The 115,343-nt window shown below is 38.8% G+C and carries 98 protein-coding genes (2 of these 98 cut by a window edge); 57 read left to right on the top strand and 41 right to left on the bottom strand.

What is annotated here, in order from left to right:
* The 9 genes from atpG to PZ892_RS03455 form a co-directional block, all read right to left on the bottom strand.
* On the bottom strand, positions 1 to 119 hold the 5' portion of the coding sequence (gene atpG / locus PZ892_RS03495) for an ATP synthase F1 subunit gamma (RefSeq protein ID WP_094255319.1). The gene continues 763 nt to the left of window position 1, outside the view; 119 of the gene's 882 nt are visible here — the first part of the coding sequence; it begins with the start codon at positions 117 to 119; the stop codon falls past the left edge of the window.
* A gap of 96 nt (positions 120 to 215) precedes the next feature.
* On the bottom strand, positions 216 to 1,790 hold the full coding sequence (gene atpA, locus PZ892_RS03490; RefSeq protein WP_094255320.1) for a F0F1 ATP synthase subunit alpha: 1,575 nt from the start codon (positions 1,788 to 1,790) through the stop codon (positions 216 to 218).
* A gap of 58 nt (positions 1,791 to 1,848) precedes the next feature.
* Entirely contained in the window at positions 1,849 to 2,394 is a 546-nt protein-coding gene (gene atpH / locus PZ892_RS03485) for an ATP synthase F1 subunit delta (RefSeq protein ID WP_094255321.1), read from the bottom strand.
* 27 nt (positions 2,395 to 2,421) lie between these two features.
* Positions 2,422 to 2,922 (bottom strand): F0F1 ATP synthase subunit B, encoded by a 501-nt coding sequence (locus PZ892_RS03480; protein WP_094255322.1) that lies wholly within the window; start codon positions 2,920 to 2,922, stop codon positions 2,422 to 2,424.
* A gap of 107 nt (positions 2,923 to 3,029) precedes the next feature.
* Positions 3,030 to 3,221 carry an ATP synthase F0 subunit C gene (gene atpE, locus PZ892_RS03475; RefSeq protein WP_093098685.1) on the bottom strand — a complete coding sequence of 64 codons (192 nt, stop codon included), beginning with the start codon at positions 3,219 to 3,221 and terminating at the stop codon, positions 3,030 to 3,032.
* Between the two features lie 37 nt (positions 3,222 to 3,258).
* Positions 3,259 to 4,344 (bottom strand): F0F1 ATP synthase subunit A, encoded by a 1,086-nt coding sequence (gene atpB, locus PZ892_RS03470; RefSeq protein WP_094255323.1) that lies wholly within the window; start codon positions 4,342 to 4,344, stop codon positions 3,259 to 3,261.
* 89 nt (positions 4,345 to 4,433) lie between these two features.
* Complete coding sequence (locus tag PZ892_RS03465) at positions 4,434 to 4,838, bottom strand: hypothetical protein (protein WP_182498154.1); 405 nt, start codon at positions 4,836 to 4,838, stop codon at positions 4,434 to 4,436.
* Positions 4,831 to 5,160: an AtpZ/AtpI family protein gene (locus tag PZ892_RS03460; protein ID WP_229678224.1), complete on the bottom strand. Its 330-nt coding sequence runs from the start codon at positions 5,158 to 5,160 to the stop codon at positions 4,831 to 4,833. Before PZ892_RS03460 ends, PZ892_RS03465 begins: the two co-directional genes overlap by 8 nt.
* Positions 5,161 to 5,196: 36 nt before the next feature.
* Complete coding sequence (locus PZ892_RS03455) at positions 5,197 to 7,395, bottom strand: helix-turn-helix domain-containing protein (RefSeq protein WP_182498153.1); 2,199 nt, start codon at positions 7,393 to 7,395, stop codon at positions 5,197 to 5,199.
* A gap of 110 nt (positions 7,396 to 7,505) precedes the next feature.
* Here PZ892_RS03455 and PZ892_RS03450 point away from each other — a divergent pair, with 110 nt between their 5' ends.
* The 3 genes from PZ892_RS03450 to purU all read left to right on the top strand — a co-directional run bounded on the left by PZ892_RS03450 (position 7,506) and on the right by purU (position 11,395).
* Positions 7,506 to 8,012, top strand: coding sequence for a phosphoheptose isomerase (locus PZ892_RS03450; protein ID WP_094255326.1), 507 nt, complete (start codon positions 7,506 to 7,508; stop codon positions 8,010 to 8,012).
* A gap of 593 nt (positions 8,013 to 8,605) precedes the next feature.
* Positions 8,606 to 10,504, top strand: a complete 1,899-nt coding sequence (locus tag PZ892_RS03445) for a DNA topoisomerase IV subunit B (RefSeq protein ID WP_182498152.1) — start codon at positions 8,606 to 8,608, stop codon at positions 10,502 to 10,504.
* Between the two features lie 48 nt (positions 10,505 to 10,552).
* Positions 10,553 to 11,395 carry a formyltetrahydrofolate deformylase gene (gene purU / locus PZ892_RS03440; protein ID WP_182498151.1) on the top strand — a complete coding sequence of 281 codons (843 nt, stop codon included), beginning with the start codon at positions 10,553 to 10,555 and terminating at the stop codon, positions 11,393 to 11,395.
* Between the two features lie 529 nt (positions 11,396 to 11,924).
* On the opposite strand, the gene PZ892_RS03435 is transcribed toward purU, so the two are convergent.
* From PZ892_RS03435 to PZ892_RS03425, 3 genes are read right to left on the bottom strand one after another with little or no spacing between them, the layout of a single operon-like run.
* A complete protein-coding gene (locus PZ892_RS03435) occupies positions 11,925 to 12,830 on the bottom strand; it encodes a class I SAM-dependent methyltransferase (protein ID WP_094255329.1) in 906 nt (301 codons plus the stop codon).
* Between the two features lie 54 nt (positions 12,831 to 12,884).
* Positions 12,885 to 13,649, bottom strand: a complete 765-nt coding sequence (locus tag PZ892_RS03430; RefSeq protein ID WP_094255330.1) for an ATP-binding cassette domain-containing protein — start codon at positions 13,647 to 13,649, stop codon at positions 12,885 to 12,887.
* Positions 13,650 to 13,655: 6 nt separating this feature from the next.
* Positions 13,656 to 14,390, bottom strand: coding sequence for an ABC transporter permease (locus PZ892_RS03425; RefSeq protein WP_094255331.1), 735 nt, complete (start codon positions 14,388 to 14,390; stop codon positions 13,656 to 13,658).
* 211 nt (positions 14,391 to 14,601) lie between these two features.
* Here PZ892_RS03425 and PZ892_RS03420 point away from each other — a divergent pair, with 211 nt between their 5' ends.
* Complete coding sequence (locus tag PZ892_RS03420) at positions 14,602 to 15,519, top strand: DUF5668 domain-containing protein (RefSeq protein WP_182498150.1); 918 nt, start codon at positions 14,602 to 14,604, stop codon at positions 15,517 to 15,519.
* 29 nt (positions 15,520 to 15,548) lie between these two features.
* Positions 15,549 to 17,558, top strand: a complete 2,010-nt coding sequence (gene ispG / locus PZ892_RS03415; protein ID WP_182498149.1) for a (E)-4-hydroxy-3-methylbut-2-enyl-diphosphate synthase — start codon at positions 15,549 to 15,551, stop codon at positions 17,556 to 17,558.
* Between the two features lie 117 nt (positions 17,559 to 17,675).
* Here the strand turns inward: ispG and PZ892_RS03410 are convergent, their stop codons facing one another.
* Positions 17,676 to 18,461, bottom strand: coding sequence for an META domain-containing protein (locus tag PZ892_RS03410; RefSeq protein ID WP_179221424.1), 786 nt, complete (start codon positions 18,459 to 18,461; stop codon positions 17,676 to 17,678).
* A gap of 317 nt (positions 18,462 to 18,778) precedes the next feature.
* Between PZ892_RS03410 and nuoH the strand changes: the two genes are divergently transcribed.
* The 13 genes from nuoH (at position 18,779) to PZ892_RS03345 (ending at position 32,522) form a co-directional block, all read left to right on the top strand.
* Complete coding sequence (gene nuoH / locus PZ892_RS03405) at positions 18,779 to 19,852, top strand: NADH-quinone oxidoreductase subunit NuoH (protein WP_182498148.1); 1,074 nt, start codon at positions 18,779 to 18,781, stop codon at positions 19,850 to 19,852.
* 3 nt (positions 19,853 to 19,855) lie between these two features.
* Entirely contained in the window at positions 19,856 to 20,416 is a 561-nt protein-coding gene (locus PZ892_RS03400; RefSeq protein WP_182498188.1) for a 4Fe-4S binding protein, read from the top strand.
* The gene (locus PZ892_RS03395) at positions 20,416 to 20,958 is read left to right on the top strand and encodes an NADH-quinone oxidoreductase subunit J (protein ID WP_094255336.1); all 543 of its coding nucleotides are present in this window, start codon (positions 20,416 to 20,418) and stop codon (positions 20,956 to 20,958) included. The genes PZ892_RS03400 and PZ892_RS03395 overlap by 1 nt, the downstream gene beginning before the upstream one ends.
* Positions 20,955 to 21,260: an NADH-quinone oxidoreductase subunit NuoK gene (nuoK, locus tag PZ892_RS03390; protein ID WP_277712085.1), complete on the top strand. Its 306-nt coding sequence runs from the start codon at positions 20,955 to 20,957 to the stop codon at positions 21,258 to 21,260. The genes PZ892_RS03395 and nuoK overlap by 4 nt, the downstream gene beginning before the upstream one ends.
* Positions 21,260 to 23,263: an NADH-quinone oxidoreductase subunit L gene (nuoL, locus tag PZ892_RS03385; protein WP_182498146.1), complete on the top strand. Its 2,004-nt coding sequence runs from the start codon at positions 21,260 to 21,262 to the stop codon at positions 23,261 to 23,263. Before nuoK ends, nuoL begins: the two co-directional genes overlap by 1 nt.
* A gap of 1 nt (position 23,264) precedes the next feature.
* Positions 23,265 to 24,869, top strand: a complete 1,605-nt coding sequence (locus PZ892_RS03380; protein ID WP_182498145.1) for an NADH-quinone oxidoreductase subunit M — start codon at positions 23,265 to 23,267, stop codon at positions 24,867 to 24,869.
* Between the two features lie 12 nt (positions 24,870 to 24,881).
* A complete protein-coding gene (locus PZ892_RS03375) occupies positions 24,882 to 26,387 on the top strand; it encodes an NADH-quinone oxidoreductase subunit N (RefSeq protein ID WP_182498144.1) in 1,506 nt (501 codons plus the stop codon).
* 130 nt (positions 26,388 to 26,517) lie between these two features.
* A complete protein-coding gene (locus PZ892_RS03370; RefSeq protein WP_094255341.1) occupies positions 26,518 to 27,123 on the top strand; it encodes a DUF4254 domain-containing protein in 606 nt (201 codons plus the stop codon).
* Between the two features lie 10 nt (positions 27,124 to 27,133).
* Positions 27,134 to 28,153 (top strand): glycosyltransferase family 9 protein, encoded by a 1,020-nt coding sequence (locus tag PZ892_RS03365; RefSeq protein ID WP_182498143.1) that lies wholly within the window; start codon positions 27,134 to 27,136, stop codon positions 28,151 to 28,153.
* A 35-nt stretch (positions 28,154 to 28,188) separates the two neighbouring features.
* Entirely contained in the window at positions 28,189 to 29,427 is a 1,239-nt protein-coding gene (locus tag PZ892_RS03360) for a glycosyltransferase (RefSeq protein ID WP_182498142.1), read from the top strand.
* 85 nt (positions 29,428 to 29,512) lie between these two features.
* Positions 29,513 to 30,325: a glycosyltransferase family 2 protein gene (locus PZ892_RS03355; RefSeq protein ID WP_182498141.1), complete on the top strand. Its 813-nt coding sequence runs from the start codon at positions 29,513 to 29,515 to the stop codon at positions 30,323 to 30,325.
* Between the two features lies 1 nt (position 30,326).
* Complete coding sequence (locus tag PZ892_RS03350; protein WP_182498140.1) at positions 30,327 to 31,151, top strand: glycosyltransferase family 2 protein; 825 nt, start codon at positions 30,327 to 30,329, stop codon at positions 31,149 to 31,151.
* A 78-nt stretch (positions 31,152 to 31,229) separates the two neighbouring features.
* Entirely contained in the window at positions 31,230 to 32,522 is a 1,293-nt protein-coding gene (locus PZ892_RS03345) for a glycosyltransferase (RefSeq protein WP_277712082.1), read from the top strand.
* A gap of 5 nt (positions 32,523 to 32,527) precedes the next feature.
* On the opposite strand, the gene PZ892_RS03340 is transcribed toward PZ892_RS03345, so the two are convergent.
* Together PZ892_RS03340 and PZ892_RS03335 are read right to left on the bottom strand one after the other, a co-directional pair.
* Entirely contained in the window at positions 32,528 to 33,190 is a 663-nt protein-coding gene (locus tag PZ892_RS03340) for a glycosyltransferase (protein WP_182498138.1), read from the bottom strand.
* A 10-nt stretch (positions 33,191 to 33,200) separates the two neighbouring features.
* Entirely contained in the window at positions 33,201 to 34,385 is a 1,185-nt protein-coding gene (locus PZ892_RS03335; protein ID WP_182498137.1) for a glycosyltransferase, read from the bottom strand.
* A 134-nt stretch (positions 34,386 to 34,519) separates the two neighbouring features.
* Here PZ892_RS03335 and PZ892_RS03330 point away from each other — a divergent pair, with 134 nt between their 5' ends.
* From PZ892_RS03330 to PZ892_RS03315, 4 genes are all read left to right on the top strand, one after another.
* The gene (locus PZ892_RS03330; protein ID WP_182498136.1) at positions 34,520 to 35,005 is read left to right on the top strand and encodes a histidine phosphatase family protein; all 486 of its coding nucleotides are present in this window, start codon (positions 34,520 to 34,522) and stop codon (positions 35,003 to 35,005) included.
* A gap of 21 nt (positions 35,006 to 35,026) precedes the next feature.
* Positions 35,027 to 37,036 carry a thioredoxin domain-containing protein gene (locus tag PZ892_RS03325; protein WP_182498135.1) on the top strand — a complete coding sequence of 670 codons (2,010 nt, stop codon included), beginning with the start codon at positions 35,027 to 35,029 and terminating at the stop codon, positions 37,034 to 37,036.
* Between the two features lie 20 nt (positions 37,037 to 37,056).
* Positions 37,057 to 37,557 (top strand): peptidylprolyl isomerase, encoded by a 501-nt coding sequence (locus PZ892_RS03320; protein WP_182498134.1) that lies wholly within the window; start codon positions 37,057 to 37,059, stop codon positions 37,555 to 37,557.
* A gap of 213 nt (positions 37,558 to 37,770) precedes the next feature.
* Positions 37,771 to 39,240, top strand: coding sequence for a sulfatase (locus tag PZ892_RS03315; RefSeq protein WP_182498133.1), 1,470 nt, complete (start codon positions 37,771 to 37,773; stop codon positions 39,238 to 39,240).
* A 7-nt stretch (positions 39,241 to 39,247) separates the two neighbouring features.
* Here the strand turns inward: PZ892_RS03315 and mnmD are convergent, their stop codons facing one another.
* Positions 39,248 to 39,913: a tRNA (5-methylaminomethyl-2-thiouridine)(34)-methyltransferase MnmD gene (gene mnmD, locus PZ892_RS03310; RefSeq protein WP_182498132.1), complete on the bottom strand. Its 666-nt coding sequence runs from the start codon at positions 39,911 to 39,913 to the stop codon at positions 39,248 to 39,250.
* 60 nt (positions 39,914 to 39,973) lie between these two features.
* Here mnmD and PZ892_RS03305 point away from each other — a divergent pair, with 60 nt between their 5' ends.
* The 5 genes from PZ892_RS03305 (at position 39,974) to PZ892_RS03285 (ending at position 46,911) form a co-directional block, all read left to right on the top strand.
* Complete coding sequence (locus PZ892_RS03305; protein WP_094255354.1) at positions 39,974 to 41,206, top strand: dicarboxylate/amino acid:cation symporter; 1,233 nt, start codon at positions 39,974 to 39,976, stop codon at positions 41,204 to 41,206.
* Positions 41,207 to 41,492: 286 nt separating this feature from the next.
* Entirely contained in the window at positions 41,493 to 41,912 is a 420-nt protein-coding gene (locus PZ892_RS03300; RefSeq protein ID WP_094255355.1) for a cytochrome c maturation protein CcmE, read from the top strand.
* Between the two features lie 22 nt (positions 41,913 to 41,934).
* Positions 41,935 to 44,406, top strand: coding sequence for a cytochrome c biogenesis protein CcsA (gene ccsA, locus PZ892_RS03295; protein ID WP_182498131.1), 2,472 nt, complete (start codon positions 41,935 to 41,937; stop codon positions 44,404 to 44,406).
* Positions 44,406 to 45,179 (top strand): Rossmann-like and DUF2520 domain-containing protein, encoded by a 774-nt coding sequence (locus PZ892_RS03290; protein WP_182498130.1) that lies wholly within the window; start codon positions 44,406 to 44,408, stop codon positions 45,177 to 45,179. Before ccsA ends, PZ892_RS03290 begins: the two co-directional genes overlap by 1 nt.
* Positions 45,180 to 45,357: 178 nt before the next feature.
* Positions 45,358 to 46,911: an FMN-binding glutamate synthase family protein gene (locus PZ892_RS03285; protein ID WP_094255358.1), complete on the top strand. Its 1,554-nt coding sequence runs from the start codon at positions 45,358 to 45,360 to the stop codon at positions 46,909 to 46,911.
* A 7-nt stretch (positions 46,912 to 46,918) separates the two neighbouring features.
* On the opposite strand, the gene PZ892_RS03280 is transcribed toward PZ892_RS03285, so the two are convergent.
* Positions 46,919 to 47,362: a MarR family transcriptional regulator gene (locus tag PZ892_RS03280; RefSeq protein WP_094255359.1), complete on the bottom strand. Its 444-nt coding sequence runs from the start codon at positions 47,360 to 47,362 to the stop codon at positions 46,919 to 46,921.
* Positions 47,363 to 47,547: 185 nt separating this feature from the next.
* Here PZ892_RS03280 and PZ892_RS03275 point away from each other — a divergent pair, with 185 nt between their 5' ends.
* Positions 47,548 to 47,997: a hypothetical protein gene (locus PZ892_RS03275; protein WP_182498129.1), complete on the top strand. Its 450-nt coding sequence runs from the start codon at positions 47,548 to 47,550 to the stop codon at positions 47,995 to 47,997.
* 58 nt (positions 47,998 to 48,055) lie between these two features.
* Here the strand turns inward: PZ892_RS03275 and PZ892_RS03270 are convergent, their stop codons facing one another.
* Positions 48,056 to 48,832, bottom strand: a complete 777-nt coding sequence (locus PZ892_RS03270; RefSeq protein WP_182498128.1) for an amidohydrolase — start codon at positions 48,830 to 48,832, stop codon at positions 48,056 to 48,058.
* 69 nt (positions 48,833 to 48,901) lie between these two features.
* Entirely contained in the window at positions 48,902 to 49,879 is a 978-nt protein-coding gene (locus PZ892_RS03265; RefSeq protein ID WP_182498127.1) for a polyprenyl synthetase family protein, read from the bottom strand.
* 113 nt (positions 49,880 to 49,992) lie between these two features.
* Between PZ892_RS03265 and PZ892_RS03260 the strand changes: the two genes are divergently transcribed.
* Together PZ892_RS03260 and PZ892_RS03255 are read left to right on the top strand one after the other, a co-directional pair.
* The gene (locus PZ892_RS03260) at positions 49,993 to 51,156 is read left to right on the top strand and encodes a glycosyltransferase family 4 protein (RefSeq protein ID WP_182498126.1); all 1,164 of its coding nucleotides are present in this window, start codon (positions 49,993 to 49,995) and stop codon (positions 51,154 to 51,156) included.
* 3 nt (positions 51,157 to 51,159) lie between these two features.
* Entirely contained in the window at positions 51,160 to 51,489 is a 330-nt protein-coding gene (locus PZ892_RS03255; RefSeq protein WP_094255364.1) for an iron-sulfur cluster assembly protein, read from the top strand.
* Positions 51,490 to 51,492: 3 nt separating this feature from the next.
* On the opposite strand, the gene uvrC is transcribed toward PZ892_RS03255, so the two are convergent.
* Positions 51,493 to 53,295 (bottom strand): excinuclease ABC subunit UvrC, encoded by a 1,803-nt coding sequence (gene uvrC / locus PZ892_RS03250; protein ID WP_277712079.1) that lies wholly within the window; start codon positions 53,293 to 53,295, stop codon positions 51,493 to 51,495.
* Positions 53,296 to 53,362: 67 nt separating this feature from the next.
* Positions 53,363 to 55,624, bottom strand: coding sequence for a transglycosylase domain-containing protein (locus tag PZ892_RS03245; RefSeq protein WP_182498124.1), 2,262 nt, complete (start codon positions 55,622 to 55,624; stop codon positions 53,363 to 53,365).
* Between the two features lie 223 nt (positions 55,625 to 55,847).
* Between PZ892_RS03245 and PZ892_RS03240 the strand changes: the two genes are divergently transcribed.
* Positions 55,848 to 57,065 (top strand): TCR/Tet family MFS transporter, encoded by a 1,218-nt coding sequence (locus tag PZ892_RS03240; protein ID WP_182498123.1) that lies wholly within the window; start codon positions 55,848 to 55,850, stop codon positions 57,063 to 57,065.
* On the opposite strand, the gene ispF is transcribed toward PZ892_RS03240, so the two are convergent.
* On the bottom strand, positions 57,059 to 57,544 hold the full coding sequence (gene ispF / locus PZ892_RS03235) for a 2-C-methyl-D-erythritol 2,4-cyclodiphosphate synthase (protein WP_094280159.1): 486 nt from the start codon (positions 57,542 to 57,544) through the stop codon (positions 57,059 to 57,061). The genes PZ892_RS03240 and ispF overlap by 7 nt on opposite strands.
* A gap of 1,030 nt (positions 57,545 to 58,574) precedes the next feature.
* A complete protein-coding gene (locus tag PZ892_RS03230; RefSeq protein ID WP_094255369.1) occupies positions 58,575 to 59,396 on the bottom strand; it encodes a glycogen/starch synthase in 822 nt (273 codons plus the stop codon).
* A 145-nt stretch (positions 59,397 to 59,541) separates the two neighbouring features.
* Here PZ892_RS03230 and panC point away from each other — a divergent pair, with 145 nt between their 5' ends.
* The 8 genes from panC (at position 59,542) to PZ892_RS03190 (ending at position 67,468) form a co-directional block, all read left to right on the top strand.
* A complete protein-coding gene (gene panC / locus PZ892_RS03225; RefSeq protein ID WP_182498122.1) occupies positions 59,542 to 60,390 on the top strand; it encodes a pantoate--beta-alanine ligase in 849 nt (282 codons plus the stop codon).
* Between the two features lie 44 nt (positions 60,391 to 60,434).
* Entirely contained in the window at positions 60,435 to 60,782 is a 348-nt protein-coding gene (panD, locus tag PZ892_RS03220) for an aspartate 1-decarboxylase (RefSeq protein WP_094255370.1), read from the top strand.
* 139 nt (positions 60,783 to 60,921) lie between these two features.
* Entirely contained in the window at positions 60,922 to 61,197 is a 276-nt protein-coding gene (locus PZ892_RS03215; RefSeq protein ID WP_277712077.1) for a hypothetical protein, read from the top strand.
* A 179-nt stretch (positions 61,198 to 61,376) separates the two neighbouring features.
* Positions 61,377 to 63,719 (top strand): TonB-dependent receptor, encoded by a 2,343-nt coding sequence (locus tag PZ892_RS03210; RefSeq protein ID WP_182498120.1) that lies wholly within the window; start codon positions 61,377 to 61,379, stop codon positions 63,717 to 63,719.
* Positions 63,719 to 64,192, top strand: a complete 474-nt coding sequence (locus PZ892_RS03205; protein WP_182498119.1) for a thioredoxin family protein — start codon at positions 63,719 to 63,721, stop codon at positions 64,190 to 64,192. The genes PZ892_RS03210 and PZ892_RS03205 overlap by 1 nt, the downstream gene beginning before the upstream one ends.
* A gap of 74 nt (positions 64,193 to 64,266) precedes the next feature.
* Positions 64,267 to 64,848, top strand: coding sequence for an FKBP-type peptidyl-prolyl cis-trans isomerase (locus PZ892_RS03200; RefSeq protein WP_094255374.1), 582 nt, complete (start codon positions 64,267 to 64,269; stop codon positions 64,846 to 64,848).
* A 372-nt stretch (positions 64,849 to 65,220) separates the two neighbouring features.
* On the top strand, positions 65,221 to 66,861 hold the full coding sequence (locus tag PZ892_RS03195) for an NAD+ synthase (protein ID WP_182498118.1): 1,641 nt from the start codon (positions 65,221 to 65,223) through the stop codon (positions 66,859 to 66,861).
* 49 nt (positions 66,862 to 66,910) lie between these two features.
* Positions 66,911 to 67,468, top strand: coding sequence for a DUF4136 domain-containing protein (locus PZ892_RS03190; RefSeq protein WP_182498117.1), 558 nt, complete (start codon positions 66,911 to 66,913; stop codon positions 67,466 to 67,468).
* Between the two features lie 151 nt (positions 67,469 to 67,619).
* Here PZ892_RS03190 and PZ892_RS03185 read toward each other — a convergent pair whose 3' ends face one another.
* From PZ892_RS03185 to PZ892_RS03165, 5 genes are all read right to left on the bottom strand, one after another.
* Positions 67,620 to 67,997, bottom strand: a complete 378-nt coding sequence (locus tag PZ892_RS03185) for a DoxX family protein (protein WP_182498116.1) — start codon at positions 67,995 to 67,997, stop codon at positions 67,620 to 67,622.
* A 65-nt stretch (positions 67,998 to 68,062) separates the two neighbouring features.
* Positions 68,063 to 69,103, bottom strand: a complete 1,041-nt coding sequence (locus PZ892_RS03180; protein WP_094255378.1) for a GntR family transcriptional regulator — start codon at positions 69,101 to 69,103, stop codon at positions 68,063 to 68,065.
* Between the two features lie 41 nt (positions 69,104 to 69,144).
* The gene (locus PZ892_RS03175; protein ID WP_182498115.1) at positions 69,145 to 69,459 is read right to left on the bottom strand and encodes an L-rhamnose mutarotase; all 315 of its coding nucleotides are present in this window, start codon (positions 69,457 to 69,459) and stop codon (positions 69,145 to 69,147) included.
* Positions 69,456 to 72,305: an alpha-L-rhamnosidase gene (locus tag PZ892_RS03170; RefSeq protein WP_182498114.1), complete on the bottom strand. Its 2,850-nt coding sequence runs from the start codon at positions 72,303 to 72,305 to the stop codon at positions 69,456 to 69,458. The genes PZ892_RS03175 and PZ892_RS03170 overlap by 4 nt, the downstream gene beginning before the upstream one ends.
* A 7-nt stretch (positions 72,306 to 72,312) precedes the next feature.
* Entirely contained in the window at positions 72,313 to 74,046 is a 1,734-nt protein-coding gene (locus PZ892_RS03165) for an alpha-L-rhamnosidase (RefSeq protein WP_182498113.1), read from the bottom strand.
* A 400-nt stretch (positions 74,047 to 74,446) separates the two neighbouring features.
* Here PZ892_RS03165 and PZ892_RS03160 point away from each other — a divergent pair, with 400 nt between their 5' ends.
* The 16 genes from PZ892_RS03160 (at position 74,447) to catB (ending at position 96,117) form a co-directional block, all read left to right on the top strand.
* Positions 74,447 to 77,722: a TonB-dependent receptor gene (locus PZ892_RS03160; protein ID WP_277712075.1), complete on the top strand. Its 3,276-nt coding sequence runs from the start codon at positions 74,447 to 74,449 to the stop codon at positions 77,720 to 77,722.
* Between the two features lie 12 nt (positions 77,723 to 77,734).
* Complete coding sequence (locus tag PZ892_RS03155; RefSeq protein WP_094255383.1) at positions 77,735 to 79,222, top strand: RagB/SusD family nutrient uptake outer membrane protein; 1,488 nt, start codon at positions 77,735 to 77,737, stop codon at positions 79,220 to 79,222.
* A gap of 42 nt (positions 79,223 to 79,264) precedes the next feature.
* Complete coding sequence (locus PZ892_RS03150) at positions 79,265 to 81,946, top strand: c-type cytochrome (RefSeq protein ID WP_182498111.1); 2,682 nt, start codon at positions 79,265 to 79,267, stop codon at positions 81,944 to 81,946.
* A gap of 11 nt (positions 81,947 to 81,957) precedes the next feature.
* Complete coding sequence (locus PZ892_RS03145) at positions 81,958 to 83,031, top strand: aldose 1-epimerase family protein (RefSeq protein ID WP_182498110.1); 1,074 nt, start codon at positions 81,958 to 81,960, stop codon at positions 83,029 to 83,031.
* An 11-nt stretch (positions 83,032 to 83,042) separates the two neighbouring features.
* A complete protein-coding gene (locus PZ892_RS03140; RefSeq protein WP_277712073.1) occupies positions 83,043 to 84,254 on the top strand; it encodes a hypothetical protein in 1,212 nt (403 codons plus the stop codon).
* A gap of 21 nt (positions 84,255 to 84,275) precedes the next feature.
* Positions 84,276 to 85,316 carry a TIM barrel protein gene (locus PZ892_RS03135; RefSeq protein ID WP_182498108.1) on the top strand — a complete coding sequence of 347 codons (1,041 nt, stop codon included), beginning with the start codon at positions 84,276 to 84,278 and terminating at the stop codon, positions 85,314 to 85,316.
* An 18-nt stretch (positions 85,317 to 85,334) separates the two neighbouring features.
* Positions 85,335 to 86,495 (top strand): Gfo/Idh/MocA family oxidoreductase, encoded by a 1,161-nt coding sequence (locus PZ892_RS03130; protein ID WP_220476612.1) that lies wholly within the window; start codon positions 85,335 to 85,337, stop codon positions 86,493 to 86,495.
* A gap of 17 nt (positions 86,496 to 86,512) precedes the next feature.
* Positions 86,513 to 87,310, top strand: coding sequence for a DUF1080 domain-containing protein (locus tag PZ892_RS03125; RefSeq protein ID WP_220476611.1), 798 nt, complete (start codon positions 86,513 to 86,515; stop codon positions 87,308 to 87,310).
* An 18-nt stretch (positions 87,311 to 87,328) separates the two neighbouring features.
* Positions 87,329 to 88,051 (top strand): EboA domain-containing protein, encoded by a 723-nt coding sequence (locus PZ892_RS03120; RefSeq protein WP_182498107.1) that lies wholly within the window; start codon positions 87,329 to 87,331, stop codon positions 88,049 to 88,051.
* A gap of 13 nt (positions 88,052 to 88,064) precedes the next feature.
* A complete protein-coding gene (locus tag PZ892_RS03115) occupies positions 88,065 to 89,045 on the top strand; it encodes a TatD family hydrolase (RefSeq protein WP_220476610.1) in 981 nt (326 codons plus the stop codon).
* A gap of 12 nt (positions 89,046 to 89,057) precedes the next feature.
* Positions 89,058 to 89,930 carry a UbiA-like protein EboC gene (eboC, locus tag PZ892_RS03110; protein ID WP_182498106.1) on the top strand — a complete coding sequence of 291 codons (873 nt, stop codon included), beginning with the start codon at positions 89,058 to 89,060 and terminating at the stop codon, positions 89,928 to 89,930.
* A gap of 12 nt (positions 89,931 to 89,942) precedes the next feature.
* Positions 89,943 to 91,124 (top strand): 3-dehydroquinate synthase, encoded by a 1,182-nt coding sequence (locus PZ892_RS03105; protein WP_182498105.1) that lies wholly within the window; start codon positions 89,943 to 89,945, stop codon positions 91,122 to 91,124.
* On the top strand, positions 91,111 to 92,325 hold the full coding sequence (gene eboE, locus PZ892_RS03100) for a metabolite traffic protein EboE (protein WP_182498104.1): 1,215 nt from the start codon (positions 91,111 to 91,113) through the stop codon (positions 92,323 to 92,325). Before PZ892_RS03105 ends, eboE begins: the two co-directional genes overlap by 14 nt.
* A 1-nt stretch (position 92,326) precedes the next feature.
* Positions 92,327 to 93,712, top strand: coding sequence for a nucleotide pyrophosphatase/phosphodiesterase family protein (locus tag PZ892_RS03095; RefSeq protein WP_182498103.1), 1,386 nt, complete (start codon positions 92,327 to 92,329; stop codon positions 93,710 to 93,712).
* Between the two features lie 93 nt (positions 93,713 to 93,805).
* Positions 93,806 to 95,344, top strand: coding sequence for a hypothetical protein (locus tag PZ892_RS03090; RefSeq protein ID WP_182498102.1), 1,539 nt, complete (start codon positions 93,806 to 93,808; stop codon positions 95,342 to 95,344).
* Positions 95,345 to 95,487: 143 nt separating this feature from the next.
* A complete protein-coding gene (catB, locus tag PZ892_RS03085) occupies positions 95,488 to 96,117 on the top strand; it encodes a type B chloramphenicol O-acetyltransferase (RefSeq protein ID WP_182498101.1) in 630 nt (209 codons plus the stop codon).
* A gap of 79 nt (positions 96,118 to 96,196) precedes the next feature.
* Here the strand turns inward: catB and PZ892_RS03080 are convergent, their stop codons facing one another.
* The 3 genes from PZ892_RS03080 to PZ892_RS03070 are packed head-to-tail and all read right to left on the bottom strand — an operon-like array spanning position 96,197 to position 99,662.
* A complete protein-coding gene (locus tag PZ892_RS03080) occupies positions 96,197 to 97,639 on the bottom strand; it encodes an MFS transporter (protein WP_182498100.1) in 1,443 nt (480 codons plus the stop codon).
* 30 nt (positions 97,640 to 97,669) lie between these two features.
* Positions 97,670 to 98,839, bottom strand: a complete 1,170-nt coding sequence (gene uxuA, locus PZ892_RS03075) for a mannonate dehydratase (RefSeq protein WP_182498099.1) — start codon at positions 98,837 to 98,839, stop codon at positions 97,670 to 97,672.
* 1 nt (position 98,840) lies between these two features.
* Complete coding sequence (locus PZ892_RS03070; protein ID WP_182498098.1) at positions 98,841 to 99,662, bottom strand: SDR family oxidoreductase; 822 nt, start codon at positions 99,660 to 99,662, stop codon at positions 98,841 to 98,843.
* Positions 99,663 to 99,803: 141 nt separating this feature from the next.
* On the opposite strand from PZ892_RS03070, the gene PZ892_RS03065 reads away from it, so the two are divergent.
* Together PZ892_RS03065 and PZ892_RS03060 are read left to right on the top strand one after the other, a co-directional pair.
* Positions 99,804 to 100,796 (top strand): sugar kinase, encoded by a 993-nt coding sequence (locus PZ892_RS03065; RefSeq protein WP_182498097.1) that lies wholly within the window; start codon positions 99,804 to 99,806, stop codon positions 100,794 to 100,796.
* Between the two features lies 1 nt (position 100,797).
* The gene (locus PZ892_RS03060) at positions 100,798 to 101,463 is read left to right on the top strand and encodes a bifunctional 4-hydroxy-2-oxoglutarate aldolase/2-dehydro-3-deoxy-phosphogluconate aldolase (RefSeq protein ID WP_182498096.1); all 666 of its coding nucleotides are present in this window, start codon (positions 100,798 to 100,800) and stop codon (positions 101,461 to 101,463) included.
* Here the strand turns inward: PZ892_RS03060 and PZ892_RS03055 are convergent.
* From PZ892_RS03055 to PZ892_RS03010, 10 genes are all read right to left on the bottom strand, one after another.
* The gene (locus PZ892_RS03055) at positions 101,453 to 102,133 is read right to left on the bottom strand and encodes an MgtC/SapB family protein (RefSeq protein WP_094255400.1); all 681 of its coding nucleotides are present in this window, start codon (positions 102,131 to 102,133) and stop codon (positions 101,453 to 101,455) included. The genes PZ892_RS03060 and PZ892_RS03055 overlap by 11 nt on opposite strands.
* Before the next feature lie 181 nt (positions 102,134 to 102,314).
* A complete protein-coding gene (rpoC, locus tag PZ892_RS03050) occupies positions 102,315 to 106,592 on the bottom strand; it encodes a DNA-directed RNA polymerase subunit beta' (RefSeq protein ID WP_094255401.1) in 4,278 nt (1,425 codons plus the stop codon).
* Between the two features lie 73 nt (positions 106,593 to 106,665).
* Positions 106,666 to 110,475 carry a DNA-directed RNA polymerase subunit beta gene (gene rpoB, locus PZ892_RS03045; RefSeq protein ID WP_094255402.1) on the bottom strand — a complete coding sequence of 1,270 codons (3,810 nt, stop codon included), beginning with the start codon at positions 110,473 to 110,475 and terminating at the stop codon, positions 106,666 to 106,668.
* Between the two features lie 162 nt (positions 110,476 to 110,637).
* Positions 110,638 to 111,018 carry a 50S ribosomal protein L7/L12 gene (gene rplL, locus PZ892_RS03040; RefSeq protein ID WP_093098564.1) on the bottom strand — a complete coding sequence of 127 codons (381 nt, stop codon included), beginning with the start codon at positions 111,016 to 111,018 and terminating at the stop codon, positions 110,638 to 110,640.
* A 79-nt stretch (positions 111,019 to 111,097) separates the two neighbouring features.
* Complete coding sequence (gene rplJ, locus PZ892_RS03035) at positions 111,098 to 111,616, bottom strand: 50S ribosomal protein L10 (protein ID WP_094255403.1); 519 nt, start codon at positions 111,614 to 111,616, stop codon at positions 111,098 to 111,100.
* Positions 111,617 to 111,618: 2 nt separating this feature from the next.
* The gene (gene rplA, locus PZ892_RS03030) at positions 111,619 to 112,317 is read right to left on the bottom strand and encodes a 50S ribosomal protein L1 (protein ID WP_094255404.1); all 699 of its coding nucleotides are present in this window, start codon (positions 112,315 to 112,317) and stop codon (positions 111,619 to 111,621) included.
* 22 nt (positions 112,318 to 112,339) lie between these two features.
* Positions 112,340 to 112,783 carry a 50S ribosomal protein L11 gene (gene rplK, locus PZ892_RS03025; RefSeq protein ID WP_094255405.1) on the bottom strand — a complete coding sequence of 148 codons (444 nt, stop codon included), beginning with the start codon at positions 112,781 to 112,783 and terminating at the stop codon, positions 112,340 to 112,342.
* A gap of 153 nt (positions 112,784 to 112,936) precedes the next feature.
* Positions 112,937 to 114,160 carry a VCBS repeat-containing protein gene (locus tag PZ892_RS03020; RefSeq protein WP_182498095.1) on the bottom strand — a complete coding sequence of 408 codons (1,224 nt, stop codon included), beginning with the start codon at positions 114,158 to 114,160 and terminating at the stop codon, positions 112,937 to 112,939.
* 75 nt (positions 114,161 to 114,235) lie between these two features.
* Entirely contained in the window at positions 114,236 to 115,261 is a 1,026-nt protein-coding gene (locus tag PZ892_RS03015) for a glycosyl hydrolase family 18 protein (RefSeq protein WP_182498094.1), read from the bottom strand.
* Positions 115,262 to 115,268: 7 nt separating this feature from the next.
* Positions 115,269 to 115,343, bottom strand: the 3' end of a protein-coding gene (locus PZ892_RS03010) for a DUF5009 domain-containing protein (protein ID WP_229678225.1). 1,149 nt of this gene lie beyond the right edge of the window; the window shows 75 of its 1,224 coding nt (coding positions 1,150–1,224); the start codon falls outside the window, past its right edge; its stop codon occupies positions 115,269 to 115,271.

Genomic DNA, 115,343 nt, shown 5'->3' with positions numbered 1-115,343 from the left:
ATGATAGCATTGGTTGCACGCTTCAACTTCGCTGCAGATACCATTTTCATCGCTTTGGTAATCTGTTGCGTAGAGGTAACGGAGGTAATACGATTTCTAACTTCTTTTAAGTTTGCCATATGTCAAATTTAGACATGAGATCTGAGAACTGAGATTTGAAACCTAGAAAATACTTTCTACTTCCTCAAATCTCATTTCTCCAATCTCAGATCCTTTTAATATTTTGAAGCTAATTCTTTAGCTACTTTTTCTAATACATCAGTTAATTCATCAGAGAATTTACCAGCTTTAAGCGCTGACAATACTTCTGGATGACGTTGCTCTAATTGGGTCAAGAATTCTTCTTCGAACTCTCTTACCTTGTTTACAGGAACATTACGTAATAAACCTTTTGTACCTGCGTAGATAATAGCAACTTGTTTCTCAACTGAAACTGGTGAATATTGACCTTGTTTCAAGATTTCCACGTTACGGATACCTTTGTCCAATACTGCTTTTGTAGCAGCATCTAAATCAGAACCAAATTTCGCGAAAGCTTCTAGCTCACGGTATTGTGCTTGATCTAATTTCAAAGTACCAGCAACTTTCTTCATTGATTTAATCTGCGCGTTACCACCTACACGTGATACAGAGATACCTACGTTGATCGCTGGACGGATACCTGCGTTAAACAAGTTTGATTCCAAGAAGATCTGACCGTCAGTAATTGAAATTACGTTGGTAGGGATATATGCAGATACGTCACCCGCTTGAGTTTCAATGATTGGAAGAGCTGTTAATGAACCACCACCTTTAACTTTATCTTTTAAAGATTCAGGTAAGTCATTCATGTTACGAGCAATCTCATCAGAGCTATTGATTTTCGCAGCACGCTCTAATAAACGAGAGTGAAGGTAGAATACGTCTCCTGGGTATGCTTCACGGCCTGGAGGACGTTTCAATAATAAAGACACCTCACGGTAAGCAACCGCTTGTTTTGACAAGTCATCATAAACGATCAATGCCGGACGACCTGTATCACGGAAGTACTCACCGATAGCAGCACCCGCCATTGGCGCGTAGAACTGCATAGGTGCAGGATCTGCAGCAGATGCAGAAACAATAACTGTGTAAGGCATAGCACCTTTTTCCTCCAACGTACGAACAATGTTCGCAACAGTTGAGTTTTTCTGTCCAACAGCTACATATATACAGAATACTGGTTGACCAGCATCATAAAATTCTTTTTGATTTAAAATCGTATCGATACAAACAGCAGTTTTACCTGTTTGACGGTCACCGATTACAAGCTCACGTTGTCCACGTCCGATTGGAATCATGGCATCGATTGCTTTAATACCAGTCTGTAATGGTTCAGTTACTGGTTGACGGTAGATAACCCCAGGAGCTTTACGCTCAATTGGCATCTCGAAAGTCTCTCCAGTAATTGGGCCTTTACCATCGATAGGCTGACCTAATGTATTTACCACACGACCTAACATACCTTCACCTACTTTAATAGATGCGATACGGTTGGTACGTTTGATAGTATCACCTTCTTTAATTTCATCCGATGCACCTAAAAGTACAACACCTACGTTGTCTTCTTCTAAGTTCATCACAATACCTTGTAGTCCATTCGCAAACTCAACCAACTCTCCTGATTGAACTTTTGTTAAGCCGTAAATACGTGCAATACCGTCACCTACTTGCAATACGGTACCCACTTCTTCTAACTCGGCTGCTGACTTAAAGCCTGACAATTGCTCTCTTAGAATTGCCGAAACTTCATCTGGTCTTACCTCTATCATTGTTGTAATTCGTATAAGGGGTTTTTGATTCTATTATATCTTTCTCTCGAATGCAGGATTAAACTCCTTGAACTTCGAAATGTCTTTCTAACTTATTAAGTTTTCCTTGAATACTGGCATCAATCTGCCTGTCTCCAACTTTAACAATAAAGCCTCCGATTAAGGATTTATCTACTTTATTGGCTAAAATAACCTCAGCATTGATTTGTGATGAAATCTCTTGCTTTAAGGCTTGAAGGTTGGTTTCTGATAATGGACTTGCCGAAATAACTTCTGCATGAACAATACCTTTTACCTCATTGTATTCACGAATAAACTCCAAGGCTGTAGCATAAACTATCTCTGCACGACCTTTTCTCACCATGATATTGAAGAATTCCAATATCTCTGGTTTTACTTTATCTTGAAATAAAGCCTTCAAGATAGCTAGTTTCTTATCCGTTTTGATAATCGGATTATTTAAAACTGCCTGCAATTCCGTGTTGGATTTGATTATCGCAATAACACCTTCGATGTCTGCTTTAACCGCATCCAGGCTTTGTTGCTCTTGCGATAAGTCAATTAATGACTTTGCATATCTTGAAGCTACTTTGAAAACTGACATACGTTAATTTTTAAATTCGGTAACCAATTAGTTTAATTTAACATCTTTCATCAAGTCAGCCACTAAAGCTTCTTGCTTGCCTTGGTCTTCGAATTCTTTGGTTAAAACTTTGCGTGCGATATCTAAAGATAAGGTTGAAACTTGATTCTTAACCTCTGCCAAAGCTTTTAATTTTTGATCTTCAATCTCGCGTTTTGCTTGCTCGATCAATTTTGATCCTTCCACTTGGGCAACTTCTTTCGCCTCTGCAACGATTTTATCTTTCAATTGCTTCGCTTCTTTTAAGATAACATCGCGCTCCTCACGAGCTTTTTTCAACAAATTCTCGTTCTCATTTGTCAAACGTGCCATTTCCAATTTAGCTTTCTCTGCAGAAGCCAAAGCATCAGTGATGCCTTTTTCGCGTTCCTCTAAAGCATTTACAATCGGTTTCCAAGCAAATTTTCCCAACAAAAAGATAACGATCAAAAGAATGATCAGTTGCCAGAAAAATAACCCGAATGAAAAATCATGAATTAAAGCGTCCATTTATTTACGTTATTATATTTTTGAATTTAAATTTTTTGTCTTTTGATAAACACAACTTGCAACCAACCGTTGCAAGTTGTATTTATTGTTTTTTGAATAAGCTAAGCTTATTTACCTAATAGAAGAGCACCGAATGCTAAACCTTCCAATAAGGCACCGATGATGATCATCGCTGTTTGGATTTTAGATGCTGCTTCTGGTTGACGAGCGATAGCTTCCATTGCTGAACCACCGATTTTACCTAAACCTAAACCAGCTCCGATAACGATCAAACCTGCTCCTACTAAATTTGGAATCATAACAATTTTATATTTAAAAATTTAACAAAAAATTCGATTAATGATGCGAATGTTCTTCGACTGCCATCCCGATAAATAAGGACGATAACATCGTAAAGATAAACGCTTGTAAGAATGCTACCAATAATTCTAATAAGAATAATAATAAGGTTAGAAGTACTGATACACTCACCGATCCTACTACCGTCAATTGGTGTTGCAACAAATAAACAACAGCAATCAAGCCCATTACTACCGTGTGACCTGCAGTAATGTTAGCAAATAAACGTACCATCAAGGAAAAAGGCTTGGTGAACAATCCTAATACCTCGATTGGTGCTAAGACAAACTTGAAAATTACAGGAACACCTGGCATCCAGAAAATGTGCTTCCAGTAATCTTTATTTGCTTTGAAGTTGGTAATCACAAATGTGAATAACGCCAAACACAATGTAACAGAGATATTTCCAGTTACGTTTAAGCCTAGTGGCGTCAATCCTAAAATATTTAATAAGAAAATCAAGAAGAATACCGATAACAAGTATGGCATAAATTCTTTATAACGATGTCCAATGTTAGGAATCGCCATCTCATCTCTTACGTATAAAACTAATGGCTCCAATGCACGTCCAATTCCTTTTGGAACTACGTTTGAACCATTTTTATAAGTTTTTGCTAAGCTCATAAAGCCGATAAACAACAATAAAGCCGCCAACATCAATCCTAAAACATTCTTGGTAATAGAGAAATCCCAAGGTTTAGCATTGGTTGGGTGATGTTTATCATCATAAGTAATCGTACCTGCAGCATCTGTTTTGTAGATTTTGCCATGGTATAATTTGTAATAATTTCCTTCTTTATAAACCACTTTTTTACCGTGGTCAAATTCACCTGAAGAAAATACCTTCAACCCACCATCGATCAAAATAACTGGTAATGGGAAGCCATAATTCTTTCCAGTCTTGGAATCAGTAAAGAAATTGAAGTAATAATCATCCTTTAAGTGGTGTTGAATATGAGCTTCAATCTCCTCAGAACTAGATGTTTCACCATGAGAGTGTGCCTCTTGAGCAACTGAACGGAAGGGATTAACAGTAAACAAAATTACCGCAAATAATAAAAGTACTTTCTTAAGACTCACCATTTTAAAATAATGTTGAATTATGACAAATTTTGCGCAAAATTACAATTTTATTTGGCATAAATTCAGATTTGTTCAAACTTTTTAAAAATTTAGTTTTTATTCGCTGTTTCTTGTTGATTTACAATATAATATGCAGCGAAGGCATCAAACAGTAAATAAACAAAAAATACTACCAAAAAATTTAATTCAATAAAATCATTTTCCAATAAATTTATACCCTCATGGATGTACACATAACTGCCCACCGCTTTTAGGGTCATGCCCACTAAAAATGCAAAGCCTACCTGCACCGGCATCGCATAGTCAATGATCAATAAAATCAAAACCATGACCACGGAGGCAATTGCTCCAAAGGTGTACATGCCTTCCAGACTATAGCCGGATCCAATCCACCAATGATCCTGATGATTCATCTTCAAAACCGCGTAGTGGGTTCCAAAACTAACTGCCGTAACCCCAATCAGAACGAGCAATAAAAGCAGGTATCTATTCATTTTTATTGATATAATTTACTTGTTTAATAAATTGATATAGGGAAAGTACAACCCCAAACATGGTCAATCCTTTCATCCACCATTCCCCTTCCACAGCATATTTCTCATCTAACCAGGTCCCTAACCAATAAAAAACATAGATCGTTACCCCCATTTGAAATGGCATGGAGGTAAACACCAACCATTTGTTGACCTTCTTATTTGGCTTGCTTTCCTTCAATATCCTGTAGATGTGTAAAGAAACAAAGATAATTAAATCTGAATAGGCTGTTTGTTTTGAGGAATATTTTTCAATCTTTCTCGCTAATAATTTGAAAAACACAAATTAATGGCCCTGTTGAATAAATTTTCGTAACAACTATTGAACCTCTAAAAACTTTTGAGCAATCCTGATCTGAGGATAATCAACCTTCGAATCCATAATGGTTCTCACCTCCGTCGCCGAAGCTTCCGGATGATCCTTCAACACTTTCACTATCCGCTGAAGCTCTTCTTCAGCCATCAAATCTGTCGCCTCAATATCGGACCCAATGAAATTGATCAAGTGACCATAAATGGTCCCAATGACCATATCTCGCTTGGTTGCAATCTCCTCGATATCCATCCCGTCCATAAACATATCCAATGAAATCTGCTTCGTATCCTTCTCCTTCTCTTCTACTTCCTTCTCCAGATTTTCCTTGGGCTTATTCCATTTCAACAATTCCTCAGTCAATTCATCTGAAGATTTATTCAAGGCTTCTGCAATGGTCTGGCTATGTTTCAATTGTTCATGCTTTCTTTTGAAATCCAACAAGATACTCTTCAAACTGGAAATATATTTTTTGGTTCTCTTCTTAATTTTCCATTCCTCAATATGCTTCTCCATCGGTTCCAGACATTCCTTGCTGAAGGTCGGAATAAACCAACTGACCGCAGCATTGGAACGCTCGCAAATCTTTTCATAATCAATCTCCGACTGAGCCAACATTTTATATAATTGCGTAATAAATTTATTGGCAACCTGCTCTTGTGCTTTGAGCTTTCCTAGGAGACCCTTTAGAAATACCACCGCTTCTTCCTTGCCTTCAATTTTCTTTCCTTCCTGTTCGAGGATTAAGGCTTCGATTTCATCACAGAGATTTGTCCAACGGAAACTTTGCAATAAGATCTGACCCAGGTATCGCTTTTGCGCTTCCTGTAAGATCGGATCAAGATCGCCCATAGCCTCCATTTGCTTCATAAAGCTGACCACCTGGAAATCGGTTCGAATAGCATAAGAAGGCACTCTGGAACGTAATACCAAACCTTCCAAGCCCGTCAACCTACTCAAGGCAACATAGACCTGACCAGCCGCAAAGGAGGTTCCAGCATCAATAATTGCCTTGTCAAAAGTCAATCCCTGACTTTTATGGATGGTGATCGCCCATGCCAACCGCAGAGGAAACTGTGAAAAAGTCCCCAATACCTCTTCTTCAATTTTATCATCCCCTTTGTTGTAGGAATAGCGGATATTCTCCCAGGTTTCCCTTTTCACTTCCACATCCTCTTCCCCATTCGGGAAGGAAACAATTACCTTATGCTTATCAATCTGTATATCCTTGACGGTCCCGATCTTTCCATTGAAATATCTTCTTTCGTCACCCACATCATTTTTGATAAACATGACCTGTGCTCCAATGCGCAGGCTCAAAACCTCTTCCGCGGGAAATAAGCCATTTTGAAATTCATCTTTTACGATGGATTTAATCTGGTGCAGCTTGGTTTCCAAACTTTCCAATTTCTCCTGATTGATTTGATCAGCCAAGCGATTATGCGAGGTTAAGGTTATATATTGTTCCCCTTCTGGTGGCGTAAAATCTGGTTTATAATGCTCATTCAAAGCATCCAAATCGGTTTGTGCCGTTTCGTTATTCCGGATTTTATTCAGAATATCGATGAAAGCAGAATCTTGCTGTCTATAAATCTTTTGCAACTCGATCAGGATCGGAGGTTGTTGCTTGAACACTTTGGCATCGAAGAAAAATACACTGGAATAATAATCGCGAAGGACCTGCCATTCTCGATCTTGCACGACCGGTGGCAATTGGTATAAGTCGCCGATGAACAGCACCTGAACTCCTCCGAAAGGACGCATATCCCTACGCACACTTTTTAAAATAACGTCAATGGCATCCAATGTGTCTGCACGAACCATGGAAACCTCATCAATCACCAAGAGTTCTAGCTCCTGTAGGATAGCCCTTCTATTCTTGGTTAATTTAATGGTGCTAAACAATCGATGTTTATTGTAGATAAACTGGTCTTTATCTTCCCATTGCAGGGGATAATCTTCGATAAAGACACCAAAGGGCAACCAAAATAAGGCATGCAAGGTTGTACCGCCGGCATTCATGGCAGCGACCCCTGTAGGTGCAGTGATGGCCATTTTCTTATAGCTATTCTCGCGAATGAACTTTAGAAAGGTGGTCTTCCCGGTTCCTGCTTTTCCTGTCAAGAAAATGGGTTGCTGCGTTTGATTGACGAACGCAACGGCTTTGGCAAAAATATCGTTTTGAGAATCGAATGCTTGTGACATGAAGATTTTTGTTATCCTGCAAATATAAGGGAAATCATTTGTTAGACTTTTTTATAGGCTTGTTTTAATACAAAAGTTATATTATCTTCACGTAAGTAAACATCGTAACCATGACATATATAGATAAAAGCGAACTATTTCAAGAGATATCAAATAAATTGACTAGCAAGGGATTCAAGATTGAGAGTGAAGATCAGAATAGACCTTGGGGTGGATTTTTTGTGATCAACGAGGATCAGGCACAGGAGTTTGCCGACGCTTACTTTGAGGGATTAAATGTTCAAGAGTTAAAAATTTCAGGAAAATTAAGCCCTAAAGTATTGATTGTAGGACCAAATAAGCGCTTATCATGGCAGTATCACCACCGTAGAGCCGAAATTTGGAGAGTTATTCGCGGTGAAGTTGGCGTTGTAACCAGCCCTACTGATGAGGAGCATGAATTAAAGATTTTAAAAGAAGGTGAATCTATCCGTTTATCACAAGGTGAAAGACACCGTCTCGTAGGACTAGGATCATACGGCGTGGTTGCTGAAATCTGGCAACATACGGATGCCGCAAATCCATCAGATGAAGACGATATCGTACGTGTACAGGACGATTTCGGTAGAGGAATCTAAAAATATTTTAAATACCATAAAAGGGAGGTTTATCACAAACCTCCCTTTTTATTTTGCCTAAACCTAAGGATCTACCGCAACCAAAAATTAACACTACCTACTTCTTCAGGATTAATAAGAGAAAAATTTTGGTCAAACTATAATTTCTCCCGGAGACCTTTCGGATTTCCGTCGGAATTCCGCCGGACCTTCTTCGCAAAATTTCGAACAAGATCCGACGGACATCCGAAGAAGGTCCGGAGAAAGTGCGATAAAACCGTTAATTAAACCCTATATATTTCAGGTCTTATTTAGAAAATGAAAGCTATAATAATTCATGATTATTCTCCCATAAAAACAGCAGTCCAACAAGCTACGAATCAAGAGGTTAAAAGCTTATTTTCAAGTGAAACAGGCTAGATTTCAACATCATTGTGGAAAAGTGGGGCAGGATTGTCCTCGGGAATAAGTTCTTAATGGCAATGATTTGAGTGTTTATTCAACATTTCTAACCAATAAAAGCCGATTGTTGAATTAAATGTGCAAAAGTGTTGTGCAAAAGTCGATTAACTTTTTTATATTTTTGCGATGGTTCAAGAATATCGAAGAGCATTATGACAACATATAACGAAGATAGCATACGGTCCTTAGACTGGAAGGAGCATATCCGACTACGTCCGGGGATGTATATAGGGAAGTTGGGCGATGGATCCGCCTATGATGATGGTATATATGTATTATTGAAGGAGGTAGTCGATAACTCCATCGATGAGTTTGTGATGGGCGCTGGAAAGATCATTGATATTACTGTTAATGAAAATAAAGTGACGGTACGCGATTATGGCCGTGGTATTCCAATCGGGTCGGTTGTGGATGTAGTTTCCAAGATCAATACCGGTGGTAAGTATGATAGTAAGGCCTTCCAAAAATCGGTAGGTCTGAATGGTGTTGGTACAAAAGCAGTCAATGCCCTATCTAATCAGTTCTCGGTTCAATCTTATCGACAAAACGTCACTCGTATTGCACAATTCAGTAAAGGTGAATTGGTTTCGGATGAACAAAAGGATACTACACAACGGAATGGTACTTCTGTAACCTTCTATCCAGATGACTCCATTTTCCGAAACTATAAATATCGCTTGGAATTTGTGGAAAACATGATCTGGAATTATGTTTTCTTAAACTCAGGACTAACGATAAACTTCAATGGTCAGCGTTTTATTTCTGAGAATGGATTAAAAGATTTATTGGAACGCAACGTCGATACGGAAAGCATGCGTTATCCTATCATTCATCTACGTGGTGAAGATATAGAGATTGCCATGACCCATGGCCAGCAATATGGGGAAGAATATTATTCCTTTGTCAATGGCCAACATACTACCCAAGGCGGTACCCATCAGGCGGCATTCCGTGAAGCGGTTGTAAAAACCATTCGTGAGTTCTACAAAAAAGAATTTGATGCTTCGGATGTACGTGCATCAATCATCGGAGCGATTGCCATCAAAGTACAGGAACCGGTTTTCGAATCACAAACCAAGACTAAATTAGGATCGACCAATATTGGTCCTGATGGTCCGACGGTTCGTACCTTCATCAATGACTTTGTAAAAAAAGCATTGGATGATTACTTGCATAAAAATCCAGCAACAGCGGAGGCTTTACAGAAAAGAATCCTTCAATCTGAGCGTGAGCGTAAGGATATTGCCGGAATTAAGAAGTTAGCAAATGAAAGGGCGAAGAAAGCTTCCTTGCATAATAGAAAACTAAGAGATTGCAAGGTTCACTTCAGTGATAAGCATGAGCGTAACCTAGAGACAACCTTATTTATCACTGAGGGGGATTCTGCATCCGGGTCGATTACTAAATCAAGGGATGTTCAAACCCAAGCAGTCTTTAGTTTAAAAGGGAAACCTTTGAACTCTTATGGCTTGACCAAGAAAATCGTTTATGAGAATGAGGAATTCAACCTATTGCAACATGCTTTGAATATTGAAGATGGTATCGAAGGCTTAAGATACAATAATATCGTAATAGCAACCGATGCCGATGTGGATGGAATGCACATTCGTCTACTCTTGATGACTTTCTTCCTGCAATTTTTCCCGGAGCTTGTAAAAGCAGGACACGTTTCAATTCTGCAAACGCCATTATTCAGGGTCCGTAATAAGAAGGAAACCATCTATTGTTATTCGGATGAGGAGCGTGTAATTGCGATCAACAAATTGGGTAGCAAACCAGAGATTACACGATTCAAAGGACTGGGTGAGATTTCGCCATCGGAGTTTGGCATGTTCATCGGCGAGAATATCCGATTGGAACCTGTTATCCTATCAAAAGACAATAAGCTTCCACAATTGTTGGAATATTATATGGGTAAGAATACCCCTGACCGTCAGGTTCATATTGTAAACAACTTACGTGTTGAGTTGGATACGGAGGATGACATGGTCAATACAAAAGAAGAATCTACCGAGGAGGATTTGGTAGACGCGGTTCAAGAAGCCGTATAACATATTGGGGAGGAGGATTTCTCCTCCCATTTTTACAACCTAACCTACATGAATACGCAAACCTTAATTCTCATCCAGTGTACGGATGCCGTTGGACTTGTTGCCATTATTTCGAATGTTTTGGCGGAGCAGGAGCTCAATATTGTCACCATGCGCGAATTTGTGGATGAGGCCAATAAGAAATTCTTTGTACGTGTAGTCTGTGCTGGGGAACTTTACAATTCGGAGGTTCTTCATCAGGCGCTAACGGCGAGGTTACCAGCCAACAGTCAGGTGATGGTTAATCCGAACCAAAGAAAAAGAATTGTGGTTTTGGTCACCAAGGAGCATCATTGTTTGGCGGATATTCTGGTTAGGAATTATTTTAACACCATGCCTGCGGAAGTAGTAGCCGTTATTGGCAACTACGATAATTTACAGGAATTCACCGAGAAATTTGATCTCCCATTTCACTATGTCAGCCATCTAGACAAGAGCAAAGAACAGTTTGAAGAAGAGCTCGCCGAAGTGATTTCCAGCTATTCTCCAGACTATATTATCCTTGCGAAATTTATGCGTATCCTGTCACCAAACTTTGTTTCCAAATTCAGAGGACAGTTGATCAATATCCATCATTCCTTCTTACCTGCCTTCATCGGAGCTAATCCCTACAAACAGGCTCATGACCGCGGTGTTAAAATCATCGGCGCGACCGCGCACTTTGTCACCGACGACCTGGATGAAGGACCCATCATCGTTCAAAACACCAAATCCATCGACCACAGCTACGATGTCCAGCACATGCGCACAGCAGGTACCGAAATCGAAAAAGCAGTCCTCAGCAGCGCTATCCAACTCCTAGCAGAGGATAGAGTGATGCTGCATGGTAATAGGACAATTGTTTTTGGCTAAAGCAAGATTTGAGATTTGAGATATGTGACATGAGATAGTAGAAAGGGCAGTCCCAGAATAAAGTGGATTGCTTTTAAACTTTAATGTCCATTCTGTTTTCTTGCTGCAGGTTTCTCAAATCTCACATCTAATATCTCACATCTGATTTATCAACCTTGTGACCAATATCATATTTTCTCTTTGCTTACTATTACTTTTTAGGTGCTGAATGTTTTGTTATTTGCGGACATTAAGGTTGCATGCTTTGAGGGTTTGGGAGATATGGATTTGGGAGGGATTGAATTGGATTTTTGGAATATGGATGGAGGAGGCGAAGCAACAATGAAAGAGATTAAAGGTTTAGGTCTAAATAGTGAAAACGCTCCTGCAATACAGTTTTCTGTGTCAGGTGCTATGGAAAATCGCAGGAGCATTATTTGAACTTAAATCGGATGAATGTGCCCTTTAAAATGTGTAATAAATAAAACCTACCTATGAACAACAAAAAAGCCATCAATCGATGGCTTTTTACTTTATATTTTTTTAGATTTTACTTTGCTATTTTTCGGAATTTCCCGAATACTCCCAATGGAAGTTTAGGACCAGCGGTTGCTTGCAGGAACAACTCTCCGATTTCAAGGTTTTCCACCTGTGGGAATGATGTTCTGATCAGGTTTTCAACGATTACTGATGAAAATCCCAATGAGTAGGTATTCAGGATTAGGAAGTGTTCCTTTGGATCCAGTAATTGAACAACATCACGCATCATCTCCATGATATGGTCTTCAAGTTTCCATTTTTCACCTTTAGGACCATGTCCATAAGCTGGAGGGTCAAGAATAATCCCGTTGTAGGTATTACCACGCTTCAGCTCACGTTTCACGAATTTCAAGGCATCTTCCACCACCCAACGGATGTCGGTCAATCCCGAGAGTTCTTGATTTTCATTAGCCCAAGTTACCACCTGTTTGATGGAGTCAACATGGGTTGTATCTGCACCAGCAGCTTTTGCAATCAAAGAAGCACCGCCAGTATAGGCAAATAAGTTTAATACCTTAGGTTTCGGAGTCTTGAATGATTTTACAGAATTTGAGATATAATCCCAATTGACAGCTTGTTCAGGGAAGATTCCCACATGTTTGAAAGAGGTTAATCCAAGTCTGAATTTTATGGCTGCATCCTCATTTTTATATTGGATATGCCAGCGGTCTGGGGTTTTAGGATTTTTTTTCATCCAATCTCCAGAAGTTGCCGACCGACCTTTGAACTTGATATGGTACCTTTTATTCCACTCAGCATCCCCCAATGCCTTTGGCCATACAGCCTGAGGTTCAGGACGAATTAGGATCAATTCACCAAAACGTTCTAATTTTTCGAAATCACCACAGTCGATTAGTTCATAATCTTTCCAATGTTGTGGTGTAAGGAGTTGAATTTGGGTATCGTTGTTCAAGATGCTTTATTTAATGAAAATTATTTTGCAAAGATAGGAAATTCAAAGAAAAAGGAATTACTCATCTTTTTTCAAGGTATTCCGAGCAGCTTTCATCAGTGGGCTAGCAAAAACAAAGTCGTTCAATTCTTTATTATCGGATTTTAACATGTCCTGATTGGAGCCTTCCCAATATTTCTTCCCTTTGTAGAGGAATAGAATATAATCGCCGATTCCCATTACAGAATTCATATCATGGGTTACAACGACCGTAGTACATTTATATTCTTCTGTCAGGTCTTGCACAAGTTCATCAATGAGGATGGATGTTGCAGGATCAAGTCCGGAATTGGGTTCATCACAGAACAGATATTTGGGGCTCATGCTTATGGCACGAGCAATACCGACTCTTTTTTTCATCCCTCCCGATAATTCCGAAGGATAGAGTTTATTTTTCCCAGCGAGGTTTACCCGTTCAAGACAGAAATTAGCACGATCAATTTTTTCGCCTTTACTCATTTCGGTGAACATATCCAGGGTAAAGACGATATTCTGTTCAACGGTCATGGAGTCGAAAAGGGCGGAGTTTTGGAAGAGCATTCCAATTTCCTTACGGATTGGTACTTTCTCTTCGAAGTCCATTTTGGTGAATTCCTGTTTATCGAAGAACACCTTCCCTTGGTTTGGTTGATGGAGTCCGACAATACATTTGAGCAGGGTACTTTTTCCAGAACCGGAGCCACCAATGATTTGGCTGACTTTACCGGGTTCAAAAATGGCATCAATACCATCTAACACCACATTATCGCCAAAAGATTTATGAATATTTGTTATTTCGATCATAGAGAATTACAACATTAAAGCAGTGATTAAATAGTCACATGCTAGAATAGAAATACAACCGATTACCACGGCTCTGGTACCGGCTTGTCCTACTTCCAAGGCACCACCACGCACATAGAACCCTTTATAAGCAGGAACGGAGGTGATAATAAAGCCGAATACGGTTGCTTTCACCATTGCGACCACCATGGTAAAGCCATTAAATCCACCGCGGATCCCTTCGATATAATCATCCGGGGTTACAGCACCAGATAATGCACCCCCCAAAAGACCGCCAATCAAGGCACAACCAATGGCAAAAATTACCAAGGCAGGTACCATAATAATTCCGGCAATAATTTTAGGAAGAATCAGGTATCCGGCCGCATTAATACCCATGATTTCCAGGGCATCAATTTGTTCCGTTACGCGCATAGATCCGATTTGGGAGGAAATAGAAGACCCTACCTTACCCATTAATACCAAGCCAGAAATGGTTGGTCCTAATTCAAGAATATTGGAGTCACGGTTGATTTGACCAATTACTGAGGTTGGAATCAAGTCAGACACCAACTGAAAGGCAATTTGCATCGTCATTACCGCACCAATAAAGGTAGAAATAATCACAATTAAGCCCAACGACCCCACTCCTATCTCTGTCATTTCATGGAAGATTTCCTTTAAATAAATCTTCATTTTCTCAGGTTTCCGAAAAACCTTTTTTAGTAGCAAGAGATATTCACCAAAATAATAAAATATCATACGTTGGTTTTATTATATATTTTGTTTTTAATCACTATTTCTAACGAATGGTCCAGCAAAATGTTTTGGACGTGTTCAAGATACAAATTCTCATTGAATCTTTTCACCGACAAAACTAATTCATTTACCGAAAAAATGAAGAGTCAAGCCTATTTTCCATTAATTAATTTGTATTATCGTAGTAGTTTTGGTTCAACAAAGCTAACAAACAATGAACAATAAAATTGCAACAGGTATATGGTTGGTATTTGCAGGATTAGTTTTTCTGCTACACAACATGAAGGTTATAGATTTCAACTTCTACGGCATTATTAACTTATGGCCATTAATATTAGTATCCATAGGTATAAGTCTCTTGCTTCAAGGAAGAACATATTCGAAATATATTGTCATCGCTTCCAATATTATCCTATGTGGAATTATTTTCTACAAAGGAATTACCAGCAAGGATACTTTTTATGACCGTCTTGGAAACATCGAAGTGAATACCGGTGATGATATTGAAGGTCCATTTACGCAAGTTGTTTCACAGAACTTAAGTGAAGATACCGAAACTGCAAAGTTGACCATCAATGGTGGAGCAGCAAAATACAATTTCAGCGCTGGGAAAGACTCAAGCTTGATCTTGGATGCCAAAACTGCGCAGGCAACTGCTTCCTTAAACTTACAAAGCAAGGGAGAAAAGAATGTCAGCATGGAGTTGACCAGCAAGATGAAAAACAACAAATACAACAACAGCTTGATCGAAGTTGCCTTGAACACAAAACCGCTATGGGATTTAGAGTTCAATGTTGGTGCTGCAGCCATCACTGGTGATTTCAAGCAAATGCGGATTGGAAAACTAGAAGTAAATTCAGGTGCTAGTTCCTTGAATTTATATCTTCCAAAGCCTTCTGATGGTGTTTGTGACATTGAAGTAAACACCGCCGCATCAAAAGTAATATTGTACTTACCAAAAGGAGCAGCATGTCAAGTAGAAACTGACGCCTTATTCTCCAACAATAAATACGAGGATGTAGATGTTGTGATCGATGATGTCCGCAAGAGCAAGAATTTTGATCAAGAAACCAATAAGTATGATATCAAAGTTGCGGGTGCTGCAAATTCATTATCGATATTACGATACTAAATCTGAAAATTAGCTAACTTTGCCTTGATATGGAAAGTAAGCATCTGACAACATTAGCTGGGGGTTATTGCAACAGCAAGACGGAATATTCACGATTCTTTACCCGTGAGGTACAGATTGGGGATATTCCAATGGGCGGGAATAATCCGATTCGGATCCAGAGTATGACCACGGTTGACACCATGGATACCATGGGTTCGGTGGAGCAAACCATCAAGATGGTGGATGCAGGCTGTGAATATGTACGCATTACCGCACCTAGTATCAAGGAAGCTGAAAACCTAGCGAATATTAAAAAAGAACTTCGGGCAAGGGGTTATACTGTACCCTTGGTTGCTGATATCCATTTTACCCCTAATGCTGCTGAGGTAGCCGCGAGAATCGTCGAAAAAGTGCGGGTAAATCCAGGAAATTACGCTGATAAAAAGAAATTTGATCAAATCGATTATACAGATTCAGAATATCAAGGAGAGTTGAATCGGATTTACAAGAAATTCGCTCCATTGGTAAACATCTGTAAGGAATATGGCACAGCCATGCGGATTGGCACCAACCACGGTTCACTTTCCGACCGGATTATGAGCCGTTATGGGGATACTCCGGAAGGCATGGTTGAATCCGCATTGGAATTTATCCGGATCTGTGAAGATTTAAATTATTATAACCTTTGTGTTTCCATGAAATCTTCCAACCCGATGGTGATGGTGCAAGCTTATCGCCTATTGGTTGAGAAAATGGTTGCTGAAAACATGAACTACCCCTTACACCTTGGTGTGACTGAAGCTGGTGATGGTGAAGACGGTCGAATTAAATCAGCGGTAGGAATTGGAACCTTGTTGGAAGATGGCTTAGGCGATACTGTTCGGGTTTCACTAACGGAAGAACCAGAAAAAGAGGCTCCCGTTGCAATTGCCTTGGTAAACCGATACAGTAAAAGAGTTAAGGAATTAGAACAATCCAAAGAAAGAGAAATTATCAAGATTGCTCCTTCGCAAGAAACAAAACCTTATAGCTCACAGGAAGTAAATGCATTTATTGGAGGATCATTAGTTCCAAGAATCATTGTTGACCTGTCGACTAAAAATCTAAAAGATCCTTTTATACTTTCTGACGTAGGTTATAAATACGATGCGATCCTAGACAAATATCATATGGGTGATCAATCTGTTGATTTTGTTTATTTAGGGGACTCCTTGCCATCCTTTACGATGCCAGGGAATTTAAAACAATTGTATAATTACAAAACCTGGAAAGGTTTAGAAAATAAAACCAATATCCATCCCATTTATAGCATTGAAGAATTCAATACTGCTGAATTGAAAGATTCAGCCATGAATTTGATCTATGTGAGCAATGATCAATTGGAGTCGGAAGAATTTGCGAATCTGCAGGTTGATAAAACGACAGTTTTTATATTAGAGACGGATCATTTACATGGAATGGCGGATCAAAGGCAGTTTTTTGCTAACCTGCAAGAGATAGGTATTGATTGTCCGGTCATATTAAAAAGGAGTTATCCTGCTTCAGATTTTTCAGGTCCTGTTGGTGACATCATGGATCCGGAGGAACCAATTTCGAAAATTCAATTATATGCGGCGACAGATTTCGGAGCCTTATTGATTGATGGATTAGGATCAGGAATTTGGTTGGATTCAATAGCTACTCCGACGGATAAGATTGCTTCGGTATCCTTTGGTATTCTTCAAGCGACAAGATCCAGGATTTCAAAAACAGAATATATTTCCTGTCCAAGTTGTGGAAGAACTTTATTTGACCTTCAAGAAACTACTCAAATGATCCGTAGCCGGACCAATCATTTAAAAGGGTTAAAAATCGGTATTATGGGTTGTATCGTCAATGGTCCTGGGGAGATGGCGGATGCTGATTATGGTTATGTTGGAGCAGGTCCAGATAAGATTACCCTATACCGTGGTAAAGAAGTGGTAAAAAGGAACGTTTCATCAGCCAAGGCATTGGATGAGTTGATTGATATCATTAAATCCGACGGCCTTTGGGTAGAAGAGGAAGCTGGAAAATAAATAAAATATAAGGAGCAAAAGCTCATAAATGAATCCCTCAAACAATGAAGATTCCATAAAATAACAAGGGCGATGTTTGTAAAAACATCGCCCTTGTTTATCTAGATAATTGTTGTCTTATTTTACTTTTTTGAAGCGCATGGTTGCGATATCACCTACGATCAATGTTAAGGTGTTATCATTTACACTTTGTACATTCACTTTTTGCAAAGACTGAATGAATAAAGGCTCGCCTTCACCTGGACATGCCATTCTAGTAGTAGCAAGCGGACCGAATTTAATATTCTTACCATTTACTGTTACAGAAGAATTGAAGGTATTACAACCTGCATTTCCAGAAACTTTAGTAGAACCGGCATCAAAAATTAGGGTCGGTTTTTTATCAGGGTACAATTCATTGAAAGGTTTCGATGAATTTGCGATATAATCTAATTCCCAAGTTCCTTCCAGACTCACTTCTGCATCCACTTTTTGGAATTTCGCCAATGGCATTCTACGACCAACGTTTAGCGATAAGATTCCATCTGCTAACGAATAGTTATTTGTTGTTTTGAATACTTCAGCTAATAATTTATCTGTTTCCATATCTTCACAAGCCATCATTGTTGACATTCCTGGTTTGAAAGATATCTGATTTGTACCTGCAATAACATATTCACCGCCCATGGTATTACAACCACCTGAAGCCGAATAGCGAGATTCTTCCGCCATAAAGACTAAGAATGGTTCTTTACCATTTAATTTCTCAGGAACTTTTTTACCATTTAATTCAATTAAACGCCACTTGTTTCCAGTGATTTCAGCGAAGTCAGGATTTTGGTTCCCAGTTGTTTTCTTTGCTCCTGCACATCCTGCAAATAAAATTGTGATTACTGCTAATACACTAAAAATAGATTTTTTCATAGATAACATTGTTTAAACTACTATATAAATACCCAAAATATTTCAAAAGGTTTAAAATATTTTTAAAATTCCTTAAAATCCATATCAATAATTGGTGATTTCAGGAAAATACAGAATGATAATTCAACAGATTGTCCATTGTACCATCATATATTTTATGAGATAATGCAAATACCATGCAAGGATTCCATGAGAGTCCGAAATAACAATATTTTAAAAAATTGCACTGAATGCTGTTCAAAATGATATTAGTTATGGCTTATTTAATGGTATTTCCTTATGTTTGTAGCTAATTAAGAATTAATCTAAAAAGAAGATTGGACAGCTTAATCTTGAATATCCTAACACCTGTAGCAATATTTTTGTTTATTGCCTTGTTTACGCTTTTTGCAGTCTATGCTGAGCGTAAGATAGCAGGTTTCGTACAGGACCGTCTTGGTCCGATGGAAACGGGAAAATTCGGGTTATTACAAACCATCGCAGATATCCTTAAATTACTTCAGAAAGAATTTATTTCTCCGGCAGCATCGGATAAGATATTATTTGCGATCGCGCCGATTATTATTTTCGTAGCGGTATTTATTGGTTATAGCGTAGTGCCTTGGGGTCCTGATCTATTACCGTCCAATACCCATACCGGATTATTTTTTATTATGGCCGTTGTTTCCATCGATGCGATCGGGATATTAATGGCAGGTTGGGGTTCCAACAATAAATATTCATTATTGGGTTCTATTCGAGCCATTGCGCAGATGATCTCCTATGAATTGCCGGTAGGATTATCGTTGATCGCAGCTGTGATGATCACACAAACATTGAATCTAAATGAGATTGCCCTCAATCAAGGGATATGGGCAGATCAAGATATATACTTTTTAGGTTTCTGGAAGGTCAATGACATTGGGGGGATCTTATCCTGGAACATTTTCCAGGCTCCACACCTCTTGATCAGTTATGCCATATTTTTCATTGCCTCCTTGGCGGAGTGTAATAGGGCGCCATTTGATATTCCAGAGGCGGAGAGTGAGCTTATTGGCGGTTTTCATACAGAATATGGGGGCATTCGATTTGCCTTTTTATTTCTTGCGGAGTATGCCATGATGTTTTTGGTAGCCATGTTAGGCGTGGTTATCTTTTTAGGAGGCTGGAATACCATTTTACCAAATATTGGTGCCGTTCGATTGGCAGATTGGACAACGGGACCATTTTGGGGTGTATTCTGGACTTTGATAAAATCATTGTTCATTGTTGCCGTTCAGATTTGGATACGTTGGACCCTTCCACGGTTCCGGGCTGATCAGCTGATGACTTTATGTTGGAAAATATTGATTCCATTAGCTTTCGTATGCATGGCAATATCGGGGCTATGGCGAATTTTAATTATGATATAATTGATCTTAAAAACGACCATACAAGGAGTGGCAACGGCCTTAAAAGGACTTACTTTAACAGTGAAGCACCTTTTTAGTGCCCGAAAGGCTCGTCGATCGCTGGACATCAAAAAAGATCATTATTTTGATGAGCAGTCGGGAGTGACTACGGTTCAATATCCAAAAGTAACCATGCCTATTCCAGAGGTTGCACGGTATCAATTGGATGTAGAAATAGACGATTGTATAGTCTGCGATCTATGTGCCAAAGCATGTCCAGTTGATTGTATCACTATAGAAGCCATTAAATCCCCTGAAGCGATAGGAAAAACTTCAGATGGATCGGTAAAGAGATTATATGCTGCGGAGTTTGATATCGACATGGCAAAATGTATGTACTGTGGATTATGTACCGTTGTATGTCCGACGGAGTGTATTACCATGACCGATAAATACGATGTAGTTACCAGCAATCTTGCGGATTTGACCTATTCATTCGCAGAGATGTCGGATGCTGAGATCAAAAAACGTAAGGAAGAGTGGACGAAGTTTCAAGCTGAGAAGGAGGCAGCAAAGAATAAATAATGGAGTTAGCCATTTTTTACGCCTTTGCAGCATTGACCTTGGGTTCGGCTTTATTGGTAGTTAGCTTAAAAAACACAGCTAGAGCCTTATTCTTATTCTTCGTTGTTCTATTTGGAATGGCGGGGTTATTTATTTTTGCTTTAGCAGATTTTGTTGCCATTACCCAAATTATGGTATATGTTGGTGGGGTATTGATCTTAATGATTTTTGCTTTTATGTTGTCCAACAAGGAACTTTTGGCCGATTTGCAAAACACATCGAGTAAATTCCTATCCCTACCTAATTGGCAAACCTTAATCCTATGTTTGGGATTTTTAGGCGTTATGATCTATGGGATTATCGAATGGCAGGAGAATACGCCAAAATGGATTACGGAAAATATTAGAAGTGGAAACATTTTAAAATCCACTGACAACAACATCAATCAATTGGGCTTAAAATTTATGACCCAATATATTCTACCTTTTGAGGTAATTTCCATTTTTCTATTAGCGGCTTTGATTGGGGCGGCTCATCTTTCCAGAAAGGAGGATCCGAAGTGATTACCTTGACCCATTTTCTAGTAGTATCGGCTTGTTTATTTTGCATCGGACTGTACGCTATTGTAGCCAAGAGAAATGCGATTATGATTTTGGTGGGAATAGAATTTATTATCAATGCAGCGATTCTGAATTTAGTAGCATTCAGCAGGTATGATAAAATCAACTATAGCGGACAGGTTTTTGCATTATTTGCCATTGTATTGGCCGCAGCATCCGTTGCAGTAGGTTTAGCCATTATTCTAAATCTATATAGAAAGTATAAGAGTATTAACCCTGAAAATATTACAGATTTAAGAGACTGATGGGGGATTTATTAAACATATCACCTATCCTGGGAAGTATTATCGTCGTAGTACTTCCATTGCTTGCGTTTTTAGCGCAGGCTATTTTGGGTAAGCGGGATCAGTCTGGAAATATTGCCCTAGCCTCCATAATCCTCAGCAGCCTATTTTCGGTCGCTTTTGTATTTATGGAAATTTGGCGTTCAGAGCCTATCTCATCGAATTATTCCTGGTTCACGATAGGCACCCATAATTTCACCATAGGTATTTTATTAAACAACCTGACGGTTCTTATGCAATTGATCGTATGTGTGATTGCATTACCCGTTCATATCTATTCACGTTCTTACATGAAAGGAGACCCCGGGATTCATCGTTATTGGATGTATTTGAGTCTCTTTTGTTTTGCGATGTTGGGATTAACGATTTCCAACAATCTCTTTATGATGTATATCTTTTGGGAGTTGGTTGGTTTTGCATCCTATCTATTGATTGGGTTTTGGTTTACGCGAGAATCTGCTGTACAAGCAAACAAGAAAGCCTTTATCATCAACCGGATTGGAGACCTAGGATTTCTATTAGGAATTGCTTCTGTATATAGCTTTTATGGCAGCTTAAACTTGGTTGAGTTATTTGGCAAAGAAGGATTATTCTATCAGACTACTGACATTCCATCTGGCTGGATGACCTTTACAGGTTTATGTTTCTTTGTTGGTGCGATGGCTAAATCGGCACAATTCCCATTGCATGTATGGTTACCTGATGCGATGGAAGGTCCGACATCAGTGTCCTCTTTGATTCATGCTGCGACGATGGTTGCTGCAGGGGTATTTTTATTATGTACCGTATTCCCGTTATTCAATGAAACAGCATTATTGATCATTGCTATCATTGGAACAATCACCGCATTTATTGCTGCTTATTTTGCCTTGGGGCAACGTGATATTAAAAGGATTTTGGCCTTTTCCACGATTTCTCAATTAGGGTTTATGGTAGTTGCTGTAGGTGTAGGCGCTTGGGATGCTGCTATGTTTCACCTAGCGACACATGCCTTTTTCAAATGTTTACTATTCTTGGCGGCAGGAGCTGTCATCCATGAAATGCTGCATTTAAAAGAGACCCATAATTTAGACTTCGACCCTCAGGATATCAACAATATGGGTGGATTGAGAAAATGGATGCCGAAGACCTTTATCTTGATGTTAATCGCTTCATTGGCATTGGCAGGATTTCCATTGACTTCTGGATTTCTATCAAAAGATGCAATCTTGATTTCTGCCTTTGAATGGGCTGCGCATCATGGCGGAGTATATTTTATTATTCCAATTGCCTTAACCATAGTAAGTATTCTAACTGCATTTTATATTGGTCGATTGATCTTTAAGGTTTTCTTTGGAGAGTTTAAACTTAAATTGGAGAAACCGCATCTGCATGAAGCCAGTTCAACGATGATAGGTCCTATGATCTTTTTAGGGATTTGCTGTTTATTCATCGTGTTTTCCTGGAATCCATTGGCTTACCATCACTCTTTTATATTAGCTGGTTTTAATGTGCAATATCCGTTTTCGGAGATGCATTCTTTACACTTGATTTTACCAGTGGTAATAACATTAGGATCGGCGATTTCTTGGGTAATCGGATGGAACTGGTATGTGAAGAACAATTATCCATTGAATCCGAACAATAGCTGGATTGAAATATCCTTAAATCAAGGTTATTTGAATGAAGGATATCAAAAAATGTTCGTGAATAGCACGTTGAGCTTGAGTAATGGCTTGTATTGGATTGATCGAAATATTGTAGATGGATTTGTGAATCTCTTAGCAGGCCTAACCAGAGGGTTGGCAAATTTCAGTGCTTGGATAGATAAGAACCTGGTTGATGGTTTAGTGAATAGTATTGCTGGCACGGCGTATTACATTGGACATTTATTAAGATGGGTACAAAACGGAAGGCTACAGAACTATTTGGGTTTCGCCTTTACGGTATTATTAATTGGAATAATTTATTTGATATTAAAATAAGATGGGTGCATTATCCTTACTTATATTTTTGCCTTTGCTAGCTGTTGCAGGCATTTTGTTGCTTCCGAACCGATTGGGACAGAGCTTCAAATATATTGCTTTGCTGGTCACTTTGATTCAATTTGGATTGGCGGGTTATTTATACGCCAATTTCGAGGGATCTGCAGGTGCCTTTAATGAGGTATCCACATATCAGTATGTGGAGCAATTGCCATGGATTAGGCTGAGTTTAGGCTCCATGGGTAAATTGGAGATCGATTATTTCTTGGGTGTAGATGGTTTTTCATTGCCATTGCTATTGCTGAGTTCCTTTGTCATGTTGATGGCTGTAGGTGCGTCATGGAATATGGAGAAAAGTAAAAAAGGATATTTTGCCTTGTTGATGCTATTGAATACTGCAGTAATGGGTATTTTCTGTGCATTGGACTTTTTCTTATTCTATGTATTCTACGAGGTAATGCTGCTTCCATTATACTTTTTGATTGGTATTTGGGGCGGAGCAAGAAGGGAATATGCTGCGATCAAGTTCTTTATTTATACCCTATTTGGTTCCGTATTTATGTTATTGGTTATTGTTGGGCTTTATTTCTCAGTTCAAAACCCACATACCGGAGCACATACTTTCAATATGTTATATATGATGAATCCTGAGAATTATGTTCCGGGATCCTTCTTTGATTTCTTAGGGAATGCCAATGAGATATTAGGGATTCCAGCAAGGATGATAGGATTTATCGTATTATTCATTGCCTTTGCCATCAAGATTCCTATTGTCCCATTACATACCTGGTTGCCTGATGCGCACGTAGAAGCACCTACACCAGTTTCGATTATCCTTGCCGGAATTTTATTAAAAATAGGTGGATACGGAGTCATTCGGATCTGTCTGGGGATTTTTCCAGATGCTATGGCTGATGCCAATTGGTGGTTGGGGTTGATAGGTGTGGTATCCATTATATATGGGGCATTGAATGCCTTGGCACAAACGGACCTGAAGCGATTAATTGCATATTCCTCGGTTTCACATATGGGGTTTGTGTTATTGGGAATATCCTCCCTGACTGCGGAAGGTATTTCTGGGGCCATGTTTCAGATGTTGAGTCATGGATTTTTATCGGCAGCCTTGTTCTTCTTAGTTGGAGTCCTGTATGACCGTGTTCATGACCGATATATCTACAATTTTAGAGGATTGGCTAGCATTATGCCAAAATATACAGCCTATGTGGCGATTGCATTTTTTGCTTCACTAGGTTTACCAGGGTTTTCAGCGTTTATCGGTGAGGCCTTTGTCATTATTGGGACCTTTAATGCTGAAAGTATGCAGACGGGAATTCCACGATGGATGGCTATTTTCGGATCCTTGGGAATTCTGATGAGTGCGGCATATTTCCTTTGGACCTTACAACGTATGTTTTTTGGACAAACACGATTAAAAGGTGGAGAAACCTGGGTTGCCGAATTAACGGATTTAAATAAAAGAGAACAGATAATCTTATTTCCAACCTTAGCATTAGCCTTATTATTAGGAGTAATGCCATCCTTGGTTTTTGGGGTATTAAACAACTCCGTGTTGAGTTTATTGGATTTGGTTACAGCATATTTGTAGGGATTTAGGGAAATGAACGATTTTGCTTTTCAAGTTTCGGACCATATAGATCAGATTATTCGATCGGTACCCTTGTTCAAGGTTGAGTTAACCCTGTCCATTGGCTTCCTATTGAGTATCGCTTGTACCTTATTTTTTGATAAGTATTGGAAGCATTCATCCTTCTTTATCAGTCTTTTGAGTATAATCGCGTCTACGGTCATATTATTTTCCCAACATGATTATGCAAACTACGGCTTCTATGGGATGTTGACCATTGATAAGACCGCTTATTTTGCGAGGCTTTTCATTGCATTTGGTCTATTTATTTCGGCAATATTTATTCAACAATATTTCCAACATAGGGAATTTACTCGTCGGAAGGGCGATTTATATAGTATTTTATTAGCTGCGGGTATTGGGATGAACCTGATTTCGATGACCACACATTGGTTATTGGCATTTATTGCCATTGAAATGGTTTCCATAAGTTCCTATATCATGGTAGGCTATTTCTCAGAAAATAAGAAGCAGGCTGAGGCAGCAATGAAATATGCCCTCTTTGGATCTGCTTGTTCGGCAGTCATGCTCTATGGTCTTTCATTGGTTTATGGGTTTACAGGGGATTTAAACTTTGCGAGTCCGAGACATATTCAAGGATTAATTGCTGCTCCAGGGGTGATGTGCAGTATAGCCTTATTGTTTGTTTTTACAGGGATAGGTTTTAAATTAAGTTTTGTTCCCTTCCACCTGTGGGCACCAGATGTATATGAGGGAGCAGCGACTCCAGTAACAGCATTCTTATCCACAGTTCCTAAAATAGCGGCGATAATCTTGATGAGTCGATTGGCTGCAGCTTGGATCAGTACACCATTCTTCTTCTCGGAATTGACCTTTATGTTTATTTCCGTAGTCGCCATCGTGACCATGTTATTTGGTAATCTGATTGCATTGCGACAAACAGATATCAAAAGGATGATGGCTTATTCCTCCATTGGACATACTGGTTTTCTGTTGATGGCTATTATTGGATATACCAATGGTCAGCAGGATATCCTCTTCTATTATATCTTCATCTATGTATTGATGAACCTGGGAAGCTTTGCCTTTATTGATGTTTTGGAACAAAAATTAGGTAGCACTGCCTTTTCCTCCTATACTGGATTGGGTAAAAAACTACCTGTTATTTTCACCTGCTTTTCCATTCTAGGTATTTCATTGGTGGGAATCCCTCCTACTGCGGGATTTGTTGGAAAGCTATTGGTTTTTAGCAGTATCTTTGAAATCTATCAAAATAGCACAGATTTAATCTTTTTATGGTTATTAATCATTGGCGCATTAACTTCAGTAATATCCTTATTTTATTATTTTAAAATCCCTCTTTTCGCTTTCTTAAAATCAAATAAAGAAGAAGAAATTCAGCCCAAGGAGAATTACAGTAAGACGATGTTGGTTATTGGGGTAATTTTAACCATTTCAATAATCGTATTGGGCTTATTCCCGAGTATTTTCTTAAAGTATTTAGCTATTGGCAATTAGTTTCTTAAGATTTAATTATTGAATCTTTCTCAAAAAATAAAGTAGGCATATCCATTAAATAAGTATCGTTTTTAGGAGGTTTTGGAGGTTTCCAATGCCAACTACTAAATAGTAAATACTATATTTGTACATGATCTCTTCAATAGCAAACAACATTTTTCAGCAGGTAATTGAAGATTACCATGTTCACGATAAGATTGACCAGCCGATTGTGAATCCATACAGCCGCGAGAGCTTGGAGCATTTATTATATTTAAAATGCTGGATTGATACTGCTCAATGGCATATGGAAGATGTGGTCCGGAATCCGAATATTGATCCTCGTGAGGGTTTATACTGGAAAAGAAGAATTGACAGACAAAATCAAGAACGTACCGATACAGTGGAATTTATTGATAGTTATTATTTGCAGGAATTCAAGGATGTCGTTGCTCAACCTGATGCAAAGATCAATTCTGAAAGTCCGGCATGGGCAATTGATAGGCTTTCGATTCTGGCTTTGAAGATTTATCATATGGGGCAAGAGACCTTGCGTACGGATGTGTCTAAAGCACATCAGGAGGCTTGCCAGGAAAAGTTGAATATCCTGTTGGAACAGCGCAAGGATTTATCACAAAGTATCGATGAGTTATTGAGTGATATTCAAGGCGGCAAGAAATATATGAAGGTGTACAAGCAAATGAAGATGTACAACGACCCGAACTTAAATCCTGTACTATACGGGGCACAGAAATAATTCATTGGAAATGAGGCGTATCCTGGTCACTAGATTTTCAGCAATGGGTGATGTAGCCATGGTTGCTTCAGTTTTAAGGGAATTTCAAGAACAGCATACGGACACTGAGATCATTATGGTTTCACGTCCGTTTTTTTCTGCCTTTTTTGAAGGGATTCCAAGGGTTATTTTTCATCCCATTGACCCCAAAGGAAAGCATAAAGGGGTAGCAGGACTTGTCAAGTTGTTCAATGAATTAAAAAAATATAAGGCTGCACAGGTTGCTGACCTACATAATAATATCAGGTCTAGGTTTTTGGATCTCCTTTTCAAAACTGCCGGATATCAGGTTCGGATTTTGGATAAGGGAAGACCGGAAAAGAAAGCCTTGACAAGAGATAAAAACAAAGTTTTTAAGCCTTTGAAGCTAACAACGGAACGCTATGCGGATGTTTTTCGAGCATTAGGTTACCGCATCGAACTAAGTCATCAACTTCAAAAACAACATCGATTAATTCCGCAAGGAATGATGCCGATCTTGGCATCAAATTCCAAGAAAGTTGGTATTTCTGCTTTTGCGCAACACAGCTTCAAAGTTCTACCTTTTGAGAAAATGGCTGCCGTAATCAAAGCGTTGGCTGAATTAGGCATTGAAGTTGTACTATTTGGTGGTGGCTCGAAGGAAAAGGAAATAACAGAGAAATGGGCAGAAGGATATCCTAACGTTCATTCTGTAGTTGGGAAATATAAGCTGAGAGAAGAGCTTGATATTATTGCACATTTGGATTTAATGATCAGTATGGACAGTTCTGGGATGCATATGGCATCCTTAATGGGAGTTCCTTGTATTTCAATCTGGGGGGCAACTCATCCATATGCTGGATTCTTGGGTTATGGTCAATTACTGGAAGATTGTGTTCAGGAGGAACATCCTAATAGACCAAACTCGGTTTATGGCAATAAATCATGCTTGTGTGATGGTGTTGAGGCGATTGACTTGGTTACAAGTGAAATGGTTGTGGAAAGGGTGAAGGGAAAAATAAAAGGATAATAGCAAATTAGGATTAGAAATACGTTTAACATAATATGGAAAAAATCTGTTTTTTAGTCTGTCAATACGGGAAAGAAGTAAATGGAGGGGCTGAATATCATTGCAAAATGCTGGCTGAACGACTAGTAAATGATTATGAGGTGGATGTTTTGACAAGCAAAACAATCAATTACAATACTTTTGAGCCATATTATAAGGATAATCGGGAAAACCTTAATGGTGTAAATGTATTGAGGTTTGACTGTAAGCCATTTGATGCCAAAGAACATAATATTTGGCGTAAGAAAACTAAATTTTCAAGAAAGGTAAGGAGGAATTTATTTCGATTGGGTCTTTTAGAATCAGTTGCAAATATGAATCCGGTTTGGAATTTAGGGATTGAAAATGAAGAAAACCTACTTAAAAGCCATGGTTTCTATTCAAAAGATCTCTTGGATTATTTAGAAACGCATAAAGAAGAATATAAGGCAATAATTTTGTTCTCTTATGTTTATCCGCATACTGTTTTTGGAGCTAGAATTGCCCCAGAAAAAACATTGTTGATTCCAACGGTACACAATGAGGGCGATGTATTTCGTTCAGTTCACACCCATGTATTTACGAGTGTAAAGCATATTGGATTCAATACGGAAGAGGAGCACCAGTTAAGCCTTAAGATATTTGGGAACAAAATGTCTGAAAATAGTATTCTCGCAGTTGGCGTTGAGACTGATTTTGAAAATGAGGTCCAATTAGCGGAATTAAAAGAAAAGTTCAATTTACCTGAGCGATATATACATTATTTTGGACGAGTTTGCGGGTCTAAAATGGATAAATTGATTCCTTGGTTTATTTCTTACAAAGAGAAACATCCCTCAGATCTAAAACTAGTTTTAACGGGGAGATTGTTTCAAGAGAAAATCGAACATCCGGACATCATTTACACGGGATTTGTGACGGATGAAGAGAAAGTATCATTGATAAAAAATGCGACTTTAATAGTTAACCCTTCAAGGAATGAAAGTTTATCATTACTTCTACTGGAGGCAATGGATCTTGGTAAGACAGTATTGGTAAATAGTAAATCAGATGTTTTGCTTGGCCATTCCATCAAGAGCGAAGGGGCAACGGAAGCCTATATGAGTGAGAAAGATTTTCATCAGAAAATACATAAATATATTTCAGATCCAACACTTATAGAATTGAACAAGGCCAGAGCAAAGGAATATGTCCAAAGAAATTATTCTTGGCCTTTGATCATGGGCAGATTAAAGAAATTGATTGAAGCTATGTAAATCTTTAGCTAGATAGAAATCAAAAATATATTTTAACAATTAGACAAGAATATATATAATTGAAATATTATATGCTAAAGGATTTATGAAGATAAAGGACTGTTCGCTTATTGTTGCTACCTATAATTGGCCGGGGGCACTGAATTTATGCTTAAAAAGCATTCTAGAGCAGAGCATCCTTCCAAAGGAAGTTATTATTGCTGACGATGGTTCTACGAATGAAACAAAAGAATTAATTGAATCCATTCGAAGCAGCTTTCCTATTCCCATCAAACATTTATGGCAAGAGGATCACGGTTTTAGAAAATCGATGATTCTAAATCAATGCTTTGCGGTCGCAGCATATGAATATCTCATTCAGATCGATGGAGATGTCTTTCTGCATAAAGATTTTATTCGTGACCACCTAAAAGCTGCTCGTCCGAATTATCTTTTGCAAGGTAGTCGTGTGATGTTGAGTGATGAATATTCCAAGAAGTTAATCGAAGAAAACAATGTTCATCCCAAATTACTCGGTGGAGGCAATAAAAGAATTGAAAATGGCATTAGATTCCCTCTCTTGTCAAATTTTCTTTTGAACAGATATAAGAATTCATTTCCAGTTTATTATGCTAGAGGCGCCAACATGTCTTTTTGGCGAAAGGATATCTTTGCTGTGAATGGTTATAATGAAGCGTATGAAGGTTGGGGTCATGAGGATAGTGATTTAACTTTACGGATGATGAATACTGGGGTAAAAAAATCAGTCATTAAATTTGCTGCAATTGTCTACCATCTTTATCATCCGGAGAAAAAGAACAATAATCAAGAGGCGCGAAATAAGGAAATCATGGAACAGACTCAAAAAGATAATATTACTTGGGTTGATAGTGGAATAGACAAATATTTAAACAATTAGAATGAGTGATTTATCGAAAAGACCGAATACTGTAGCCATTATGGTTTCTACATACAATTGGCCAGAAGCACTGGAAAGATGTGTGCAAACCATACTAGCCCAAGATAGATTACCCGATGAGATTTTAATTGCAGATGACGGATCTGGAGAAGCTACAAAACAGGCCGTAGAAAGATTAAAATCACTTTCTAAACTTCCCATTCATCACATCTGGCATCCAGATGAAGGGTTTCGTTTGAGCGTGATAAGAAATAAAGCGATTGAAGCCGCACAGTCTGAATATATTATACAAATTGACGGAGATATCCTATTAGACCCTCATTTTATTTCAGACCATCTGTCCTTAATTGAACCGAATGCATTTCTATGTGGAAGTAGAGTTTGGGTAGACCAAGAACAGAGTAAAGAATTGTTGGAACAAAAAGGGACCATTAAAGTTGATAGGAGTAAATTTCCGTTATCTTTTATTCTAAATAGCATGCGTTCTGGTTTTCTTTCTAGATTTTTGGCTGATAGATACAAAAAAAATCAACCTAAGATCTTGAGGGGATGCAATATGTCTTTTTGGAAAAGCGACCTTATAAAGGTTAATGGATATAATGAAAGCATTCAAGGATGGGGGGCAGAAGATTCTGAAATGGCTTTTAGGTTGATGAATAGTGGAGTTAAGAAGCGATTTTTAAAATTTGCTGCAGTTGCATATCATCTCTATCACAAAGAAAACAACAAAGATAATCTTGCAAAAAATGACCTCATACTAGAAGAAACCATTGATCAGAAGAAAACATGGACTGATTTTGGCATCAAAAAAGACTCAAAATCTTAAAAAAGTTTATCCAGATTGTAGCAATTTGAATTTTTAGGCGTTAACAATTAGAGATGGATTAGATTTCTACAGATGCCGATGAAAGAACTTGCTATAAATATTATTGGGTATATAAATAAACAATTTGGTCTTGGTGAAGGCACTAGAGCAAATATTAGAGCACTAAGAGCAGCCAATATTTCCACATGTATTAATGAATTCAATCATAATATTAATAAGGAAATTCTAGATCAAGAACATGAGGAAGTAGATGTTTTGAGCAACCAAAATTCTCATCCAATTAATATTGTCCAATTAAACTTTGATAAATTAACCTCATTCATTGAGAATTATTCGGATACTTATCTCAAAGGAAAGTATAATATTGGGTTTTGGGTTTGGGAACTGGAAAGATTTCCAGAGGTAGCTCATGTGTATTTTGACTTATTTGATGAAATATGGACGCCAAGCAATTATTCTGCAGAGTCCATCAGTTTGTATTCCCCCATTCCTGTAATCAATATTCCACATTCTATTGAGATATTAAATGTGCCTCATGATAGAGATTATTTTGATTTAAGTCAGGATAATTACTATTTCCTTACCATTTTTGATTACAACAGCTCTATAGAAAGAAAAAATCCAATCGGGGTAATTGACGCCTATGAACTTGCCTTTGGAAAAAACCATCCTACCGTAAAGTTGGTTATCAAAGCATCTGAAAGACCAAACTTTGAATCTGAAAAACAGTTAATTGATTTAAGATTATCGGAGAACGCATCAATCATCTATATTGAAAAAACATTAACCAGGGAAGAAATTCATAGTTTGATCAAACAATGTGATTGTTTCATTTCATTACACAGATCTGAAGGGTTTGGGCTAACCATGGCTGAAGCCATGTATCTGAACATACCTGTCATTGCGACCGACTATTCAGGTAATAAGGATTTTATGAACATCAATAATGGATTTCTTGTTAAGTACAAGCTGATATCTGCCGAACTTTACAACAAATTCAGCAGTGCGGAGGATATGTGGGCTGAACCTGACATTGCGGACGCTGCAGAAAAAATGAAGTTTGTTTTCCATAATCCAATGGAAGCAAACAAATTAGCATCAAGAGGCAATAAGGATATACAAGAAAGAAATAGTCCAGAATATATCGGTGCAAAAATGAGGGCCCGTTTAAATTTCATTCAAAACAACCTTTTGAAAAAAGCGTCAGGTAAAGATTTGTTGCAAGAAATTTCAAAGCAAAAAATAGAAATTTCTTTATTGAATGATAAGTTGGAATCGATTAAAAATCTGCCTTACATACAAATGAAAGTCAAATTCAAGAATTTCAAAAATCGATATTTGGGAAAAGATAAAAAGTACATTTGGGAATAAAAACCCTAAAAGATTTTATCATAATAGGCATTTTGTTGCTCTTGTTTATTTATCTCTTTTTTATGAATAATAGCAAACTCATACCCTTTACCTTTTAACCGTCCCATTTTTTTATAACCGGTCAAAACCTCATGAACTTTATTGCGCCACTTAATTGGATAATCGGTTTTGAGCTTTATTATCCTTGCCTGCCAGTCTGGGTAGTTAATATATCCATCTTCATTTAGTTTCCAGTTCCATTTTTTGAGATGTTCTTCTGTAATTCCTTCTACAGTATTGATCCTTGGAACATTGAAACAATCGTATTTAGACTTTAACGCGAGGTAACCTGGCAACTTTTCAACAAGCGAATCTGGCAACATTTCATCGGCATCAATTTGAAACAGATATTCGCACTTTGCCAATGTTATTAACTGATTTTTAAATGTAGCAAAATCTCCATTTAAATTTGACTCTGCCTTAATTATCTTATTTCCATAATTACTTAGAATTTCGGAAACCCCCTCATCTCTTTTCGTTACATCTTGTAAAACTACGATTTCATCTTTTTGTCTAATTCTTGGAATTAAAAAATCCAATAATTTTTTGATTTCCAATCGTTCATTACATACAGTAATTGCATATGTGATGGAAGGAAGCTTGCCAATTAAATATGAAAATATAGACACTAGGATAAATTTATTTTTGATTAACAACTATTGGAAAATTCTTTTCCAAAGATCGAAAATTATTTATTTTTCCAGAAATATTCCCTGTCTTAATTTTCGAATAATCTTTAAATAGGCTTTTGATGAACTTTTTTGATTTTATTTCATTTCTTGCAATTATATCAGATAAGTCTTTTATCCGCAAGTAATCCTTCTCTATCAGTTTTCCTTCATCCAAATAGATTATTACATCATGTTTCTGGAGTTTATTTTTTGATTCCAATCTTTCAGTTAAATCAATTTTTGTGGTTGTTTGATATTTATCCACATAACTTTTTTTACCAAGATCAGAATATACTTTCGCGAAAAAAGGTTCAATTTCAAACATTCCATCGACAGTTGCATTTTCGACAACGGCAACTAGGTCATATGCCTTTTTAAAAGAGCCATTGGGATGGCATCTCCATTTTCTGAAAAAATTCTTAAAACTCAATTCCTCAATAGCTTTTGTCTTTTTTTCAAATTCCTTGGAATACCTAGAAGTTTTGCTGACAAAATGATAACCAATAGCTTTCGGTACAACAATAAACCTTGCATTTTGAAGATAAAACCGCATTATAAGGTCCGAGTCTTCATAAAACATTGGATAAAACAAAGTATCAAGCCCCCCCATCTCAATTAACCATTGTCTCTCGACGCATATAAAGAAACTTTCATCATTGGTTTCAAAAGGATTTTGTTGCTTATGAGCCTCCTCTTCAACATACTTATCAAAGCCTTCCTCATCAAAGCTCATTATATCATTTCCAAAATCAATATTTGTTTTCCAATCTCTTTTATCACCTGCAAAAATTGGTGGCTCCACAAGCGAATAGAAGAGCACAGCATCCTTTTGCCATGATTTCACCAATTCCTCCAAAAATCCCTTACCAATTATGATATCATTATGCAGATAGCTAATTAGTTCTGAAGTAGATATTTCAACTCCTTTATTATAAGTGTGAGATAGTGACTTGGACTCTTCGGAATAATAATATTTTAAATTCTTATCATTTAAACTATCCAACCACTCATGGGTTCCATCGGTACTACCATAACTGACAAATACCACTTCGACCTCTTTATATAATTCGCGTAATCTTTTGTAGAATGACTGAGTGTAGTCTAAATTATTTTTTAATCCTACTATTAGCGATATTTTTTTTTCAAAATCCATTTTACTTATTAACCAGTACCACTATTTTCAACGAAGTTAATAAACATCTGTCAAAATACTATTTCTTAACAATTTCAGAACGATTTATTAATTATTAAATTTTTATCTTGTATACCTTACAAGCTAATAATATCATGAATACACTATACCTTATCAGACACGCCAAGGCTGAAGAACATACTTTTACGAAGGATGATTTTGACAGAGATTTACAGAAGAAAGGTCGCGAAAGAGCACATCGCATTGCAGAAGAGCTAAAGAAAACGCTTCAAATTGATGATAAAACCCTAGTGATTTCCTCTACAGCAAACCGCGCTATTCAAACTGCTGAGATATTTTGTGAGGTATTAAATTATCCAAAGGATGCAATCCAACAAACGAGAGATATTTATGAAGCCCACTTTATGGATATTCTCAAGGTTATCAATACTGTAGCTGACAAATATGATACTTTATTAGTATTTGGACATAATCCGGGACTTTCGAATTTGACGAACTATTTAAGTCATTCGGAGATCGAACTTGCGACTTCAAATGCTTCTAAATTGCAGTTGGAAGATGATTTATCCTTTAAAATGCTTGCTGGCGGAACTGCCAAGCTGGTAGGGATTTTAAAATAATAGTTTTTACCTTCGTATGTTATGGCAAACAAACTACAAGGTGAAAACTCCCCCTATTTAAAGCAACATGAACATAATCCTGTCCATTGGTTTCCATGGTCAGAGGAGACATTGGATAAAGCAAAGGCTGAGAATAAATTAATTATTGTCAGCATTGGTTATTCTGCTTGCCATTGGTGTCATGTCATGGAAAGGGAAAGCTTCGAAAACGATGCTATTGCTCAAACCATGAATAAGTTCTTTGTTTCAATAAAAGTTGATCGTGAGGAACGACCTGATATTGATCAGATCTACATGATAGCAGTACAACTGATGACGAATTCAGGAGGATGGCCATTGAATTGTATTTGTTTACCAGATGGAAGGCCTATCTATGGTGGAACTTATTTCAAACCTCAGGATTGGCAGCAGGTTTTGTTACAAATTGCCCAAATGTGGGAAGAAAAACCTGAAGTTGCTATCGAATATGCTGAACGCCTTACCCAAGGCATTAAACAAGCCGAAAAACTCCCTATTCAAAGTATTCCCGAACAATATAAATTAGAAGATATCCTTCAAGTTGTAGAACCCTGGAAAGAACAATTTGATGGTAAAAATGGTGGTTATTTCCGTGAACCTAAATTTCCTTTGCCAAACAATTGGATATTCTTCCTACGCTATGGCTTTCTCAATCATGATCAAGAAGTTTTAAACCATGTCCACTTCACTTTAGAAAAAATGGCTAATGGCGGCATTTATGATCAAATAGGCGGCGGGTTTGCGAGATATTCAGTAGATGGCCGTTGGCATGTCCCTCATTTTGAGAAGATGCTTTATGATAATGGACAATTGCTGAGTTTATATAGCGAGGCTTATCAGAACAGACCTTCTATCTTGTATAAAAATGTCGTAGAAGAAACTATAGCATGGGCCGAACGGGAAATGTTAGATTCGAACGGCGGTTTCTACTCTGCCCTTGATGCTGATTCGGAAGGTGTGGAAGGAAAATTCTACACTTTTGAAGATCAAGAATTCGATTTCCTAGGTGCGGATGCAGAGCTGGCTCGGAATTATTTCAACATCAAAAAAAGTGGTAACTGGACCGAGGAGCAAATCAATATTCCTTTTGTTAGTTCAGAAGATCAGGAACTCATAAAAGAGGCTGGATATACTGAAGAAGAATGGCAAAGCCATTTAAAAGAGATCAAAGCAAAGTTGTTAAACTACCGAAGTAAGAGAATTCGTCCGGGTTTAGATCATAAACAATTAACGACATGGAATTCTCTTTTCTTAAAAGGACTGGTGGATGCTTATCGAACCTTCAATTATCACCATTATTTGGACTTGGCAAAGGCTGTTGCAGGATTCATTGAAGAGCTTTGTTGCCAAAATGGCAGACTTCTTCACCAGCCGTCAGATAAGAATAGAACAATTTTCGGATTTTTGGATGATTATGCATTTACCATCGAAGCTTATATTGCATTATACGAAGCTACCTTCGAGGAAGATTGGTTGAATAAAGCAAAATCGTATTCAGAGTTAGCAATAGAGCAGTTTTTTGATTCCAAGGAAAGCATATTCTATTATAGTGCTGCAGACGCTGAAGTCCTAATTGCTCGCAAAAGTGAGATTATGGACAATGTCATCCCTGCTTCTTCATCGACTTTCGTTCGTTGTTTATTTAAACTCGGCGTATTATTTGATAATAGTAGGTACACGGAGATTGCAGAGAGAGTTTTTGCAAACGTATTTCCGCATATTAAATCTTATGGTTCGGCTTATTCAAATTGGGCAATCCAACTATTAGAATTACATTTTGGACTCTGGGAAATCGCTATCACAGGCGAGGATGCCAAGAGCTGGCGAGAGGAACTCGATCAATATTATATTCCTAACAAAATCACTTTGGGAGGAACAAAAAGCAGTCTTCCTTTGTTAGAGCATAAAAACCCTGCGGATGCCAAAGCATACCTTTGTCAAAATAAGACTTGTAGTCTTCCGCAGTCATCAATATCAAATATTATAGAATTAATAAATAATAAACAGGGATAGGTTCCCACAATCTAATCAGAATGGCAGTAGAAAACAACAATGTAGTAACATTGAATTACGTACTTCATACAATTGAAGATAACGGTGAAAAAACATTTGTAGAGCAAACAACAACTGAAAATCCTTTAACATTTTTATATGGTGTAGGCATGATGCTACCTAAATTTGAAGAAAATATTGCTGGTTTAGCTGCTGGTGATAAAAAATCATTCGAATTAGAGGCTGCTGATGCTTATGGCGAACGCGATGAGCGTGCAATTGCACAATTACCAGCAGACATGTTTAAAGAAACTGGTCTTCCTCCAGTAGGTGAAGTTCTTCCATTACAAGACAACCAAGGAAATCAATTCCGCGCTGTTGTAGTAGAAGTAACTCCTGAGGCAGTTGTAGCTGACTTAAACCACCCAATGGCTGGAAAGAAATTAAACTTCGATATCGAAGTCTTAAATACTCGTGAAGCAACTCCTGAAGAATTATCTCATGGTCATGCTCATGGTGCTGATGGTAACGAAGGTCACTAAGAAACACTACACAACAACAAAAAAGGTCGCTGAGGAATATCCTCACCGACCTTTTTTTATTTAACTCCAAGACAACTTAATAAATAAGTTCTCTTCTACCCTTCCCATTTAGACACTGGCACTCCTTTTCATTTACTGTTTTCCTTAATATTAAGCAGCATATTATGGATGTCAGCCGGCTTTTCTTTATATTAGTTAAAATTCCTAAACCTGATGAATATTAAACTTTCACTATTTCTGGTCTTTAGTGTCTTGTTAAATACGGCCTTTGCGCAAAAGAACACATCCAAACCCAATATTATCCTTGTTTTTATGGATGACCTTGGATATGGCGATCTTGGTGTAACAGGGGCATTAGGTTATCAGACAGCAACGCTGGATAATATGGCGAATACAGGAATTCGGTTTACCAATTTCTTGGTTCCGCAAGCTGTATGTTCTGCTTCAAGGTCAGCATTGTTGACCGGAAATTATCCAAACAGAATGGGAATCAGTGGAGCATTTATGCCAAAAACCGGAGTAGGGCTTAATCCTGATGAGGTTACCATGGCGGAGATGCTTAAAAGCAAAGGTTATGCGACACAGATAATCGGGAAATGGCATTTAGGAAGTGAACCGGAATTTCTACCAACCAAGCAAGGCTTTGACTCCTATTATGGTATCCCTTATTCGAACGATATGTGGCCAGTAGGATTTGATGGAAAACCAGCAAAACCAGATAGTTATGTAGCAAAATATCCTGTATTACCATTATTGAAAATAAAAGAAGGTCAAAACATTCCGGATACCGTAATGAAAATAAACAACCTGGAAGATCAAGCTTTGCTAACAGAAGCCTATACCAAGGAAGCGATTGATTTTATCAAAAACAACAAGAAGAAACCTTTCTTTTTATACCTGGCGCATAGCATGACACATGTTCCTATTGCAGCTTCCAAAAAGTTCCGAGGAACCTCCGAACAAGGACTCTTTGGCGATGTTATGCATGAAATCGATGATTCCATGCGACAAATCTTGGAAACCCTAAAAGCAAATGGATTGAGCGACAATAGCATTGTAATCTTCACAAGTGATAATGGTCCTTGGCTAAACTTCGGAAACCACAATGGCTCTTCAGGGGGATTTAGAGAAGGGAAAGGAGCCAGTTGGGAAGGTGGTCAACGCGTGCCTTGTATCGTTTATTGGCCAAGTAAAATCAAAGAAGGTCGTATCAATAATAACCTGACAAGTAGTATGGATATTTTTGCAACCATCGCAGAAATCACCAATTACTCCGAAAATCCCAATCAAATTGATGGCATTAGTTTCCTATCACAAATTAATGACCCGAAGGCTGAAGCATCCAGAAAATCGATGTATTACTACTATAACCAAAATGATTTAGAGGCTGTTCGTTTTGAAAACTGGAAGTTGGTTTTTCCTCATAAATCAAGATCCTATGAAGGAGTACTTCCGGGAAATGACGGTTTTGGGGGGAATTACAACGAACTTCAGGTTAAGACCATGGAACTCTATGACCTTCGTCGAGATCCAGGAGAACGATATAATGTCATTGAGCAAAATCCTGAAATCTTGGAGAAGTTATTGGAAATCGCGGATGAGGCTCGCAAGGATCTAGGTGATAATCTAACGAAATCAGAAGGACAAAATCGCAGACCTTTAGGTAGGATTAATAAGAATTAACAGCATTTTAAAGCTTGGTTGCTCTCAACATTTCACGTTTTCCAGGAGCACCAGGCGCTTTTTCAATCGTGAAGCCGATGGCCTTCATCGCTCTTTTCAAGTTTCCTGTAATCGCATAAGTAACAAATACCCCTCCTGGTTTTAAGAACTGACACACATGAGCCAAAGTCTCAGGAGTCCACATCTCAGGTTGGTGTATCTCCGCAAAGGCATCAAAATAGATCACATCGAAGCGTTGTTCTGTTGTGAATGCCATTACTTTTTGATGAGCAATCGTTAAGTGGATCTTTTCATCCAAATCAACTTGAGAATCGATAGCATTCGAGTAATTCTGAATGAAATTATCCCAAACTTGCTGCGAAATATATTGATCATATTCTGATTGTTGAATCAAATCCTCAGCTAAAGGAAAGGCTTCGATGCCAACATAATTAACTTCAATATCGTTTTTTGAACAGTAATCGGCGGTCATCAAGAAATTCAAGCCTGTTCCAAAACCAATCTCTAAAACAGCTGCCGATTGACTAGACTCCTTTTCTAACCAAAAACGCAATCCCGTATTTAAAAAAACATGAATACTTTCCTGATGGGCACCATGTTTGGAATGATAGTGTTCACCAACCTCTGCATGATACAAAGTTTTTGAGCCATCTGCTGTTTTAACGAATTCCATTATATATTTTTGGCAAATCTAAAATAAAAACAAGTATTTTAGCTTGAACAAATTACTTAAATGAAAGAAATTTTAAAAAATTACGGAAGTATCATCTTACTTCTGATAGGTATTACCATCGGTAGTCTTGTTGGAATATTCCTACCTCAAATGGTAGATTTCCTAAAGCCTATTGGTGATATTTTCTTAAATCTACTCTTCGTTTCAGTCATCCCGCTTTTGTTTTTTGCGATTTCCTCCTCCATTGCGAATATTGAGGATAGCAACAAATTAGGTAAAACCATTGGGGTAATGACAGCGGTTTTTATAGGTACTATTGTCATTGCAGCAGTAGCTACAATCGCCGGTTTATGGGCTTTCCCAGTAACAGCGATCTCGGATGGTTCCGCTGTGAATGAAGCCCTTTCCACAAATGCCAATGAAACCTGGGGGGACCGTATCGTTCGTTTCTTGACGGTTGATGAATTTGCTAACCTCCTTTCCAGAAAAAATATCCTTGCTTTCGTCATCTTCGCATTGCTTGTTGGAACTGCAACCCGTAAATCAGGAGAAATGGGCAAGCAGTTTACAGCTTTCCTGAATGCAGGGAATAAGGTGATGGAAAACCTACTTATCCTAGTAATGAAAGCTGGACCAATTGGTTTAGGAGCTTATTTTGCTTATCAGGTTAAAACTTTGGGGCCTGAATTATTCGGTTTCTATGCAAAACCTTTAGGTTTCTACTATGGCTTTGGAATCGTGTTTTTCCTGGTATTCTTCAGTATATATGCATTTGTTGCCAAAGGATCCTCTGGTGTAAAATCTTACTGGAAACATAATATATCGCCATCTTTAACTGCAATCAGTACCTGTAGCAGCTTAGCAACTTTGCCAGCCAACCTAATTGCATCTAACCGAATTGGTATCCCTAAAGAGATCTCTTCAATCGTAGTTCCATTGGGAAATACCTTGTATAAAAATGGTTCAGCCATATCATCCATCCTTAAAATCTATGTAGCCTTCTCAATCCTAGGTTGGGATTTCTTCGAACCTTCCACATTGATTACTGCGGTGGGTATTACGGTTTTGGTTTCGATGGTTGCCGGAGGTATTCCTAATGGAGGGTTTATCGGAGAAATGTTGATGATTTCAATCTATGGAATTCCAAACGAAGCCGTTCCATCCATCTTGATTATTGGGGCTTTGGTTGACCCATTAGCCACAGTTTTAAATGCTACTGGAGATACAGTTGCTGCTATGTTGGTTACCAGATTCTCCGGGGAGAAGTTTAATCCGGAACAGGCTGAAGCATAACGACAAAAAGAAATATCTAATATCAAGAAGCTCCTTCAAACCAACTGATTTGAAGGAGCTTCTTAATTTGAATCACTAATATTACAATCCTTTTACAGTCAACATCCAGTAAGACAAACTGAAACGATTTGAATAAAAACCCTTAACACGCTAATAAACAACATTATAGCATATAAAATAATCATTAACTAGAACCATTCTAAATAATTCAATTTCTTTGTTAAATTCATTGCTTGCCCTACTATTTCGTAATTTTGCATTTGGTTAATATTATATTCACATAGAGATGAAGAAAAGTTCGATCATTTTAATTGTAATTATAGCGATAGCTATTGCGATGATACTTGTGATCTATACCGATTCTAGTACATATTCGACATTTACAGAGGCGAAGGAAAAGAATACAGAATTATATGTGGTAGGTGTTTTGAATAAAGAAAAGGACCTGCATTATGATCCTGTAAAGGACGCTAATCATTTTTCCTTTTACATGTTTGATAACGACAGTACGGAATGTCAGGTTGTATTTAAGGGTTCAAAACCACAGGATATCGAAAGATCCGAGCAAATCGTATTGACCGGAAAAATGGAAGGTAAAGTTTTCCATGCCAGCAAGATTTTGATGAAATGTCCTTCAAAATACAATCAAGATCAGATGGAAGTTATTGAATCTTCCGCGGCCCCGGCAACAGCATCAGTAAATTAAGAATCCTATACCTCAATATTTTATGGACGTAAATTACGTTGGAGAAAATCTACTTCCAGGTCAAATTGGACAGTTTTTCGTAGTCCTTTCATTTGGAGCAGCATTATTATCCTTCATTTCCTATTTCTTTGCAACTCAATACCCTGAAGAAAAGTCATGGAAACAATTAGGGCGCATTGGTTTTTGGTTAAACGCCTTATCCATCGTCGTAATTGGTGCCACCCTATTTTATATCATTTACAATCACTTATTTGTTTACCATTACGCTTGGGCCCATTCCTCAATGACCCTTCCTACGCATTACATCATCTCATCCTTTTGGGAAGGTCAAGAAGGAAGTTTCTGGTTATGGATGTTCTGGCAAGTCGTAATGGGCTCCATATTAGTATTCAAAGCGAAAAGCTGGGAAAGCCCAGTAATGACCTTTGTCATGCTATGTCAACTCTTCCTGGCATCCATGCTTTTAGGAGTTGAAATATTGGGATCTCGTATTGGTAGTTCACCGTTTATCCTACTTAGAGACGCTATGGATTGGCCGATCTTAAAAGATCCGAACTACCTATCCATGATTAAAGACGGTCGTGGTCTTAACCCTTTATTACAGAATTATTGGATGGTTATCCACCCACCAACTCTATTCTTGGGCTTTGCATCCATGATTGTTCCTTTCGCATACGCAGCTGCCGGTTTATGGCAAAAACGCTATAAAGAATGGATTAATCCAGGATTACCTTGGGCACTCTTTGCTGTGATGATCCTCGGAGCAGGTATTATCATGGGGTCTTTCTGGGCGTATGAAGCATTGAACTTCGGTGGTTTCTGGGCATGGGATCCTGTTGAAAACGTTTCAATTATCCCTTGGTTGACCTTGATCGCTGCTGTACACGTGATGGTAGCTTTTAAGAATACTGGCCATGCATATTTCACCTCCGTATTCTTGGCCCTAATCAGCTTCGTATTGGTGATCTATGCCTCCTATCTAACTCGTAGTGGTATTCTTGGTGAAACCTCCGTACACTCCTTCACCAGCTTAGGAATGTCCGGACAGTTGATCTTGTTCAATGTGGTCTTCCTACTGATCATGATTGGCCTATTGGTATGGAGAAGAAAAGACATGCCGAGCACGAAAAAAGAAGAAGAAATCTACTCTCGTGAATTCTGGTTGTTTATCGGAGCATTGGTTCTTACCGTTGCTTGTGTTCAAATGATTGCAACGACGTCTATTCCGGTGTTCAATGCGTTATTTGGAACCAAAGTCGCTCCTCCAGTTGACCCAATTCCTCACTACAACAAATGGCAAGGCGCCTTTGCCGTAGTGGTGATGTTATTAACAGCATTTACACAATTCTTAAAATACAAACGTACAGACAGTAAAAAATTCTGGGCAGCAACCATAGCTTCTTTTGTTTTTGCACTGATTATCTCTGCAATCATCGTTTATTTCACAAATATCTATACCAATATCATGTTCATCCTGATTACATTCACTTCGGTGTTCTGTATTCTGGTTAACTTGAGAATATTAGGAGATTCATTCAAAGGAAAATGGCGTTTGGCGGGTTCAGCAGTATCTCACATCGGTTTTGGTTTATTATTAATCGGTGCATTGATTGCCGCTGCTACCAACGAGGTTGTTTCGGTAAATAGCAGTAACTATATTGCTGTTGCGGGATTTGACCAAGTAGAAAAACCTGGTGATAACTTATTCCTTACTGAAGGCGAACCTGTAGACATGGGTAAATACAAAATCACCTATATCGGTGACTCCGTAGCTAAGCCCAATGTTTATTATAAGATCAAATATGACGAGATTGATGAAGAAACTGGAAACACCAAAAATTCATTTATCTTAAAACCATTTGCTCAAAACAACCCACAAATGGGTGGTTTGATTGGTACTCCAGGTACAAAACACTTCCTAACTCATGATATCTACACGATTATTACGGCTGCTGCTTCTGATTCTCAGAAACCTGCTGAACATAATCCTGAAGAAGGTGGAAGTGCTGGTTTCGAAGATTATGAAGAACCTGCGACTTATGAAGTCAATGTGGGTGATACGCTACGTTATAGAAATGGATTCTATGTAATTCAAGGCATCAACAAGGATGCTAAGCTTGAAAACATGCCAAAAGCTGATGATGACATCCTGGTTGGAATGAAAATCAAGGTAGTTTCCAAAGAAGGAAAGGAATTCCCTGTTGAACCGATCTTCTTAATCAAAGGTGGTAATACTTTTGATTTCTACAAAGATGTTGAAGAGCAAGGATTACGTTTCAGATTCACGAAGATTATGCCTGAGAAAAACAAATTGGAATTGATGGCATATCAAAAACCATTACCTGAAAAGAAATGGGTGGTATTTAAGGCAATCAAATTCCCTTACATCAACTTCTTCTGGTGTGGTACCATCGTGATGACGATTGGATTCGGAATGGCAATCTACCGTCGTGTTAAAGACAATAAAAATAAAGAAGATAAAATAGCAGCATAATGAATATTGTCCTCATTGGTAGTGGAAATATTGCTACCCATTTAGGGAAAGCTTTCGCAAATGCAGGACATCATATTGCTCAAGTATATAGTAGAACATTAGCCAATGCCGACGCATTGGCTAATGTTTTATCTGCACAGGCCATTGATAACCTCGATGACCTCATTTCAGATGCCGACTTGTATTTATTGGCTGTTTCTGACTCTGCATTACCTGAGTTAGCAGGAAAACTACCTAGCAAACTAAATGGAATTATTGCCCATTGCTCTGGGGCGACCAATATTTCCATTCTTCAACATTTCCAGAATCATGGTGTCATCTATCCGGTACAGAGTTTCTCAAAAAGCAAAGCTCTGGACTTGAGCCGTACGCCTTTTGGAATCGAGGGAAATCAACCTGAGGTCTTACAAAAACTTTCAGCGCTAGCCCAGCAACTTTCCGACAAAGTATTCCCATGTGACAGTTCCCAGCGATTGGCGCTTCATGTTTCTGCGGTATTTGCTAATAACTTCAGCAATGCTCTTTTCCAAGTATCATATGAACTATTGCAGGAGCACAATTTATCCTTTGATTTGATTCGCCCGATTATTCAGGAAACGGCAGAAAAAACACAAAATCACGAACCTAGCCAGGTTCAGACAGGTCCAGCAGTCCGAAATGACCAAACTACCATGTTGACACATTTCAACTTTCTTAGTCCCCATCCTGATTGGCAACTTATTTACCAAAAAATATCGGACCTTATTATAAAAACAAGAGAGAATAAATCATAAAATTATCAATTCACTAAATCTTTAAACTTCTCACTAATTTTTTCATAATCCCCCCTGAACTTGCTAATTTTGCATCCAAATAACCGGTTACAGGGTTCTCGTTCCTTTTATGGCACATTTATGGCGGAACCTAAACTGTGGTAATAAATTATAATAAGTTTAGCATAATATTTACATCATGCAAGTAAGAAAACTCATCCTAGGGATTATTATTTTAATCAACTTAATAATTATCTCTTTTGGTGTCATCTTTACTCCTAAATGGTTTTGGTTATTAATTATACCTTTCCCATTATTAGTAATCGCATTATATCACAGTTTCCAAACGAAACATGCGATTTTGAGAAACTACCCTCTTGTTGGATACTTCCGTTATTTCTTGGAATCTATCCGTCCTGAATTAAGACAATACTTCTGGGAATCTGATACAGATGGTAGACCTTTCAACAGACGTCAACGTTCCATCGTTTACCAGCGTGCGAAAAACCAACGCGAGACCGTAGCATTCGGTATGCAGAGTGATCCGCAGGCAGTCGGTAATGAATGGGCGGCTCACAGTATTTTCCCAGTTCATATTGAAGACCATAATCTTCGTACCACGGTCGGAAATGCTGCTTGTAAGCAACCTTATAGCTTAAGTGTATTCAATATCTCAGCGATGAGTTATGGTGCCTTGAGCCGCACAGCAATCACGGCATTGAACAAAGGTGCTGCCCTTCAAAATTTTGCTCATAACACCGGAGAAGGTGGTATCTCACAATACCATATTAATGGTGGTGACTTAATTTGGCAGGTAGGTACTGGATATTTCGGATGTAGAGACGAAAACGGATATTTTGAACCAAATCTTTTCCGTGAAAAATCAACTCGCCCTTATGTAAAAATGATTGAGTTGAAATTATCACAAGGTGCAAAACCTGGTCATGGTGGTATTCTTCCTGCAGCGAAAAACACGCCTGAAGTTGCTGCTATTCGTCACGTTGTTCCTGGAACCGACGTTATGTCCCCTCCAGCGCACAGCTCTTTCAAAACACCAGTAGAGATGATGAACTTCATCCAAAAATTACGCGAACTTTCAGACTATAAACCTGTTGGTTTCAAATTATGTATTGGTGATAAACAAGAATTTATCGAGATCTGTCAAGCAATGCAAGAAACGCAAATCATGCCTGACTTTATCTCTATCGATGGATCTGAAGGTGGTACGGGTGCTGCTCCATTGGAGTTCACGGACAACTTGGGTATGCCGTTATATGATGCACTTGCCTTTGTTACAACGACCTTAATCAATTTCGGATTAAAGAAACATATCAAAATCATCGTGTCCAGCCGTATCGTAACTGGATTTGACATCCTTAAAGTTATTGCTTTAGGAGCAGATGCTTGTTATAGTGCTCGTGGAATGATGTTCGCATTAGGATGTATTCAAGCCTTGAAATGTAATGAGGATGTGTGTCCGGTAGGTGTTGCAACCCAACAACCACACCTTTACAAAGGCTTAAACGTGGATGATAAATACGTGCGTGTAGCACAATTCCACCGTAATACCCTACGTGCAACCGTAGAAATCATGGAAGCCTGTGGTTTCAATAGCCTAGATGAGGTTAATGCTGACAAATTCTTCCGTAAGGTAGATAGTCAGAATACCCTAAGCTTCCAAGATATATACTTTAAAAATACAGGTAAGTTGGTGAATAACCGTAGCGATTTCGCTCCGGAGGTTTTTGATTAATCCAGTCTTACTTTAAGTTATTAAAAACTATCTCTAATAGTTGTTGAGCCTGTTGCATAGAAGTTCTATCAACACCTCTCAATGCTTCGGAGATAGTTTTTTCTGCTTGTTGCATACACTTATCCTTGATTTTATGCCCTTGTGCAGTCAAATAGATCTGATTAGCACGCTTATCTCCCGAACTACATACGCGAACCAATAATTTTTGTTTTTCAAGGTTGGAGATTAATCTGGAGACACTAGGTTTGTCCCGAAAGGTTAATTTAGCAATCTCTTGTTGGCTAAGCCCTTCGGACTCCCATAGAAAGTACAAAACGCTCCACTGCTCTGCTGTAATATGAAGTCCACTATCCTTAAAGTTTCTTTGCAATCGTCTGCCAATTGCTGTCGAAACTCTCCCCGTTAAGAATGAATAGAATTCACTTGCATAATAAATTTCATTTGTCATCATGTCAGGTTAATATGGTAAAAAGTTGTTGATGCAATTAAATAATTAATTGCGGTATTTACAAATTTATTTATCAATGTTTAATAACATCGAAAAAGAATAGGCAAAAATTAATAGAATCATAAAAAACTTATTATTTTTTGAATGTTCCCAAAAAGCATGAACTTTCAATAAAAAACCTTATTTTTATGGATATGGATAATCCAATTTTAATCATTCTTATCGTTATTGGTAGTGTAATCTACAAGATTTATCAAGGCTACCAAGAGGAGCAAGAAAAAGCTAAAAAAAGGATGGAACAGCTTAAAAAGCAGCTCCAAACAGAGAATCCATTTAAAACACCGCCAGCTGCAGTTCCTCAACCCGCTAAAGCAAAGCCTGTTCAAAAGCCTACCTTGGTATCTCATCAAAAGCCCGTTGAAATCTATTCAGATGTTCCAACTTATGATGAAGTGGAAATGGTAAGACAACGAAAATTAGAACAACAAAGACGTGCTGCCGAAAAAAGATTGAAAGAGGAAAGACAAAAGGCACAAAGTAAGCCAATGGAGGTTGAATCGCTGGATGTGGTCCATCATTTCAACTTACGCCAAGCTATAATCCAACAAGCAGTCCTTGAAAGGCCTTATAAGGATTAATCGTCCATTCTGATTCCAAACTGCTTAGGAATCAATTTTCCATCCTATTGTTTTTGAACTATAAGAATTTAAATTGGTCTTGATCTTTCAAGAAAGGAAATTGCTCTCTACTTTCTTCCAAATCTTTAGGATTTAATGTAAATGTATACAAATCCTCATCTTCAGGTTTATAATAAACGACATCACCATTCGGAGAGATACACATAGATCCTCCAGAGTAATATACTTCCTTCCCATCATGCCCTACTCGGTTTACTCCAATTACAAATGCTTGATTTTCGATTGCTCTCGCAGGAATCAATGCTCGCCAATGTGCTGAACGCTTATCTGGCCAGCTTGCCGTATAAACCATCAGATCATATGCGCCATTTTGATTTCTAGACCAAGTTGGGAATCTCAGGTCATAACAAATCATCGGACAGATTTTCCAACCTTTCAATTGAAAAATTATCCTGGATTGACCTTGAGTGAAAACTTTATCCTCCCCAGCCATCGAAAATAAATGCCGTTTATCGTAGTGTACAAAACTTCCGTCTGGAGACATCCATACAAAACGATTGAAATATTTACTATCTTCTTCTATTATTAATGAACCAGCAACCACACATTCAAATTTCTTCGCGGTTTCAAACAACCAATGCATGGTTTTTCCATTCATAGGCTCAGCACATTTTTCCACATTGGTCGTGAATCCTGTGTTGAACATTTCAGGTAAAATAATCAGATCTGTTTTTTCACGCAACGAAGATAACCTCAAACCTAAATTTTGAAGGTTTTTATCGACATTCTCCCAAAATAGGTAAGCTTGAAATATGGTAATTTTTAATGGCTCCATTAACGTCCTTAACTCTGTTTATTTTATACTGTTTTCACCAAATTATAAAAATCCTAGGACTTTTCATAATTAGCGCGTGCGATGCATCAAGGTATCTGCTAATTTCTTCAATTCTTCCTTCTGCGATTCAGGAACGGCAATTTCATCCAATTTATTGTAAGCCAGGTCCATAAACCGTAACTTAATTTCCTCAGCATAGCCATCAATATTAAATTGTGCATAAAGATTTTTCATGCGGCTAACTTTTTCGGTATCTAAAATTGAATCCGATTGAATCAACTCCTCAAATTCTACTCGAGCATCGGAGTCAATTAATTGCTCTGTCTTTATCCTTAAGTAGGTCTTTTTATTGCATAATATATCACCTCCTACTTGCTTTCCGAAGGTATTAGGATCTCCATACACATCTAGATAATCATCCTGAAGCTGAAAGGCAATGCCCAGGTTTACTCCAAAATCATATATCAACTTCTGTTGATTTGCATCTGCATGTGCCAATATTGCGCCCATTTGCAATGCCCCACCTAACAGTACCGAAGTCTTCAGACGGATCATGTTTAAATAGTCATCCTCCGAAACATGTGCAGTCTTCTCAAAATCCATATCCAACTGCTGACCTTCACAAACTTCCAAGGCTATTTTGCTGAAAACCTGTAATAGATCAGGGATACGGTCCGCTGGACTTTTCCCTAATTCCTGATAAGCTTTGACCAAAAGTGCATCACCGGATAGAATCGCGACATTATCATTCCATTTTTGATGAACCGTCGCCTGCCCTCTTCTCAAGGGTGCCCGATCCATGATATCATCATGAATAAGCGAGAAATTATGGAAATACTCTATGGCAATACTCGCCGGAACAACCTCTTCAAGGTTCTCCTTGCCAAATAACTTAGCGCCCATCAATACCAACATAGGCCTGATTCGCTTTCCAGCTAAAGAAAGAATATACTTTATCGGATCGTATAAATCGGCAGGTTGTTTCGGGAATTCAGCATTTTGAATGTACTCACCAATCAACTTACCATAGGGATGCTGTTCAAACATAATCTTGTAAAATTAGCACGAAGATAAGAAATTGAGGTGGAATAGCCCCACCTTATGGATTTGATTTTAACCATTTACTGTGTAAATTGCAAGGAAATTCTAGAGATCTATTTATGCGAATACTCATTATCCACAATCAATACCAACACATCGGCGGCGAAGATTTTGTCATGGGCCAAGAAATGGAGGCATTGAGAAAAAATCATGAGGTGGATCTCTATACGGTTCGCAATGTTAAAGGGCTAAAAGGCTATCTGCAATACCTGCTCTACCCTATCAATTGGCCAGAGGTCAAGAAAATCAAAGAACGTATCAACGAGTTTAAACCTGATATTATTCATATCCATAATATGCATTATGCCTTGGGACCCTTATTTATTCTTCATATTCAAAAAATGAAGATCCCTATGCTAATGACTTTGCATAATTTCAGGTTAATCTGCCCTTCTGCGACACTCTTTTACGATGGAAATATCTATCTAAACTCCATCAACTCAGATTTTCCTTGGGATGCTGTAAAAAAGAAAGTCCTTGAAAACTCTTACTTCAAAACCTTTTGGACAGCATTTACCTATTGGATTCATCGAAAACGTGGAACATTCAATGCCATTAGTCGATTTATTACCTTATCCGAATTCTCAAAGTCCATATTCGCCAAATCCAAATTGAATGTCCCTTTGGACAAATTTGTGGTAAAGCCCAACTTTGTGAAAGTTGCTGAAGTGACTAAAGAATATCCATCTGATTACTTTGTCTATGTAGGCCGGCTATCCGAAGAAAAAGGAATAATACCACTCTTACATGCCTGGAAGGCAACTGATCATAAGATTAAGATTTTTGGCACTGGACCTTTACAAAAAGAAGTGGAATTAATTGTCAGCAATAGTCCGAACATGCAATATATGGGCTTTCAGGACAAACAAACCCTGAGCAATCAAATTGCATCGGCCTCCGCGGTCATTGTCCCATCGGTTTGCTATGAATCGATGCCTTTGGCGGTTTTAGAAGCTTATGCATTGGGAACTCCGGTGATTGCCAGTAGTATTGGTATTTTAACTGAAATGGTCGTACCTTTGTATACGGGTTTACTTTTCGACCCGCATAACCATATCAATATGGTAAAAACATTGGCAGAGTGGAAGTCACTTCCCAAAGAGAAAATCCTTGAGATCAAGGCCAACTGCCAAAAAGAATATTTACAAAAATATAGCCAACCTATCGTTATGAACGAACTTGAAAAAATCTATAACGAGGTACTGGCTGAATCAAAAAATTAAGATATGAACATTATTATCATGGATAGATTAGGCTTGGCTCCTCAAATTCAAGAGGCCTTAGCTACAATTTATGACCCAGAACTAAAACCAGCCAATATCTTGGACTTAGGATTGATTTATGAAATCATTACCAAGGAAAATAAACAAGCTAAGATTGTAATGACCTTAACCGCTCCGGCATGCCCTGTGGCAGGACAAATCATGGACGAGGTGCAAGAAAAAGTTGCTGCAATCGAAGGCATCGAAGAAGCAATCGTAGAACTTACCTTCGACCCACCTTGGAACAAAGATATGATGTCTGAAGAAGCGAAATTGGAATTAGGATTTATGTAATCCCTAATTCTTCTCCACAAAATATTCCTTAAGTGCTTGCATCTGTTTTAGATTAAGCACTTTTTTTAATTCCTCTTCTGAAGCTTCTCTGACTTTCTTGACCGACTTGAATGTTTTCAATAACTTCTCAACAGTCACTTTCCCAATTCCTGGAATATTGTCCAACTCGGAAACAAAGGTTTTCCTACTCCGTTGATTTCTATGGAAGGTAATACCAAATCGATGGGCCTCATCCCTTAAATGCTGGATGATCTTCAAAGTCTCGGATTTCTTATCCAAATACAAGGGATATTGGTCCCCCGGATAATAGAGTTCCTCCAGACGCTTAGCAATACCAATCACGGTCACCTGCTTCTCAATCCCCAACAGCTTTAAACTCTTCAATGCAGCCCCTAATTGCCCTTTACCACCGTCAATAATGATCAACTGTGGCAAAGTCTGGTCTTCATCCAACAACCTTCTATAGCGCCTAAAAACAGCTTCCTCCATCGTCGCAAAATCATTCGGCCCCTCAACCGTCTTCACATTGAAATGGCGATAATCCTTCTTCGATGGCTTCGCATCCTTAAATACCACAACCGCCGATACTGGAAAATTCCCCTGAATATTCGAGTTATCAAAACATTCAATATGTTTAGGTAATTGTGGCAAGCGAAGGTCTTTCTGCATTTGCTTTAAAATCCTATCCGTTTTTACATCCGGATTTAATTTCTCATACTGCAACAAACGCTCTTTCTTAAAATAAGCAACGTTCTTTTGCGATAGCTCCAATAACTTTTTCTTATCTCCTAATTTGGGGATATGAAACTTGATATCTTCATTGCCTTCAATATCCAATTCAAACGGAACGATGATTTCCCGAGAATGACTCCGGAATCGAGTTCTTAACTGAGGAATGGCAATGGCCAATAATTCTTCATTGGTTTCATCCAAACGCTTTTTCAATTCAACGGTTTGCGTCTGAATTACAACCCCATTAACCACTTTCAAAAAGTTCACAAATGCATAATTATCCTCGGAAGCAATACTGAATACGTCAACATTCGTAATAGAGGAGCTAACAACCGTAGATTTACTCTGGTAGTTCGATAGCTTGTCCAACTTCACCTTGAGCTGATGAGCCGCTTCAAAGTCCATCTGCTGTACCGCATCATTCATCTGTTCTTTGATCCGGTTCGTCACCACGGCAATTTTGCCATTCAGGATATCTTTGATATCGGATAAATTCTGGTCATAATTCTCTTGAGACTGATAACCTTCACATGGACCTAGGCAGTTTCCAATTTGATATTCCAAGCAGACCTTAAACTTTCCTTTGGAAATATTTTCTTCGGTAAGACTCAGGTTGCAGGTTCTTAAAGGAAATAACTCCCGGATCATATCCAGAATAATATGCATCATGCCAACAGAGGCATATGGTCCGTAATAGCGAGAACCATCCTTAATATATTTTCTGGTCCAGAATATACGCGGGAAAGGTTCATTTTTAATCACGATCCAAGGATAGGTCTTGTCGTCTTTCAACATCACATTATACCGGGGTTGATGCTTTTTGATCAAGTTATTTTCCAATAACCAAGCATCAATTTCAGTATCTACAATGGTGAAAGCAATTCGCTGAATTTTTCTAACCAATACCCTGGTCTTGCTATTCAATTGGTTTTCATTGACAAAATAAGAGGACACCCTATTTTTCAGGTTCTTCGCCTTTCCTACATAGATCAGCGTATCGTCCTTATCAAAATACTGGTAAACCCCTGGTTTATGGGGTATCTTTGTTAATTCTTTCTTATAGTCAAATTCCATCGTAGCAAAAAAAACAGACCTTTATTTTCGAAGAATAAAGGTCTGGTCTAATTTATTAAAGAATCGGTTAAAAACCTAACCTATCATCATCTGTTATTTGGGTATCATTCTTTGAAGGATCATTTCCATAGAACTGTGAAAAATTCGAACAGTTCATTTCAAAACGCGTGATACCACCTGGAGGCTGAGGGAAATCCTCTTGCGAATAGCTCAGATCCTTGTCTTTATATACTTTGTTCATATATAAACCAAACACTGGCATCGCAGCCGCCGCACCTTGTCCATATTGCATACTGCTAAAACTGATACCACGATCTTCAGCACCTGTCCAAACCCCTGTTACCAATTCTGGTGTAATACCAATAAACCAAGCATCCGAGTTGTCATTTGTCGTACCGGTTTTACCACCAATTGGGTTTTTCAAACCACCAAAGTTTGGATCCCATCTCAAACGAGAACCAGTACCACCATCAACAACACCTTTTAGCATATCAACCATTGCATAAGCAGTTTCACTGTTCAAGGCCTTCAATACTTTCGGTGCCTTTTCGTAAATCGGCGAGCCGTTTTTATCCTCAATTCTCAAAATCATTGTTGGCTCTACCCAAGTCCCTTGGTTTACAAAGGCTGAATAAGCACCAACCATATCGAATAGAGAGGCATCGTAAGAACCTAATGCAATCGAAAGATTGTTTGGAATATTTGAATTAACCCCCATACGCTTAGTCAAGTCCGCCACATTCGCAGCTCCCACCTCACTAATTAAATATGCCGATGCAAAGTTTTGTGAATATTTAATGGCATTTTTCAAGGTGATAGGGTCACCGCCTTGTGTAGTACCACGTGGTGTCCAATCCCCATAAGTACGCATATGATTCGGTACAGAAACACATGGTCCATAACCATTATCAATCGCATAGGCATAGACAAATGGCTTCGCTGTGGATCCCACCTGACGTGTACCTAATTTTACTTGGTCATATTTGAAATGCTCAAAATCAACACCACCAACCCATGCACGAATATATCCTGTCTGCGGTTCCATGGAAACCATCGCATTACGCAAGAATAATTTCGTGTATTTAATCGAGTCCATTGGAGACATTACCGTATCTACAGCACCCTTCCAAGTAAATAAATTCATTGGAACCTTCTTCTCGAAATCCTTCTTGATCTGATCTTCCGAAAGACCTTCAGCCTTCAATACTCGATAACGATCCGAACGCTTCATCCCGGTAACTAGTAAATTTGCATTTTTTCCAGTAAAGGCATTTCTACGACGCCATTGTTTATCAAATTCATTCTGCAAACGACGCATCCACTCTTTCTGAGCTTCCTCAGCATACTGTTGCATTTTAAAATTAATCGGCGTATAAATTTTCAATCCATCACGATCCAAGTCATATGGAGTACCATCTGGCTTAGTAATCGCCAATCGTTGGAATTCTTTCTTGATTTCTTCTTTTAAGACCGCTCTAAAATATGGCGCCAATCCTTCTCCATAGTTTGAAATAGTTAATTTCAATCCTAAGGGTTGAGCTTTATACTTGTCAAACTCCTCGTTTGTAATAAAATTCTGATCCCTCATGTTCTGAAGCACCAAATTACGTCTTGCAATCGCTCTTTCAGGGTAACGAACCGGAGAGTAATATCCTGGACCCTTTAACATCCCTACTAATAAAGCAGATTGATCTGGTGTAAGTTTATCCGGAGTCGAATTAAAGAATGTACGGGCTGCAGATTTAATCCCAAAAGTGTTATATGCCCCAAAATCAACCGTATTGAAATACATCATGACGATTTCTTCCTTGGTATAGTTTCTTTCCAAACGAACGGAGGTAATCCATTCTTGAAACTTCTGCATAATCCTTTTGATGGAATTTTTCTCTCTTTTCTCGGCAAATAAATTCAATGCCAATTGCTGAGTGATGGTACTACCACCTTGTTTATTACCTGCTAAGGTTAATAAAACGGTAGACATCGTACGAGAATAGTCAATACCCGAGTGTTCATAGAAACGCTTATCTTCCGTAGAAATTAAGGCATGAACCAAAGCTGGAGCTAACTCAGTGTATTTAACATTGGACCGGTTATGAACAAAATAGGTCCCTAAGACTCTATTATCATCGGTCAAAATTTCTGAAGCTAAATTACTTTTTGGATTTTCAAGATCCTTGAAGGTAGGCAACTTACCAAATATTCCTATTCTAACACTCAGGAGGAATAAACAGCCAAACAACACAATTCCCAACAACACTTTCCAAAAGATCCCCGTATATCGTTTTACATCCTCTTCTGTAAGTTTACTACTTTTTGATTCTCTCTTCATTTGTAAATTTAATGAAACAACGAACTTACCCTTACTACTTTAAGTCCATTTCCCTATAAACAGTAAGTGTGCCAAATCTCAATTGGCAACAACAAAAATACCATATTTTTCCTGATGTAAATAAAACTTACCAGGGATAGTTCTAAAAATTTTGGAACAAACCTATATTTTATCCCTTTAAAAACATTTCAAGGCATAAAATTAACTATCTTAGTTTTCGTATATGCCAAAAATAAAATCACAAGCAGGTTTACTTTTTATCTTTATCACCGTCGTTTTAGACTCCATCGGTCTGGGAATCATCATCCCGGTGATGCCTGCTTTGATTAAAGAATTGATCCATGGCGACCTGAGTCAAGCATCTTCTTATGGGGGATGGCTGACCTTTTGTTACGCCTTTACCCAGTTCTTTTTTGCTGCCATACTAGGGAATCTAAGTGACCATTATGGTAGAAGGCCGGTTTTGCTTTGTTCTCTTTTTGGATTTACCATCAACTATTTACTGATCGGCTTTGCTCCCAGTATCTTCTGGCTCTTTGTAGGTCGTCTAGTGGCCGGAATCACTGGTGCTAGTCACACGGTAGCCGCCGCTTATATCGCCGATGTTTCCACCAAAGAAAAGAAAGCCCAAAACTTCGGACTCCTTGGTGCGGCATTTGGCCTAGGATTTATTATTGGTCCTGTTATCGGAGGTGTTCTTGGCCATTACGGTCCTCGATATCCTTTTTTCGCCGCTGCAGGATTAACCTTCCTAAATTTTATTTACGGCTATTTCGTGGTCCCGGAATCCCTTCCAAAAGAACATCGCCGCAATTTCCGCTGGATAAATGCCAACCCCGTTGGAAGTTTCAGGCATATTAAAAAATATCCTGTCATCATGCCTCTGGTGATTTGTATTTTCCTGATCAATATCGCTGCACATGCTGTCCAGAGTACCTGGTCCTACTTTACCATGGAAAAATTCCAATGGAATGAGCGTATGGTCGGCTACTCATTAGGTATCATCGGCGTCTTGCTAACCATCGTACAGGCCGGATTAATCCGTGTCATAATTCCAAAAGTCGGAATTCCCAAAAGTATAATATTCGGACTTTTCTTATACTGTGGTTCCTTATTAGCATTTGGAATAGCAGGCTCAACCTGGGGATTATTTATTGCCAGTATCTTTTATGTTTTTGCCGGTATCGCCGGACCTGCCATGCAGAGTTCAATATCCAACCATACCCCCGCCAACGAACAAGGTCAAATCCAAGGCGGATTGACCAGTATCATCAGTCTGACAGCCATTATTGGCCCATTGCTAATGACCAGTCTATTCTCCTTTTTCACCAAAAAAAATGGCCCGGTATATTTACCGAGCGCACCTTTTTATCTTGGAAGTCTTTTAGCACTGATTGCCACAATTATTGCAATCAATTACTTTAGACGTTTTAATCAATAATTTGTTTTCTCCAACAAACAAACCGCATAAGCGACCACCCCTTCTTCACGTCCGATAAATCCCATTTGCTCATTCGTTGTAGCCTTGATAGAAACATCTTCAACAGAAATTCCTGCCGCTTCAGCGATATTCTTTTTCATTTGCGGAATATAAGGCTTAATCTTTGGCGCCTCCAAACATAGCATCCCATCGATATTCCCCAACTCAAAACCCTTCTCCTTTATCAATTTGATACAATGTCTTAACAGATCCAAGCTATTCGCCCCTTTCCAACGGTCATCCGTATTTGGAAAATGATAACCGATATCCTCTAAATTTGCAGCCCCCAAAATAGCATCACAAATCGCATGCGCCAATACATCCGCATCAGAATGCCCAAAGGCACCCGCATGATGGTCTAATGTTACCCCACCAACCACAAATGGATGTCCCGACTTCATCTGATGGACATCAAAACCAAATCCAACTTTAATCTTCATAATAGCGAAGATAGCAATAATATAGATATGAGATGGGAGATGTGAGATTTGAGACCTGCCTATTTTTAACCAGCCATTCGTAGGGGCGTATCGCATACGCCCTTTTATGATTATCCATCCATATATGAACAAATCCCGTAGGGGTGACATATTTGTAGCAATTGGCATTTTCTAACGTACAGCCACAGCGCGGCGGCATATTTATTATTTCACCTTGCCAAAAAAATAGATCCCTCATCTTCGATTCGGAATGACAATCTCATTAAATTTGGGTTGTGGGGGAAAAAGATTCTTCGGCGTTGCCGAAGAATCTTTTTCCCCCACAACCTCCATACAATTTTGCTGTCATTCTGAGCGCAGCGAAGAATCTATTTTAGTCAGCCATTCGTAGGGGCGTATCGCATACGCCCTTTTATGATTATCCATCCATATATGATCAAACCCCGTAGGGGTGACATATTTGTAGCAAATGGCATTTTCTAACGTACAGCCCCAGCGGGGCGGCATATTTATTATTTCACCTTGCCAAAAAAATAGATCCCTCATCTTCGATTCGGAATGACAATCTCATTAAATTTGGGTTGTGGGGGAAAAAGATTCTTCGGCGTTGCCGAAGAATCTTTTTCCCCCACAACCTCCATACAATTTTGCTGTCATTCTGAGCGCAGCGAAGAATCTATTTTAGTCAGCCATTCGTAGGGGCGTATCGCATACGCCCTTTTATGATTATCCATCCATATATGATCAAACCCCGTAGGGGTGACATATTTGTAGCAAATGGCATTTTCTAACGTACAGCCCCAGCGGGGCGGCATATTTATTATTTCACCTTGCCAAAAAAATAGATCCCTCATCTTCGATTCGGAATGACAATCTCATTAAATTTGGGTTGTGGGGAAAAAGATTCTTCGGCGTTGCCGAAGAATCTATTTTAGTCAGCCATTCGTAGGGGCGTATCGCAGATGCCCCAATAAAAAAGGGCAGAGATCATATCTCTGCCCTTTTTTGGTCTCTTTAATTTTTTTCAGCTTTACGCTGAAACTTCTTCGTTTACGAACTCATCGTATAGGTCTGAGAAAGCCTCATAGTCTTCATCAGATGATGGTTCGAAGGTACGGATATTATTTTCTTGGATGTAAGAAAGGATTTCTGGATGAATCTCAGCATCAGCTTTCACGACAACATCAGTAAAGGAAAGAGCACCTTTGTAAATGTCAACGTAGCTACCTGAGCCATAATCTTTCAACTTGTCCGCATCGATATCTGCTTGTGCAGCCATTTCTGCATACTTCGTTCCTAAAGAATCATTTCCGAATTCCTCATTGTACAATGAGAAGAACACCTTGGAGTCTTTAAACGTCGGATCATCCTGATAAACTGTTTTCAAGTAAGCAGGTACCATCGCTGTAAACCAACCATGGCAGTGAACCACGTCTGGAGACCACCCTAATTTCTTAACGGTTTCCAAAGCGCCTTTACAGAAAAATAATGACCGCTCATTATTGTCTGCGAAGCCTTTTCCTTGCTCATCACGAAAAACTTTTTTCCGCTGAAAGTACTCTTCATTATCCAAGAAGTACACCTGCATCCTCGCCGCTGGCAATGATGCTACCTTAATAATTAGCGGATTATCATTATTGTCCACCACAATGTTCATTCCCGACAACCTTATCACTTCATGAAGACGATTTCTGCGCTCATTAATATTACCAAAACGCGGCATCAAGATCCGGATTTCGAACCCTTTTTCTTGCATAGCATGTGGTAACTGGCGTGTTATTTCAGAAATTTTACTTAATTCAAGGAAAGGCGACATTTCATGGGTTATAAACAAGATTTTCGTTTTTGCCATCTCCAACTGTTTTTTATATTATTGAATAGTAAAATCGGTCTACAAAGATACAATTAATTTATCAATTTTACAATTGATTAAAAATCATCATTTTATAATTTAAAGATTATTCCCCATTTTTGCAGCTTATTTTTAATTTTTGACCGTGAAAATTTTTCGCACTAAACAGGAACTCCAACAAGAATTGAGTGGAATCCGACAAGAAAACAAAGTCATTACCCTGGTTCCAACCATGGGCGCTTTGCACCAAGGACACCTCTCCTTAATTAACTTTGCAAAACCCCTTACCGATATCACCGTATGCAGCATTTTCGTTAATCCAACCCAATTTAACGACCCTAAAGACCTGGAAAAATATCCCCGTCCTATTGAAAATGATATCGCTCTGCTCGAATCCGTGGACTGTGATATTCTATTCATGCCCTCTGTCGAAGAAATGTACCCCGAAAATGACCCTGAATGGCATATTGACCTCGGAAATCTAGATCAAATCTGGGAAGGTGAACACCGCCCTGGACACTTCCAAGGTGTTACACAAATCGTTTATAAACTATTTGATTTGGTTAAACCGAATAAAGCTTGCTTCGGTCAAAAGGACTTTCAACAAGTTATGGTCATTCAAAAAATGATTGAAATCAAAAAGTTGGATATCGAACTGCTTATCTGCCCCATTGTTAGAAGTGAAAAAGGATTGGCGCTAAGCTCCAGAAATGCACGTTTATCCGAAGAAGGCAAAGAAAATGCATTAACTATTATTCAATCCCTACGCTATATCAAGGATAATTTTGGAAATCAATCCGTTTCCGAATTGTTGAACAAGGCAAAAGCAATCATTGCTGCAAACCCTGCTCTGGAGTTGGAATATTTAAGCATTTGTGAAACGACGACCTTAGCTCCGGCTCAGGAAATCGAAGCCGGAAAGGAATATGTTGCTCTGATCGTTGCCTGGGTAGAAAATGTCCGCCTGATCGACAATATATTACTTTCTCATTAGAATAATTTTTAAGCCGATTTATATTAAAAGACTAACTTTGTATCATGATGATAGAAGTAATGAAATCAAAAATTCATAGAGCCCGCGTTACGCAGGCTGAATTGAATTATGTGGGAAGTATAACCATTGACCAAGATTTAATGGATGCTGCCGATATTATTGCCAACGAAAAAGTTCAGATCGTAAACAATAATAATGGGGCAAGGCTTGAGACTTATGTTATCCCTGGTGAGCGTGGAACCGGAACTATCTGTTTAAATGGTGCCGCAGCTCGCTTAGTGCAAGTGGGAGATATCGTCATTATTATTTCTTATGCACTTATGGAACGTGAAGAGGCTAGAAACCATAAACCTCTCCTAGTATTCCCTGATGAGCATAATAAAATTGTTTAAACAGAAATAAAAGCATTTTTTATGCTAATTTTAGCATACTTTTGACTTGTGCATGCATAGACTAACCTCATACCGCCAATTTGTTGCCAGCTTCCTTCTCGTATGGATGTGTGGTATCATTACTAGTGGTGTAGTCTTCATGCACAAAGAGGTCACTTCGACCGGTGAAATTGTCACTCACATCCACCCTTATAATCTAGGCGAAAAAAAACACCATCATCACCATTCCGATGCTGAAATTCGTTTTCTAGATATCGTATTCCAGGGAAGTTATCTGAACTGGTCTCCTTATGTATTTGAAGCCCCTATTCTTCCAGAATTCAACGTTATAGAATTTGGAATTAGGACCTTTAATATTATTCTCCAAGTCCATAACATCTTCGCTGGACGTGGCCCTCCCTCTATTTTAGCTTAATCATTTTTTCGTGGATTGACAATGATGCTTTCCTCTAACCCTTATTTATGGTCAGAGGTCATCAGCATATCGTCAATGTTAATTTATTTTTTGTAGGACAATTATGTTCCTACTCATTGCTGGGTTCCTATACCGTCTGGGTATTCAAATTCAGCTAAAACAGAACAGCTAAAATATATATGAAATTACTTTTACTCAGGAATTTCCTGATCTTAATATGCCTAGGCCTAGGTAATCAGGCTTTATTTGCCCAAATTTCAGGTCGTATCATAAACGATAAACAAGATGGAATCCCCAATGCAACGGTACAGTTGGAAGGAACCAAAGTTGGAACCGCAACGGACAGTCTGGGGTATTTTGAATTAGACTTACACGGAAATCAAAATAAAAACTTAACGGTTAGAGCCGTAGGTTATCAAACAACAAAAAAACAAATCAGTTCCAGCTCCCAAACAGGAATCACTATTACCCTGCATGAAGATAATTTGAATCTGAATGAAGTCGTAGTTAGTGCTTCCCGATATGGAATGGAAAGAAAAAAGGCACCGGTTATCGTAAATGTTTTGAGTCCAAAACTATTTACAGCAACCCAGTCGGTAGCCATGTCTGAAACATTAAATTATCAACCGGGAGTACGTGTTGAAAACAATTGCCAAAACTGTGGCTTCACCCAAGTCCGCTTGAACGGTATGGAGGGAGCCTACTCTCAGATTCTAATCAATAGTCGTTCAGTATTCTCGGCATTGAACTCGGTTTATGGACTGGATCAAATTCCAACCTCCATGATTGATAGAATTGAAGTGGTTCGTTCTGGTGGATCGGCTTTGTTTGGCGCAAATGCCATTGCCGGAACCATAAACATCATTACTAAGGATCCTGTTGAGAATGATTGGCAAATCAAATCAACCAACTCCATCATTGGTGGTTCTGCTTGGGACAACACCATTGACTTCAATACTTCCTATGTAGATAATGATTTGAAGGCTGGGGCAACTTTTTATGGAATGCACCGTAACCGTGAAGCCTACGATGCGAATGGCGATGGATTTTCTGAAATGACCAAGTTGAAAAACATCACCTTTGGAACAAAGGCATTTTTTAAACCTTCAGAATTCAATAAAATCACTTTAGATCTAAGTGCCTTAAATGAATTCCGCCGAGGAGGTGATCATTTGGATAAAGCACCTCACTTTACAGATGTTACGGAACAATTAAGAACAAATACCTTTATTGGAGGTTTGACTTATGACCATTATTCCAAGGATTATAAGCATAAATTATCGCTTTATGGTTCTGGACAGGTTACGGACAGAGAAAGCTTTTATGGTGGTTTAGGCGGTGGAAGAACTGCGCAAGACAGTATCCTTGCTTCCAATGCCTATGGTGATACGGACGATTTTGCAATGGTCGTAGGCGCTCAGTACACCTATACCTTTGAAAAAGATGTGATCACTGCCGGAGTGGAATACAATAACAACCGTACTAAGGACAATATTCCGGGCTACGACCGATTGATTGATCAGAAAACTCATGGTTTGGGTTCATATGCTCAGTATGAATGGAATATTTTAGAGAATCTAAAAACTTTGATTGGTGCACGCTATGATTACACCTATGTCGATGGAAGCTATAAATTAGCAGGTTACGACCGCAACTCAGCTCAAAATTTTGGAACATTTAGTCCAAGATTAACCCTTTTATATGATATCACGGATTATCTTCAATTCCGCGGTGGATTTGCGCGTGGATTTAGAGCTCCACAGGCTTTCAATGAAGATATGCACGTTACTTCCATTGGTGGTCAACAAGTATTTGTATTAATAGGCGAAAACTTGGAAACTGAATATTCGAACGCCTACACGGGATCCTTGAATTTCACTAAGAATTTCGGCGCTGTTCAAACCAGCTTATTGGTTGAAGGATTCTATACAGATTTACAAAACCCATTCACCAATATCATGACCTCGGAGGATGAAAACTTAATCATTCAGGAAATGAGAAATGGTACAGGAGCCAAAGTGTATGGATCCAACCTGGAATTGAACATTGCTCCATCTTCAAAGTATAGCTTTCAGATGGGTGGAACCATTCAACGTTCTGAGTATGCAGATGATCAGTTATTGTATGAAGGAAAGACTCCTGCTGAGAATGTAAGCAGCAAGAAATTCGTTCGCACACCTAATGTTTACGGTTACTTCAATGCAAACTGGAAACCTTGGGAACCATTTAATGTTGATATTACGGGTGTATATACCGGCAGCATGCTTGTTCCCCATGTCTTGGAAGGCGAAGAAATGGTTCTTAAGAATTCACCAGACTTTGTTGAAGCCAATTTCAGATTAGGCTATACTTTCTCTTTAAAGAAAGACTTCAGCATTGAACTATTCGGTGGAATGCAGAACATATTCAACGCATTTCAAAAAGACTTTGATAAGGGCGCACTACGTGATTCCAACTATATATATGGTCCATCAAGACCAAGGACAATAACATTTGGTATTAAAGTAGGACATTTTCACTAATGAGGTTGTTACAAATATTCATTTTCACCTACCTGATGATGACAGGTTCGCTTAAGGCCCAAGTGCCAGGCGAATCTGTTATTAATTGGATTAGCTTTGAACAATTGAGTGACTCCTTAAATCAGAACCCTAAACCTGTGTTAATATTCTTGCATACGGATTGGTGTGCCTATTGCAAGAAAATGCTGAATGAAACATTTCAGGACCCAAAAGTCATTGAAAAGCTCAATAAAGAATATTATGCTGTAGAATTTGATGCAGAGTCGGTCGATACGGTGAAGTTTGATGGCGAAACTTATGCAAGTGAGCATAAAATAAAAAAAACTGGAAAATTTCATCCTATTGCACAAATATTAATCGGAGAAAAGAACAAGGCTATTTTCCCTATGACAATGCTGTTAAACGCAGATTTTTCCGTCAAATCGAAAAAAATTAATTATCTAAGTATTAAGCAAATATTAAATATTTTATAATTTTATATCCGTAGCTGTAGCAAAATAAAATTTAGACTCGTTTACCGTTACGTAATTAAGATACTTAAACAAATATGAAAAACTTAAAATTATTCGTTATTGCTCTTTTAGCTGTGGTTTCTGTTTCTTCTTGTATGAAAACAGATGAATATGATGGTCCGACTCAAGAAGAAGAAAATGCACGAATTGATTCTACATTAAAAAAGCAAGCGCCAATTCTTGAAGAATATGCAAAACAAAAATTTGGTGCAAATGCAAAGAAAGACAGTGCTACAGGTATTTGGTATGAAGTATTACCTTCAACAGTAGACAGTACTTATGAATATGTAGCAACAGCAAACTCTTGGGTTCCTGTAATTGCTAACATCAAATACAAAGGTGAATTAATGGATGGTAAAGTTTTTGATGAAAAAACTACACCTACTCAAATGGCAATTAATAATGTAATTCCAGCTTGGTTGTACATTTTTTATCCACAAAACAAATCTAAAAATTCATTCTCAGGTATTTTACCACACGGATTGTTAAAAGGCAATAAAATCAGATTTATTGCTCCATCTCCTTACTGTTATGACAATAAAACAAAAGGAGAGATTCCTGCTGACTCACCATTGGTGTTCAACATTGAGGTAACTGAATTGAAAAGTCAGTACTAGTACAAAAAATCAAATAATATTTACAAAAAAGGCAATCTTTCGATTGCCTTTTTTTTGTACCCTCTACTCCTATTTATACTCGTAAATAATACAGCCATAATTCATAATATTACCGGATCACAGCCGGACCTTCTCCGGACCTTCTTCGGACAATAGCCGCAAAAATTCGAACAAGGTCCGATGGAACTCCGACCCAAGTCCGCCAAAAATCCGATAGAAATAAAAATTTGACCTGAGTTATCCTTGGTCATTCTCCGATATTAATCCATTCCTAAAAATCCATTATCCCTGCCCTTTTTCACACGCATTTGACCATTCAGATTTAGGTTAAAACTAAATTTAATTGCTATTTTTACATTAAATTCAGGTTTTATGAAGATTGCTTTATCACAGCTTAACTACCATATTGGAAATTTTGAAAAGAACAATCAGAAAATTATTGATACCATTCAAAAAGCCAAAACCGCGGGTGCCGAACTTATTGTATTTGCTGAATTAGCCATTTCTGGTTATCCAGCAAAGGACTTACTTCGCAACTCCGCATTCTTAAAACAATGCTATCAAAGTATTGAGTCCATCGCCCAACATTGTCAAGGTATTGCTTGTATAATTGGAGCGCCTGTACCCAATCAAGATGGCGAAGGTAAGCTCTTATACAACGCGGCTCTCTTGATCGAAGATGGCGAAGTCAAAAACATCTGCAAAAAGAGTTTATTACCAGATTATGATGTCTTTGATGAGTATCGTTATTTCGAGCCTAATCCGCATGTCAGTTGCATAAATTTCAAAGGGAAAACTATTGCCCTAACCATCTGTGAAGACCTGTGGGATGATGATGGACCAAATTCTTATGTGGGTGATATTATGTTGGAATTGGCGAAAGAAAATCCAGACTTGATCATCAATATTGCTGCCTCTCCATTTTCATATACGCATTTTGACAGCAGAAAGAACGTCCTCATGCGGAATGTCATCAAGGGAAGTGCGCCATTGATTTATGTGAATCAAATCGGTGCGCAAACTGATATTATCTTTGATGGTCGCTCTTTGGCATTAAATAAAAAAGCGGAGGTCATCCTTGAATTAAAAGCATTTGAAGAAGATCTTCAATATGTAGAATTACAGAATAATGATCTCAGCAGTAGCTCAACTTATCAGCCGGTTAAAACTTCAGAAATATCCTTGATTCATAATGCTCTCATCTTAGGATTAAAAGATTATTTCCAGAAATCTGGATTTAAAACTGCTGTTCTAGGGCTTTCTGGAGGATTGGATTCGGCATTGGTTGCCGCCTTGGCATGTGAAGCCTTGGGTTCAGAAAATGTTCTTTCTATTTTAATGCCTTCCATTTATTCAACGGACCATTCTTTGAAAGATGCCTTGGATTTGGTAGAAAACACGGGCTGTCAACATAAGATAATTCCGATTAAAGATATTGCCTCAGCATTTGAGGGTTCTTTGGCAGAGACTTTTGCAGGGAAGGAACAAGATACGACAGAGGAAAATATTCAGGCTAGAACTCGGGGAACCTTGTTAATGGCCATTTCAAATAAATTCGGAAACATTTTACTGAATACATCAAACAAGAGTGAGGCGGCTGTAGGCTATGGAACCTTATATGGGGATATGGCGGGTTCATTAAGTGTTATCGGAGATGTATATAAAACTCAGGCTTATGAATTGGCGAAGTACATCAATCGGGAACGCGAGATAATTCCAATCAATACGATTGTAAAACCACCTTCTGCAGAATTGAGACCAGATCAAAAGGACTCCGATTCATTGCCGGATTATGATATCCTGGATTCTATTTTATTCCAGCTGATTGAGATGGAAAAATCAAGGGAAGATGTCATCAATTTAGGCTTCGATGAAGCCTTGGTAAATCGGGTGAATAATCTACTTTGCAATGCGGAGTTCAAGAGGTTTCAAGCGCCTCCCATTCTGCGGGTTAGCCCGAAAGCATTTGGTCCAGGGAGATCAATGCCATTGGTGGCAAAATATTCATTTTAAGATTAAACTTTATAAGGCTAATTACGTCTAATACAATAAATTGAGATTTATGAAAAAGTTTTGGTCAGTTATGCTACTAGGGGTTGTCTTAGTTCTAGGCGCCTGTAGCTCGTATAAATATAATACTACGAGAGTTCAAACCTTGGACTTCTCGCAATATAAAACCTATGGGTGGTTACCACCGGTTGATTCTTTATCAAAAAACTATTTTACGAATGATATTGCAAGGAACAATATTCTTTCTAGTGCCAATCGTGAATTAGAAGCGCGTGGAATGCGTTATAGCAAGGAGAATCCGGACATTTTATTCCGTTACATCACTATTGTGAACAACAAGAGTAGAATGGTTTATGGTAACGCTGGTTGGGGCTGGGGAGGTCCTTGGGGTTATAGTCCTTGGTGGGGCTATGGCTGGGGCGGAAGATCTTACCCTGTGGGTAAAGAGAAAGTTCGTTACTCCCACTTGATTATTGAAGCCTTAGACCGAAAATCAAATTCGGTGGTTTGGCAAGCTAGAGGGTCTGGCGAAATCAATACCCCAGAAAAGTCAATCAACAATCTTCCCAAGGTAGTCGAAGGAATTTTTAAAGAGTACCCGGTTAAATAAAAACAATAGATGCGAGCAATGCTCGCATTTATTGTTTTTAGATATGAGATGTGGGATGTGAGTATTGAGATAGTAGAAAGGGTAGTTTTAGATATGAGATGTGGGATGTGAGAAATGAGATAGAAGAAAGACTGAACAGTTGAATCTATTGTTAAGCCTGGTTTATCATGGGGAGATATTTTCTACGGTTATCGACGATGATCCAGATATCAATCAGGCCAAGGACAGCTGCCATAGGTGTTCCTGCAGGATCTAATGTTAAATGATGCAGGACGACACCAATCAGGATTGGGAGTAATACGATAGCTCCTAAGGCTCTCGTTTTAGGGATGGCAACCAAGAGCCCTCCTATTATTTCCATGGTTCCTACCAAAGGAATTAACCATTTTAATTTCACCAAAGCTTCTGTAATGGATAATTGGGCTTCAGTCAATTCGGGTGGAGGAATGATATTAACAAATTTTGCCGTTCCGAAGAAGATAAATGCTAAACCAAATAGGGTGAAGATAATGGACTTGAAGATTTTCATTTTGTGATTTTTTGCTTGGTTATGAACAGTTAACCTAGGCAAAATGTTTTAAAGGAAAATCTATCTTAGATGGAAGGTCTTTGCTTTAGGTAAAAAGGCACTTCCATATGTTCCTTGGATCTATTTTTGATAAGTTCAGCCGCCATTTTACCCATCATCTGGAAGTCGGTAGAAATTGTGGTAATCCCATTCAGAATAAACTTTTTCAATGGCGTTTCATTGTAGGATATGACACCCACATCCTGACCGATTTTAAGGTTCTTCTTAATGATCTTATCCAATAACTTCACCAGGTCGTCCTCAGCTATATTGATATAACAGCTTCCCAACTCAATTTTTTCTTTGTCCAGCTCGCTGACCAATGAATGATTGAAAGCATACTGTTGAGCAAACTTATAGAAACCTTTGATGATAGCTTTCGGATAATCACTATTATCTGGGAAGATCAGGTTCAGGGTATGGTATTTACTTAAAGAAGGTAATGCTTCTTCCAAAGCACCATAAATGTCCTTTTCGTAATTTTCATATACTGCAGCAAAATCACCCTGAATATCATCAATATACTTTCCCAACAAAACGAGTTTCTCTCTAGGAATCAACTTGTTAATAATCTCCGGAGCTTGGTCCCTACCCTCTTTAAAGTGTGGAAAAAGAACATAATAATCATAAGTCTTGGTTAGACCACCCAATAAGGTTCTCAAGTAAGTGATATCGGAGTTGTAGACAAATAAATCGAGTGCAGCATCATCTTCTAATTCCCTGGCAAAGGAATCATAGACGATCTTTTTATGGGCGCTAAGTTTATTGAGAAGAATTGCAATTTTCTGTCTTTGTTTGACATCCGCAGTGGCAATGTAATACCCTTTTCCAGGAATAGAAGCTATTACTTCCGCATTTTTAAGGAATTTATAGGCTTTTTCTACGGTATCCCTGGATATATCGACGTAAACAGAAAGCTCATTGATTGAAGGCAACATGTCGTCCTTTTCCAGTGTTCCAATTTTTACCGCATCGATAATGGCACTTGCCAATTGTTTATATTTTGGAGTTGCTGAAAAGTCACTAATCTGAATAGTTTTCAAGAAATCAGTTACCTTGGAAGTCATAAGTTCTAAAGTATTTCAATATAGGTTTACAAGTATAAAACCTAAGGTAAGTAAAATACTTCTTTTAAGATAGAAGTTTTTGGGGAATAATCGGGATTCGTTTCCATGAGGTCTTTCATATATTCCCACCATTCTTTCATGATTGGATTATCCTTTAATTTATCCTCATCAAAATCAGCCCTTAACTTTTGAACTGCAAATAGGTCCAATGTATCAGGATCTAAATAAATTGCATAGTCTGAAACCCCACTTTCCTTTAGTAAATCGGCTAGTTTTGGCCATATCTCCTGATGTCTGCGAAGATATTCCGCCTCATTCCCGGCAATGAGTTTCATTTTAAAAGCGACTTGTTTCATATTTTAGTTTTGATTTCGTACTTCCCCGAACCTAGTTCAACCATGATCTGGCCATTTAATTTCTTGACAGATAAGACCAAATTATTCCGATCAACGGGTTCCCCATTGACAATGATATTTTGGGTATTCTCCGAATTTATGATACAAACGGCTTTCACATTTACCGGAATTTCAATCTCCTGCACAATTTCCTTATCGGATTTTGTCCAAGCACTTTTGATATTTCCCGACATGGAACGGAAAGATCCGGAAGCTGATTTCATTCCAAAATCACCAATCTCAGGTTGTATATATACTTCCTGATAGCCATTTTCCTTGGCACGAATGCCTAGCAAATGCTCAAACATCCATTCATTGACCGAGCCGAAAGCATAATGTGAAAAGGAATTCATCGCGGCATTGTGTACAAAGCCCTTGTCCTTAGTAAAACTATCCCAACGCTCCCAAATGGAAGTTGCGCCATTCACAACCTCGTATCCCAAGGAAGGATATTCGGTACTCTGCAAAAGCTCATAAGCCATATCCGAAGAACCAGAAGCTGTTAAGGCAGGCAATAAAGGTTTGAATCCTAAAAATCCAGTACTTAATTTATTGCCATTTGCTTCCAGTAAGTCCCGTAAATATTTCCCTGCTAAATTAGCATCTTCCTCATCTAAAATTCCAGAGTATAAGGCATTCGCATATGCTGTTTGGGTATGTCCCGAAAATCCATTCTGCCCTTCAACATAACCTTCTCCATTACCATAAAATGCGGCATTGGTTTTCAATTTACCATCTTGGTCCATGTAATGTTTTTTAAATCCAAGTTTTACTGCATGGGATTCTTTTTCATAATCATGAGCAAGTCGCATATTCCCAATGGCTCGGCACATCTGGGCCATTAATTTATTGCAATAGAAATAATAAGTCGTGGCCAATAGGTCAGGGCTAGTTTTTTCACCTACCGATAACCAATCGCCAAATCCTCCTTTAGGATTGACATCTTCAAAGGAACCTTCCCGCAAAACACTGCCTTTGGTTCTAGCTTTGAGGAATGCCATAAACTTATTCATATAGGGAAGTGATTTCCGGACAATGCGTAAATCATTGTAGGCTTTGAAATATTCATAGGTACAGATTATTCCTGCTTCAGACCATCCCGGAGAGAAGGCATCCGATGCACGAATGGCTGCTTCGCCCTGATTATTTACGGGCATAGGAGCATAAATCGGGAAAGCTCCATTGGACCACTGGGCATCATTTAAATCTTGAATCCATTTTTTATGAAATGGAGCAACATCGGCATTGAAAATTGCTGAGCGCATATAAATTTGAGCGTCCCCAGTCCAGCCCAAGCGTTCATCACGTTGAGGACAATCCGTAGGGATATCCAGGTAGTTCGCCTTCTGCGTCCACAGAATATTGCTATATAGCTGATTCAACATACTATTATCAGAATGAAATTGCCCTACCTGATCCAGGTCAGAACTTAATACCAAACCAGTTAAGAAGTCCTTATTAGGTTCTTCCTTCAGACCAGAAACTTCTACAAATTGAAACCCATGAAAAGTAAAACTTGGACTCCATTCTTCATTCTTTGAACCATTTAAGATATAGGTATCCGTAGCTCTTGCTTTTCTTAAATTATCAGTCATCAGTTTTCCATCTGGAAAGAGCATTTCACCGTATCTAAACTGCAAGGAATCTCCTTTGGATCCACTAATTCTTAGACGAATATTGCCAGCGAAGTTTTGTCCAAAATCAATGATGTACTTCCCTTCGGCAATCTTTTTCACAGACTTTGCTCGTAATTCTTGAAGAATACGAACAGGATTACTTGGATAAAGCTCAATCAGCTGACCTTTTCTGTCCGGAAATTCCTGGATATTTGCCCATGAGGAATCATCAAAACCCACCTTATTCCATCCAATCGGTTCCTTGGTTGCATCATGTTTCTCACCTTCTAAAAAATCAGATTCTAGAATTGCTCCTGTACCAGTTTTCCAGCTGGAATCAGTAATAACCTCTTCCTTCGTACCATCCTCATAAAGTATATCGATTTGAGCTTTTAATAATGGGAATTTGCCATAGAACTGATGGACTTGAGGTGAGCCTACCAATAAGGCGTAGCCTAAATATCCTGCATACCAACCACTGGAAAGTATGGCGCCAAAAGTATTCTCTCCTGAATTAAGATATTCACTAACATCGTAAACATTATAATAAACTCGTTTATTATAATCCGTCCATCCAGAAGCAAAGAAGTCTTCACCCACTTTATTTCCATTGATATAAAAATTGTGTAAGCCCAAAGAACTGATATATAAACGAGCTGATTTTACTTTCTTTTTCAGATTAGCTTGTTTCCGAATATAGGGCGATGGAGGTAGATGATATTCTCCGGGTTTTGCCAAGTGATTCAAATCTATACCCACCCATTTAGCTTTCCAATCGTCAGGATTAGGCTTCGCCAATTCCCAATATTGGATTTCTGACCAATCTCCCGCTCTATCCTTCTCATCCCAGGCCCTAACTTTCCAAAAAACACGTTGTCCAGACTTCAACAACTTACCTGAATATTCAATTTGATTAGTTTGATTGCTGGTTACTTTTTTGCTATCCCATAAATCACCCTGATTCTTCTTCAATAAAGCTTCCGTGCTGGCTACCAGCACTTGGTAGGCCATCTGAGACTTATTGAATCCCTTGCCTTGCAATTCCCAACTTAACCTGGGCTTGCTTTCTTCCACGAAAGGATTAACCTTATACTCCGTGCGCAAGTAGGTAGGTTGAATATTGGCCCAAGCAAAATTCAATTGCAAGAGAAGAAAAAGGGAAAAAGAGTAGAATAGCTGATATAATTTCATGGTCGGATTATCTTATTATTTTAATTTCCTTAGGTGCTTCAATTTCGGAAATTATTTTTCCATTTGCATCTTTTGTGTGTTTAACTTTTATGATACCATATTTAGTAGGGAAAGTACCTTCAGCAAAACTTAGATTTCCCAAATGGGGTTTCACGGTATAAGCCTTGCCTCCTGGTTCTGCTACTTTGATTCCAAGTACATGCTCGGATAACCAAGAGGTAGGACCTGAAGCCCAGCCATGTGCAAAACTATGACGATGTCCAACATAGCAATATGCCCCAAAATCGCCATGAATATCTACCTTTCCTTCGGGCACCAATTCATCAATACGGCTTGCATTTGGAAGCCATTCAATATTAAAATCTTCCCAGAAGGTAGTAGCTCCTAAGTCCAACATGGCCCCCCAATATTCGGAGATGATATCCATTGCCTCCTGATATTTACCTGCTTTGGCCATGGCTTCCAGCATATAATAGCCATAAAAAGTGGAGAAGTTTTTCGCACCACCGACTTTTAATACATCTTGATAAGCCTTTTCTTTATCCATTAATCCCACCAATGACATTAATGCTGCTGCCTGCTTGGATTGATTATGATCGGGTTTTACTTTTCTCATTTTCACCAAGGCATCATCACAAAGTTTTTTGGTCTCAGGATCATTTAAGAAAGTACTTATTTGAGAAGCTTTTTCAAGTCCTAATATGGTCATTGCTTGCAATCCTGCATGTACGGCCAAACTATCTTCACTGGAAGGCCAATCCAAAAAGCGAGTCCCATCCATTTGCTCTTTTCCATCTTTCACTTTGCTCAAGATCTGTTTAACCAATCCTTGCAGATATGGTTTTTGCTCTTCCAAATAAGCTAGATCACCATGTGCCATATACCAATCATAGTGCAATACAATCCACCACATGGAATAGGTACTGATACCACACATCCAACCTGGAAGCGGAGTTGATTCTCTTGCTAAATCCAGACTTTTCGGAACAACATCATTATATCCAAAAACTGTATTTACTGTTGCTACCTCAGGATGTAAATCCCCCACCCATACCAGACGATCACGTTTTATGGCATCCCATAAATAATCCTGCATATTCAGGTGAACGGTGTATGCTCCTACTTCCCAGATTTTATTTAATCGCTCATCGCTACTTTTGAAAGTCCCGAGATAAGGGATGTCACGATAGGTAGCAATCGCTCTAACTTCTCTTAAATGTAATTCAGCTTCCGGGTCCAAAAAGTCGATCCGAACAAAACGGAATCCCGATTCACCAGTCTGGTTTTTGCCTAACCATGGTAGTTGCAATTTCATGTCTCGCATAGCATGGTCATTTGTAGCACCTTTGGCACCAATCTCCGACATGGCCTCAGAAACAGACTCTCCTAACCTTATCCGTACATTTCTAGGGGTATTTCCTCCGCCCCACATGCCGGTGATAATTTCTACAGCACCATTAATCTCCTTACCAAAATCCAAAAGAACAGAACTGGTCTGCGTAGCATTATTTTTAAGAATGGTAATATGCTCGTTATTCAAATTTGCCTGACCATTTCCGTCCAGCATTAAATTATCTGAAGCATTGATCTGGCCATCTTGCCAAACAATACGGGTTGGATAGATATATTCCCGGGTCATTGGGCTGATATGCTTGGAGCCATCACTCAATTTATGCTGAGCATGAGAGACAAAAAATGATAAACAAATACTGAATAGTATTAGAGAAAATTTATGTGTCATGGTAGAATAGGTTATAATTCTGAAAATGTTTTTAAAGTTAAGCAAGCGGATGGAAAGGACTATCCTGCTCTTACATGAGGGTATTTAAACAGGACGGTGCAGGATGCTCAACCTAAATTGGATATTTATATTTGAATCAAGCCTTTAAGGATAGGCAACCTAATTAAATAACTAATTCTGGTAACCCCACAACCTAGGTTACCAATAAACCAAATGAAGACTAAAACATGTATAACTTAGAAAAAGGATGATTTGTTATTGATAAATAACAAGGATTGAGACCTATATAAAAAAACCGATAGTGTTCCCGCACCATCGGTTCTATATTATTAATGGTCTTTTTAAACGTCACAAGAGGGTCGAAACTCTTTATTGTTTAACCATTTAACTTTGCAAAGGTATGCAATATGACCAATTAAACAAAACTAAAAACCATCGATTCATTGCGCCTTCCGTAACATTCAGGAAGGTATTTGGGTTCACTTTCGGAACTGAACCTAAGAAGAGATTCTTGCAATTATCGTTAATCTTCCCAGCACTGATACTATCTCAGGTGGGACATTCCGAGACCACAAATTATTCATCAATGGATAAAGAAACATTTCATATTTCCATGAGCCATAGTTTGGACTTCAGTTCACTGACCGCAATTCCTCAAGAGAAAATTAAGGTAACAGGAAAGGTGACTGATGCTCAAGGTATGCCTTTGGCAGGGGTTTCCATTCGTGTGAAAGGAACCACTTCAGCGACCGCTTCGGATGCTGAAGGAAATTATGAAATTGAGTTGAACAAAGGTCAATCCTTAACTTTTGACAATATTGGCTTCGCACAGAAGGAAATTGTAGTCAATGCTGCCGGAACACAAAACGTTTCTTTAGAAGGCAGCAGTGAGGATATCTCCGAGATTGTTGTTGTGGGTTATGGTAGTCAACAGAAAAAGGATGTTACGGGATCCATTGCAGCGGTTTCCATGAAAAACGTGAAAGGACAAGCATTGGCGAGTCCGGATCAGGCACTTTCAGGACAAATCGCCGGGGTGTCGGTAAGTACATCCAATGGTACTCCTGGTGGAGGTCCTAAGATTCAAATCCGCGGTATGAGTGCTATTGGTGCTGGAAGTCAGCCATTATATGTAATTGATGGTTTCCCGGTTCCAGGTTCATCCTCAGAACGTGGAAATCCATTAGCGACCATGAATCCGAATGACATTGAATCCATGACGGTATTGAAGGATGCATCGGCGACAGCGATTTACGGTTCTCGCGGATCAAACGGGGTAATCTTGATCAACACCAAAAGAGGTTCGGATGGAAAGATGAAGATCGATGTTGCTGCCAGTTCAGGCTTGCAACAAGTTCCACAAAAAGGAAGACCTAATTTAATGAATGCTGCGGAATTCGCACAGTTCCGCAAGGAGGCCATCGAAGATAAGATCAGATTCGAGGAAGGCCGCGAACCAACAATAAATGATATCCCAGAAGAATACCGCAACCCAGCAGCATTGGGTGAAGGTGTAGATTGGTATGATGCGGTAACTCGTATTGCACCCATGTCAGATATTAACGTGAGTTTTTCAGGAGGTAATGAAAGTATTCGCTCTTTTGTTTCAGCAGGATACCTCAACCAAAAAGGAGTTATGTTGAATTCCGGATTTGACCGTTTTTCAATCCGGGCAAATGTAGAAGGGAATTTCCTCAGAAAACTTAAACTAGGGATGAACATCAACCCTACGCTATCGTATTTAGAAGGTGGAATCAACGGACAAGGTCGTGATGAATTCTTTGAAATTACAACACCGGTTGGAAAGATTTATAACGATGATGGCTCCTATGTGCCATACATTCAATCAGCAGGAACATTCGGAAACCCGAACCCTGTGATGTATCTGAATCAAAGGACCAACAAGAGCTCAAAGCTTAAAATGTTAATGAGCACCTATGCTGAATATAGCTTCTTGGATAATTTAAAGTTCAAGACAACCTTCAACGTAGATTATCAAGACGAAAGTGGTGAATATTTCAGACCATCCACTATTCCTAATCAAAATGCTCCGGGGCCAACAATTCCAAGTGGAAGCTATTGGCGTGGCAGTTACCTGAACTGGGCGAATGAGAATACTTTGAATTATGATTACAGCACTGAAAGTGGTCATTCGATTTCAGCATTAGCGGGATATTCAGTACAGGTACAAAAAAATAAGAATGCCAATTTCAATGGAAGTCAATTTCCGGATGATGATATTCAGACTTTAAATGCTGCTGCTCGAATTACTGGAGGAACAGGTATTGAAGACTGGGCATTGATTTCATATTTGGCGAGGGTGAATTACTCCTATTTGGATCGTTATATCCTTACTGCATCTTATCGTGCAGATGGTTCATCGCGATTCGGAAAAGACAACCGTTGGGGTTCATTCCCTTCGGTAGCAGTAGGTTGGCGTTTATCTGAGGAACCTTTCTTAAAAGACAAGGAATGGATAAATGAATTGAAACTTAGAGCATCATTCGGTCGATCAGGAAACTTCAACATTGCAAACTATGCTTCATTGAGCGGCATTGGAACTGCAAATTATGTCTTCGGAGGTAGTTTAGCACCAGGTCGTACGATGAATAGTTTAGGAAATAGTTTTTTGGGTTGGGAGAGAATGAAAGAATTGAACATAGGTGTAGACTTTAGCACCTGGAATAATCGCTTGTCCTTCACTGCCAACTATTATAAGCGGAATACCCTGGATCTCTTATTGGGAACCCCAATTCCACAATCATCAGGATTTGGATCTGTTGTTGAAAACCGTGGAGATGTAGAAAATCAAGGATATGAGTTTTCAGTAAGTTCAGCCAACATCGTGAAGGATAATTTCACATGGAACACCGACTTTAACATCTCATTCAACCGGAATAAGGTTATTGCCTTAGGACGTAGTACCGATCCTATTTATTCAGGGGCGAGTTCAGAGGGTAACTTCACAAATATTACCCGTATCGGTGAGCCAGTAGGTATGATCATCGGATATGTTGTAGAAGGAATCTATCAAAATCAAGCTGAAGTTGACCAATACGCAGCGTTTCCAGGTGCCATTCCGGGGAATTTAAGAATGAGAGATGTCAATGGTGATGGACAGATTACACCAAATGACGACTTTGATGTCATTGGTAATCCATATCCAGACTTCACTTTCGGGATGACGAATAACCTGACTTATAAAGCTTTTGATCTAAGAGTTATGATGGTAGGTTCGAAAGGACAAGAAATGCTACATGCGACGCGATTCTATACAGATAACATCGATGGTGTATTCAATGTTAGAAAGGAAGTTGCAGATCGCTGGCGTTCAGAATCTAATCCAGGAAGTGGATTGGTACCAACAACCAATGGTACAGGTAGAGGTCGTGTTATGTATCGGGATACACACTCGCTATTCATTGACAAAACTGACTACTTATGGATAAAAAACATAACTGTTGGTTATACCCTACCAAAAAGTATAGGAGGAATTGTTAACAACCTAAGGATCTATGCGAACCTTCAAAATCCATTCTTATTTACAGGATATGAAGGCAATCCAGAAGGAACAAACATTAACCGTGGTGACACATCGCCATTGGTACCGGGAATTGATTACTCGGCATACCCTGTTCCGAAGATCTACACATTAGGTTTGAATTTTAACTTTTAAGAGACAAAGATTATGAAATTAAGATATATTCTTTTAGGTCTAGGGTTATTGAGCATGAGCACTTCCTGCAACCATTTATTGGATGTAAAACCCTATACATTTTCCAGTGGAGATAATTATTATGAAAACGAGGGGCAAGTCCTTCGCGCGGTGAATGGTGTTTACAGTAGATTACAAGGTTTATATACCAGTGATTTCTGGGCGATGACCGAAATGCGTTCCGACAATACCAATTATCAGTATGATGAAACCGACCGTGGTGCACAACAGCGTGAGGAGATTGATGAATTCTTGATTACCTCATCCAATAATTACGTCAATACGACTTGGGTAAATCTCTATGGAATCATCCAACAGGCGAATGTAATTATCAGCAGAATTGATCAAGTTACCTTCTCGGATGAAAAAATAAAGTTACAATACCTCGGTGAGGCTAAATTTATCAGAGGATTTGCCTATTTTCATCTTGTCCGATTATTTGGTGAGCTTCCTTTGCATACAAAAGAGGTGGCAAATCCACAAGATGCTTTCACCGATGGTAAGAAAGCAAGCGTTGATGAGGTTTATGCTGTCATTATTCAGGATGCCAAGGATGCGATCGCCAATTTACCGGCAAGCTATGAAAAGAACAATGCTGGAAGAGTAACCAAAGGAGCAGCATATACTTTACTGGGCGATGTTTATCTGACCAGAAAACAATATGCTGAAGCAGTAACCAATTTTCAGGAAGTAACCAAATTAGGTTATTCCTTGATGCCAGATTATGCATCCTGCTTCAATCCAGCGAACAAAAATAATGCAGAATCGATTTTTGAGATACAATACGATCAATCGGTAGAAGGCGAGAACAGTAATTTCATTTACATGTTTGGTCCTCGCAATGCGAAAATGCAGTTGGTAGGATATTCTGGAAACTTAGGCGGAAGTAATATTCCGACTCCAAGTATCTACAATGCCTATGAGCAAGGAGATAACCGTCGTGATAAATCTATTCAATTGTTTTCTGACCCTTCGAATTCGAAATTCCAGGAGTCGGTAGCATTTGGAGGCAAGATTCCATTCATTAAGAAATTTTACCATCCACCTTATATTGAGGATGGGCGTTCGAATGAGAATTGGCCAGTTTACCGGTACGGGCATGTATTGTTATTATTGGCAGAAGCTCAGAACGAAGCTGGAAGCGGAAATCCTATTGCTAACCTAAACCTAGTCCGCAAACGTGCAGGCTTGCAACCATTAGCTGGACTTTCCAAAGAAGCATTGCGTGATGCGATTGCAAAAGAACAACGTATTGAGGTGGCCTTTGAGGATCATAGATGGTATCAATTGTTAAGAACGGGAAAAGCTATAGAAGTAATGACCGCTCATGGTGCTGAAGAGAAGAAGAGATTAACCAGATTAAGTGCAGCATCTTACAACATTCAACCATTTAAACTATTGTTCCCAATTCCGCAGCGAGAAATTCAGATTAATGGAATTCCTCAGAATCAGGGTTGGTAAATCAAAAAGCTGTTATAAACCATAAAACAACATAAAAACCAAATGATAAAGACTAAAAGAGCACAATCGTATTTGTTTGCTATGCTTCTCCTCTTTTTAGCAGGGTCATGTAAACAAGAAAAGGAAAAAGAAGTGGTCAAAGAACCGAATCCAAAAACGGATAAAATCGTTTTGCCGGAAGGTTTTGAGATCGAACATATCTATAGCCCTTCGGATGACAAAAAAGGTTCCTGGGTATCAATGACTTTTGATGATAAAGGTCGGATGATCACATCGGATCAATTTGGCGGGTTATTCCGGGTCGAATTGCCGCCACTTGGGTCGGACTCAACGGTAAAGCCTAAAATCGAAGCACTAGATTTTCCTATTGAGGGTCGTGATCCGAAGGATACATCCTCTACAAAAGTTGGAATGGGCTTCGCACAAGGGTTGCTTTGGGCTTATAACAGCTTATATGTTATGATTAACCACCGTCCTAATGAGAATCTTTCAAAAGGATCGGGCTTGTATCGTTTGCAGGATACCAACAACGATGATAAATTGGATAAAATCACGCAGTTGATGGCATTGGATGGCGAAGGGGAACATGGCCCACACAGTATTGTCCTAGGACCGGATTCCATGATCTATGTAATCGCCGGAAACTTTACAACCATTCCTAAAATGGACAATTACCGTTCATTGCCAAGTGATAAGGTTGATAATTTAATACCGTATATCCTGGACACTCATGGTCATGATTCTGACTCACATTTAAATGGAGGCTGGATTGCAAAAACAGATTCAGAAGGTAAATCATGGGATCTGATTGCTTCAGGTATGCGTAATGGCTTTGACCTTGCCTTCAATAATGAAGGTGAATTATTCACCTATGATTCCGATATGGAATGGGATTTTGGTATGCCATGGTATCGTCCTACGCGTATACTGCATGTGACCAGTGGTGCTGAATATGGTTGGAGAAAAGGTGATGCGAAGTGGGATGAACGCTTTTTGGATAACCTACCTGCAACCTTGAACATTGGACAGGGTTCACCAACCAACTTTATCAATCCTAATCAAGCGAAGTTCCCTGAAAAATACAGAAACAGCTTATTGGCATTTGACTGGAGTTTCGGGATTATCTATGCTATCCATTTAGAACCTAAGGGATCAAGTTATACCGCGAAGGCTGAGGAGTTTATTTCAGGATCTCCACTTCCACTTACAGATGGTACAATTGGACCTGATGGAAGTTTATATTTCTTGACTGGTGGTCGTCGTTTGGAATCAGATTTATATCGTGTATATCATAAAGATCGTGAAAAGATCAACAATGAAGTTAAAAAATCGGAGCCATCTGATTTAGTAAAATTGCGTAGAGAAATCGAGCAATACCATAGACCATCTCCAACGGGCACTGTGGATAAAGTATGGGAATACCTAGGTCATGAAGATCGTCATATCCGTTATGCAGCACGCATTGCTGTGGAGCATCAACCATTTGAGACTTGGAAAGACAAAGTTTTTGCAGAGCGCAATGTGGTTCGTTTGACAGAAGTAATGGTGGCTATGGCACATGTGGCGGATGCATCCATGCAGCCTCAGATCATGAAGAAATTGGCTACAATTCCTGTTGAGAAAATCACGCCTAAGATGTTGGAGAATTTATTGAGAGTTTATGAGCTTGTGATTGCCCGTATGGGTAAGGTCAATGATGCAGATGCAGCAGCATTAGCACAACGATTGGAACCATTCTATCCGGCGAAATCAAATTACATGAACAGAGAATTATCGAAGATTCTACTTGCGTTAAATAGTGAACCGGCTGTTAAAAAATCTTTAGAATTATTGGCAAATGCGAAGGATGACACCACGCAAACCAGCTTTATGAATTCTTCGAATTTGATTTTAAGAAACCCGCAATATGGATTGGATATCGCTGATATGTTGGCTAATATCCCACCTGCGCAACAAATCTTTATGGCAACTGCCTTGAGTAATACCAGCGTGGGTTGGACTCCAGAACTTAGAGAACAATATTTCAATTGGTTTTACAAAGCCTTTGGATTCAAAGGAGGAAACAGTTACATCGGTTTCATCGATAATGCACGTAAAATGGCCTTGAAGAATGTGCCACAAGATCAATTGGCGATGTACGGCAAAATGTCTGGAGACTCTTTGATCAATGCCCAAGGAAACAGATTGGCTGATAAAGTTGAAGGTCCAAAAGGTCCAGGAAGAGGCTGGGAAATTGACTCAGCGCTGAAAGTAGTGGACGAGAATACGGGAGAACGTAATTTCAAACGTGGTAGAGAATTATTCCTTGCAGTAAAATGTGGTTCTTGTCATACCGTCAAAGGCGAAGGTGGATCAGTAGGTCCAGACTTGACACAATTAGGAACACGTTTCTCAAAACGCGATATGTTGGAAGCGATCATCGAACCTAGTAAGGTTATTTCAGACCAATATGAGTCTAAATTATTCCACATGAAAGACGGTACTAACTTATTAGGACGTTTAATGAGTGAGGATGAGAAGAATTATGTGATTTCGCAAAATCCATATGCTCCACAAGTGACGAAGACCATTGCGAAGAGTGATGTCAAGTCGATGAATCGTTCGGAAGTATCGATTATGCCTCCAGGAACATTGAATTCAATGAATCCAGATGAGGTAAAAGATATCATGGCGTATTTGATGTCAGGAGGAAATGAGAATAGTGATGTTTATAAGAAAAAATAAAATTTAAAGAATTGGAAAACTCAAATCAAGACTGGTTGAATAAGGTCTCCCATGTGGCGCAGGTCGGAGGCATTGAAACTTCTATTTTAGATAATGGAAGAGGCAAGGGAACTCGGATAGCCTGGATAAACACAGGTGCAGGATTACGATTTAAAGTTGTGATAGACCGAGGGCTGGACATTGCAGATGCTTCATTCAACCAGTTTAACTTGAGTTGGTTAAGTCGATTGGGAGTAACCGCTCCACAACCTTTTTCAGATAAAGGCATTGATTGGCTGAGAACCTTTGGCGGCGGCCTATTGACCACCTGTGGGATAACCCATGTTGGAGGTCCAGAATCGGATGAATATGGCGAGCGCGGATTGCATGATCAATTCAGCAATAGCCCGGCAGAACTCATTTCAGTAAAACAACCGGATATAGCAAATGGAGATTTTGAAATGTCCATTACCGGAAAGATTTTTCAAGGCCATCCCCTAGGCGATAACATCGAAATTAAGCGCACTATTCGATGTGTTCTAGGACATCCTACCATTTATTTGGATGATGAAATTCAAAATGTTGGTAATATCAATTCTTCCCATATGATTTTATACCATTTCAATTTTGGATGGCCTTTTATTGATGCCGGGACGAAACTCCTTTGGAAAGGAGCGTGGAAATCTCGTGAAACAGGAGATGCGAATAAAATATTTAAAGAAGGTCAGGATTTCCGGACCTGTCAGGAGCCCCGTGAGGATCACAGCGGTTCTGGCGAAGAAGCCGCATTGATCGATGTGGATGCTGATGCATCTGGAAAAGTGGATTGCGGAATTTACAATGAGAAGTTAGGCTTTGCATTGAAAATTAGTTTTAACAAGGAACAATTGCCTTGGTTGACCAATTGGCAACATTGGGGCAAAGGAGAATATGTAACAGGGATGGAACCTGGAAGTCACCCACCATTAGGGCAGAAATTAATGCGTGAGCGCGGGGAATTAATCCAGTTGAAACCCGGAGAAAAGAGGAAATATAACTTAGAAATCAGTATATTGAATAACTCTACCTCCATCAACGAATTTGTAAACAAGTATATAAACCTATAAATATCAAAAGAATGGAAATCATTGAAAAGGCATTCGAACAAGGAAAAGGAATATTGAGATTAGCTCCGAATTGGGTACCGAGATCATTTTGTGTACCTGGTCGACGAATTAAACTTCACCCAGACGACTATTATGTGCTAGGTGGAGAACGTGGTGGTATTGATGAGCGTTGGTTTTCATCAACGACACCTGCTAAGAATGGTCCATTAACTGGTGAGTTTGAGGGTTTGAGTTTTGTGGTCTATGAGGAAAATGGAAAGACAGAGCAGGTTTTATTATCGGACTGTGTGGATCATTTGAAGGGGAAATTAATTGGTGACCGTCTTTGGGATGAGTATCAAAGCTGGCCAATGTATTCGAAGTTTTTCGACAATATGGGGCCACTACCCCACCATATCCATCACAATGATGAAAAAGCTGCATTAATTGAACAACAAGGAAAACCGGAAGCCTATTACTTCCCTCCTCAGTTGAATAATCACGGTGGTGATTTTCCATATACCTTTATGGGAATCGCTCCGGGAACATCCAAAGAAACCATCAAAGAATGTTTGGAGAATTTCAGCAAAGGGGATAATAAAATCACCAATTACTCACAAGCTTATCGTTTAGAGCCAGGAACTGGATGGGATGTTCCTCCAGGTTTGCTACATGCTCCTGGAAGTATGTGTACTTATGAACCGCAGAAAGCGTCGGATGTATTCGCGATGTATCAATCCTTGGTGAATGAAGCGATCATTCCGGAAGAATTATTATGGAAAGGTGTTCCTGAGAACATGAAGGGTGATTATGATGCTTTAATGGATATCATTGATTGGGATTTAAATGTGGATCCTGATATGATGAAAAATAGATTCATGGCACCAAAACCTGTTCATGATGAAAAAGAAATGGAAGCTGCAGGATATTCAGAAAAATGGGTTTGCTATAAATCAACTGCATTTAGTGCGAAAGAATTAACAGTATTCCCTGGACAAACAGTGACGATCAAAGATTCGGCTGCCTATGGATTGATTATGATGCAAGGATATGGAAAAATGAATGATTGGACCATTGAAACTCCGGCATTAATCCGTTATGGACAGTTGACTTTTGATGAGTATTTTGTTTCTGAAGTGGCTGCTAAACGCGGTGTGGTGATTCAAAATCATTCAAGCACCGATCCTATTGTGATGTTGAAACATTTCGGACCAGATAATCCTGATTTAGATGTAAAAGGTTAATCATTGATAAAACAATTATTTATGAGCAAGAACAATTTCCCAAAGTTACACAATGCTACATGGCCAGGCATTGTAGGAAAAGGAGACCATGAGCCCATCATTTCATTGGATGAGTTATTGGAGAAAACAGCGAAGGCCGAAGTAAATGGAGTAAAATTCGATGGTGTTGACTTAGGATTATTTGATCCGCATGTTAAGTTAGACACCTCTGATGATCATATAAAATCAGTTGTAGATAAAATTGGTGGTACCTACGGTTTGGCTATCGGTACCTTGGTCGCTCCTATTTGGCCACCTGATGGTGGTTCAGCAATGGGTTCACAAACTGACCGTGACCGTTTTGTTGAAGTCGTAAGAAAAGCAGCGGAATTTGGATATAAACTTCGTAAAGAAGGTATCAGAACAAATAATGTAATCCGTGTGGACTCGGCAAGCAGTGTAGAAGAATGGGCGAAAAACCCTACTGAGAACACGAAGTTGATTGCCGATACTTTCCGTAGAGCTTGTGATGCAGCTGCTGAATATGGTGAGCGCATTGCTGCTGAAGGAGAAATCTGCTGGGGTGGAATGCAGAGTTGGAAAACGATGTTGGAGACCTTGGAAATGGTAGATCGTGAAAATATGGGATTTCAAGCGGATATGTCGCATACATTCTTGTATTTATTGGGATATAATGCTCCGGAAGACCGCATCTTGAAAGCAGATTTTCAGTGGGATGATCGGGAGGAATTAGAAAGAGGATTGAAGTTTTTAACCTCGAAATTGCGTCCATGGACGATTGATTTCCATGTGGCACAAAATGATGGAACGGTATTCGGATCAGGTTCACACGATAAAACCGGAAGACATTGTTTGCCAACGGATCCAAATGGCAGATTGGATATTGCCAAAGATGCTGGATTCTGGATGAAAGATGAAAATGGAAACCCAACGAAAGCATTTAATCATATCTGTTGGGATGGCTGTATGTTCCCGAATGAGGTGATGCATAAACAAGAAACATGGGATTCAATCTTGAAAACCTTGATTGAAGTTCGCGATGTAAATGGCTGGTCAGCATAATTTTCTAAACAAAAAATCATGAGCAAAAAAGAATTAAGAATAGGATTAATTGGATGTGGTTTTATGGGAAGAACACATTCGAATGGATATAAACGCGTACCTAACTTCTTCCCTAATTTGGAGTATCAACCAGTTTTAAAGGCTGTTTGTTCCCGCAGTGAAGACAAAGTGAAAGCTTTTGCTGAGCAATGGGGATATGAATCCTATGAAACTGATTGGAGGAAATTAATAGCGAGGGATGATATCGATGCTGTAGACATCTGTACTCCCAACAATATGCACATGGAAATCGCGATTGCGGCAGCAGCTGCTGGAAAGATGGTATTATGTGAGAAACCATTGTCTCGAACTTTAGAAGAAGGCGAGAAAATGGTGGAAGCTGTGGAATCCAATAAGGTTAAAAATACGATATGGTACAACTATCGTCGTTTACCAGCTGTTACTTTGGCGAAGCAAATTGTGGATAGTGGAAAATTGGGTAAGATTTTCCATTACCGCAGTAACTTCCTACAGGATTGGACCATCAATGAAAACCTTCCGCAAGGAGGTGCTGCATTCTGGAGAATGGATGCGGATGCTGCTGGTTCAGGAGTAACGGGAGATCTATTGGCTCACTGTATTGACTTGGCCATGTGGTTGAATGGAGGAATCAAGGATGTATCGGCAATGACGGAGATCTTTGTGAAGCAACGTATGCATGAAGAAACGGGCAAAATGGAAGATGTAAAAATTGATGATGCCTGTATTTTCCACTGTCACTTCGATAATCAATCTTTAGGATTATTTGAATCTACGCGCTATGCTCGCGGACATAAGGCCTTGTTCACTTTTGAGATCAATGGTGAGAAAGGTTCATTGAAATGGGATCTTCATGACATGAATAGATTGGAATATTTCAATAATGCCGATGATTCCATCGTCAGAGGCTGGAGGTCAATTCACGTAACGGATGGTGACCAACCATATATGGATAAATGGTGGGTTCCGGGACTGTCATTAGGCTATGAACATTCCTTTGTTCATCAAGTAGCAGATTTTTTACAAAGCCTAGAAAAAGGTGAAGAATGTCACCCAACATTTAGGGATGCTTTGGAAACTCAGAAGGTTTGTGAGGCAGTAATCAATTCTGCAAAAAACAGGAAATGGGAAGACACCCATGTCGAATGGAAAAACAAATAATCACTAGAAAATCCATCATGAAAAAAATATTCAAATTTAGTTGTATTTGCTTAACTGCTACGGTTTTACTAAGCTCCTGCAATGGAAATACAGCAGAGAAAAACAATGCGACTGACAGCACTTCCACAGAAAACACGATGAGTGAGCAGGGCTATATCGCCATGTTCGAACCGAACTCCTTATCGGGATGGGAAGGTGACAGCACCTATTGGAAAATGGAAAATGGAGTTCTTTCAGGCGAGATCCGCGAAGACCAAGAACCATTGAAAAACAATACATTTTTGATCTGGAACGGAGGTGATGTAGGCGACTTTTCGTTGAAAACTAAATTTAAAATTTCCGAAAATGGAAATAGTGGTGTAAATTACAGAAGCGATCGCTTTACGGAGCTACCGAATGCCCTTAGGGGTTATCAGGCAGATATTGACGGTAAGAACAATTATACAGGTCAAAACTACGAAGAGCGCAAGCGCACAACCTTAGCTTATCGCGGTCAACGAACGGAGATCTTAAATCCTGCTGACGGAGTAAAAGGCGAATCAAAAGGCAATGCCTGGACGAATATGAAAGTCCTTGATTCTGTTGCTACTCCTGAGGAATTGAAGACCATCGTTAAACCGAATGATTGGAATGACCTTGAAATCGTTGCTGAAGGCAATAAACTAACCCATTATGTAAACGGAAAGATCATCGCTGAGGTAATTGATAATGATCCTGAAAACCGCAAGGATAAAGGTTTGATTGGGGTTCAGGTGCATGTAGGACCTCCAATGAAAGTGGAGTATAAAGACATGCAGATTAAAATTATAAAATAATAAAATCTAATACGCAATATGGAATGGAGAGAACAAGTGAGAAATACCTTATTCGAACTGCTAACCGCAGAAGAGAAGAGCTATTTAGAGGAATGTGAACAAAATATTGCGGATAATTATTCTACAAGTTTCGTCAGAATATTTTCCTCACTAAGCAGGAAATTAAATACTAGCAAGGACAAATTAGTAAGTATGGTCCAAGAGGAAAGCAATCCCTTGATTGTTGATAATTGGACCGTACTTAGACTTGCAAGGGTTTATCTATTGGGCTTGATCGAAGACCAACAAGAACCCTATTTTACCTTTATTGAGAAGCTATTCAATTATGCGGATATGCAAGAGCTCGAGGCTCTATATTCTGCATTGAATATTTATCAATTCCCAAGAATTTGGATTGAACGTTGCCAAGAAGGCATACGTAATAATATCGGCCCGGTTCAGGGAGCCATCATGGAACAGAATAAGTTTCCGGCGACCTATTTGAGCGAAGAGGCTTGGAACCAATTAGTTTTAAAAAGCTTTTTTACAGGCAAAGAGATTAAGAAGATTTATGGTCTTTACGAAAGGAACAATGTAAATCTTGCAAACTCCATTGTCGATTACATATATGAACGCGATTCTGCCAAGCGAGAGATTCACCCCATGTTGTGGGAATTGGCGAAGGATCATTTACCTCCACGCGCTGAAGAAATCTTCAAACAGCAAATCACTATACGCCCAGAATTATTAGAGAAAAATTAAAAAACAGTCAGTAATGTGTACAGAATTAAATAGAGACCTGGCGAGCATGGGTAGACCAATGCCGTTAGACTTTGAATTAATTAAAGGGATGAAATTCGTGGATCCGCATATTCATATGGTTTCCCGAACGACGGATGATTACCAAGCACTGTTTGATGCAGGGGTTTTGTTATTAATTGAACCTGCATTTTGGGTTGGTCAACCTAGAACAGGTATCGATACGTTTAAGGATTATTATAGTAGTCTTATCGGTTGGGAAAGATTTAGAGCTTCACAATTCGGAATTAGACACTTCTGCACGATTGGATTAAACTCCAGGGAGGCAAACAATGAGGCATTAGCTGAACAAGTGATGGAATTATTGCCACACTTTATTTATAAAGAAGGGGTTCTAGGGATTGGAGAGATTGGTTTTGATGATCAGACCCCCGCTGAAGAAAAATTCTACAGAGCACAATTGGAACTGGCTAAAGAAGCTTCAGTTCCAGTTCAAGTGCATACCCCCCACCGTGATAAAACCAGAGGAACAACACGTAGCATGGATATCGCCATCGAACATGGACTAGATCCTCAAACGGTGATCATTGACCACAATTCTGAGGAAACAGTCAAAGAAGTTTTAGATCGTGGATTCTATGCTGGATTTACCATTTATCCATTTACGAAAATGGGAAATGAACGTATGGTTGAAATCGTGAAACAATATGGTTCTGAGCGTATCATGGTAAATTCCGCTGCGGATTGGGGAATCAGTGATCCATTGGCAGTGCCTAAAACCGCAGCCTTAATGGTTCAACATGGTATTTCAAAGGAGGATATTGAAAAAGTAACCTATCAGAATGCATTGGATGCATTTCAAGTAAGTAAACATTTGGATTTAAACAGCTTAGATAGGACTTTCATTGCAGACCCGAACGAGAAGTTTGAAGGGAATACCATTTTACGTGGTGGTCAACAGCCTAGGTTAAACAAGGATTCTATTATTATTTCTTAATTACCAGGGCGTATGTTGAAACCATGGATCCAAATAATCCGGCCGTCCAATGTTTTAACAGCCATTTCCGATGTCCTTGCGGGCGTCGCCATTGCCTGTTTGTTTTTACATCATGATTTACCAGAGGTAAATAATCTGATTTTGATTACCATTTCGAGTATGCTATTGTATACTGGCGGAATAGTATTCAATGATGTGTTTGATGCTGCATTGGATCAGGTGGAAAGGCCTGAGCGACCGATTCCTTCTGGAAGAATCAAGAAGTCTTCTGCCGCTATATTAGGGACAGTTGCTTTTGCGATTGGCTGTGCATTAGCCTTTCTGATCAATGTTTCGGCATTTACCATTTCCCTTGCCATCGTTCTGATGTGTTTGCTCTACAATGGTAAAGCAAAACATCATTTTATCGCTGGGCCTATCGTCATGGGAACCTGTCGTGGACTAAACTTATTATTGGGAATGGCCTTATTACCTGCTTCATTGGAGTACTGGTATATCGCAATTGTTCCTATTATTTATATTGCATCAGTAACAAATATTAGCCGAGGAGAGGTTTACGGGAATAATAAAACCGCTATGTTGGTTTCAATTGGTTTATATGCCATGGTTATTCTGACCTTACTCTATTTTACATTTGTCAGCAAGAATTATTTAGCTATAATATTCATTTTGTTTTTCACAATAATGATCGCGCGTCCATTATTCAAGGCTTTAAAGTCTTTGGACCCTATGGATGTTCGAAAAGCTGTGAAATTCGGTGTATTAGCGCTCATATTGATGAATGCCAGCTGGATTGCCATATCGGGATTTTGGATATTAGCTCTAGCCGTTTGTGCCATTCTTCCAATTTCTATTTACTTAGCTAAAAAATTTGCCGTAACCTAAACTCAAAGTCACATGGAACGTGTATTAGAACAAAAATTCACTATTGAATATCAATATAATATCTTTTTTACGAAAGGGCTTTTCTCCTTGGGGAATAACCTTTTTAAAGATTTCCTTGCCAAACATAGTAACCCTGGATTTAAACAAAAGATTCTTTTTGTCATCGATGCAGGATTTATGGATAAACATCCAAACCTTGCTGAACAAATCCATAATTATTTTATGGAGTCTGAGGACTTTATTCTGTCCAGTGAGCCATTGGTTATCCCTGGTGGTGAAATCTGTAAAAACGATTGCAATTGCCTGGATTCCATCATTCAGGCGGTGGACCAATATGGTATTGACAGACATTCCTACATTGTAGGAATCGGTGGTGGAGCAATATTAGATCTTGTTGGCTATGCTGCTGCAATATCTCACCGCGGAATTAAACATATCCGGATTCCGACAACGGTACTATCACAGAATGATTCGGGCGTTGGGGTTAAGAATTCGGTGAATTATAAAGGGAAAAAGAACTTCTTAGGAACCTTTACTCCTGCTAAAGCGGTATTCAATGACTATGAATTCCTTCAAACGCTAGATGAACGTTCTTGGATAGCGGGTGTCTCTGAAGCTATTAAAGTTGCTTTAATTAAGGATCTGAGTTTTTATGAATGGATTGAAAATAATGCCGCGAAGATTAAAGAGCGAAACTCCGCAGAAATGGAGGATTTAATCTATCGCTGTGCTGATAAGCATCTGGAGCATATCCGTAATGGTGATCCATTTGAACTAGGGTCTTCCAGACCATTGGATTTTGGACATTGGAGTGCACATAAGCTTGAGCAGATGACTGACTTCCAGGTTTTGCACGGTGAGGCTGTATCAATTGGAATTGCCATTGATGTCCTTTACTCCTACTTAATTGGTAATATTTCTGAAAAGGAAGCTATCCGAGTAGTTAGTCTACTTAACACTTTAGGTCTGCCGATTTATCATCCTATATTGGATTCTGAGGAAGCTAGGTTTATTTTATTATCTGGTTTATTGGACTTCCAAGAACATTTAGGTGGTAAATTAACAGTTGTATTATTGGAAAAATTAGGCAAAGGAAAAGATTATCATCATTTGGATTATGATTTGATTATTCAAGCGATTGATTTCTTAAAGAACTTCTGTCAAAATCAAAATCCTGTTTATGAAGCTAGCTAATTCTCATCTTTCTTATTGTAGTAATATTCACCCGGGAGAGTCATGGAAAGATCATTTCCATGAATTAAAAACAAATCTTCCTAAAATAAAGGCAGCAGTTTCTCCAGATCAAGATTTCGGATTAGGCTTGCGACTATCTGCGCAAGCAGCTAAGGAATTGAATCATCCTGAAGAGATGAAAGAATTCAAAAATTGGCTATCCAACAATAATATCTATGTTTTTACGATGAATGGTTTTCCGTATGGAGACTTTCACCTTAAAGAGGTGAAAGATCAGGTGCATGCACCTGATTGGACAACCAAAGAACGTTTTGAATATACCAAGGAACTATTTGACATTTTGAGCCAACTATTGGATGAAAGACAGGAAGGTGGAATTTCAACCTCTCCACTGTCCTATCGTTTTTGGCATGAACAAAATAGTGCTGAATGGCAAAGGAAACGGGATATATGCACTAGACATATTCTTCAAATCGCAGAATACCTTTATCAAAAAGAGGTCTCTACGACCCGATATATGCATCTTGATATCGAACCGGAACCAGATGGTATGCAGGAAAATTCCCAAGAATTTATTTCTTGGTACCAGCAAGAATTGTTGCCTATGGCAATCGGCTTTTTCAAGGAAAAATATAAATTGGATTCAGAACAAGCAACTGCTATCATAAACCGATACATCTGTATCTGTTATGACGTCTGTCATTTTGCCTTAGAATACGAGAATCATCAGGAATGCATGAAACAGTTAAAGGACCTGAATATTAAAATTGGTAAGTTTCAAGTTAGTTCTGCATTGAAAGTTGAGCTTTCTGAAAATCCTGAGGAGCGTGAGAAACAGAAAGCCAAATTGAAAGAATTTAATGAACCGATTTATCTTCATCAGGTAATTGCCAAGGATAATGAAGGAAATTTAATTAAGTATATGGATCTTCCGGAGGCATTGAACGATTCCAATGATTTGAATCATGTGGAGTGGAGAAGCCACTTTCATGTTCCGATATTTTTGGAGAGTTATGGAGAGTTGGATTCTACCCAAAAGGATATTTTAGAAGTTATAGAATTACATAAGGCTGAACCAAGAACTAATCACATCGAGGTTGAAACCTATACATGGGGTGTTTTACCCAAATCATTGCAGGCCCCGATTGAGGAATCTATTGCGAGGGAACTAAATTGGTTATTGGACAAAATAAGGAGTTAAAATGAAAAGAATTGCTTTAATTGATATTGTTGGGCTTTCAAGTTCTGTTATTGGAGAACATACTCCCTTCATTGAAAAATTCATCAAACAAAATAAATTAAGGAAGATTAAACCGGTATTACCGGCATTAACAACTTCGGCGCAAACAACATATTTGACAGGTGTTGCACCCAGTGAACATGGGATAGTAGGTAATGGTTGGTATGATCATACAGATTCAGAAATAAAATTCTGGAAACAATCCAATAAGTTGGTGCAAGGCGAGAATATCTGGGTGACTGGAAAGAAAAAGAATGCTGATTTCACCTGTGCACAGATGTTTTGGTGGTACAACATGTACAATGATGCTGATTTTTCTGCGACCCCTAGACCAAATTACCTAGCAGATGGTAGAAAAATGCCCGATTGCTATGCTTATCCAAGTACTCTTCGGGATGAGCTGACAGAAAAATTCGGAAAATTCCCATTGTTCAATTTCTGGGGACCAAATGCCAATATTACTTCTTCTAATTGGATAGCAGAATCTGCTATGTATGTTGAAGAAAAACATCAGCCGACACTCAATTTAGTCTACCTTCCTCATTTAGATTACTGCTTGCAGAAATACGGTCCCAAAGGAGAAAATGTTCCTGCAGAATTAAAGCAAATCGACGAACTCGTAGAAAGAATGGTTACATTCTTTCAGAAACGGAATGTCGAGGTTGTTTTATTATCTGAGTATGGAATAGGACCAGTAAACCAACCTATTCACATCAACAGAATCCTGAGAAAAGAAGGATTAATTGATATTCGAATTGAAAGAGGATTAGAATTATTGGATGCTGGAGCCTCTGAGGCTTTTGCAGTTGCTGATCACCAAATTGCCCATGTTTATACTAAAACTTCAGAAACCAAGGATAAGCTTAAGGCATTGCTAGCCAAAGTTCCAGGAGTTGCGAAAGTATTAGATAAAGAAGGTCAGAAAGCTTACCATATCGACCATGATCGTTCAGGAGATTTGGTATTATTGGCTGATAAAAATGCTTGGTTTACTTATTATTTTTGGGAGGATGATGCCGTAGCACCAGATTATGCAAGAATGGTAGATATCCACAAGAAACCCGGATATGATCCAGTGGAAATGTTTATGACTTCTAAATCTAGAGCGATTGGGAAATTGATTCTGAAGAAGATCGGCTTTGCTGCAGTTCTTGACATTACACCTTTGGATGCAACATTGGTGAAAGGATCACATGGAATCGTAGATGTTGATGAAGAGTACTACCCAATCTTAATTGGTAACTTCGATGACCTTGATGAAACCGTAGATCCAACTTCAATAAAACAATTGCTATTAAATAAGATTTTTGTCAACCAAAAAGTAGAAGAAATAACTGTTTCTCAATAAATGTAGATGATTTGTAAATAGCTAAACCCTTGATACCATAAAGACTTCACGAATTAGTTTCGCATCTTTAGGATTGGACAAGGATTAGTTATTATGTCTTATCATGAAATAGAAAATTTAGTTGAAGACTCCGTTCATTTAATAGAAAGAACAGAGCTTTCAGCAGCAGAACAACGTAACATCATTTTTAATTTGTATAATTTCCAAAACAGATTTGATACAAGTTATACGGTTTTACGTTGTTTTCCTTTTTTAGAAAAGATTGGTTTCATCAAGAAGCTTCCCATAGATCAACACCCTGATTACAAGAAAAATCCTGATTACTTTAAAAACTTAGAAGATTCCGACTGGATCCTCAGTGATATCAACGACGAGGAGTCCGATGTACTCTTTCAAGAAGATGGATATATTTTCCCTCAATATGGATCACAAACTTGGGAAAGACTATTAGCTACTGGAATTTGGAAAGAAGCTCCAGAAAAACCAACTGAAATCCCAGTACTTGAGTTAGTGTCTCAAATGATTCAACTGGCTAAAGAAAATGAAAATATTCCTTTAATGCATAATTTTTATCTAGCTTTTCTCAATGCTTTTTTAGACTATGACATTGGTACTGAAGATGGAATACCCAAAGGTTTTGAAGACTGGTTGAAGGATGAACAATTATTAAAACTTCGGGATTTCAACATAAATTTTAATTTATTAAATGTCAAACAGAAGGATACTGATTTTGAAATCCCTAGACTTTCAAATGAATTATCTAATCTGTCAGATTCCGACGAAAGAGCTAAGGTTAGTTTTTTGATGGATACTAAAAAATCAATCGAAAAAATATATGCTAGCTATCAAAAAGAAATAAAGGCTGCGATTGAATTACCACAACATATCGACATGATTTCAACGATGGCAAAGGAGATGATGGATAAAAATTCTTGGACATTTTTGGTGGAAAATATTGAGCAACCGTCAGAAAAATACAGTTGGGTATGGTATAAAGATCTATCCGTAGATAATAGAACTAACCGTTTCTTCACAGAAATAAGCTTAGATGTGGATTTAAGTTCTATTTATGCTACCCAATATGTACAACATGGTTTACTATTAGAGTGGCAGGAAAAGTCGCTGAGCATGAATCTCAATGACGCTCATTTTAAGACCAATCCTTTTGAATTTATTTCCAGTGATGAACTCGACAAGAAACTCAACTTCATTGGACTATGGGTTCTCCCATTAAAATCTACAAGTAAAAAAATCGCTGCATCAAATCAAGAGTTCTTAAACTATCTCGAAGGATTGGGAACAAGATATTTCGACAAGATAAATAAAGAGTTTCCAAAGCTGTTCTTTTCTAAATCCTTTGCATCATATATCAAAATATTTGAAGCTATGGAACCAATCAATGATTTCTTATTGATCAATGATCTGTACTCCATAAGCTTATTATTTATCTATAACCTGATTCAACAAGGTAAAGAAAAAGAGGCTCTGAAAATCTATGAAACTTTGGAAGGTCGATTGACAGATCGTTTTCGAGATAATATCCCTTGGTATAAGAATGAATTTTTACCATTTATCAAAGCCATTAAATCAGGAAAAAAACCAGCTTTGCCAAGTTTATTTAAAAAGGATTAGAAGGTTTGATTCATCCAATAAAATAAAAATCATTATTTTAGGATTATGAAAAAATCAGATTAGCATTATTTAGCACATAGATTCTAATAGAATAGGCGATTCATTCGCCCAATTCTGTATTGTTAATAATAAAAAATGCTAATATGAAAAATCACTTCAAAAGTCCGTTTAAAGGACAAATAATCCAAAACTATAATACAAATCCCAATATTATTGCTGGCAAGTATTCTTACTATTCAGGTTATTACCATGGGCACTCATTTGATGATTGCGCTAGATATTTATTCCCTGATGAAAGAGCTGCCGACAAACTTATCATTGGTTCCTTTTGTTCGATAGGGAGTGGCGCAAGTTTTATCATGGCGGGAAACCAAGGCCACCGATATGATTGGGTATCCTCCTTTCCTTTCCATTTCATGCCAGAAGTAGCGAGTTTCAATGGTAGTGAAAATGGCTTTCTACCCGCTGGGGATACCGTCATAGGTAATGATGTCTGGATAGGTACTGAGGCGATGATAATGCCCGGTATAAAGATTGGCGATGGCGCTGTTATAGGTAGTCGCGCACTCATTACCAAAGATGTGGAGCCTTATGCTATTATGGGTGGGAATCCGGCGAAGCAAATCAGAAAACGCTTTTCAGATCAGGAAATTTCCTTATTGTTAGAAATGAAATGGTGGGAATGGGAAGAAGAAATATTAAAATCAGCCATGCCAATCCTGAGCTCAGGAAACATTCAAGGACTATTCGAATTTTATAAGAATACAATCTAAAAGTGAGGAGCGAATAATATTCGCTCCTTATTTTTTTATGTCCTTAATGGTTAATATTTCAAGGCCCTTAGCGCTCTTTTTATAAATGAATCAATTTCATCTTTGGTACCAGTGATCTCATAATCACCCAAGCCAACAGATAAGCTACTGAACAAGCAGCAAAGATGATAAAGTAGCCCGATTCAATTCCTTCGAAACCAAATACTTTCATATTCGTTTGCTCTGCATAATCAAAGAGAACTCCAGAAATTTTATTGATCAGGAATGACCCAACACCTCCAGCTAAGCCACTAATCCCAGTAACTGTTGCAATTGCTTTTTTAGGAAACATATCTCCTACAGCGGAAAAGATATTGGCAGACCATGACTGATGCGCTGCCGCACTAATACCAATCAGAATTACAGGAAACCAATAAGAATACTCTCCTAATGGTTGCGCGAATAGAATCAACAAAGGAAAAAATGCGAAAATCAACATTGCCCGCATTCGACCTGCATATACCTCCATCCCTTTCTTTTCCACAAAATAGGTCGGCAACCATCCTCCAATAATAGATAACATGGTTATCGCATATAATACAAATATCGCCACCTGCCCTTCAATATCTGAGGATTTAATATCATAAACCGAACTTAAATACGCAGGAAACCAGAATAATAAAAACCACCAAACCCCATCGGTCAAGAACTTACCAAAGATCAAAGCCCAAGTTTGTTTGTACTTCAAACATTCCCGAACCGAAACCTTTGATTTAACTTGAACAGAACCATCCTCTTTAACTTCTCCATGATCTACATCCTGCTTTATATAGGCGAGTTCTGCCGCATTCACATTCGGATTTTCTTCCGGCTTCTTATACATAAATTGCCAAAAGCCCATCCAAATAAACCCTAATGCTCCAATAATGATAAACGACATTTCCCAACCATATTTAGCAGCAATAACTGGAATAATAAGCGGAGCTAACAAAGCTCCTATTGTCGTTCCTGAATTAAATATGGAAGTTGAAAAGGCTCGATCCTTCTTTGGGAAATATTCTACACAGGCTTTCATGGCCGCCGGAAAGTTACCGCCTTCCCCTAGGGCTAATATTATCCGCGCAAAAATAAATACGGTTACAGAGATATTGACAACCTTACTAACATCCTCTATTCCAGCAATCACCTCCTTTGCTCTTCCAAAACTAACCAACCATTCACCTGCTAACACTCCAGAAGTAATCATTCCACAGAAGGCATGCATAATAGCCCCCACGGACCAAATGGCAATTGCCCATAAATAGCCTTTTTTCGTCCCCAACTTATCGATGAACCTACCAGAAAGCAGCATTGAAATAGCATATACTATGGAGAAGATGGCCGCTACATTTCCATAGTCATTATTGGTCCAATGGAATTCAGGAGCAATAAAATCTTTCCATGTTAGCGAAAGAACCTGTCTATCAAGGTAATTGATGGTTGTGGCAAAAAATATCAATGCACAAATCGTCCACCTATATTTCGTAGGTTTACTCGTATTCATAATTAGTAGTTTATGTCGGTAGACCCTAGGTTAAGATCTAATGATTCCCAATTCTAATCCCCTTAGCTCTGCCAGACCACGAAGTCTTCCAATAGCGGAGTAGCCCGGATTGGTTACTTTGTTGATATCATCAAGCATTTGGTGACCATGATCAGGTCTAAATGGAATAGCAACCTCCCTAGTTTGATTTTCTGCACTCAAGCCTTTGACGATAGCATACATATCTACATCCCCATCCAGATGGTCTGCTTCATAAAAACTTCCGATAGCATCCCGTTTAACATTTCTTAGATGCGCAAAGTAAACCCTATGCTTAACCTTATTCAGTATTTGTGGGAGATTATTTTTAGGACCAGCCCCCAAAGAACCTGTACAGAAACAGATACCGTTAAACGATTTCGGTTGTTCCGTAATCAAATAAACTAAATCCTCCTCATTACTAACCACTCTAGGAAGCCCTAAGATCGCATATGGAGGATCATCTGGGTGAATAGTCATCTTAATTCCATTCGCCTCACAAGTATCCGCAATTGCCCCTAAAAAGTAAAGCAGGTTTTGTTTCAATCCTTCTCTGCCAATATTTTTATAGATATCAATACTTTGTTGTAGGGACTCAAGTGAAAGATCAGCCTCACCCGGAATACCCATCAACACGTTGAACTGCAAATCAGTTTTATCCGCTTCGCTCATCCCAGCAAATCTCTCCTGCGCCAACTGCTGTATTTCATCAGAATAATCCTGAGCAGCATCCTCACGTTTCAGGATATAAATATCAAATATCGCAAGGTCGATCCAATCAAAATACAAAGCTTTAGAACCATCTTTCATGATCAGATCCAATTGCGTACGCGTCCAATCCAACACCGGCATGAAATTATAACAAATGGTTTTAATTCCGCATGCCGCTAAGTTTTCCAGCGATTTCTTATACCGTTCGATATATTCTCCCGCTTCAGCAGACCTGGTTTTTATCGCCTCGTGAACAGGAACTGATTCAACAACGGACCAAGTCAGTCCAGCCTCCTCAATGATCCTTTTCCTCTCTTGAATATCTTCCAGTGGCCATACTTCACCATGTGGAATATGATGCAATGCCGATACAATTCCTGTTGCTCCGGCCTGTTTTACATCCTGCAATGTAACAGGGTCATTCGGACCATACCATCGCCAAGTTTGTTCTAAATATTTTTTATTTTCCATATTATACGCCACACCAGGAATTAAATCCACCGTCCACAAAAATGATTTCTCCAGAGATAAATGCTGAAGCATCACTTAACAAAAACACCAATGTACCTTCCAATTCTGAAGGATCACCCAATCTTCTATATGGAGTTCCATTAATAAACTTCTGTGCTCTATCAGTGTATGAACCGTCCGAATTAGTCAATAAAGTCCTGTTCTGTTCAGTTAAAAATACGCCCGGTGCAATAGCATTCACGCGAACTTTATCGCCATAGCGTAATGCCAATTCTGTCGACATCCACTTCGTAAAACCGTCAATGGCATGCTTGGCAACGGTATATCCAAGAACACGAGTTAAAGGGCGAGAAGCCGCCAAAGAAGAAATATTGATAATGGACCCTACTCCTTTTTCAGCGATCAGTTCACCAAACACAAGAGTAGGAATAATAGTTCCATACAAGTTTAACTCAATAGCCTTAATGGTATCTTGAATTTTATTATCAAAGATGTTTTGATCATCAGCAATGGTTGCTCCAGGAATATTCCCTCCAACAGCATTAATAAGCCCATCGATGCTACCAAAATGATCGACAATTTGTTTCTTTGCTCCTTTGACAGATTCTTCATCCATGACATCAACGACAATCCCAATAGCTTCAGTGCCCAAATCAGTGGCCATCTTGATTCTCTCGTTAATTTTCTCCTGATTTCTACCGAGGATACAAATTTTCGCACCTGCCTCAGCAAGTGCTTTCACAAAGGATTTCCCTAAAATACCGGTCCCGCCAGTAATGACTATAACTTTATCTTTTAGTGAGAATTGATCTAGAATACTCATAGTTTATGGTTGATTAATACTCAATAATAGTGATTTTATAGGGAATTAAAGGCATTAGAATCAGGATTATTACTTAAACGTTTTCGTAAAATCCCCCGAACTATCCATCAAAAACTATTATATTGTTGTTCAGTTTAACCTATGCCACAGATATTAACATTAGGAGAAATACTATACCGCCTTCAAAGTGCAAATGAACACATCTTTGAGAAAGGCGACAATCGGTTAAAAATATATCCCGGAGGATCAGAGGCCAATGTAGCCGTAGGATTAGGCCAAATGGGCGATAAAGTACAATTCTTTAGCGCTTTCCCCGATAATGCACTGGCAACCGAAATCAAGGAAACCATGCAAAACTTATCGGTAGATTGTTCCAAGTCACTTACTTCAGGAGACCGCATTGGAAGTTATTTCCTGCTATCCGCGAATGGCTTAAGCAATGGGGAAGTTATTTACGATCGTAAATATTCGAGCTTCAGCATGCTCCAAAAAGAAGAGATAGATTTTGACCTTCTTTTCGAAGATGTTGACTGGCTGCATTGGTCAGCATTAACACCTGCCCTCTCCCTAGAAATGGCCAATCTGATGGAAGCCATTTTAATTGAAGCACAAGCTAGAAACCTCATCATTTCTGTCGATCTAAACTTCCGCAGTAAACTCTGGAAATATGGCAAAACAGCATTGGAAATCATGCCTACTTTGGTTTCCTATTGCGATGTTATCATGGGAAATATCTGGGCGGCAAACACGATGTTAGGAAGTCCTGTAGAAATTGGTTTGGACAGGCAAACAACCAAAGAAATTTACGCCAAGAGCTCAAAGATCTCGGCAGCCTATATTTTTAACCATTTCCCAAAAGCCAAACATATAGCCAATACGTTCAGGTTTATGGATCATGCCAAACACAACCTCTTTTACGGCACCTATCATAGTAGAACGGAGGACAGAATTTCGGATACCCATGAAACCTACGAGGTAATTGATAGAATTGGTAGCGGAGATGCATTTATGGCGGGTTTGATTCATGCCTTAAAACATGAAATGTCAGCCCAGGAAATTATTAACTTTGCTACAGCAGCAGGGTTTCAAAAACTATTTGTTGAAGGAGATTTTGGAAATGGAAAAGCAATCTAACATGAAAAATCAAGTAATCGATCAGATTCTTAAAAGTCCGGTAATTCCAGTGTTTTATGATGATGATGTGGACACCTGTATCAAGGTATTAAAAAGCTGTTATGCTGGTGGCATCCGTGTATTCGAATTTGTAAACCGAGGCCCTTTTGCAGAACAAAACTTCAAGATCTTAAGGAACTACAAAGAGGAACATTTCCCAGACCTTAAATTAGGAATCGGAACCATCATGCATGGCGACGATGCGGACCGTTTCATTGAATTGGGAACCGATTTCCTGGTAAGTCCTATATTCTCAGAATGCGTGGCTGCAACGGCCAAAAAAAATGAAATCCTCTGGATTCCTGGATGTATGACTCCCACTGAAATTGCCGATGCTCAATTCTCAGGATGTACCTTTATCAAGCTATTCCCAGGTGATACCTTGGGCCCAGGCTTCTTAAAAAGTATAAAACCCATTTTCCCAAAATTAAGATTCATGCCAACTGGTGGTGTAGATTGTTCAGAGGAAAGTATCAGCAAATGGTTTGACGCAGGTGTAAGTGCGGTAGGCTTAGGCTCTAAATTATTCGTGAAAATAAATGGAGAATACCAGTTCGGACTAATTTCAGAAAACTGCAGTAAGCTTTTGAGCTGGGCAAAACGCGAAAAACAAGAAGTTAAAGGCTAATTTCAACGAGCTTTTTGTTTTCCAAGATGGCTCGCTCAAATCTTCGGATATTTCTCTTATCGATCAGAACCTCAAGTTCAATCGTCAATAATTCAGCAGACATGGTCTGCTTTTTTATTTTGATATGTTTTGCCAAGGGCTTAATTTCCGAAAGCAATACATCCTTAGCATCCAAATCCGCTCGCTCCATACTCACACTCACCAATCTTACGATATTATGGATCACATATTTATTCAATAATGGACCAGAAACAATAATGGCAAAACAGGCCAATAAAAAGATAGCAGCAATTATATAAACTCCGAATCCGATGGCCATACCAATGGCTGCAGACATCCAGATAATGCTGGCTGTAGTCAATCCATTCACATTGACCCCATCTTTAAAGATTACACCCGCACCCAGGAAACCAATTCCTGAAACCACATAGGAAGCTATCCGTGTAGCGTCTTCTGATTCCCCAGCCCCCAGTTTAAAAGAAAGCAATGAAAATAAAGTACTACCCAAACAGATAATAGAAATGGTTTTAAACCCAGCAGATTTATCTTTCCATTCTCGCTCAAATCCGAGAACAAATCCTGCACATAGAGATAATACGGCTTTCAACAAGTCGTTCCAATCCCATTCAAGTTGATTAATAATAAAATCGATAGATGCGATGTCAGTCATAATTAGTTCAACAAATATAAGATGAAAATGTTAATAATGTTTTAATTTTTGGAGTACAAACCGTGAATTCCTCCCCTTCATTAGGATGTACAATTTAAAAATCAGCTCATAAAAAAAGCCCAGCTACTCGAGCTGGGCTTTTTTATATCTCAAGGAATTTACATTCCTAATTAATCTCAGATTAATCTTCTTCTTTCGAAGCTAATAACTGATCGTATTCTTCACGAGAACCAACGATGATGTTACTGTACTGACGTAAACCTGTTCCTGAAGGGATTAAGTGTCCAACAATTACGTTTTCTTTCAATCCTAATAAGTTATCACGTTTACCTGCGATAGCAGCTTCGTTCAATACTTTTGTAGTTTCCTGGAAGGATGCAGCCGAGATAAATGATTTCGTACCTAAGGAAGCTCTTGTAATACCTTGTAACAATGGACTTGAAGTCGCTGGAATTGCATCACGCACTTCCACTAATTTCATGTCTTGACGTTTCAAGCTTGAGTTTTCTTCACGTAATTTACGAAGATTTACGATCTGGCCTGGACGCAATGATTTAGAATCACCAGCATCTACAACCACTTTCTTGTCGTAAAGTGAATCGTTTTCTTCCATGAAGTCCCATTTGTTTACAGCTTCTTTCTCTAAGAAACGAGTATCTCCTGGATCTTCGATATTCACTTTTTGCATCATTTGGTGAACGATTGTTTCAAAGTGTTTATCGTTGATTTTTACCCCTTGTAGACGGTAAACCTCTTGGATACCATTTACAATGTACTCTTGAACCGCTGATGGGCCTTTGATTGATAAAATATCACCTGGAGAAATCTGACCATCTGAAAGTGGCATACCCGCTTTGATAAAGTCATTATCCTGTACCAAGATGTGTTTCGAAAGTGGTACTAGGTATTTTTTCACTTGTCCATCACGAGACTCGATTGAAATTTCACGGTTACCACGTTTAACACCACCCAAGGTTACAACACCATCGATTTCAGTTACTACTGCTGGGTTTGAAGGATTACGAGCCTCGAACAACTCTGTTACACGAGGAAGACCACCCGTAATATCTCGGGTCTTACCTGTAGAACGAGGGATCTTAACTAAAATCGCACCTTCTTTTACTTTTTGTCCATCAGATACTGAAACGTGAGCTCCTACTGGAATGTTATATGAACGAATGATTTCGCCTTTGTTATCCAATACTTTGATCGTCGGGTTCTTAGTCTTATCACGAGTCTCGATGATCACTTTCTCTTTGTGTCCAGTTTGCTCATCAGATTCCTCGCGGAAAGTAATACCTTCGATAATTGCATCAAATTCTACCTTACCTGCAAATTCAGAGATAATTACAGCGTTGTATGGATCCCAGTCTACTAACTTAGTTCCTTTATCAACTTTCTCACCTTCTGAAACATATAGGTTAGATCCGTAAGGAATGATTTGTTGGTAAAGAACTTTTCTGTCTTCATTTACCACTTTAATCTCTCCTGAACGACCCAATACTACTTGGTAAGGACCAAATTCACCTTCTTTTTCTACAGTACGAACGTTCTCAAATTCGATTTTACCATCGTATTTAGAGATGATCGATGATTCTGCAGCAATGTTCGAAGCCGTACCACCGACGTGGAACGTACGAAGTGTTAACTGCGTACCTGGCTCACCGATTGACTGTGCAGCAATTACACCTACAGCTTCACCTAATTGAACACGTTTTCCTGACGCTAAGTTACGTCCATAACAACATGCACAAACTCCGCGCTTAGACTCACAAGTCAATACTGAACGGATTTCAACCCCTTCAATACCTGCATTCTCGATAGCCTCAGCAACTTCTTCAGTGATATCTTCGTTCGCAGCAACGATCAATTCTTCTGTCTCAGGATGTACCACATCGTTCAATGGAGTACGTCCTAAAATACGGTCGTACAATGGTTCAACGATATCATCATTATCCTTAAGCGCAGTTGTATAGATACCGCGTAAACCGTTACAATCTTGCTCAACAACAATCATATCCTGAGCAACATCATGTAAACGACGAGTTAAGTAACCCGCATCGGCTGTTTTCAACGCTGTATCGGCAAGACCTTTACGAGCACCGTGGGTAGAGATAAAGTACTCCAATACTGACAAACCTTCTTTGAAGTTTGAAAGAATCGGGTTTTCGATAATCTCACCACCTGAAGTACCAGATTTCTGAGGTTTCGCCATCAAACCACGCATACCGCATAACTGACGGATCTGCTCTTTCGAACCACGAGCTCCTGAATCCAACATCATATATACAGAGTTGAATCCTTGGTTGTCATTCGAAAGGATATCCATAACGTGTGCTGTCAACTTGTTGTTGATACGCGTCCAGATATCGATGATTTGGTTATAACGTTCGTTGTTCGTAATGAAACCCATGTTATAGTTGTTCATTACTTCTTCAACTTCGTTTGTCGCTTGAGTGATCAAATCAGCTTTCGCAGCAGGAATGTTCAAATCTTGTAGGTTGAACGATAGACCTCCTTTGAATGCCGTTTGGAATCCTAATTCTTTCATGTCATCCAAGAATTTCGCTGCACGAGCCATACCCGTGTTCTTCACGATTTCTCCAATAACATTACGAAGGGATTTCTTAGTCAATAGCTCATTAATGTATCCTACCTCTTCTGGAACGATTTGGTTGAAGATCACACGACCAACAGTCGTTTCAATGATTTGATCTTTGAATTCTCCTTCTTTAGTCTTAACGCGAGCTTTAACTTTAATGAATGAGTGAAGATCTACTTTCGCTTCGTTCAAGGCAATGATTACCTCTTCAGCTGAATAGAAAGTACTTCCTTCACCTTTCATCACAAGCTTGTCATCAGTCTTACGGCCTTTAGTAATATAGTAAAGACCCAATACCATATCTTGTGATGGTACTGTAACTGGTGAACCGTTTGCAGGGTTAAGAATGTTGTGTGCTGCCAACATCAAGATTTGGGCTTCCAAAATTGCAGCATTACCTAATGGTAAGTGAACTGCCATCTGGTCACCGTCGAAATCGGCGTTGAACGCTGTACACACTAATGGGTGTAATTGAATCGCTTTACCTTCAACTAAGGTTGGTTGGAAAGCCTGAATACCCAAACGGTGAAGCGTAGGCGCACGGTTTAGTAATACTGGGTGTCCTTTTAATACATTCTCAAGAATATCCCATACTACTGGATCTTTGCGATCTACAATTTTCTTCGCTGACTTAACGGTCTTTACGATTCCTCTTTCAATCATCTTACGGATGATAAACGGTTTGTAAAGCTCCGCAGCCATATCTTTAGGAAGACCACACTCGTGTAATTTCAAGTGAGGACCAACGACGATTACCGAACGAGCAGAGTAGTCAACACGTTTACCTAATAAGTTCTGACGGAAACGACCTTGCTTACCTTTAAGGATATCCGATAAAGATTTTAAAGCACGGTTACCTTCAGTTTTAACAGCATTCACCTTACGTGAGTTATCAAATAACGAGTCTACTGCTTCTTGAAGCATACGTTTCTCGTTACGTAAGATTACCTCTGGAGCTTTGATCTCGATCAAACGCTTCAAACGGTTGTTACGGATAATAACACGACGGTATAAGTCATTTAAATCTGAAGTCGCAAAACGACCACCATCCAAAGGAACTAAAGGACGTAACTCTGGTGGAATAATAGGAACGATCTTAACAATCATCCATTCAGGACGGTTCTCAATATGATCATTTGCACCACGGAAAGCCTCTACAACGTGAAGACGTTTCAATGCCTCGTTTTTACGTTGTTGTGAAGTTTCATTCGCAGCTTGGTGACGAAGATCGTATGATAACTGGTCTAAGTCTAGACGTTTCAACAAATCTTCCAAGGCCTCTGCACCCATCTTAGCGATGAATTTCTGAGGATCATTGTCATCCAAGTATTGGTTTTCCTTAGGAAGAGTATCCAAGATATCTAGATATTCCTCTTCTGTCAAGAAATCCATGTATGAAATACCATCTTCTTCTTTGATACCTGCTTGAATAACCACGTATCTTTCGTAGTAGATGATCATATCCAACTTCTTCGTTGGAAGTCCTAATAAGTAACCAATTTTGTTCGGTAGAGAACGGAAGTACCAAATGTGTGCTACTGGAACCACTAAGTTGATGTGTCCCATACGCTCACGACGTACTTTCTTCTCTGTAACTTCAACACCACAACGGTCACAAACGATTCCCTTATAACGGATACGCTTGTACTTACCACAGTGACATTCGTAGTCTTTTACTGGACCGAAAATACGCTCACAGAATAGACCATCACGCTCTGGTTTATAAGTCCGGTAGTTGATAGTTTCTGGTTTAGTAACTTCACCACTTGAACGCTCCAAAATAGTCTCTGGAGATGCTAAGCTGATCGTAATCGATGTAAAGTTACTTTTGATTTTGTTATCTTTTTTGTAAGACATACTTAGTAAAAAGTTAAAGCTGTATGTGAAAGCTTAAGAAGGTTATGCACCTTCTTAAGCTCTATTTGCTTGATTAATCCAATGTGATATCTAAACCTAATCCGCGTAGCTCATGTACCAATACGTTAAACGATTCTGGTACTGATGGCGTTGGTAAGTTATTGCCTTTTACGATTGCCTCGTAAGTTTTAGCACGACCTACAACATCATCCGATTTTACAGTTAAGATCTCTTGAAGGATATTGGAAGCACCGAATGCCTCTAATGCCCAAACCTCCATCTCACCGAAACGCTGACCACCGAATTGTGCCTTACCACCTAATGGTTGTTGTGTAATCAACGAGTATGGTCCAATTGAACGTGCGTGCATCTTATCATCAACCATGTGTCCTAATTTCAACATGTAGATTACTCCAACTGTTGTAGGTTGGTCAAAACGATCACCCGTTAATCCATTGTATAGGTATGTACGACCTGACTTAGGTAAGCCTGCTTTCTCAACCCACTCTTCTACCTGGTCCATTTCTGCACCATCAAAGATTGGAGTAGCGAATTTAACACCTAATTTTTGACCGGCCCAACCTAATACAGTTTCATAAATTTGTCCAAGGTTCATACGCGATGGTACCCCTAGTGGGTTCAACACGATATCTACTGGAGTTCCGTCTTCTAAGAATGGCATGTCCTCATCACGTACAATACGTGCAACAATACCCTTATTACCGTGACGTCCCGCCATCTTATCTCCTACTTTCAGCTTACGTTTTTTAGCAACATATACTTTTGCCATCTGAACGATTCCTGAAGGAAGCTCATCACCAACAGAGATTGCAAATTTCTCGCGCTTGAATGCACCTAACTCCTCATTAACTTTAATGTTGTAGTTGTGCAATGCAAGTTTGATCATATCATTCTTGTCATCATCTGTAGTCCAGCCTGTAGGATTTACGTTGTTATAGTCAAGATCAGTAAGAATCTTTTGAGTAAATTTAGCACCCTTAGCTACCAATAACTCTTTGTAAACATTGTAAATACCTTGTGAAGTTTTACCATTTACGATCGTGAATAATTTTTCAACTAAACGATCTTTAAGAATCTTGATATTTCTATCGTGAGCTACTTCTAATTTCTCTAAAGCTTTACGTTCTACCTCTTTAGACATTTTCTTCGCACGAGAGAATAACTTCGTATCGATAACCACACCTTTGATAGATGGTGGAGTTTTCAAGGAAGCATCCTTCACGTCACCCGCTTTGTCACCAAAGATCGCACGTAATAACTTCTCTTCTGGTGAAGGATCAGACTCTCCTTTTGGTGTAATCTTACCAATAAGGATATCACCTTCGCCAACCTCAGCACCAACACGGATAATCCCGTTTTCATCAAGGTCTTTCGTAGCTTCTTCTGAAACGTTAGGAATATCTGCAGTCAATTCTTCTTCACCACGTTTTGTATCACGAACCTCTAGTTCGAATTCCTCAATATGTAATGAAGTGAATAAATCCTGTGATACAACACGCTCTGAAATTACGATCGCATCCTCAAAGTTGTATCCTTGCCAAGGCATGAACGCTACTTTCAAGTTTCTACCTAATGCTAATTCACCATCTTCAGTTGCATAGCCTTCACATAATACTTGTCCTTTTTCAACACGTTGTCCTTTCGTTACGATCGGCTTCAAGTTGATACAAGTATTCTGGTTGGTTTTCTTGAATTTCGTTAATCTATATGCTTTCACATCGTCGTCGAATGATACTAAACGATCATTGTCGTTTCTATCGTAACGGATGTGAATTTCTTGTGCATCTACATATTCTACTGTACCATTTCCTTCAGCATTGATCAATGTACGTGAATCTTTCGCTACACGAGCTTCTAATCCTGTACCTACAACCGGTGCTTGCGGACGCAACAATGGAACTGCTTGACGCTGCATGTTCGAACCCATCAATGCACGGTTGGCATCATCATGCTCCAAGAATGGAATCAATGAAGCTGCAATTGATGTAATCTGGTTCGGAGAAACGTCCATATAGTCTAATTTCTCAGGCTCAATAATCGGGAAGTCACCCTCATATCTCGCTTTTACTTTCGCATCTAAGAAATTACCTTTATCATCATATAATGCATTTGCTTGCGCAATTGTCTTATCATCCTCGTCCTCTGCTGATAAATAAACAACTGGTTTATCAACTACAACCTTACCATCAGAAACGATACGGTATGGAGTTTCGATAAATCCTAAGTTATTGATCTTCGCATGAACAGATAATGATGAAATCAAACCAATGTTTGGACCCTCTGGAGTTTCAATAGTACACAAACGACCGTAGTGCGTATAGTGAACGTCACGTACCTCGAAACCAGCACGCTCTCTTGAAAGACCACCTGGACCTAATGCTGATAAACGACGCTTGTGCGTAATCTCAGCCAATGGGTTGGTTTGATCCATAAATTGTGATAACTGGTTCGTTCCGAAGAATGAATTGATTACTGATGATAATGTACGAGCATTAATCAAATCAGTAGGTGTAAACACCTCGTTATCACGAATATTCATACGCTCACGGATAGTACGAGCCATACGAGCTAGACCTACTCCAAATTGAGCATATAATTGCTCACCTACCGTACGAACGCGACGGTTAGATAAGTGGTCGATATCATCCACCTCAGCTTTTGAATTGATCAAGTTGATCAAATACTTCACGATAGCGATAATATCTTCACGAGTTAATACTTTCGTGTCAGAAGGAGTATCAAGTTTCAATTTACGGTTGATACGGTATCTACCCACATCCCCTAAATCGTAACGTTTATCCGAGAAGAATAAACGGTCAATGATACCACGTGCAGTTTCCTCATCAGGTGGTTCTGCGTTACGTAATTGACGATAGATATGTTCTACCGCTTCTTTCTCTGAGTTCGAAGTATCTTTTTGTAAAGTGTTATATATAATTGAATAGTCCGCATTGTTCGATTCATCTTCTTTTGTCAAGATGATGGATTTAACACCAGCTTCGATGATCAAGTCAATGTGGTCTTCTTCTAATACGGTTTCACGTTCAAGGATGATCTCGTTACGGTCGATAGATACTACTTCACCTGTATCCTCGTCCACGAAATCCTCTGTCCATTTGTTCAATACCCTAGCCGCTAAACGACGACCAACGTATTTCTTCAATCCAGATTTACTAACTTTTACTTCATCTGCAAGGTCGAAAAGTTCTAAGATTTCCTTATCCGAATCGAATCCGATTGCACGTAACAAGGTAGTAACTGGGAATTTTTTCTTACGATCGATATAAGCATACATCACGTTATTCACGTCTGTAGCAAATTCAATCCAAGAACCTTTAAAAGGAATAACCCTAGCAGAATAAAGTTTAGTACCATTGGTATGTCTACTTTGACCAAAGAACACACCAGGGGAACGGTGTAATTGAGAAACAATAACACGTTCAGCTCCATTGATCACGAATGTGCCTTTTGGAGTCATGTACGGAATAGTTCCTAAATACACGTCTTGTACAATGGTTTCGAAATCTTCGTGTTCCTCATCATTACAAGACAACTTCAATTTAGCCTTTAAAGGTACGCTATAAGTCAATCCACGTTCAATACACTCTTGAATATCATAACGCGGTGGATCAATGAAATAATCCAAAAACTCTAGCACAAAGATGTTTCTTGAATCAGAAATAGGGAAGTTTTCTGCGAAAACCTTGTAAAGCCCTTCCTGATGGCGGTTGTCAGAAGTAGTTTCTAATTGAAAAAACTCCTTGAAAGACTCTAATTGCACGTCCAAGAAATCCGGATAATCAATTACCTTCTTACTTGTCGCAAAATTTACTCTTTCTTTTTGAATATTATTGTTTGCCAAGGGAATAAGAATTTAGTTTTAAAAAACTGAGCTAACATCTGCTGATTTAGCCTTCCGATCAAGCATCAGCAGCAGCTTGATCCATACAAATATTTATAAACAGGAATAGACTCTGATAGATTTGGACTATCAGAGTCTAAGTTTTTGGTGCTTTATGCGAGATTACTTAATCTCAACAACAGCTCCAGCTTCTTCTAATTGTTTTTTCAAAGCTTCAGCTTCGTCTTTAGAAACACCAGTTTTTAATTCTTTAGGTGCACCGTCAACTAAGTCTTTTGCTTCTTTCAAACCTAAACCAGCTAAATCTTTAACTAATTTTACGACAGCTAATTTCTGACCACCAGCTTCTTTCAAGATAACATCGAAAGATGTTTTCTCTTCAGCAGCAGCAGCACCATCACCAGCACCTGGAGCAGCAGCAACAGCTACAGCAGCAGCAGCAGGCTCAATACCGTATTCGTCTTTTAAGATATCAGCTAATTCTTTAACTTCTTTTACTGTTAAGTTAACTAACTGTTCAGCAAGTTGTTTTAAATCTGCCATTTTATTTTGAATTTTTGAATGTTCTTTTAAAAAAATTGTTAATTAAAATTTAACGAACGTTTGTTAATGTGAGGGTTCGTTAGCCTCTTTCTTCTAAAGCTTTTACTAAGCCTGAAATTGTATTTCCGCCTGATTGAAGTGCAGAAATAACATTCTTCGCAGGAGATTGAAGTAAAGCAATAACGTCTGCAATAAGTTCTTCCTTAGATTTAAGAGTTACTAATGCATCAAGTTGGTTGTCACCTACGAAAGCAGTCTCTTGAATGTATGCTGCTTTCAATACTGGTTTTTCACCTTCTTTACGTAATTGTTTGATCAATTTCGCTGGAGCATTTCCTGTTTCGGAAAACATTAATGTAGACGCTCCTTTTAATACGCCAAAGATCTCTTCTGAATCTACGCCAGCCTCTAACAACGCTTTCTTAATTAAAGTGTTTTTCACAACTTTAATCTCGATTCCCTGCTCGAAACATTTACGACGAATATTATTCACCTTCTCTACTGTCAGATTAGCAGTATCAGTAATGTAAAAATTACCGTAAGATTTAATCTGTTCTGCTAAAGCTTCAACAATTTCATGTTTAAGTTCTTTTCTCATGATTAAATTCCTGCTACTGATTTAGTTTCAATATGAATACTAGGACTCATAGTTGAAGAAATGTGAATACTCTTGAAGTACGTTCCTTTTGCTGCAGATGGTTTCAAACGTGAAATTGTTTGTAACACTTCTAATGCGTTATCATAGATTTTATCTGCGTCGAAAGACACTTTACCAACTGAAGTGTGGATGATACCTGTTTTGTCAACTTTGAAGTCGATCTTACCAGCTTTTACCTCAGTAACAGCTTTCCCTACTTCCGTAGTTACTGTTCCTGTTTTAGGGTTAGGCATTAAGTTTCTTGGACCTAAAATACGACCCAATTTACCTACTTTCGCCATAACACTAGGCATTGTGATGATAATGTCAACGTCAGTCCAACCACCTTCGATTTTGCTGATATAGTCATCAAGACCTACGTAGTCTGCTCCTGCCGCCTTAGCTTCTTCCTCCTTGTCAGGAGTACACAAAACTAATACACGTACCGTCTTACCAGTACCGTGTGGCAATGTTGCAATACCACGAACCATTTGATTTGCTTTACGAGGATCTACGCCCAAACGAACGTCGATATCCACAGAAGCATCAAATTTGGTGTTGGTGATCTCTTTAACTAAAGCTGACGCTTCCTTTAAAGAGTATGCCTTACCAGCTTCAATTTTGGATAGTGCCGCTTTTTGATTTTTTGTTAATCTAGCCACTGTCTTAAACTGATTTCGTTAATTAATTTTTCCAAGGAGCATCACCAGATACAGTGATACCCATACTACGCGCTGTACCAGCAACCATTCTCATAGCTGATTCTACAGTAAATGCATTCAAATCTGGCATCTTATCTTCCGCAATCGTTTTTACTTGATCCCATGTAATGGAAGCAACTTTCTTACGGTTAGGCTCTCCCGATCCGCTCTTAAGCTTAGCCGCATCTTTTAATTGAACAGCTACCGGTGGAGTTTTAATGATAAAATCAAAAGATTTGTCGGCATATACAGTGATCACAACAGGTAATACTTGACCTGGTTTGTCTTGCGTACGAGCGTTAAATTGCTTACAGAAATCCATAATGTTCACACCTTTAGCACCTAATGCAGGTCCTACCGGTGGAGATGGATTCGCAGCTCCGCCCTTCACTTGTAATTTTACTAACGCACTGACTTCTTTTGCCATTTTTTCTGTGATTTAATTTGTTAAATGTTTGTTAGTAAGTTGGAAGCAATAACGTAACATTTAATTTTCGATAGCCACAAAACATAGTTTTGCAACCAAACGAGGTGCAAAGATAACTAAATATCTGATAATAAAAAAGTATTTTTTATTTTTTTATTTACCTAGTAATAAGCGAACTTGGTCCCCCCAAGCACCTATCATTAAGTCCGGAATCTTATCCCCATTCACATCCCCTACATCAATCCCCCAAGACCGCTCTACCGTAACCTTCGGAATAACCTCCTCCGTCGCAAAACTGAACTTCCCAGAACCATCATTCCGCAAGGCCTGAACCTGCATCGCCTCAAATGGCGGAATCTTTAATGCACTTAATATTATATCCATATCCCCGTCCCGATCAAAATCAATCACATTACACGCGTAAGTCGAAAATGAATAGGCCGGAATCCGGGAGTCCGTCTCGTCTACAAATTTCCCATCCCCTTTGTTAATAAATAATCTCCCGGTTGGATTCCGCTCCTTCTGTCCACCATTACTCGTCAGGTTCGCAAAAAAGATATCCTCTTTGCCATCTCCATCCGCATCGAATACAATCACCTCCCGACTATGCAAGGGCTCCGAAGTCTGTAATGCACCTTCCTTCTCCGTAAAATTTCCCTTCCCATCATTGAAGTATAAGCGACTTGGCGGTGTTTCGGTTCCTAAGACCATATCCAGATCACCATCCCCATCGGCATCAAATAATTTCACCGACTGCACTTCATCATGATTGTCCGGAACACTACCCGCTGGCGAATTCTTTAGATATCCAGGTTTATCCGGATCATTCAACCAAACAAAGGTGCGAGCTCCTTCTCCTGTATTCCCAATGACAATGTCAGGAAGACCATCCCCATTCACATCACCTATATCTAAACCATTCCCTTCGCTCTTTCCGAGTAAGCGGTCCGATACATTTCGAAATGTACCATCTCCATTGCCCAAGTAATATTCATGGGTCTTATTATCTTCAGCAACAAATACCACATCCACAAAGCCGTCATTATCCATGTCTGCAACCCGAACATGTTCGGTATCATTGTTTTCATTGGCAAAAACATCCTTCTTCCAGCTGTAATTCCCATTCCCATCATTGATATATAATCTGTTGGGCTGATTTTCTAAAGCAAGGACAATATCCAGGGAACCATCCCCATTGACATCAACCAATGCCACATCCAAGGCATGTGTTTTTGGATCTAGGGGCAAACTACTCTCTGTAATATCTGAAAAATAAGCTGTCTCATTATCTTGAGCAAATCCGATATGACCGATGTTCAGGAGACAAAATATCCCTACATAGCCCAAATAATTGGGTTTTATTCTTGTAAGTTCCATAAGCTTGAATTTTTAGTTTAAACAGAAAAGGAATTCACTATTCCCTAAATATCAACAATTTAAATGACATTTTGTTTATTCTTTCTGTTTCAACCCTTCATATAAGGCTTTGCTCAAGGTCAGGTTCGCATCATCGCCTTTAAATTCCCAATACATCGCACCCAATATTCCCTGGGATTTGATATATGCCGCTTTTTCACGAATGGATTTCTCATTTTCAAAAGTCAACACCAGAGTTCCTGTGCTATCCACCAAATAGGGAACCTTGGATAGATCATCCCATTTCTCCTCAAATTGGGTGAGCTTAGGCACATCCTTGAACAATACGAAATCACTAACTTGCTTCTTATCTCCTCTTCCATAAAATGGAATTCCCATCACCAACTTTTTCTTTGGTACTCCTGCATCCATATGTGCTTGCAATGCCCCCACAAGGGTAATCCTTCCTGCCAAATCAGAATCATAAAGACTATTATGTTGCAATGGAGGTTTCGAAACATCATACATCATGATATTCACAAAATCTATATCCTTATCGATCGCCTTAAAGTCAATAAACCTTCCATCTGCAATGGTAGCAAGGGTCAGTAGTTTCTTTTTCCCTATCGCCTTCCGAATGTCATTCATCAGCAAGGTAAAGTTCTTGGTATCATCTGGAGAAGATGAAATTCCAGCTTCATTGCTGGTTGGGTATTCCCAATCTATATCAATCCCATCCAGATTAAACTCCTTCACAATTTTTTGGCAATCACGCGCAAAACCTAATCGATTAGTGGCATCTGCTGCCATTTCGCTAAATCTACCCGAAGTCCATCCTCCAATGGATAAAAGTATTTTCAAATCTGGACTTTGTTTCTTTAATGCAACTACTTCTTTCAAACGCTCAGGGTTATCCACAATTACTCCATCAAAAGTTTTGTTAACATGTCCAAAAGCATAATTGATATGACTAATCAGGCTCGGATCCGGAAGGGGTCCTTTCCCTGAAGTGACATAGGCAATAATAACAGGTTTCTTATTTTTTGCAAACAGGCTAAATGGAACTGCAAGCAATAAAATCAAACCCAGGAACAAAAGCTGATTAATGTGATTTCTTTTCATATTATTATTAGAGTTTAAGTTTAATACCCATACGGTTCAAAAGGATTCCAAACCAGAGCATAAGATATGCCCAGACCAAAGA

This window comes from Sphingobacterium sp. WM, from assembly GCF_029542465.1.
Lineage (GTDB): Bacteria > Bacteroidota > Bacteroidia > Sphingobacteriales > Sphingobacteriaceae > Sphingobacterium > Sphingobacterium cellulitidis.
The sequence above is the reverse complement of the archived record's forward strand: the minus strand, read 5'-3'. Positions and strand labels throughout refer to the sequence as shown.

What these genes read in the sequence shown, in the direction of transcription:
- atpA (WP_094255320.1), bottom strand. Translation starts at nt 1,790, where the DNA reads ATGATAGAGGTAAGACCAGATGAAGTTTCGGCAATTCTAAGAGAGCAA.
- atpH (WP_094255321.1), bottom strand. Translation starts at nt 2,394, where the DNA reads ATGTCAGTTTTCAAAGTAGCTTCAAGATATGCAAAGTCATTAATTGAC.
- PZ892_RS03480 (WP_094255322.1), bottom strand. Translation starts at nt 2,922, where the DNA reads ATGGACGCTTTAATTCATGATTTTTCATTCGGGTTATTTTTCTGGCAA.
- atpE (WP_093098685.1), bottom strand. Translation starts at nt 3,221, where the DNA reads ATGATTCCAAATTTAGTAGGAGCAGGTTTGATCGTTATCGGAGCTGGT.
- atpB (WP_094255323.1), bottom strand. Translation starts at nt 4,344, where the DNA reads ATGGTGAGTCTTAAGAAAGTACTTTTATTATTTGCGGTAATTTTGTTT.
- PZ892_RS03465 (WP_182498154.1), bottom strand. Translation starts at nt 4,838, where the DNA reads ATGAATAGATACCTGCTTTTATTGCTCGTTCTGATTGGGGTTACGGCA.
- PZ892_RS03455 (WP_182498153.1), bottom strand. Translation starts at nt 7,395, where the DNA reads ATGTCACAAGCATTCGATTCTCAAAACGATATTTTTGCCAAAGCCGTT.
- PZ892_RS03450 (WP_094255326.1), top strand. Translation starts at nt 7,506, where the DNA reads ATGACATATATAGATAAAAGCGAACTATTTCAAGAGATATCAAATAAA.
- PZ892_RS03445 (WP_182498152.1), top strand. Translation starts at nt 8,606, where the DNA reads ATGACAACATATAACGAAGATAGCATACGGTCCTTAGACTGGAAGGAG.
- purU (WP_182498151.1), top strand. Translation starts at nt 10,553, where the DNA reads ATGAATACGCAAACCTTAATTCTCATCCAGTGTACGGATGCCGTTGGA.
- PZ892_RS03430 (WP_094255330.1), bottom strand. Translation starts at nt 13,649, where the DNA reads ATGATCGAAATAACAAATATTCATAAATCTTTTGGCGATAATGTGGTG.
- PZ892_RS03425 (WP_094255331.1), bottom strand. Translation starts at nt 14,390, where the DNA reads ATGATATTTTATTATTTTGGTGAATATCTCTTGCTACTAAAAAAGGTT.
- PZ892_RS03420 (WP_182498150.1), top strand. Translation starts at nt 14,602, where the DNA reads ATGAACAATAAAATTGCAACAGGTATATGGTTGGTATTTGCAGGATTA.
- ispG (WP_182498149.1), top strand. Translation starts at nt 15,549, where the DNA reads ATGGAAAGTAAGCATCTGACAACATTAGCTGGGGGTTATTGCAACAGC.
- PZ892_RS03410 (WP_179221424.1), bottom strand. Translation starts at nt 18,461, where the DNA reads ATGAAAAAATCTATTTTTAGTGTATTAGCAGTAATCACAATTTTATTT.
- PZ892_RS03395 (WP_094255336.1), top strand. Translation starts at nt 20,416, where the DNA reads ATGGAGTTAGCCATTTTTTACGCCTTTGCAGCATTGACCTTGGGTTCG.
- nuoL (WP_182498146.1), top strand. Translation starts at nt 21,260, where the DNA reads ATGGGGGATTTATTAAACATATCACCTATCCTGGGAAGTATTATCGTC.
- PZ892_RS03380 (WP_182498145.1), top strand. Translation starts at nt 23,265, where the DNA reads ATGGGTGCATTATCCTTACTTATATTTTTGCCTTTGCTAGCTGTTGCA.
- PZ892_RS03375 (WP_182498144.1), top strand. Translation starts at nt 24,882, where the DNA reads ATGAACGATTTTGCTTTTCAAGTTTCGGACCATATAGATCAGATTATT.
- PZ892_RS03370 (WP_094255341.1), top strand. Translation starts at nt 26,518, where the DNA reads ATGATCTCTTCAATAGCAAACAACATTTTTCAGCAGGTAATTGAAGAT.
- PZ892_RS03365 (WP_182498143.1), top strand. Translation starts at nt 27,134, where the DNA reads ATGAGGCGTATCCTGGTCACTAGATTTTCAGCAATGGGTGATGTAGCC.
- PZ892_RS03360 (WP_182498142.1), top strand. Translation starts at nt 28,189, where the DNA reads ATGGAAAAAATCTGTTTTTTAGTCTGTCAATACGGGAAAGAAGTAAAT.
- PZ892_RS03355 (WP_182498141.1), top strand. Translation starts at nt 29,513, where the DNA reads ATGAAGATAAAGGACTGTTCGCTTATTGTTGCTACCTATAATTGGCCG.
- PZ892_RS03350 (WP_182498140.1), top strand. Translation starts at nt 30,327, where the DNA reads ATGAGTGATTTATCGAAAAGACCGAATACTGTAGCCATTATGGTTTCT.
- PZ892_RS03345 (WP_277712082.1), top strand. Translation starts at nt 31,230, where the DNA reads ATGAAAGAACTTGCTATAAATATTATTGGGTATATAAATAAACAATTT.
- PZ892_RS03335 (WP_182498137.1), bottom strand. Translation starts at nt 34,385, where the DNA reads ATGGATTTTGAAAAAAAAATATCGCTAATAGTAGGATTAAAAAATAAT.
- PZ892_RS03330 (WP_182498136.1), top strand. Translation starts at nt 34,520, where the DNA reads ATGAATACACTATACCTTATCAGACACGCCAAGGCTGAAGAACATACT.
- PZ892_RS03325 (WP_182498135.1), top strand. Translation starts at nt 35,027, where the DNA reads ATGGCAAACAAACTACAAGGTGAAAACTCCCCCTATTTAAAGCAACAT.
- PZ892_RS03320 (WP_182498134.1), top strand. Translation starts at nt 37,057, where the DNA reads ATGGCAGTAGAAAACAACAATGTAGTAACATTGAATTACGTACTTCAT.
- PZ892_RS03315 (WP_182498133.1), top strand. Translation starts at nt 37,771, where the DNA reads ATGAATATTAAACTTTCACTATTTCTGGTCTTTAGTGTCTTGTTAAAT.
- mnmD (WP_182498132.1), bottom strand. Translation starts at nt 39,913, where the DNA reads ATGGAATTCGTTAAAACAGCAGATGGCTCAAAAACTTTGTATCATGCA.
- PZ892_RS03305 (WP_094255354.1), top strand. Translation starts at nt 39,974, where the DNA reads ATGAAAGAAATTTTAAAAAATTACGGAAGTATCATCTTACTTCTGATA.
- PZ892_RS03300 (WP_094255355.1), top strand. Translation starts at nt 41,493, where the DNA reads ATGAAGAAAAGTTCGATCATTTTAATTGTAATTATAGCGATAGCTATT.
- ccsA (WP_182498131.1), top strand. Translation starts at nt 41,935, where the DNA reads ATGGACGTAAATTACGTTGGAGAAAATCTACTTCCAGGTCAAATTGGA.
- PZ892_RS03290 (WP_182498130.1), top strand. Translation starts at nt 44,406, where the DNA reads ATGAATATTGTCCTCATTGGTAGTGGAAATATTGCTACCCATTTAGGG.
- PZ892_RS03285 (WP_094255358.1), top strand. Translation starts at nt 45,358, where the DNA reads ATGCAAGTAAGAAAACTCATCCTAGGGATTATTATTTTAATCAACTTA.
- PZ892_RS03280 (WP_094255359.1), bottom strand. Translation starts at nt 47,362, where the DNA reads ATGATGACAAATGAAATTTATTATGCAAGTGAATTCTATTCATTCTTA.
- PZ892_RS03275 (WP_182498129.1), top strand. Translation starts at nt 47,548, where the DNA reads ATGGATATGGATAATCCAATTTTAATCATTCTTATCGTTATTGGTAGT.
- PZ892_RS03270 (WP_182498128.1), bottom strand. Translation starts at nt 48,832, where the DNA reads ATGGAGCCATTAAAAATTACCATATTTCAAGCTTACCTATTTTGGGAG.
- PZ892_RS03265 (WP_182498127.1), bottom strand. Translation starts at nt 49,879, where the DNA reads ATGTTTGAACAGCATCCCTATGGTAAGTTGATTGGTGAGTACATTCAA.
- PZ892_RS03260 (WP_182498126.1), top strand. Translation starts at nt 49,993, where the DNA reads ATGCGAATACTCATTATCCACAATCAATACCAACACATCGGCGGCGAA.
- PZ892_RS03255 (WP_094255364.1), top strand. Translation starts at nt 51,160, where the DNA reads ATGAACATTATTATCATGGATAGATTAGGCTTGGCTCCTCAAATTCAA.
- uvrC (WP_277712079.1), bottom strand. Translation starts at nt 53,295, where the DNA reads ATGGAATTTGACTATAAGAAAGAATTAACAAAGATACCCCATAAACCA.
- PZ892_RS03245 (WP_182498124.1), bottom strand. Translation starts at nt 55,624, where the DNA reads ATGAAGAGAGAATCAAAAAGTAGTAAACTTACAGAAGAGGATGTAAAA.
- PZ892_RS03240 (WP_182498123.1), top strand. Translation starts at nt 55,848, where the DNA reads ATGCCAAAAATAAAATCACAAGCAGGTTTACTTTTTATCTTTATCACC.
- ispF (WP_094280159.1), bottom strand. Translation starts at nt 57,544, where the DNA reads ATGAAGATTAAAGTTGGATTTGGTTTTGATGTCCATCAGATGAAGTCG.
- PZ892_RS03230 (WP_094255369.1), bottom strand. Translation starts at nt 59,396, where the DNA reads ATGGCAAAAACGAAAATCTTGTTTATAACCCATGAAATGTCGCCTTTC.
- panD (WP_094255370.1), top strand. Translation starts at nt 60,435, where the DNA reads ATGATGATAGAAGTAATGAAATCAAAAATTCATAGAGCCCGCGTTACG.
- PZ892_RS03215 (WP_277712077.1), top strand. Translation starts at nt 60,922, where the DNA reads ATGCACAAAGAGGTCACTTCGACCGGTGAAATTGTCACTCACATCCAC.
- PZ892_RS03210 (WP_182498120.1), top strand. Translation starts at nt 61,377, where the DNA reads ATGAAATTACTTTTACTCAGGAATTTCCTGATCTTAATATGCCTAGGC.
- PZ892_RS03205 (WP_182498119.1), top strand. Translation starts at nt 63,719, where the DNA reads ATGAGGTTGTTACAAATATTCATTTTCACCTACCTGATGATGACAGGT.
- PZ892_RS03200 (WP_094255374.1), top strand. Translation starts at nt 64,267, where the DNA reads ATGAAAAACTTAAAATTATTCGTTATTGCTCTTTTAGCTGTGGTTTCT.
- PZ892_RS03195 (WP_182498118.1), top strand. Translation starts at nt 65,221, where the DNA reads ATGAAGATTGCTTTATCACAGCTTAACTACCATATTGGAAATTTTGAA.
- PZ892_RS03190 (WP_182498117.1), top strand. Translation starts at nt 66,911, where the DNA reads ATGAAAAAGTTTTGGTCAGTTATGCTACTAGGGGTTGTCTTAGTTCTA.
- PZ892_RS03185 (WP_182498116.1), bottom strand. Translation starts at nt 67,997, where the DNA reads ATGAAAATCTTCAAGTCCATTATCTTCACCCTATTTGGTTTAGCATTT.
- PZ892_RS03180 (WP_094255378.1), bottom strand. Translation starts at nt 69,103, where the DNA reads ATGACTTCCAAGGTAACTGATTTCTTGAAAACTATTCAGATTAGTGAC.
- PZ892_RS03175 (WP_182498115.1), bottom strand. Translation starts at nt 69,459, where the DNA reads ATGAAACAAGTCGCTTTTAAAATGAAACTCATTGCCGGGAATGAGGCG.
- PZ892_RS03170 (WP_182498114.1), bottom strand. Translation starts at nt 72,305, where the DNA reads ATGAAATTATATCAGCTATTCTACTCTTTTTCCCTTTTTCTTCTCTTG.
- PZ892_RS03165 (WP_182498113.1), bottom strand. Translation starts at nt 74,046, where the DNA reads ATGACACATAAATTTTCTCTAATACTATTCAGTATTTGTTTATCATTT.
- PZ892_RS03160 (WP_277712075.1), top strand. Translation starts at nt 74,447, where the DNA reads ATGCAATATGACCAATTAAACAAAACTAAAAACCATCGATTCATTGCG.
- PZ892_RS03155 (WP_094255383.1), top strand. Translation starts at nt 77,735, where the DNA reads ATGAAATTAAGATATATTCTTTTAGGTCTAGGGTTATTGAGCATGAGC.
- PZ892_RS03150 (WP_182498111.1), top strand. Translation starts at nt 79,265, where the DNA reads ATGATAAAGACTAAAAGAGCACAATCGTATTTGTTTGCTATGCTTCTC.
- PZ892_RS03140 (WP_277712073.1), top strand. Translation starts at nt 83,043, where the DNA reads ATGGAAATCATTGAAAAGGCATTCGAACAAGGAAAAGGAATATTGAGA.
- PZ892_RS03135 (WP_182498108.1), top strand. Translation starts at nt 84,276, where the DNA reads ATGAGCAAGAACAATTTCCCAAAGTTACACAATGCTACATGGCCAGGC.
- PZ892_RS03130 (WP_220476612.1), top strand. Translation starts at nt 85,335, where the DNA reads ATGAGCAAAAAAGAATTAAGAATAGGATTAATTGGATGTGGTTTTATG.
- PZ892_RS03125 (WP_220476611.1), top strand. Translation starts at nt 86,513, where the DNA reads ATGAAAAAAATATTCAAATTTAGTTGTATTTGCTTAACTGCTACGGTT.
- PZ892_RS03120 (WP_182498107.1), top strand. Translation starts at nt 87,329, where the DNA reads ATGGAATGGAGAGAACAAGTGAGAAATACCTTATTCGAACTGCTAACC.
- PZ892_RS03115 (WP_220476610.1), top strand. Translation starts at nt 88,065, where the DNA reads ATGTGTACAGAATTAAATAGAGACCTGGCGAGCATGGGTAGACCAATG.
- eboC (WP_182498106.1), top strand. Translation starts at nt 89,058, where the DNA reads ATGTTGAAACCATGGATCCAAATAATCCGGCCGTCCAATGTTTTAACA.
- PZ892_RS03105 (WP_182498105.1), top strand. Translation starts at nt 89,943, where the DNA reads ATGGAACGTGTATTAGAACAAAAATTCACTATTGAATATCAATATAAT.
- eboE (WP_182498104.1), top strand. Translation starts at nt 91,111, where the DNA reads ATGAAGCTAGCTAATTCTCATCTTTCTTATTGTAGTAATATTCACCCG.
- PZ892_RS03095 (WP_182498103.1), top strand. Translation starts at nt 92,327, where the DNA reads ATGAAAAGAATTGCTTTAATTGATATTGTTGGGCTTTCAAGTTCTGTT.
- PZ892_RS03090 (WP_182498102.1), top strand. Translation starts at nt 93,806, where the DNA reads ATGTCTTATCATGAAATAGAAAATTTAGTTGAAGACTCCGTTCATTTA.
- catB (WP_182498101.1), top strand. Translation starts at nt 95,488, where the DNA reads ATGAAAAATCACTTCAAAAGTCCGTTTAAAGGACAAATAATCCAAAAC.
- PZ892_RS03080 (WP_182498100.1), bottom strand. Translation starts at nt 97,639, where the DNA reads ATGAATACGAGTAAACCTACGAAATATAGGTGGACGATTTGTGCATTG.
- uxuA (WP_182498099.1), bottom strand. Translation starts at nt 98,839, where the DNA reads ATGGAAAATAAAAAATATTTAGAACAAACTTGGCGATGGTATGGTCCG.
- PZ892_RS03070 (WP_182498098.1), bottom strand. Translation starts at nt 99,662, where the DNA reads ATGAGTATTCTAGATCAATTCTCACTAAAAGATAAAGTTATAGTCATT.
- PZ892_RS03065 (WP_182498097.1), top strand. Translation starts at nt 99,804, where the DNA reads ATGCCACAGATATTAACATTAGGAGAAATACTATACCGCCTTCAAAGT.
- PZ892_RS03060 (WP_182498096.1), top strand. Translation starts at nt 100,798, where the DNA reads ATGAAAAATCAAGTAATCGATCAGATTCTTAAAAGTCCGGTAATTCCA.
- PZ892_RS03055 (WP_094255400.1), bottom strand. Translation starts at nt 102,133, where the DNA reads ATGACTGACATCGCATCTATCGATTTTATTATTAATCAACTTGAATGG.
- rpoC (WP_094255401.1), bottom strand. Translation starts at nt 106,592, where the DNA reads ATGTCTTACAAAAAAGATAACAAAATCAAAAGTAACTTTACATCGATT.
- rplL (WP_093098564.1), bottom strand. Translation starts at nt 111,018, where the DNA reads ATGGCAGATTTAAAACAACTTGCTGAACAGTTAGTTAACTTAACAGTA.
- rplJ (WP_094255403.1), bottom strand. Translation starts at nt 111,616, where the DNA reads ATGAGAAAAGAACTTAAACATGAAATTGTTGAAGCTTTAGCAGAACAG.
- rplK (WP_094255405.1), bottom strand. Translation starts at nt 112,783, where the DNA reads ATGGCAAAAGAAGTCAGTGCGTTAGTAAAATTACAAGTGAAGGGCGGA.
- PZ892_RS03020 (WP_182498095.1), bottom strand. Translation starts at nt 114,160, where the DNA reads ATGGAACTTACAAGAATAAAACCCAATTATTTGGGCTATGTAGGGATA.
- PZ892_RS03015 (WP_182498094.1), bottom strand. Translation starts at nt 115,261, where the DNA reads ATGAAAAGAAATCACATTAATCAGCTTTTGTTCCTGGGTTTGATTTTA.